General features: G+C 40.3%; 74 protein-coding genes, 1 tRNA gene and 2 pseudogenes (1 of these 77 cut by a window edge). 36 read left to right on the top strand and 41 right to left on the bottom strand.

Going from position 1 to position 82,491, the window contains the following annotated elements; all coding sequences use genetic code 11:
• The first annotated feature begins 180 nt into the window (after positions 1 to 180).
• Genes BCU68_RS07725 through BCU68_RS07630 form a run of 20 tightly spaced genes read left to right on the top strand, consistent with a single transcriptional unit; the run spans position 181 to position 16,945 of the window.
• Positions 181 to 885 (top strand): beta-ketoacyl synthase chain length factor, encoded by a 705-nt coding sequence (locus BCU68_RS07725; RefSeq protein ID WP_157935184.1) that lies wholly within the window; start codon positions 181 to 183, stop codon positions 883 to 885.
• Complete coding sequence (locus BCU68_RS07720) at positions 863 to 1,669, top strand: lysophospholipid acyltransferase family protein (RefSeq protein WP_102564206.1); 807 nt, start codon at positions 863 to 865, stop codon at positions 1,667 to 1,669. Before BCU68_RS07725 ends, BCU68_RS07720 begins: the two co-directional genes overlap by 23 nt.
• A complete protein-coding gene (locus BCU68_RS07715; RefSeq protein ID WP_102564205.1) occupies positions 1,650 to 1,922 on the top strand; it encodes a phosphopantetheine-binding protein in 273 nt (90 codons plus the stop codon). Before BCU68_RS07720 ends, BCU68_RS07715 begins: the two co-directional genes overlap by 20 nt.
• 3 nt (positions 1,923 to 1,925) lie before the next feature.
• A complete protein-coding gene (locus BCU68_RS07710) occupies positions 1,926 to 2,180 on the top strand; it encodes an acyl carrier protein (protein ID WP_102564204.1) in 255 nt (84 codons plus the stop codon).
• Positions 2,181 to 2,183: 3 nt separating this feature from the next.
• Positions 2,184 to 2,732 carry a hypothetical protein gene (locus BCU68_RS07705; protein ID WP_102564203.1) on the top strand — a complete coding sequence of 183 codons (549 nt, stop codon included), beginning with the start codon at positions 2,184 to 2,186 and terminating at the stop codon, positions 2,730 to 2,732.
• Positions 2,733 to 2,734: 2 nt separating this feature from the next.
• A complete protein-coding gene (locus BCU68_RS07700) occupies positions 2,735 to 4,069 on the top strand; it encodes an AMP-binding protein (protein ID WP_102564202.1) in 1,335 nt (444 codons plus the stop codon).
• Between the two features lies 1 nt (position 4,070).
• The gene (locus BCU68_RS07695; RefSeq protein ID WP_157935182.1) at positions 4,071 to 4,415 is read left to right on the top strand and encodes a 3-hydroxyacyl-ACP dehydratase; all 345 of its coding nucleotides are present in this window, start codon (positions 4,071 to 4,073) and stop codon (positions 4,413 to 4,415) included.
• Entirely contained in the window at positions 4,412 to 6,049 is a 1,638-nt protein-coding gene (locus BCU68_RS07690) for a glycosyltransferase family 2 protein (RefSeq protein ID WP_102564200.1), read from the top strand. The genes BCU68_RS07695 and BCU68_RS07690 overlap by 4 nt, the downstream gene beginning before the upstream one ends.
• Complete coding sequence (locus tag BCU68_RS07685) at positions 6,042 to 7,592, top strand: aromatic amino acid ammonia-lyase (protein WP_102564199.1); 1,551 nt, start codon at positions 6,042 to 6,044, stop codon at positions 7,590 to 7,592. Before BCU68_RS07690 ends, BCU68_RS07685 begins: the two co-directional genes overlap by 8 nt.
• Positions 7,585 to 7,995 carry an acyl-CoA thioesterase gene (locus tag BCU68_RS07680; protein WP_102564198.1) on the top strand — a complete coding sequence of 137 codons (411 nt, stop codon included), beginning with the start codon at positions 7,585 to 7,587 and terminating at the stop codon, positions 7,993 to 7,995. Before BCU68_RS07685 ends, BCU68_RS07680 begins: the two co-directional genes overlap by 8 nt.
• Complete coding sequence (locus BCU68_RS07675; RefSeq protein ID WP_102564197.1) at positions 7,983 to 8,627, top strand: outer membrane lipoprotein carrier protein LolA; 645 nt, start codon at positions 7,983 to 7,985, stop codon at positions 8,625 to 8,627. The genes BCU68_RS07680 and BCU68_RS07675 overlap by 13 nt, the downstream gene beginning before the upstream one ends.
• A gap of 29 nt (positions 8,628 to 8,656) precedes the next feature.
• Positions 8,657 to 10,882 carry a hypothetical protein gene (locus BCU68_RS07670; protein WP_133126135.1) on the top strand — a complete coding sequence of 742 codons (2,226 nt, stop codon included), beginning with the start codon at positions 8,657 to 8,659 and terminating at the stop codon, positions 10,880 to 10,882.
• Positions 10,875 to 11,465, top strand: coding sequence for a DUF3261 domain-containing protein (locus BCU68_RS07665; protein ID WP_102564195.1), 591 nt, complete (start codon positions 10,875 to 10,877; stop codon positions 11,463 to 11,465). Before BCU68_RS07670 ends, BCU68_RS07665 begins: the two co-directional genes overlap by 8 nt.
• On the top strand, positions 11,458 to 12,639 hold the full coding sequence (locus tag BCU68_RS07660; protein ID WP_102564194.1) for a beta-ketoacyl-ACP synthase: 1,182 nt from the start codon (positions 11,458 to 11,460) through the stop codon (positions 12,637 to 12,639). Before BCU68_RS07665 ends, BCU68_RS07660 begins: the two co-directional genes overlap by 8 nt.
• A gap of 4 nt (positions 12,640 to 12,643) precedes the next feature.
• Positions 12,644 to 13,111, top strand: coding sequence for a 3-hydroxydecanoyl-ACP dehydratase (locus BCU68_RS07655; protein ID WP_102564193.1), 468 nt, complete (start codon positions 12,644 to 12,646; stop codon positions 13,109 to 13,111).
• An 18-nt stretch (positions 13,112 to 13,129) separates the two neighbouring features.
• On the top strand, positions 13,130 to 13,855 hold the full coding sequence (gene fabG, locus BCU68_RS07650; RefSeq protein WP_102564192.1) for a 3-oxoacyl-ACP reductase FabG: 726 nt from the start codon (positions 13,130 to 13,132) through the stop codon (positions 13,853 to 13,855).
• Positions 13,855 to 15,081, top strand: coding sequence for a beta-ketoacyl-ACP synthase (locus tag BCU68_RS07645; RefSeq protein WP_102564191.1), 1,227 nt, complete (start codon positions 13,855 to 13,857; stop codon positions 15,079 to 15,081). Before fabG ends, BCU68_RS07645 begins: the two co-directional genes overlap by 1 nt.
• Before the next feature lie 51 nt (positions 15,082 to 15,132).
• Entirely contained in the window at positions 15,133 to 16,101 is a 969-nt protein-coding gene (locus tag BCU68_RS07640) for a hydrolase (RefSeq protein WP_102564190.1), read from the top strand.
• Between the two features lie 10 nt (positions 16,102 to 16,111).
• Positions 16,112 to 16,495: a hypothetical protein gene (locus tag BCU68_RS07635; RefSeq protein WP_102564189.1), complete on the top strand. Its 384-nt coding sequence runs from the start codon at positions 16,112 to 16,114 to the stop codon at positions 16,493 to 16,495.
• 15 nt (positions 16,496 to 16,510) lie between these two features.
• Positions 16,511 to 16,945: an excinuclease gene (locus tag BCU68_RS07630; protein WP_102564188.1), complete on the top strand. Its 435-nt coding sequence runs from the start codon at positions 16,511 to 16,513 to the stop codon at positions 16,943 to 16,945.
• 91 nt (positions 16,946 to 17,036) lie between these two features.
• Here the strand turns inward: BCU68_RS07630 and BCU68_RS07625 are convergent, their stop codons facing one another.
• The 7 genes from BCU68_RS07625 to BCU68_RS07595 form a co-directional block, all read right to left on the bottom strand.
• Positions 17,037 to 17,846 (bottom strand): Cof-type HAD-IIB family hydrolase, encoded by an 810-nt coding sequence (locus BCU68_RS07625; RefSeq protein WP_102564187.1) that lies wholly within the window; start codon positions 17,844 to 17,846, stop codon positions 17,037 to 17,039.
• A gap of 244 nt (positions 17,847 to 18,090) precedes the next feature.
• Positions 18,091 to 20,865: a glycoside hydrolase family 3 protein gene (locus tag BCU68_RS07620; RefSeq protein ID WP_102564186.1), complete on the bottom strand. Its 2,775-nt coding sequence runs from the start codon at positions 20,863 to 20,865 to the stop codon at positions 18,091 to 18,093.
• Positions 20,866 to 21,087: 222 nt separating this feature from the next.
• Positions 21,088 to 22,578 carry a fucose isomerase gene (locus BCU68_RS07615; protein WP_102564185.1) on the bottom strand — a complete coding sequence of 497 codons (1,491 nt, stop codon included), beginning with the start codon at positions 22,576 to 22,578 and terminating at the stop codon, positions 21,088 to 21,090.
• Positions 22,579 to 22,686: 108 nt separating this feature from the next.
• Positions 22,687 to 23,727 (bottom strand): aldose epimerase family protein, encoded by a 1,041-nt coding sequence (locus tag BCU68_RS07610; protein ID WP_241901303.1) that lies wholly within the window; start codon positions 23,725 to 23,727, stop codon positions 22,687 to 22,689.
• Between the two features lie 425 nt (positions 23,728 to 24,152).
• Positions 24,153 to 26,024 carry a 5'-nucleotidase C-terminal domain-containing protein gene (locus BCU68_RS07605; RefSeq protein WP_102564184.1) on the bottom strand — a complete coding sequence of 624 codons (1,872 nt, stop codon included), beginning with the start codon at positions 26,022 to 26,024 and terminating at the stop codon, positions 24,153 to 24,155.
• Between the two features lie 175 nt (positions 26,025 to 26,199).
• Complete coding sequence (locus BCU68_RS07600) at positions 26,200 to 26,580, bottom strand: LysM domain-containing protein (RefSeq protein WP_102564183.1); 381 nt, start codon at positions 26,578 to 26,580, stop codon at positions 26,200 to 26,202.
• Positions 26,581 to 26,744: 164 nt separating this feature from the next.
• Entirely contained in the window at positions 26,745 to 28,088 is a 1,344-nt protein-coding gene (locus BCU68_RS07595; protein ID WP_102564182.1) for an MATE family efflux transporter, read from the bottom strand.
• Between the two features lie 133 nt (positions 28,089 to 28,221).
• On the opposite strand from BCU68_RS07595, the gene BCU68_RS07590 reads away from it, so the two are divergent.
• Complete coding sequence (locus BCU68_RS07590) at positions 28,222 to 29,163, top strand: LysR family transcriptional regulator (RefSeq protein ID WP_102564181.1); 942 nt, start codon at positions 28,222 to 28,224, stop codon at positions 29,161 to 29,163.
• 92 nt (positions 29,164 to 29,255) lie between these two features.
• Here BCU68_RS07590 and BCU68_RS07585 read toward each other — a convergent pair.
• From BCU68_RS07585 to BCU68_RS07555, 7 genes and pseudogenes are all read right to left on the bottom strand, one after another.
• Positions 29,256 to 29,330 (bottom strand) — tRNA-Gly (locus tag BCU68_RS07585).
• Positions 29,331 to 29,522: 192 nt separating this feature from the next.
• Complete coding sequence (locus tag BCU68_RS07580; RefSeq protein WP_102564180.1) at positions 29,523 to 31,400, bottom strand: propionyl-CoA synthetase; 1,878 nt, start codon at positions 31,398 to 31,400, stop codon at positions 29,523 to 29,525.
• A gap of 51 nt (positions 31,401 to 31,451) precedes the next feature.
• Positions 31,452 to 32,651, bottom strand: a complete 1,200-nt coding sequence (prpF, locus tag BCU68_RS07575) for a 2-methylaconitate cis-trans isomerase PrpF (protein WP_102564179.1) — start codon at positions 32,649 to 32,651, stop codon at positions 31,452 to 31,454.
• Between the two features lie 36 nt (positions 32,652 to 32,687).
• Complete coding sequence (acnD, locus tag BCU68_RS07570; protein WP_102564178.1) at positions 32,688 to 35,291, bottom strand: Fe/S-dependent 2-methylisocitrate dehydratase AcnD; 2,604 nt, start codon at positions 35,289 to 35,291, stop codon at positions 32,688 to 32,690.
• Positions 35,292 to 35,311: 20 nt separating this feature from the next.
• Positions 35,312 to 36,439, bottom strand: a complete 1,128-nt coding sequence (gene prpC, locus BCU68_RS07565; protein WP_102564177.1) for a 2-methylcitrate synthase — start codon at positions 36,437 to 36,439, stop codon at positions 35,312 to 35,314.
• Positions 36,440 to 36,519: 80 nt separating this feature from the next.
• Positions 36,520 to 37,431, bottom strand: coding sequence for a methylisocitrate lyase (gene prpB / locus BCU68_RS07560; protein WP_102564176.1), 912 nt, complete (start codon positions 37,429 to 37,431; stop codon positions 36,520 to 36,522).
• A 75-nt stretch (positions 37,432 to 37,506) separates the two neighbouring features.
• Positions 37,507 to 37,578, bottom strand: a pseudogene (locus BCU68_RS07555) (GntR family transcriptional regulator); the annotation flags it as partial.
• 246 nt (positions 37,579 to 37,824) lie between these two features.
• Here BCU68_RS07555 and BCU68_RS07550 point away from each other — a divergent pair.
• Positions 37,825 to 38,847: an acyltransferase family protein gene (locus BCU68_RS07550; RefSeq protein ID WP_102564175.1), complete on the top strand. Its 1,023-nt coding sequence runs from the start codon at positions 37,825 to 37,827 to the stop codon at positions 38,845 to 38,847.
• Positions 38,848 to 38,869: 22 nt separating this feature from the next.
• Here the strand turns inward: BCU68_RS07550 and BCU68_RS07545 are convergent, their stop codons facing one another.
• Both BCU68_RS07545 and BCU68_RS07540 read right to left on the bottom strand, forming a co-directional pair.
• Positions 38,870 to 39,121, bottom strand: coding sequence for a YdcH family protein (locus BCU68_RS07545; RefSeq protein ID WP_102564212.1), 252 nt, complete (start codon positions 39,119 to 39,121; stop codon positions 38,870 to 38,872).
• A gap of 177 nt (positions 39,122 to 39,298) precedes the next feature.
• On the bottom strand, positions 39,299 to 39,481 hold the full coding sequence (locus BCU68_RS07540; RefSeq protein WP_102564174.1) for a hypothetical protein: 183 nt from the start codon (positions 39,479 to 39,481) through the stop codon (positions 39,299 to 39,301).
• Between the two features lie 212 nt (positions 39,482 to 39,693).
• Between BCU68_RS07540 and BCU68_RS07535 the strand changes: the two genes are divergently transcribed.
• On the top strand, positions 39,694 to 39,969 hold the full coding sequence (locus BCU68_RS07535; RefSeq protein WP_102564173.1) for a nitrogenase-stabilizing/protective protein NifW: 276 nt from the start codon (positions 39,694 to 39,696) through the stop codon (positions 39,967 to 39,969).
• A 62-nt stretch (positions 39,970 to 40,031) separates the two neighbouring features.
• Here BCU68_RS07535 and BCU68_RS07530 read toward each other — a convergent pair whose 3' ends face one another.
• Entirely contained in the window at positions 40,032 to 41,300 is a 1,269-nt protein-coding gene (locus tag BCU68_RS07530; protein ID WP_102564172.1) for an O-acetylhomoserine aminocarboxypropyltransferase/cysteine synthase, read from the bottom strand.
• A gap of 275 nt (positions 41,301 to 41,575) precedes the next feature.
• Between BCU68_RS07530 and BCU68_RS07525 the strand changes: the two genes are divergently transcribed.
• Positions 41,576 to 43,405 carry an ABC transporter ATP-binding protein gene (locus BCU68_RS07525; protein WP_102564171.1) on the top strand — a complete coding sequence of 610 codons (1,830 nt, stop codon included), beginning with the start codon at positions 41,576 to 41,578 and terminating at the stop codon, positions 43,403 to 43,405.
• 10 nt (positions 43,406 to 43,415) lie between these two features.
• On the opposite strand, the gene BCU68_RS07520 is transcribed toward BCU68_RS07525, so the two are convergent.
• Together BCU68_RS07520 and BCU68_RS07515 are read right to left on the bottom strand one after the other, a co-directional pair.
• Positions 43,416 to 44,102 carry a pseudouridine synthase gene (locus BCU68_RS07520; protein ID WP_102564170.1) on the bottom strand — a complete coding sequence of 229 codons (687 nt, stop codon included), beginning with the start codon at positions 44,100 to 44,102 and terminating at the stop codon, positions 43,416 to 43,418.
• A 196-nt stretch (positions 44,103 to 44,298) separates the two neighbouring features.
• Positions 44,299 to 45,180, bottom strand: coding sequence for an NAD(P)-dependent oxidoreductase (locus BCU68_RS07515; protein ID WP_102564169.1), 882 nt, complete (start codon positions 45,178 to 45,180; stop codon positions 44,299 to 44,301).
• A 522-nt stretch (positions 45,181 to 45,702) separates the two neighbouring features.
• Between BCU68_RS07515 and BCU68_RS07510 the strand changes: the two genes are divergently transcribed.
• Positions 45,703 to 47,016, top strand: a complete 1,314-nt coding sequence (locus BCU68_RS07510) for a ferric reductase-like transmembrane domain-containing protein (protein ID WP_102564168.1) — start codon at positions 45,703 to 45,705, stop codon at positions 47,014 to 47,016.
• A gap of 52 nt (positions 47,017 to 47,068) precedes the next feature.
• Here BCU68_RS07510 and BCU68_RS07505 read toward each other — a convergent pair whose 3' ends face one another.
• On the bottom strand, positions 47,069 to 47,605 hold the full coding sequence (locus BCU68_RS07505; RefSeq protein WP_102564167.1) for a cobalamin adenosyltransferase: 537 nt from the start codon (positions 47,603 to 47,605) through the stop codon (positions 47,069 to 47,071).
• Positions 47,606 to 47,880: 275 nt separating this feature from the next.
• Between BCU68_RS07505 and BCU68_RS07500 the strand changes: the two genes are divergently transcribed.
• The 3 genes from BCU68_RS07500 to BCU68_RS07490 are packed head-to-tail and all read left to right on the top strand — an operon-like array spanning position 47,881 to position 50,632.
• Positions 47,881 to 48,795 carry an ABC transporter substrate-binding protein gene (locus tag BCU68_RS07500; protein ID WP_102564166.1) on the top strand — a complete coding sequence of 305 codons (915 nt, stop codon included), beginning with the start codon at positions 47,881 to 47,883 and terminating at the stop codon, positions 48,793 to 48,795.
• Positions 48,796 to 48,797: 2 nt separating this feature from the next.
• On the top strand, positions 48,798 to 49,838 hold the full coding sequence (locus BCU68_RS07495) for an iron ABC transporter permease (RefSeq protein ID WP_102564165.1): 1,041 nt from the start codon (positions 48,798 to 48,800) through the stop codon (positions 49,836 to 49,838).
• The gene (locus BCU68_RS07490; RefSeq protein ID WP_102564164.1) at positions 49,835 to 50,632 is read left to right on the top strand and encodes an ATP-binding cassette domain-containing protein; all 798 of its coding nucleotides are present in this window, start codon (positions 49,835 to 49,837) and stop codon (positions 50,630 to 50,632) included. The genes BCU68_RS07495 and BCU68_RS07490 overlap by 4 nt, the downstream gene beginning before the upstream one ends.
• Before the next feature lie 99 nt (positions 50,633 to 50,731).
• On the opposite strand, the gene BCU68_RS07485 is transcribed toward BCU68_RS07490, so the two are convergent.
• Positions 50,732 to 51,919: a potassium/proton antiporter gene (locus BCU68_RS07485; RefSeq protein WP_102564163.1), complete on the bottom strand. Its 1,188-nt coding sequence runs from the start codon at positions 51,917 to 51,919 to the stop codon at positions 50,732 to 50,734.
• 274 nt (positions 51,920 to 52,193) lie between these two features.
• On the bottom strand, positions 52,194 to 53,228 hold the full coding sequence (locus BCU68_RS07480) for a GGDEF domain-containing protein (protein ID WP_102564162.1): 1,035 nt from the start codon (positions 53,226 to 53,228) through the stop codon (positions 52,194 to 52,196).
• 73 nt (positions 53,229 to 53,301) lie between these two features.
• On the opposite strand from BCU68_RS07480, the gene gltS reads away from it, so the two are divergent.
• A complete protein-coding gene (gene gltS / locus BCU68_RS07475) occupies positions 53,302 to 54,516 on the top strand; it encodes a sodium/glutamate symporter (protein ID WP_102564161.1) in 1,215 nt (404 codons plus the stop codon).
• A gap of 107 nt (positions 54,517 to 54,623) precedes the next feature.
• Here gltS and BCU68_RS07470 read toward each other — a convergent pair.
• Positions 54,624 to 55,694 (bottom strand): annotated as a pseudogene (locus BCU68_RS07470) (ISNCY family transposase); the annotation flags it as partial.
• Between the two features lie 416 nt (positions 55,695 to 56,110).
• Here BCU68_RS07470 and BCU68_RS07460 point away from each other — a divergent pair.
• Positions 56,111 to 57,010 (top strand): hypothetical protein, encoded by a 900-nt coding sequence (locus BCU68_RS07460; protein WP_102564159.1) that lies wholly within the window; start codon positions 56,111 to 56,113, stop codon positions 57,008 to 57,010.
• Positions 57,011 to 57,147: 137 nt separating this feature from the next.
• On the opposite strand, the gene BCU68_RS07455 is transcribed toward BCU68_RS07460, so the two are convergent.
• The 6 genes from BCU68_RS07455 to BCU68_RS07425 all read right to left on the bottom strand — a co-directional run bounded on the left by BCU68_RS07455 (position 57,148) and on the right by BCU68_RS07425 (position 62,525).
• The gene (locus BCU68_RS07455; protein ID WP_241901301.1) at positions 57,148 to 57,765 is read right to left on the bottom strand and encodes a hypothetical protein; all 618 of its coding nucleotides are present in this window, start codon (positions 57,763 to 57,765) and stop codon (positions 57,148 to 57,150) included.
• Positions 57,766 to 58,657: 892 nt separating this feature from the next.
• On the bottom strand, positions 58,658 to 59,704 hold the full coding sequence (locus tag BCU68_RS07445; RefSeq protein WP_102564158.1) for a GMP reductase: 1,047 nt from the start codon (positions 59,702 to 59,704) through the stop codon (positions 58,658 to 58,660).
• Between the two features lie 433 nt (positions 59,705 to 60,137).
• On the bottom strand, positions 60,138 to 60,593 hold the full coding sequence (locus tag BCU68_RS07440; protein ID WP_102564157.1) for a PAS domain-containing protein: 456 nt from the start codon (positions 60,591 to 60,593) through the stop codon (positions 60,138 to 60,140).
• Positions 60,593 to 61,594, bottom strand: coding sequence for a response regulator (locus tag BCU68_RS07435; protein WP_102564156.1), 1,002 nt, complete (start codon positions 61,592 to 61,594; stop codon positions 60,593 to 60,595). Before BCU68_RS07435 ends, BCU68_RS07440 begins: the two co-directional genes overlap by 1 nt.
• Positions 61,595 to 61,714: 120 nt before the next feature.
• Positions 61,715 to 61,966 carry a hypothetical protein gene (locus BCU68_RS07430; RefSeq protein ID WP_102564155.1) on the bottom strand — a complete coding sequence of 84 codons (252 nt, stop codon included), beginning with the start codon at positions 61,964 to 61,966 and terminating at the stop codon, positions 61,715 to 61,717.
• A 202-nt stretch (positions 61,967 to 62,168) separates the two neighbouring features.
• Positions 62,169 to 62,525 carry an NADH:ubiquinone oxidoreductase gene (locus tag BCU68_RS07425; protein ID WP_102564154.1) on the bottom strand — a complete coding sequence of 119 codons (357 nt, stop codon included), beginning with the start codon at positions 62,523 to 62,525 and terminating at the stop codon, positions 62,169 to 62,171.
• Positions 62,526 to 63,033: 508 nt separating this feature from the next.
• On the opposite strand from BCU68_RS07425, the gene BCU68_RS07420 reads away from it, so the two are divergent.
• On the top strand, positions 63,034 to 64,272 hold the full coding sequence (locus BCU68_RS07420) for an OFA family MFS transporter (RefSeq protein WP_102564153.1): 1,239 nt from the start codon (positions 63,034 to 63,036) through the stop codon (positions 64,270 to 64,272).
• A gap of 71 nt (positions 64,273 to 64,343) precedes the next feature.
• Here BCU68_RS07420 and BCU68_RS07415 read toward each other — a convergent pair whose 3' ends face one another.
• From BCU68_RS07415 to BCU68_RS07405, 3 genes are read right to left on the bottom strand one after another with little or no spacing between them, the layout of a single operon-like run.
• Positions 64,344 to 65,576, bottom strand: a complete 1,233-nt coding sequence (locus tag BCU68_RS07415) for a glycine betaine/L-proline ABC transporter ATP-binding protein (protein WP_102564152.1) — start codon at positions 65,574 to 65,576, stop codon at positions 64,344 to 64,346.
• A 1-nt stretch (position 65,577) separates the two neighbouring features.
• Complete coding sequence (locus BCU68_RS07410; RefSeq protein ID WP_102564151.1) at positions 65,578 to 66,468, bottom strand: proline/glycine betaine ABC transporter permease; 891 nt, start codon at positions 66,466 to 66,468, stop codon at positions 65,578 to 65,580.
• A gap of 57 nt (positions 66,469 to 66,525) precedes the next feature.
• A complete protein-coding gene (locus BCU68_RS07405; protein ID WP_102564150.1) occupies positions 66,526 to 67,530 on the bottom strand; it encodes an ABC transporter substrate-binding protein in 1,005 nt (334 codons plus the stop codon).
• Positions 67,531 to 67,813: 283 nt separating this feature from the next.
• Here BCU68_RS07405 and BCU68_RS07400 point away from each other — a divergent pair, with 283 nt between their 5' ends.
• Positions 67,814 to 70,180, top strand: coding sequence for a fatty acid cis/trans isomerase (locus BCU68_RS07400; RefSeq protein WP_102564149.1), 2,367 nt, complete (start codon positions 67,814 to 67,816; stop codon positions 70,178 to 70,180).
• Between the two features lie 6 nt (positions 70,181 to 70,186).
• Here the strand turns inward: BCU68_RS07400 and torS are convergent, their stop codons facing one another.
• Positions 70,187 to 73,189, bottom strand: coding sequence for a TMAO reductase system sensor histidine kinase/response regulator TorS (torS, locus tag BCU68_RS07395; RefSeq protein ID WP_102564148.1), 3,003 nt, complete (start codon positions 73,187 to 73,189; stop codon positions 70,187 to 70,189).
• 101 nt (positions 73,190 to 73,290) lie between these two features.
• On the opposite strand from torS, the gene torT reads away from it, so the two are divergent.
• Together torT and BCU68_RS07385 are read left to right on the top strand one after the other, a co-directional pair.
• Positions 73,291 to 74,394 carry a TMAO reductase system periplasmic protein TorT gene (gene torT / locus BCU68_RS07390; protein ID WP_102564210.1) on the top strand — a complete coding sequence of 368 codons (1,104 nt, stop codon included), beginning with the start codon at positions 73,291 to 73,293 and terminating at the stop codon, positions 74,392 to 74,394.
• Between the two features lie 58 nt (positions 74,395 to 74,452).
• Positions 74,453 to 74,911: a methylglyoxal synthase gene (locus tag BCU68_RS07385; protein WP_102564147.1), complete on the top strand. Its 459-nt coding sequence runs from the start codon at positions 74,453 to 74,455 to the stop codon at positions 74,909 to 74,911.
• Positions 74,912 to 74,998: 87 nt separating this feature from the next.
• On the opposite strand, the gene BCU68_RS07380 is transcribed toward BCU68_RS07385, so the two are convergent.
• Positions 74,999 to 75,580 (bottom strand): hypothetical protein, encoded by a 582-nt coding sequence (locus BCU68_RS07380; RefSeq protein WP_102564146.1) that lies wholly within the window; start codon positions 75,578 to 75,580, stop codon positions 74,999 to 75,001.
• A 292-nt stretch (positions 75,581 to 75,872) separates the two neighbouring features.
• Between BCU68_RS07380 and BCU68_RS07375 the strand changes: the two genes are divergently transcribed.
• On the top strand, positions 75,873 to 77,147 hold the full coding sequence (locus BCU68_RS07375; protein WP_102564145.1) for an Nramp family divalent metal transporter: 1,275 nt from the start codon (positions 75,873 to 75,875) through the stop codon (positions 77,145 to 77,147).
• An 87-nt stretch (positions 77,148 to 77,234) separates the two neighbouring features.
• On the opposite strand, the gene cyoE is transcribed toward BCU68_RS07375, so the two are convergent.
• The 4 genes from cyoE to BCU68_RS07355 are packed head-to-tail and all read right to left on the bottom strand — an operon-like array spanning position 77,235 to position 80,529.
• Positions 77,235 to 78,140 carry a heme o synthase gene (gene cyoE / locus BCU68_RS07370; protein WP_102564144.1) on the bottom strand — a complete coding sequence of 302 codons (906 nt, stop codon included), beginning with the start codon at positions 78,138 to 78,140 and terminating at the stop codon, positions 77,235 to 77,237.
• Positions 78,137 to 79,168 carry a COX15/CtaA family protein gene (locus BCU68_RS07365; protein ID WP_102564143.1) on the bottom strand — a complete coding sequence of 344 codons (1,032 nt, stop codon included), beginning with the start codon at positions 79,166 to 79,168 and terminating at the stop codon, positions 78,137 to 78,139. Before BCU68_RS07365 ends, cyoE begins: the two co-directional genes overlap by 4 nt.
• Before the next feature lie 4 nt (positions 79,169 to 79,172).
• The gene (locus tag BCU68_RS07360) at positions 79,173 to 79,721 is read right to left on the bottom strand and encodes a hypothetical protein (protein ID WP_102564142.1); all 549 of its coding nucleotides are present in this window, start codon (positions 79,719 to 79,721) and stop codon (positions 79,173 to 79,175) included.
• A gap of 1 nt (position 79,722) precedes the next feature.
• Positions 79,723 to 80,529 (bottom strand): SURF1 family protein, encoded by an 807-nt coding sequence (locus BCU68_RS07355; protein ID WP_157935180.1) that lies wholly within the window; start codon positions 80,527 to 80,529, stop codon positions 79,723 to 79,725.
• A gap of 1 nt (position 80,530) precedes the next feature.
• Between BCU68_RS07355 and BCU68_RS07350 the strand changes: the two genes are divergently transcribed.
• Positions 80,531 to 80,752 carry a DUF2909 domain-containing protein gene (locus tag BCU68_RS07350; protein WP_102564209.1) on the top strand — a complete coding sequence of 74 codons (222 nt, stop codon included), beginning with the start codon at positions 80,531 to 80,533 and terminating at the stop codon, positions 80,750 to 80,752.
• A 42-nt stretch (positions 80,753 to 80,794) separates the two neighbouring features.
• Here the strand turns inward: BCU68_RS07350 and BCU68_RS07345 are convergent, their stop codons facing one another.
• The 3 genes in view from BCU68_RS07345 to ctaD are tightly spaced (at most 8 nt apart) and all read right to left on the bottom strand, a layout consistent with a single transcriptional unit that may run on beyond the window.
• Positions 80,795 to 81,679, bottom strand: coding sequence for a cytochrome c oxidase subunit 3 (locus BCU68_RS07345; RefSeq protein ID WP_102564140.1), 885 nt, complete (start codon positions 81,677 to 81,679; stop codon positions 80,795 to 80,797).
• Positions 81,672 to 82,316, bottom strand: coding sequence for a cytochrome c oxidase assembly protein (locus BCU68_RS07340; RefSeq protein WP_102564139.1), 645 nt, complete (start codon positions 82,314 to 82,316; stop codon positions 81,672 to 81,674). Before BCU68_RS07340 ends, BCU68_RS07345 begins: the two co-directional genes overlap by 8 nt.
• 8 nt (positions 82,317 to 82,324) lie before the next feature.
• On the bottom strand, positions 82,325 to 82,491 hold the end of the coding sequence (gene ctaD / locus BCU68_RS07335) for a cytochrome c oxidase subunit I (protein WP_102564138.1). The gene runs 1,438 nt beyond the window's last position; 167 of the gene's 1,605 nt are visible here — the last part of the coding sequence; its start codon lies beyond the right edge, outside the window — the gene reads right to left on this strand; its stop codon occupies positions 82,325 to 82,327.

Raw genomic sequence — 82,491 nt, 5'->3', positions numbered from 1 at the left:
CATAATATGATCTATATCTTCTTTATATATTAAATTGATAAATATCTTTATGATTGATGTTATTTTGTTCGTAATGGAAATGAAACATTTAATACTAGTTGATATCGAGTATTTTTTTTTGCTATCTAAAAGCGTATGTTATAGTATTCACCATTGTTAATGGATTATAACGTGTATGATATGGATTTTAGTATTGATATGTGCCTCAGTAGCACATTTATTAGTCAACTTGCGCCAAGCAAAAATATAACGGTTGGTTACTTACCTTCAAGTATTCCTAAATCTTCTTTGCGTAGAAGTAGTGCCTTGACGAAACAAGTCTTAACTTTTTCTGACTTTGTATTTAAAACAAATCCTAATTATATCGTGTTTGCAACTTGCCATGGTGAGTTGGGAAGAACGCTAAGCCTTTTATACTCTATTGCTGAAAAAACAGAACTTTCTCCTATAAAATTTGCACAATCTGTTCATAGTACAGCCCCAGGCATACTCACCATAGTGAATAATCAGCAGGTACCTTTCACTACTGTCTGTGCTGGCGAGGATACTTTTATTATGGCAATAATAGAAGCGATTGCACACTTAACAAACAACCCAAAAGATGAAGTGTGTATAATCTTTGCCGATGAAAATACACCAAATGAATTAGCAAATTTTCTTGGAGACAATGGTAGCTACTCACTTGCTATTAAGTTGCGTGTGGGTGGTAACTATCAAATAAAGGTTGAAAACAGCAAATCGCAATTAACAAAAAAAGAACAAAATAATAACGGTGATGTTATGAGTTTTGTTAATAATATTTCTAACTTAGAAGAGTTTGAATTAAATACTTCATCATTGAACTTAATATGGAAGCTAAGTAATGATGATATCAAAACGACTTAGGCAAATAGGATTTGGTATATCATTTCTTATTTTTGGTCTTGGTGGATTAGTATTATCTTATGCCATATTTCCGCTTATCTTCCTATGCTATAGAAACAAGGAAAGGCGCCAGGATATATGCCAGTATTGGATCTCATGTAGCTTTGAGATTTTTGTACGTATGCTGTCGGTTACGCATATAACATCAGTAAATATACTTGATAAAAACAGGCTTGACTCTGATAACGGTGCTCTAGTCGTAGCCAATCATCCAACATTGATTGATGTGGTGATCATTATTTCTCAATTGCGACAATGTGACTGCATTGTTAAATCAGACCTTTGGAAAAACCCATTTGTTCGTCATGTTATTCAAATGGCAGGCTATATCCCAAATGCATCTGAAGATATTCTCAATATTTGCCAAAAAAAATTATCTAGTGGGCGCAAGTTATTGGTTTTTCCTGAGGGAACTCGTACAGAACCTGGTATGAAAATTAAGTGTCAACGTGGAGCCGCTCAATTAGCTGTTCGATGCCAAGCAGATATACAGAGAGTAATAATCACTAGTAACCCCGCTATTTTGTATAAGGGCATACCTTGGTACTGCGTGCCATCAATTAAGCCCCTTATCGAAGTTCAAGTGATGAATCGTGAATCGGTAGGATTTTTAATCGAGAATTCACCTTCTACATCGATAGCAGCGAGACGTCTTACTCGCTACTTTGAATCAGCACTTGAGCCAAGTTATATTTTTGAATCATTAAATATTGAGGAATTCACAGTTGAAAACATTAGAAAATAAAATTAAACAGCTGATTATCGATGCATTGAATCTTGAAGATTTAACCGTTGCCGATATTGAAGCGGATGAACCATTGTTTGGTGATGAAGGCGGTTTAAACCTAGATTCAATTGATGCATTAGAGCTAGGTCTAGCGATTAAACAAGAGTTTGGTGTCGTGATTAATGGTGATGATCCACAAGCACGTGAATACTTTAAAAGTGTACGAACGTTAAGTCAACTTGTTGAGCAACAAGCAGAAGCGGTGGAGTAAATTATGAATGATTCACAAGTATTCCAATTAATTAAGGATGCGATGGTTGAGCTTTTTGAATTAGATCCTAATGATGTTGTCTTAGATGCTCACATTGTTGATGATCTTGAGTTGGATAGCATTGATGCTGTTGATTTAATTGTTCATTTACAGCGTCAAACAGACATCAAAATTAAACCTGAAGAGTTTAAGTCAGTACGCCGAGTAGAAGACATTGTGGCTGTTGTTTTAAGTTTAGTTGAGACAGCGGAAGCGTAACCTTTGTTTAATATTTTAAAGTTGCTAGTAGTTGTAGTTACCATTTGCTATCCCTTCATTGTTTATTGGGGGCTTAGCTCAGATAATTTAGTTTTTGTTGCTCTGCTAATGACCACTTTGCTTACTATTAAGTTAGCGACTCAAGTTTATAAAAAGCAGACAGGATTGAGCGATATACTACCGCCAATGCTTGGCTTATTTGTCATTATATTTGCTATGGTTTATCAAGATATACGAGGTTTTTTATATTACCCCGTTATCGTTAATCTTACGCTACTAGTTACTTTTAGTTTATCACTGTTTTATGGGCAACCGGTAATAACACGCCTCGCTCAGATCACGACGCCTCTTGATGATGAAGGTAAAAAATACACACGCCAGTTAACTAAGGTGTGGGTGACATTTTTTTCTTTTAACGCATTGATTGCATTGATAACAACTCAGTTAAGTTTGGATGTGTGGACCCTTTATAATGGCGGGATAAGCTATATTTTAATTGGTCTTTTAGCTGGTGGTGAGTGGATTTATAGAAAAAGGATATTGGCTCAGTGACGATGTTTTCCAGTCTTCATCAACTGTTATTTTCAAAGCAGGAGAATACCATTCTTGCTTATGATGCAAATGGTGATAAAACGATTGCTGATCTTAAAAAAGAAGTCGCAACTGTTCAGTATTTATGTTCCTCATTAGAGGCAGAACGGTATGTTATAGCATGTTGTGATCCGTGGTTTCATTTGGTTGCCTTACTTGCGGTTCAGCAAATGGGGAAAACAGCGGTTTTTCCTCACAACCAAGCTTCTTCAACATTGAAAGAGTATCAAAATGATGCCGTGCTGCTTTCTGATCAGTTGAACTTCCAACCTGATGTTGTATTAACAGGTGAGCAATCCTACCCAGAAATCGACACTTATTTACCTCTTAAAGTATGTGCACTCACTTGTAAAATAGAGCTTTTTACATCTGGTTCAACAGCTAAACCAAAACGTATTGTTAAATCGTTAGCGGTTTTCGAACTTGAAGCCGAAGTATTACAGAAACAGTTTCTTTCAATGTCTGCGGTCACTCGAATTGTAGGCACTGTTGCACACTTTCATATTTATGGCTTCTTATTTCGCATTGTTTGGCCACTTCTTTCTCAGCGTTGTTTTGATCGAAGACTTGCTAGTAACACTGAGTTATTAAGTGCAATAGTTTCAAAAGAAACAGCATTAATCGCTAGCCCTGTCATGCTTGAGCATTTGAGTTTAGAAGACTCAACGCTAATTACAGGACAAGTATTTAGCTCTGGTGGTCCTCTTAAGTACGAAACAGCTTTAGCGGTACTGAAGCGCGTAGGGCATTTGCCTATTGAAGTATTTGGTAGCTCAGAAACTGGCGGTATTGCGTGGCGAACTCAAGAGCAAGTGGTAACGCCTTGGCAACTCTTCGAAGGGATATCTTATACAGAGAACGATGGACAGTTAGTGATTAATTCTCCTTTTATCGATCAGGGCGCAGATTTTTATACCGATGATGCCATCAAGTCAGTTGATGAGCGTCACTTTCAGTTACTTGGACGCCGCGATCGCGTTATTAAATTAGCAGAAAAACGCATCTCTTTAAGTGCGATAGAGCGTTCGGTAATGATGTTAGATGAAGTGAGTGCAGCCATTGTTCTTGTTAGTGAAAGCGATAAACGTAAAGTAATTAATTTAGCGATTACGTTATCGGACACTAGCTATCAAACAACCTCTCAATCGGGGGGGTATTGGTGGAAAAAAATTCGTCAGCACCTAGTAAAAGATACTGAGTCAGTCGCTTTGCCAAGGAAGGTTCGTATTATTGATGCGATTCCGCGTAACTCACAAGGCAAGATCGATAACCATAAACTGCAGGAGTTATTTATCTAATATGGTTAGGCAATTACCACAAATAAAAAGTATAGAACTGGTAAATAATAAGGCTGTTATCACTTTGTATATTCAGCCAGAGCTCAAGTACTTTTCTGGTCATTTTGAACATTTTCCAATACTGCCAGGTGTTGCCCAGTTAGATTGGGCTATTTATTATGCTTCTGAGTATTTTAAGCAATCCTTTCAATTAAGTGGTATGGATCTAATCAAATACCAGCAACCGGTTAAGCCTGGGGCATTACTGACCTTAGAGCTGCTGTGGCTGTCAGATAAGAATAAATTACAGTTTCATTATTTTGATCATGAGTGTACTTACTCAAAAGGAAAGGTGAAGCTGCGATGAACTGCGCAATTCTAGTCCCTTGTTATAATCACGGCCTCGCCTTGAAAGGAGTTATTGACTCTTTGCAGCCAGTTAATCTTCCAATACTTATTGTTAATGATGGAAGTGACTTAGTAACCACTCAAATTATTGATCAATTAGCTGAGCAGTATGAATCGGTCAATCAACTGCATCTAAAGGTTAATTCTGGTAAAGGTGGTGCAGTTATTGCTGGTATTAAGCATTTACATCACCGCGGCTATACCCATGCACTACAAGTTGATGCCGATGGTCAGCATGATTTAGAAGCGATTCCCAAACTATTGCAGGCAGCGAATTTATCACCGTATAAGTTGATATCTGGTTTCCCTATTTATGGCGATTCTGTACCAAAAGCACGTCTATATGGACGCTATGCCACGCATATATCAGTATGGATTGAAACGTTATCATTACAAATAAAAGACTCAATGATTGGGTTTCGTATCTACCCATTATCTAAATGCTGTGAACTGTTTGCGCATAAGCAACTGGGTACCCGTATGGATTTTGATATTGAAGTGCTTGTACGTTTGTACTGGAAAGGGGTCGATATTGAATATATTCCAGTTAAAGTCCACTACCCAGAAGATGGTATTAGTCATTTTTCTGGCGTTAAAGATAACTTACGTATTAGTTGGCTGCATACTCGCTTGATTTGCGGCATGTTGCCCCGTATTCCAACGTTATTAAAAAGAAATTTAACTCGTAATATCCATTGGTCTAGTCGCAAAGAGAATGGCTCTGTACTTGGTATGAAGCTACTTTTTGCAAGCTATAAATGTTTTGGGAAAAATCTATTTAAGTGGTTTTTACATCCGGTTATTGCTTATTACTATTTGATGGATCATAAATCTCGCCGCGCATCGAAACAGTTTCAATTAGCTGTGGCGAAAACGAATAAACAGCCAGTAAAAAGCAGCTATCAACATCTGTATAACTTCGGTGAAGCCATGTTAGATAAACTGGCAGCCTGGACCGGGCAATATTCACCAGATGACATTACGATTAATGATAGCCAATTGCTTCAACAGGCAGTGGAACACGAGCGTGGCTGCTTAATTATTGGCAGTCACCTTGGAAATTTAGAAGCGTGCCGAGCATTAAGTCGACGATATACCGGTTTAAAAATGAATGCGATTGTATTCACACAACATGCCGAAAAATTTAATGCAGTAATGGAATCGGTCAACAAAGATAGCGCATTAAACCTTATCCAGGTGACAGAGCTTGGACCTGATACCGCTATCTTGCTAGAGCAAAAACTAGCAGCAGGTGAATGGGTTGTTATTGTTGGTGATCGTACACCTGTGTCTCAAAACCGACGCGTGGAATATAGCTCTTTTATGGGAGAAAGGGCGCCTTTCCCTTTAGGACCTTTTATTCTTGCTTCTGTTTTAAAATCTCCAACTTATGTGATGTTTGGTTTTTGTGAGCAAAACAGAATTAATGTACATCTAGAAGCGCTACCTCTTAAGCCGCTAACCCGTAAACATCGAGAGCAAGATATTCAATATAATATTGATTTATATGCTTCTCGTTTAGAACATTATGCACTTCGTTACCCTTTACAGTGGTTTAACTTTTTTGATTTTTGGAAATTAGATAATGAGTAATTTACAGGACGTTATATTTGGTCAACAGGCAATCACCATTGAAGATATTAATAATATTGCCACACATCAATCGAAAGCTGTTCTTAACGATGAGCCTAGTTATGTGGATCTAATTGAAAAGTCTGTCAACTTTCTTGAACGCTTATTAAAAGAAGATGGTGATATTTATGGTGTGACAACGGGCTATGGTGACAGTTGTACAGTACAAATCCCAAAGCACTTAGTTGAAGCGCTTCCTTTGCAACTGACTCGTTTTCATGGCTGTGGTTTAGGTGAATTTTTTAACCCTCAGGAATCACGTGCAATTGTTGCAGCGCGACTTGCTTCTCTTTCTATTGGCAAATCGGGTGTCACTGGGGATCTTCTTGCCGGTCTTATTCATCTACTTAAGCACGACATTATGCCGCAGATCCCAGAAGAGGGATCCGTTGGAGCATCGGGTGATTTGACACCATTATCTTATGTTGCAGCCGTTTTAATTGGTGAGCGTGATGTTCATTATAACGGTCAAATTATGCCAGCTTTACAGGCTCTTCAATTGACAGGTATGACGCCAATAACGTTACGCCCAAAAGAAGGGTTGGCGCTGATGAATGGTACTGCAGTTATGACCGCCATTGCTTGTTTAAATTGGCAACGTGCAAATTACCTTGCTGAAATGGCAACTCGAATTACAGCAATGACTACTTTAGCGATGCAAGGAAATGCTTTTCACTATGATGAGCGTTTACATGCTGTTAAGCCGCACCCTGGTCAAGTGAAGTGTGCACGTCGTCTACGTGAAGACCTTGCTGCACAACGCCCACCACGCAACTCTGATCGCCTTCAAGATCGTTACTCTCTACGTTGTGCTCCACATGTTATTGGTGTTCTAGAAGATACGCTGACGTGGACACGACAACTTATTGAGACAGAATTAAACTCTGCGAATGATAACCCAATTATCGATGGAGAAAATGAGACAGTATTGCATGGTGGTCATTTCTATGGTGGTCATATTGCCATGGCTATGGATAGTTTAAAAACGGCAGTAGCAAACGTTGCTGACTTACTTGATCGCCAATTAGCACAATTATGTGATTACAAATTTAATAACGGCTTACCGTATAACTTAACCGGTGCTGGTGACGATATTCTACCCATTAGCCACGGCTTTAAAGCGGTGCAAATTGGCGTATCATCTTGGACGGCTGAAGCGTTGAAAAACACGATGCCTGCTTCAGTATTTTCACGTTCTACAGAGAGTCACAATCAAGATAAAGTGAGCATGGGAACTATTGCATCTCGTGACTGTCGTCGTGTTGTTGAACTTACTGAGCAAGTAACGGCAGCGTGTCTATTTGCTTCTGTGCAAGGTGTTGAGTTGCGCTTAAATGCAGGAGAGCTTGAGCAGGCCGCATTAAGTGAAGCTGTGATGACAACCATAAGTGAAGTTCGAGAGGTTTCCCCATTCTTAGTTGGTGATCGTCCGCTCGATGCAGAATTACGTCAATGTATTACCCAAATCGGTCAACGTCAGTTCACAGGTTATCGCCATGATTAGCGCCACAGCATTTGTTACCGTGGCATTTCAAGATTGCGATCCGATGCAGGTCGTTTGGCATGGTAATTATTATCGCTATCTTGAGGAAGCTCGTCGTGCATTGCTTGAAGAGCTGAAATTTCCTTATGATGAAATGGAGCGACAGAACTTAGCTTATCCAATTGTTGATACAAGAATGAAGTTTGTATCTCCCGCTCAACATGCCCATAAGTTGGAGGTAACAGCCACGTTATCAGAGTGGGAAAACCGTTTGAGAATGGATTTTGTCGTGTTCAACCATACAACAGGCAAGATCAGTGTTAAAGCACATACGATTCAATGTGCAGTTAACCTTACGACTCAAGAGATGTTGTATGTCTCACCGCAGTGTTTATTGGATAAGGTAGCGGCATGTATCGATTAGTGTTGTCTTTGGTTTTAATGCTCAGTGGTATGAATTCACCTGTGCTGGCTGTTGAAGAGTTTCATAATCAAAGCTCGTTGACAGATGTGATTGAGCTAATGGCAGGTCAACCCACACAAGCTGGAACGTTTTCACAGGATAAAAGTATTACTGGCTTAAATCAGAGCCTTCGCTCATCTGGACAATATTATATTGAGGCTAATGTTGGGATCGTGTGGAAGCAATTGATCCCATTTGAAGATTTGTTAGTTGTTAAGGAACAACAGCTTTTTAGCTTGATGGGTAAAGAGTTGGTACCTCAAGATGTGCCTGCTAATGTGGTTAATTTGATGACCGATATCTTTTCTGGGCTTATGACGGGTGATATAACTAACTTGGAGCGTCAGTTTGATATCCAACTTAAGCATTATGAGATGTCACCTAAAGCCAAAAGCGAATGGATCATTTCACTTAACCCTAATAGCGCACCACTTAATGTGATTTTTAATCAAATTACGCTCAGTGGCAATGGGCACAATTTAACCAAGGTTCATTTATCTGAAATATCGGGGGATAGTACATCGATAGTACTTGACCCTTATGGTAAAGAAGTCGAGTCAATGATTAAGCATTGGTTGCGAGGTCAGGACTAATGCTTGATAGTGTGCTTAGGCGTAGTTGGTTGGCTGTACTTTTTCTGTCTTTGATCATTAGTAGCGTCAAACTAATGAGTGGTAATAGTATTCAGACTAGCTTATTTGCCATGTTTCCCTCTGAAACTCAAACAGAAGCATTAGATATTGCGCTTGAACATGCCGCTGGTGTGTTTGAGCACGATCTTATTGTTTTAGTTGAGAGTCAGGATGAACATCTAGCGTTACAAACCGCTCAAAAGTTAAGTTTGGATCTTAATGATTTATCACAAATTAAAGAGATTAATAACCAGCAGCGAGTGAGTTTTGTATCACAACTCTTTCAGCACCGGCAGCAACTACTCACCGATCAGGATTACCAGGTTATTGAACAAGGTGATTCAGCGCAACTGACGCAAGCATCCGTTCGCCGTTTATATTCGCCAGCGGGTATTAATGGACAAAGTTTTATTAATGATCCATGGCAAACTTTTGAACGCTATCTATTAACGTTAATAGATCAACAAGAGTTTAATTATCAAGATGGCTTTCTTGTTGCTAATCGAAATGGAACGACACAAGTACTATTGCAATTACTAATTAGTACCAGTGCATATAGTAGTGACTCAATTGATGATATCGAACAATTAAATACCGTTATCGATCAACTTAATATGATTGAAAATGTTCAACTCTACCGTACAGGTGTTGGCTTTTACTCAGCCAGTGCGATGGAGTTAGCAAAAAATGAAATATCAATTATAGGTGGTGGCGCTTTATTATTGGTTATCATTATTGTGCTATGGCTATTTGCACACTCTAAACCACTTATTATGACGATAGCATCGCTGTTCAGTGGTGTTTTACTAGGGCTTACAGCAACGTTAATTTGTTTTGGTGAAGTGCATGTACTTGCCCTTGTTATGGGTAGTAGCTTGATCGGCTTATCATTTGATTATGCTTTTCATTACATTAGCTTCCAAATAGGGATGTTGGGTAAGCTTGATAGTCGTGCTATTTCTCGTCAATTAAAACCAGCATTAATGATGGGGATGCTAAGCTCAGTTATTGCTTATACGTGCCTGTTTTTAGCTAATTTACCTGTCTTAAATCAAATGGCACTCTTCTCAGTGTTTGGTTTGATGGGAGCATTAACAACAGTATTATTATGCTATCCACAAGTTAAAAACCTACATCAATCTCCACGAACGATTATCGTTGCTAATTTATTAAATAATAAAGTTAATAAATGGTTTAAACCGAAAGGTATATGGGCGGTAGTCGCGGTTTATAGTGGTATTGCTATCTGGGCATTATGCGTTGGATATACTGATGATGATGTACGTATCTTACAGTCTCCTGATGCTCAATTACTACAAGATGAAACCTATATAAAGCAGCAGTTAGGCTCGCATGGTGGATCAGATTGGATCATTACGCTTGCAAGTAGTGAAGAGAAGGTCGCACAGCAAGAAGAAGCATTGGTAGAGCAGTTAAATGACTTAATTGACGCAAAACAACTGTCTAGTTACATGGCTTCTACTCAATGGGTACCTTCTTTACACCGCCAAGAGCGTAATTGGCAAACTTATAAAAAACTGGTTGATGAGGAAGGTCAATCACTTGCTCAAGTAGCGGGCATGAGTGTTTTACCAGGTAGTTTAGCATTTCAACCGTTACCATCTTTTAATGCCAATGATGGCGTACCACAACTAACAGGTCAGTTAGATGATGGGCGTTATTTTTCATTGCTTCTATTAGGTGGTCTAAAGCAACCATTTGAACGGGAAGTACTTTCTAGTGAGCAGTATTATTTGAATTATGTCGATGATATTGGTCATATGCTAGGCGATTACAGACAGCGAGTGACTAAGCTATTAGTGATGGCGATTCTTACTGTGATGGTTTTAATTGGAATTAAATTTGGTATTTCCAATCTATTACGTTTAATGGTCTCTCCGATCTTAGCTGTGATTATAGCGGCAGCGCTCCCTGCGGCATTAGGATTTCCGGTCACACTTTTTCATGTACTTGGCTTATTTCTTATTTTCGGTATAGGTATCGATTACAGTATTTTTCTACTGTGCCATGGACGATCGTCACATACTATTCTTGCGGTATTTGTTGCTGGAATGAGTTCATTATTATCGTTTGGTTTAATGGCATTATCGACAAATTATGCCATATCGAGCTTCGGTATAACGGTAGGGCTTGGCGTTCTTTCTAGTTGGCTAGTTGCGCCAATGGTATTACTTGGTAGGGAATATAATGAGTAAAAAAAATATTGTTAGTTGGATTGTTTTTGCTTTGTGCTTCGGGTTGACTGCCTGTGTTAACTCTAATCATTCAACTGAACCTGATTTGAAAAAACCTATTAACTTGCTTAGCCCTAACTCTTATCAAGGTAGTTTAGTGGCCCAGCAATTAATGACAGTCGAATTCGAGCAGAAAGAATATCGCTTACAGATGTTATTAGAGATTACCCCAGAGCAAATCACTTTAGTTGGGTTAAGCAGTTTTTCTCTTCCGATGTTTAATATTTCTTGGGATGGCTTTAATTTGAAGAGCCAATCTAATTTGCCAGAGAGTGCAGAGGTCTTGAGTGCTGAACGTATGATGGAAGATATTATGTTCGCACTATGGCCACAATCATCACTTCAACCTTTATTATCGACGAAAGAATGGCAGGTAGAGGTTAGTAATCAAGCAAGATCGTTTAGCGATAGTGATCAAAATCTTATCATGACGATAGACTATAAAAATCATCACCAGGTAAATGGTACGATAAACGTTTCTTATCATGATATTGGCGTGGAATATCAATTAAAAACACTGCAGTGGGACGCAACGTATGAGTGATCAAATATATATAGAGGATGTCGCTATAAGTTGCGCGTTAGGCTATAAAACTGAGGAAATATTAGCGAATTTACGCCTTGGTAACTCGCCTGGTATGCAAGGGTGGCATCAGACGCTTTTTTCTGGCCGTCATGCCTATGTAGGACGTTTGACGCATGAACTGGAAAAGATGGATATTTCAGACATTCCTGATAATCGTAATAACCAATTAGCACAATTTCTAGTTTCAGAGTTGTCTGAAAGCTTTAAGAAGTTACATCAACGCTTCCCTGCAAATCGCATCGGTGTTGTGATTGGTTCAAGTACATCGGGTATTTCCGTTACTGAAAAGCAGATAGCTGAAAAAGTACGCAATGGTGAGTTTCCTAGTGATTATAGCTACCAGCATCAAGACATGGGTGATGTGGCAAAAACGGTTGCTAAGTTGGCGAATGCAAAAGGACCCGCATATACAGTATCGACAGCATGTACTTCATCTTCGCGAGCATTGATTAGTGCCGCAAAACTGATTAGGGCTAATATTTGTGATGCGGTAATTTGTGGTGGTATTGATACTTTGTGCGACTTAACGGTCAATGGTTTCGATTCTTTAGAGCAAGTCTCTGATCAAGCCTGTCGCCCATTTGATCCAAACCGTAAAGGGATTAATGTCGCAGAGGGTGGTGCTTTATTGATAGTCACTGCGCAATCAAGTGACATCTTGCTAGCCGGTTATGGTGAATCCTCTGATGCGCACCATCTATCAAGTCCAATGCCTTGTGGTACAGGTGCTTATAATGCTATGAGCCAAGCATTAACAATGTCAGGATTGAAGCCAGAGCACGTTGATTATATTAATGCGCATGGCACCTCAACTCAGCAAAATGATGCAATGGAAAGCCAAGCGATATCAAACTTATTTACCGATACAGTACCTGTAAGTTCAACGAAAGCATTGACAGGACATTGCTTGGGAGCAGCTGGTGCAGTAGAGGCAGTGATGAGTTGTCTACTCTTGAGAGACTCCGAACAACCTCTTCCTAGACAGTGGCCTGCTGAGCGATCTAATGACGATGATATAGCAGCAATCGGGCTTGTAGGTGAAAAGCAATACGCATCAATAGATTCTATATTGTCAAATTCATTCGCCTTTGGTGGCAATAACGCATCTCTGCTTTTTACAAGTAAGAAATAAAATAATGATACAGACAATTTACCCAGAAATAGAAACACTACTTCCACACAGTCACCCAATGATTTTGCTCGATCGTATTATTTTGCAAGATGATACTTTGATTATTAGCGAACTTAAAATTACATCAAAGAGTTTTTTATTTGATGCAGATTTGGATGGTGTTCCTGCGCAGGTTGGTATTGAGTACATGGCGCAAACAATCGCAGCATTAGGCGGTTTAGAAGCAATAAGTATTGGCGATAAGCCACCGATCGGCTTTCTTTTAGGATCGCGTCGCTATAAACATGAAGGTGGGTGCTTTATTAATGGTCATTGTTATCAAGTGCGGGCGGGTGAGCTAATGCGCGATGATAATATGGCTGTGTATCAATGCCAAATTTTTGATGAGAATCAATGTATTATTGCTTCTGGTCAAGTCAATACAGTAGTTGCTTCCGATAGTATGTTAAAAGCAATAACAGATAATAATTAACTCTAAGTCGAACAATTTATGAAGAATGTATTAGTAACAGGTGCTAGTAAAGGAATAGGTCAAGCGATCGCGATACGCTTAGCTGAGGATGGCTACATAGTGACAGTTCACTATGGGCGCGATAAGGCGGGTGCTGAAGATACAGTGAATCAAATTGTTGCCGCTGGTGGTCAATGTCGAATGGTTCAATTTGATATTAGTAACCAAGCTGAATGTAAAACAGTGATCGAAGAGCAGATAGAGCAATACGGTGGTTATTACGGTGTCGTTAATAATGCCGGTTTATCAAGTGATAACGCTTTTCCTTCGATGACGAGTGATGAATGGAAAGGAGTAGTACATACTAATCTTGATGCTTTTTATAATGTCATTCATCCACTTATCATGCCGATGATTGGCTTAAAGCAGGGACGCATTATTACTCTGTCCTCTTTAAGTGGGCAAATTGGTAATCGAGGGCAAGTGAATTACTCAGCCGCAAAGGCGGGGATTATTGGTGCTACGAAAGCACTCGCACTTGAGTTGAGTAATAAGCGTCGTCAGATCACAGTCAACTGTATAGCACCTGGATTGATTGATACTGGTATGGTGGAACCACATGTTGTAGAACGTGTTATGCCACAAATTCCTGTCCAGCGTATGGGTAAGCCAGAGGAAGTTGCAGATTTAGCCGCTTTCCTGATGTCGGAAAGAACGGGTTATATTAACCGTCAAGTAATTGGTATTAATGGGGGGCTGTATTAATGGCTAACAGAGTGGTAGTAACAGGAATGGCTGGCGTTACGTCGTTAGGTGAAAGTCTTGAAACTGTATGGGATAACTTACGTCAATATAAAAATGGTGTTGTAACCATGCCGGAGTGGGATAAGTATGACGGTCTTCAAACCCGACTTGCAGCCCCGATTCAAAACTTTGAGTTACCAAAGCATTATACCCGTAAGCGAATTCGTTCAATGGGAAGAGTTGCCCAACTTTCTACTCGCGCCTCAGAGTTTGCATTAGAACAATCTGGCTTAATTGATGAGCAGGCATTAACGGATGGTTCAACTGGAATTGCATATGGCTCGTCGACAGGGAGTACTGGACCAGTCTCTGCCTTTGCTACAATGCTGCTTGATCATAGTACTCGCAATATTAATGCCAATACATATGTTGCAATGATGCCGCATACAACAGCAGTTAATACTGGGCTGTTTTTTGGTTTGCGTGGGCGAGTGATTCCGACTTCATCGGCTTGTACATCTGGATCTCAAGCCATTGGCTACTCTTATGAAGCCATTAAATATGGCATGCAAACAGCGATGGTAGCTGGTGGGGCTGAAGAGCTTTGCCCAACAGAAGCTGCTGTATTTGATACTCTTTTTGCAACTAGTCAATATAACTCACAACCTCACTTAAGCCCAAGACCCTATGATGCAGATCGAGATGGATTAGTGATTGGTGAAGGTGCTGGTTCATTGATTTTAGAAAATTATGACCATGCTATTGCTCGAGGTGCGAAGCCTATCGCGGAATTAGTTGGTTTTGCGACTAATTGCGATGCTGCTCATGTGACTCAGCCTCGTGCAGCGACTATGCAATTGTGTATGGAAATGGCACTAAAAGATGCCAACTTAACGCCTGAACAAATTGGTTATGTTAATGGGCATGGTACGGCAACAGAGTTAGGGGATATTGCAGAGACGCAAGCCACTCACCAAGTTTTTGGTAGTCGTATGCCTATTTCAAGTCTAAAAAGTTACTTTGGACATACCTTAGGAGCATGTGGTGCTATTGAAGCTTGGTTAAGCATTAATATGATGAATCAAGAGTGGTTTGCACCAACGTTGAACCTTGAATCGATTGATAGCCGTTGTGGGGAACTTGATTATATTCACACAGCAGGAAGAGAGATGGCTTGTGAATATGTAATGAATAATAATTTTGCTTTTGGCGGAATTAATACTTCAATGATATTCAAACGATTGTAATAACATTTTGCCCTGCACTCGTAGGGCATTTAATTTACCAAGGATGGTATTATGTTTATCCCTAGTTTATTGGGTCGCTCTATAGCGCTAGTTACTATGCTAGTTGTTTTTAACGTGCAATATAGCTTTGCCTCAACGGATAAGGTCGCTTTATCGTCACTTTTTCCAAACCAAGAAGTTAAACGTTGTGATTCCCAGCCTGGGGAATTATTGCTAGAGCCGAACCAACCTTTGGTTTTGATCGTACATGGTTGCCGTTCATCGGCAGGTCAATTTAAGGCACTGTCAAAGGTTTATGAGCATTTAGGTGAGCAAAGTGCATGTTTTGAATACAAAGATCGTAGTAGCTTAGATAAGGTATCAGGACAACTTATTGACGCTATTAATACACTAAGCCCAATCGTTGGAGAAGAGAGGATCGTTGTATTAGGTCATAGCCAAGGTGGGCTGGTTACTCGCCGTGCTCATATGGCTGATCGCGTAGATCGTAAGACTTTGACCCATTCAATGATTGATATCGCAACAATCTCAACACCTTTGAATGGCATTAATGCCGCCTCACACTGTGGTTTAGATTGGTTAAGAGTTGCCTCTCTTGGCTTAGTTGATGCTATTTGTTACTTAATTTCTGGTAGTAAATATTTAGAGATCCCTCCGCAATCCGATTTTATTTCACAACCTGGGCAATTAGCGACCCCAGTTGCATCCCACTTAATTATTAAAACTAATGAAATAAATACATGTCGAGTTCAATCACAATCAGGAACTTGTCAACAGGATGATTATGTATTTTCAATAGAAGAGCAAACACAAGCACAGATAGAAAAATCGGTGCTGAGCACAGCATTAGTCGTAGATGCAGGGCATGTTGAAATTGTGGGTAATGAAATAACACCGCCATGGAAGTTAATTCATGTACTTCAAGATAATGGGTTAATGAAGTACCCAGATGGCTCAGAAAGTGAAAGTTTTGTTCAAGTAGTGAATCAAATTTATCAAAAGAATAATTTACTAATGTAAGGGGAATAAAATGAAATTGATAAAAGTAATATTGATGTCTTTGCTTATATTTTCTCCTTTAGCTAATGCGGCTAGAGTGATACCAGTAGTAAACCAACCTTTGCACTCCGAAGTGTCGGTGCAACAAGCTCAAGCTATTTTTAGTGAAGCAGTCGCAAGACGTGGATGGAATATTAAAGCAGGTGAAGATAAAGATAGTCTAATTGCCGATCTATGGGTCCGTAATCACTATATTGCTGTTGATATTAAACTGCATCAGTCTAGTTATGATATTAACTATCGAGACAGTGAGAATATGAAGTATAAACCTAATGGAACTATTCATAAGAAATATAATGGTTGGGTTAGGAATTTTAATAATGATATTCAGAAAAAGCTTCGTACAATAAAGTAATTAAAGGAAATAGTTATGTTTAAAAAAGTATTATTCTCAATCATTTTAACGAGTGTGTGTGCAGCACCCGCTTTAGCTAGAGATGATATTGGTGATTATAATATTAAAGAGGCGATGAGTAGTTCAGCTGCCAAATCAACACTTGGTAATGATGTTAAGTTTTATTTTGGTAGCCAAAAACACTCAAAGGTTAAGAGTGATCTTGGTGAATTTAAAACCAATAAGAAAACGAATGCATTGAATAAATCAGATAAAGAAGCATGTGAATGGGTCTTTTTATCAGCGATGAAAACATTAAAAGAGCGTGCTGAAAAAGAGAATGCAAATGCAGTCGTGAATATTCAGTCCAATTACAAAGGTAACCTTACTTCAAGCCCTGAAACTTTTAAGTGTGGTGCCGGTGCTTTTGTTGCAGGTGTTGCTCTAACTGGTCAAGTCGTTAAGCTATAGAACCAAAACTCCACTTACTTCCTATGATTGGTATGCTAAGTGGAGTCGTAATTATGATGCTACTTCAATTTAAAGAAGTAGCGTTTTATTGTTACTTACTCAACCCTAAAGACTCTTTTATCACTTGCACTACACCCGAATCGTCATTACTTGGAGCAGAGAAACGAGCATAGCCTTTCACTTCTTCGTGCGCATTTTCGACGGCATAGGAGTAGTAACTAGCCTCTAGCATCTCGATATCATTAAAGTAATCACCAAAACTCATGGTCTGTTCATAGGTAAAGTTGAGCTTATCTTGTAAAAATGCAATCGCATCGCCTTTAGACGCTTTTGAGTGCATCACATCAAGCCAGCATTTCGCACTCACTACGACCTTATGGCTATCACCAAAAGCGGGGTTAATTGAAGGGTAGATATGCGCCTTTGTACCATCAAAGTGACACAGTGCGACTTTAATAAATTCATCATCCACACTCAGTAGATCATTAACGGACTGGCGTCGATGGTAATACTTGCTAATTTCTGCAATGGCTGTGGCATCTTGTGTTTCGATATACGCAGACTTCTTACCACATAAAACAATATGACAGCCTTCGATTTCTCGAGCTTGCTTGATGATTTCAGTGATCTCTGATTTCTCAATCGTACGGCTATATAACTCTTTCCCTTGATGCATCACTAACGTGCCATTTTCAGCAATAAACATCATTTCATCTTTTAGGGGAGCAAAGGTTTCGAGCAAGCTGTAATACTGACGCCCTGAAGCAGCAGCAAATAAGATAGATTGTTGCTTTAGCTGTTCATAAAGGGCAAAGAAATCAGGGTCGAGTTGACCTGCACTATTTAAAAGGGTTCCGTCCATATCAGTAGCGATGAATCTTACTTTATTCTCATTTGGCATTAATTCAACAACCTCTCAGGTGACAGTGTAACTCAGGTGGGTAAGAAAGAATAAAAAGTGATGATATTTCATCCTAGTTTATGCATGGGTTATTATGCGGCTATTAATCGATAACAACAAATAGTTTAGGGTATGAAAAAACCTTCGAGCTTTAGGTACTTTTAATCAGCAAGAAAAAAGTAGCATCGAAGGTTTGTCTATTGGTACACGTTGATAGCGATTCAGATCTACCTATCTATGAACGTTATTCTTTAATGATGACCACTCTCTCTAGCTCTAAACCTGGTTTTATAAAGTTGATATCCAGAGAGTAAAAGCCTGGCTCTAGCTGCAGCTTTCGCCCTTCAACAGTAATGAGTTTGCCATCAGTGCCACAATGAGCAAGGGTCATGCAGAAGTCGCCATTTAAAAATAAACTAAATGATGATTGAGCTATCGGGCTAAGATCGTATTTTACTTTGCCGTTAAATTGATAGATCCCTACTTCTTTTACCTCAAGAACAATCGATTTATTTTCTATGGTGTTCAAGACAATATCTTGCTCAATAGAAAGCGTTTCACCTTGCGGGGTATTGCGCAAAGGAGCAAAGTGTTTAATTGGGTTGTATACCGTTAGTGGGCGATCCATCACTGGAGTCGTCATAATAAAACGGCAGATGTTCATTGCACAGCGTTGTAATTCTCCAAGCTCTAGTGTGCCATTGTCGAGCGCTTCAAGCGTGTCATCACCCATGACATTGCTTTCAGCCCCATCATTTTCCACCACCATATACAGATCATTCTGCGCACGGATCATAAATGAGGTGAAGGTTTTGCTCTCTTCGCCAGCCTCGATAGGGTCGTTCATCTTTGCCCACCAATCGGTCATCACAATACCATCATAGCCCCATTCATCACGTAATACCGTGGTGTTGAGATCATAATTTGAAGCAGCCCAGTGACCATTGACTGGGTTATATGACGTCATGATACTAGAAGCATGTCCTTGTTTTACCGCGATTTCAAAAGGCTTGATATGTATTTCACGCAGTGCACGTTGTGACATGATGCTATCTACATCGACTCGAGCGGTTTCTTGGTCATTCGCTGCAAAGTGTTTGATCGTGCCTGATACTCCAGCCTTGCTTAAACCACGAGTTTGCGCTGCAGCCATCATACCGGTCATTAATGGGTCTTCTGAAAAATACTCAAAATTTCGACCATTTAATGGATGACGATGAATATTAATGCCAGGACCTAATAGATTGTCGATGTTGTTAGCTCGCAACTCCTGACCAATGAGGAAAAATAAATCTTCATTTAGCGTTTGGTTCCAAGTGCAGCCAAGTAGGGTACCAATCGGCACTTGAGTTGCTTTATGACCGCTGTCCATGCGTATTCCTGAAGGTCCATCAGCAGCAGCAACAACGGGGATCCCAAGGTTAAATAAGTCTTCAGATACGCCGCCAAATGCCGAAGCGGTTCCCGGTGTAACTTTAGGGCTGCACATGCCTTCACCACAAATAATGGTAGCTAATTGCTCGGGAGTCATTTGAGAAATAAAATCCTCAAGAGTTGCAGTGCCTTGTTTTACATCGATTAACTTAATGTTTTTACAACCCGTTATCGGATAGCTCGGTGGCATGTTCGCGTGGATACGTTCAGCCATACAGATGCTACGAAGCGGGACATTGTCATGATCTAGCTGATAAATGCCTAAATCATTTCTCTTGCCAGGCTTAATGCGATCAAAAGCTTTGATCGGAGCGCAAACTTCGCTCAGAGTTTCGGTAACTAAGAGCGTTTCTAGCGTAAAGCAAGCAGCGATAGGTTGAGCATGACGCACATCACCACCGAGGTAAAATTGATAATCGCCAGACTCTAAAACATAACTATTAATACAACCTGTTACCCCGTTATCATCGTAAGAAGCAAGAGAGGCAAGGGGGATCGATACATGAACGACTTCACTTTCTTGTGGTGGAATCAATTGTGTTTTAGTGAAACCCGCTAGCACTCTATTCGGCTTGCCAAGGAGACCTTGTGGTGCGCTGACATAGAGTTGTACCACTTCTTTACTGGCAAATGCAGTACCGGTATTCGTTACTTTGATATCAAAATGAAGCTTGGTATCAGCCCCTTCACCTTGAGTGGAATAGTGCATAAGTTCATGATGAAAATCGGTGTAAGAAAGACCTGCACCAAATTCAAATTGCACCACTTCAGGATTAAACGTCTCGAAGTAACGGTAGCCAACATAAATATCTTCAGCATACAGGTTGCGATCACTACGACCAAAATGAGCTGATGATGGGTAATCTGACAGATGATAAGCAATTGTATCGGTAAGACGACCGCTTGGAGATTGAGCGCCAGAGACAACATCAGCAAAGGCGTGTCCTCCTTCCATACCGGCTGCCCAACTGTACATCACCGCTTTAATCGCTTGGTTATTTTCAAGCGTATTTAGCCATGCCATGTCCATAATGTTCGTTACGTTCATTACGACAATAACATCTGAGAACGATCGTGTTACCTTAGTAAGCATATCCATTTCTCGATCCGTTAAGCGGTATGATCCAGGCTCATCAGCATTGTCTTGATCTTCGCCGGCAGTGCGACCGATAAAGACCATCGCTTTATTCGATTGTTGAGCAGCATTAGTAACGACCTGATCACTTAATAGCATTTCTTGTTGGAACCAAGGTTCTGAAACCCAGCCACCACCACCGTCATCAAAGGGGTGACTTGCAATCCAATCTTGATACACAGTGACTAGCTGTTCGTTGACATTAATGCTTGAGTTGGCACGTAGCCCCTCTAAAAGGCTCACCGAATAAGGAACATTAACCGCTCCGCCAGATCCAGTACCACTACGGTAAGTATCAATTTGACAACGACCAAAAAGAGACACCGTATCCTGTGGGGTTAATGGTAAAACGGCGTCGTTGTTTTTTAAAAGTACAATGCCTTCAGCCGCCGCTTGACGACTGACAGGAATAAGATTTTGTTGTGCTTGGAGAATCAGAGTCTTGTTCATAGATAGTCACGTAATAGTTGATAACGGTTGATTAAAAAGGAAAAATTATCGCTACAGTCAGCGAGCTAGGAAAAAAGCGAATATTAAATGGTTGATTTGGGATTTGGGGTAATGCTAATGAGTGATGTGTAACAGTTAGTTATTTCACAATAGATTAGGAGGGCAGTTTGATTGCCCTCCAATATTGTTAATCAATACTTCAGGATTTGTACTTAATCTTAATTAGTTTAAGAAAGTACAAGGGATTTCATTTGGGTAACGCTCTGATGCTGGTTGGTTGTAATCAATTTCAGTCACACCTAGCAGGTTCAGCACTTGGTACATTGTTTTACCAACATTACCAAACGCAATACCAGCATGGTGAGGGTAGCGTTTTTGAATGAGTACTTGGCGGTAGAAACGTTGCATTTCTGGAATAGCAAATACAGCGATAGAACCAAATGATTGTGGATCAATATCTAAGATATCACCTTGAGCAACGTAAGCACGAAGCTTCGTATCTGCAGTTGATTGAAGGCGGAATAACGTTACTTCGCCTGGCTTAATTTGGCCTTCTAACGTACCACGTGTGATGTTTGGTTCTTGGCCTGGTTCCATTAAGCTATGCATGATTTTTTGGAAACGTAGCTGTGAATTTTTCATGCAGCTTGATGCTGTGTTACCACAGTGGAAGCCCATAAATAAGTCTTTAGCTGTGTAATCACCCATAACATCGGCATTGTTTTCAACCATGTCAGCAGGGACTGAGTTGTTAATATCAAGTAGCGTCGCTGGCTGATTTGTTGCACATGTGATCATGTATTCAGAAAGTGCACCGTAAATATCGACTTCACATGCGACTGGAATACCACGCTCAGCTAAACGAGCGTTGACGTAACATGGTACAAAGCCGAAGAATTTTTCAAATGAAGGCCAACATTTATTCGCAAATACACCAAATGTTGAAGCGCCTAGGTTTGCTTTATGGAAATCAAGCAGTGCAGCTTCGTATTGTGCGAGTTTTGGCAGTAGATCCGGGTATGGGTTGTTGTCACCTAATTCTGCTTCCATATCAGCAATGATAGCCGGAATATCCTCATGTCCTTCAGCTTCAAGGTAAAGGTCATAAAGGTCAAGTTCACTGTTTTCCATAATTTCAACGCCAAGATCAAACAAGGCTTTGATAGGTGCATTACAAGCAACAAAATCTTGTGGGCGAGGACCAAAGCTAAATATTTTCAATCCTTTAAGACCTAAGATAGTACGAGCGACTGGCGTAAAGTCTTCAATCATTTTCGCCACTTCACTTGGAGTACCAACTGGGTACTCAGGAATGTGAGGGCGAATATTACGTAAACCAGCACTGTATGAAGCGTTTAACATACCGCAGTATGCATCACCACGTGCGTCAGCAAGACATGCTGTTGATTCTTCAGCTGCCGATACAAACATGACAGGACCATCAAAACGCTGCGCCATTTGTGTCAGAGGACCTTCAGGACCAAAGTTACCAAGGTAAATAACCAGTGAGTTAATACCAGCTTCAGTTGCTTCTGCAAGTGCTTTTACCATATCGTTTTCATTTTCGATAATAGTTTCAAGCTCGATAACTTCAACATCGCGCTCAACACAGTTTGCAACCACAGAACGGCGACGCTCTTCAGATAGTGAAATAGGGAAACAGTCGCGGCTCACAGCAACGATGCCAAGTCTTAACGTTGGGATATTAATCATAATAGAGTTCTCATATTGTTAATGAATACCTACTAAGCGCAGGTATTATTGTTATTTGTGTATAAATAATGATTGCGCTCATTATTAATAAAATTTAATACAGAGAGGTTATTTACTTACTTTATAAATAACATTGTGTTCATAGGTTTTATCGGCGCTGAATATGCAGTCTTCAGCATTGCCCATATTGACTTGATCTGGGTAGCATTGAGTTTCTAAACATAAGCCAAATCGTTTGGTATATAGTTGACCATCTCTGCCTTGGACATTATCGATAAAGTTACCACTATAAAACTGGATACCAATTTGGTCGGTATAGACCTCAAGATTAAGTCCACTTGCTTCATCAAATACGTTGGCTGCTTTTTGCATACCATTACCAGGAAGACACCAGCAATGATCAAAGCCGCCTGCGTAATTGAGTTGGTTAAAATCGCTATCAATGTTGTCTTTGATAGTTGTTAATGTACGTAAATCAAGCGGTGTACCGGTAACGGATGCTTGTTCAACAGGAATGGCTAGTTCGTTAACATGTAGATATGAGTCAGCAAGTACCTGTATTTGATGGTTAAGCACATCTCTGTGTCCATCTAAGTTGAAGTAGGTATGTTGCGTCATATTGATTGGCGTTCTTTTTTCAGATTTCGCCGAATATTTAATAATTAATTCGTCACTGTCTGTTAGTTGGTAAGAGACTGTGAAGTTGATAGCTGATGGGAATCCTGCTTCATCTTCTTCACTACTAACTTCAAAGACGACTTCATTTATGGCAGCGCTTTTGACGATCCAACGTTTACAACCAAGACTAGCAGAGGCACCATGTAAATGATTAGAGCCTTCGTTTAGTTCAAGGTTAATTTGTTTGCCATCAAGCTCAAATTGACCGTTAGCAATACGGTTAGCCCAAGGGCCGACGACGCAGCCGAAGTAGTTTTGCCCTTCAAGGTATTCCTGTGGCGTGTCGTATCCTAGAACAATATTACGTTTTGTATTTTGCTTATCATTGACAAAAAAATTAACGATGGTCGCACCAAGATCAGAGATATCGACTTGTGTACCATGCTTATTTGATAATGAGAATAGCTTGTACTCTCCCCACTTAGTTTCTATTGCGTTAGGGTTTAGGTTCATCGTTGGGCTTAAATTCATAATAGTGATACTCCGTTCTTATGTGTTCTATTTTTAATTAGCACAGAGTTTTTTTCTATTATGTTTTTCGTATTATGAATTATCTAAAATTACAAAAGTGATCACGATCTCAGTTATATAGGGTATAAAGCCATAATTGCATTAATTTTCAGTATTTATATAGGTTGATAGCTCTAATGTTGTTAATTAAGGGTGAATTTTATGGCTACTATTAACATCAAATTTGGTAACTGATTAATAAAAAAAGGTTAAAAAGATAATGAGATGAGAGTGTTTGGATGCAAATGGTTTTGGATGTGAGGTTGTTAGGTAAATTTTGATTGGTCAGATAAAAAAGCACTGAATGGGGGACATTCAGTGCTTAAGTGATTAACTACATCGCGAGTCTATTGATGAAACGGCATAGTTGGTTTTATAAATACTTATTAATCTTCTAATGCGATAAAGCTTTGTACCATCATATCTTCAATAGTTGGGTGCTCTAACGATTTACCTTCTTCTTCAAGTGCTTTGATGTAGTTCATTAGTGAGTCAGTGTAAAGTAGACCAGTGTCTTCTCTACGGCTATCATCTTCATAAGCTGGAATCATCGAAGTATATAGATCACCACCCGCAGCAATGAAATCGTTTGTTGCTACCACATAAATCTCTGTTAGCTTGATTTCGTGCCAATTTTCATCTTCATGTCCATCTTCAGTTGCACGCTTTCTTGCTTCTACGTTAGTGATACGCGCACCTTTTTCTTGGTTCATATCAACATCGAAACGTAAGTTATGGGCTGCAGGGAATGCACCTGAAGAACTATTTACAATGGTATTATCGATTGCATCTTCGATAGTATCGACAATCTCTTGGCCAGTCATATCTAAGTTAACGATGAAGTTGTCAAAAGGTAAAACATCAAAGGCATGACCGACAGTTACGTTACCTGCAGGAATACTGTTACGTACACCACCTGAGTTTTGGATAGCAATATCTGAACGTAATGAAAGATGAGCAAAGGCCTCTGAGACGATATTAGCCATTACACTACCGTGGTTGTTTAGGAATTCACGTGCTTCGTTATCTGTGCCACATAGGTCGCCCGAACTATGGCCGCTACCTGGAACACGTTCATTACACAGGTTAGCCTCACTATATCCAATCTCTTCAACTTTCTTTTCATCGATAAGCTCTGAATATTCAGACAGTTTATCAGTTGTTACAAGATCTGCTTCAACAAATGATAACTCTTTTGTTGCTGCAATAAAGTCGGTAATTTTCGTTAGTTCATCGGCAGTATGTTTAGTTTGCTCGTCATCCTGTGGTGTGAATGTATCACCAAGTAGAATGTGCGGTGTACCAGAACATGATGCAACAGTACCATCGCTTGCAAAAGAGATATTTAACTCACCAAGAGCACGTGAATTATCCCATGCCTGTGCAACACATACTTTATCACCGTCTACATTTTCTACAATAGTCGGGTAGTCACCAGAAACTGCTTGGTCAATTGCTTTAAATGTATCTTCGTCACCCAGTAATGTATGGCTATCACCACCGATAATGACATCAACACCGGTTAACTGCTTAGCCATCGCGATATCATTTTCGTAACCGTAATGGGTTAGTAACACAATATTTTCAACATCCTGCTCATCTTTTAAAATATCGATATATTTTTGTGCAGTTTCCACTTCATCAAAGAACTCAGTTTCTTTATCAGGTGATGAAGAAGCCTCTGTTTTACTTGATACATCGATACCAATAACGCCGACTTTTTTACCATCAACGGTGTAAACTTTATAAGGTGCATACAGGTCGTAAATTGGGTTGTCACTAGGCACCTCTATATTAGCAGCAAGCACTTCAGTACCACAGCTATCCTGGCCAGTTTTTAATGTGTTAATAAAGTGTGCTAGTTGCGCATTACCGTCATCAAATTCATGGTTACCAAGTGCAAAGGCATCGAAACAGACTTGGTTCATCATCAATGCGTCAGGTAATTCGTCACGGAATAGGCTGTAGTACATTGTTCCTGTGATTGCATCACCCGCATGAAGTTTTAACGAGTTTTCTTTTGCTAGTTCGTTAACTTTAGTTACTAATCGTGGGAAACCACCCACGTCTACTTTCGTTTCAACACCACCAAGTACGAAGTTTTGTCCATCTGTAGCATCAATTTTAGAGTGATGATCGTTAATGTGAAGAATTTGTAGATCTAAGCTATGGTCGTTAGATGGGTTTGAATCATCATCAGATGAGTTACATCCAGTAAGTGCTGCAATAATGCTTAAAGCAATGAGGTTATTTTTCATGTAATTACCTATTGTGAATACTATTCTGTAAATAATTTAGGTAGAATGCATGAGGTTTATGACGGTTATAATGCCATTTAATGACAATATTGCTGCAGAAGAGTGATAATGCACTAATTTTACATACGATAAGTATAAAAAGTGCATTAATTAACAATAAAAGAACTTAGATAGTTTATTTAATGTTGATGATTTGCCCAATGAGTAGTTCACGAGGGTCATCAATTTGAGGATTTAGTGCAAGTAACTCATCAAGCGGCATATTATTTACTTGTGCGATACTATACAGCGTGTCATTTTCTTTGATTGCGTATGACTTATTAACACTATTGGTTTGTAACACTAACTGAGATTGTTCAGATTGTAACTGACTGATAGCTTTAGCCATTTCCTCATCCGTGCCTTGCGACTCACTTTTTATAGCATCGACTTTGGATTCTAGTTCAGTGATCTTTTGATCATTCTTCTTCTGCTGCTGCGCAAGTTCATATTGTGTTGCACAACCACTTAGTGCTAATGCAGAAACTGCAATAAGAAGACATTTTGTTTTTTTCATGTGTTGCCTAAAATTCGTTTAGCTATTGCTATATTGGAAATAATCAAACTTAACTAAGTTAATTATTTGAATGCGCATGAATTATATAGGCTAAAGGTAGCTTAGCTCAACCTATTGTTATCATTGAAGTATTAAAACTGACTTTTCTGTCAATTATTCACTGTTTACCTTGTTAGTGTGGCAAATCGCTTCGGAGTCATTGCATGCATGGCGATAATTAATAACAAAATTCCGGTGACGGCTAAACCTATGCCAATGCCTCCCCATATACCGGCGAGTCCGTAGTGCTTCATTAGTAACCATGCGGCTGGAATCCCACATACCCAGTACCCAACTGCAGTCATTACAGTTGGAGTAATGACAATTTTCATTCCTCGTAAGAGGTTGATTGCCAGTAACTGCCAAGCATCAGCCACAAAGCATAAAGCGACAACCCATAATACAGCCGAGAAAAGCGCGGTCATAGATACGCCATCTTCGCTATCTTGAAGCTGAAATATCGCAGCAATGAGATCTGGCCACAAAACAAACACCGCCGATAATGCCAAGCTGATTACAGTGACGACCATAAAGCTTAGCCAAGATGTACGACGGATACTTGCGAGATCGCCAGCACCATAAGCTCGACCAACTAAAATAGCCGCTCCCTGACAAAAACCAAAGTTGATATTCCAAGTGAAACTTAAGCACTGTAATAGCACTTGTTGCAACGCTAAGGCAGTCACGCTTAACATTCCTGCCATTAAAGTGCCGCCGTAAATTAAACCGTGCTCTAGAAGAGAGGCAAGAGCAATTGGTAAACCAAGAGCGAGCAATGGTGCTAATAGTCGTAGTGAATATTCGTGACAGTTTTTCCATGGTGCGTATTGTTGGTATTTCTGTTGAGCAAAAATCCAATAGCCGTAAAACAGCATAGCTAACGTGGCAGCAATTGCGGTACCAGCCCCTAAACCACCAAGCCCAAAGTCGAATGTAAAGGCGAGCAGATAACTAATTGGAACATTGATGATAACAGTCATAAGAGACATTACCATGATGGAACGAGCATCACCAAGTACACTGGTTAATCCACGCAAAACCAATAGCAGCATTGTAGGCAGCATTGCCCATTTGAGGGTATTGATGTACTCCATCGCCAGTGCAACGACATCATCGGGTTGCTGAGCTTTTACTAATAGTAGTGGTGTAAAAGAAAGACCAATGATAAGAACGATACTCAAAAGGAAAGTTAGTAAAACACCGCCTTTAACAACGTGTCGTATTTGTTTTTTACTGTGCTCTGGACGAGCGATACCTTGACCATAAGCAATGGCAATGAGATTGGCAGCACAACCGACCGTGCTACCTGCAATAAGGAAAGTAAAGTTATATACAGCAGCGCCTAGACCGCCAGCAGCCAAGTCAACGACACTTAACCGTGACATCATCCATACATCAGTAAACACCAATGCAGCAGCAACCAGTTGAGAAATAATCAGCGGGAAAGAGAGCGCGAGTAATTTCTTCATTCAAACCTCAAAGTAATACCTTCTATCTAAAGAAAGTGTGCAGAAAACAGGTTTGTAAAATACGTATTAACTAACTGGTGTTCAATTGATTTTTATGAGAATCTAGCATTCTTAAAACTCATGCGAATAAATTATGACTCCTTATACACATCTCCCACATTCACATAACGGATTAAAAGCGTTTGAAGCGGTTGCAAGACATATGAGTTTTACGCATGCTGCGATAGAACTAAATGTGACGCAAAGTGCGATTAGTCGGCAGATAAAACAGTTAGAAACCGAATTAGAACTAATGCTTATTGTTCGTCATCATAGGTCTATCACGCTAACTGAACATGGTAAGCAGTTAGGAGATCTATTAAAGGAGCATTTTACCGTGGTTCAACACAATTTGACTTTATGGAAGAGCAGTGCCAATCACCGTATTACTATTAAAGTAGCCATGAGTTTTGCGATACGCTGGTTTATTCCTAAGTTGAAAGAGTTGAATGCACACTTTCCACAATATGAAATGGTAATAATTCCTACATTGGATGAAGAATCCGAGATGAAGTACCCTGATTATGACTTGCTATTTCTCTCGACACAGCGTTCTTTGCAAAATTCTAATTTAGATAATCTATTTTTTATACGTAACGAATTGATGGCACCGGTTTGTGCTAAGCCCATTACGGGAGAAAAAATTGATGTAGAAACGATTCTTTCATTGCCTAGATTACACGCAACTATTGATCACCATGATTGGCGTGATTGGCTCTCTTCTAGTAATTCAAGTACGACTTCTACGGTTAGAAATACCACATTTTCAACACTAGACTTGGCTCTTAGTGCTTGCTTAGCGGGACAGGGAGCCACTATGACAGATCTAATGTTAATACTACCTGAGCTTGAGGAAGGTTTTTTACAATGTCCAACCAATATTGATATACGGCTAAGCCCTTGGCGTTATTATTGCCACCGAGCCGTTAATACACCGATTATAAATGAACTAATTGATTGGATAAAGATAGAGCTAGAAAAAGATAGTAAGCAATTAACTGAACTTGCGAAAGATAACCAGTGGACTTTGCCGTAAAGGATTAATGGCATTAATATTAAATACACAAAAAACGCAGTTAAGCGTTTAATTTTCATAGCGTTGGGAAGTTGTACCTGGAGAGGAGAACTTGGAGCGTACAGCGGGAATCGAACCCGCATCATCAGCTTGGAAGGCTGAGGTAATAGCCATTATACGATGTACGCACATCGTTGGTACGAGATAGATAATGCCATAATATGATAAAATAGAAAGGATTAATTTCACATTTTACGTTCGTTTGCCTAACTTTTGCTCACATTGTATTTCAACAGGTTAAGTAATCGACGATAAGGCTAGCTTACTCGATCAAACTAGCCTTACCCCAATAAAATGAAAGAGTTAATCATTTTATCTCATTAGCGGTGCAGTGCTTTCTCTATTTCACCTAAACTCGCAGGATCATCAATCGTTGATGGCACTGCATATTGTTCACCATCGGCAATTTGACGGATCACTCGGCGCAGAATTTTTCCTGAGCGGGTTTTAGGTAATCTTTCGACCACTAAGGCATCTTTAAAGCAAGCGACTGCACCTATCTCTTGCCTTACTTTCCCCACTAATTCCAACGCTAGGGCATGCTCGTCAAACGAGACGCCATCTTTTAATACGACTAATCCTAGTGGTCGCTGCCCTTTTAAATCATCATGAACACCGACCACTGCACATTCAGCAATAGCAGGATGAGCACCGACGACCTCTTCCATTTCTCCTGTAGATAAGCGGTGACCTGCCACATTAATCACATCATCAATGCGACCCATAATAAATAGATAACCATCTGCATCAATGTACCCACCATCCCCTGAAACATAATAACCAGGGAACTGACTTAAATAGCCACTTTCAAAACGATCATGATTGCGCCAAATGGTCGGTAAGCAACTGGGCGGCAGCGGTCTTTTCAGTGAGACAAATCCTTGCTCATTAGCACGAACAGGCACACCCATTGCGTTTAAGATCTCCACTTGATAACCAGGGATGGGCTTTGTTGCTGATCCAGCTTTTACTGGCATCATCTCAATACCCGTTGGATTTCCGGCTATCGCCCAGCCCGTTTCCGTTTGCCACCAATGATCAACAACAGGTTTTTGCGTATGCTTAACTACCCAATCTAATGTCGGTGGATCAAGTCTTTCACCAGCCATAAAAATTGTCTTTAGCTGCGATAAGTCATAATCTTTAATCAACGTACCATCTGGATCTTCTTTCTTGATAGCACGAAAGGCGGTTGGAGCAGAAAATAAAGCGTCAACGTTATGCTCTTCACACACTCGCCAAAAAGCGCCGGGATCAGGCGTTTTAACAGGCTTACCTTCAAATAAAATAGACGTACAACCATGGATAAGTGGCGCATATACAATATAAGAGTGCCCGACGACCCAACCAACATCAGAGGCTGCCCAAAATACACCATTTTGATCAATATTATAAATGGCTGACATGGAGTATTTCATCGCCACGGCATGACCGCCGTTATCTCGTACGACACCTTTAGGTTTACCGGTTGTGCCTGATGTGTACAAGATATACAAAGGATCGGTAGCCAGAACAGGCACACAATCATGCGGCTGGGCAAGCGCTAATTCACTTTGCCAATCAACATCTCGAGCATAATTTAACTCTGCTGGTGATTGCTCTCGTTGAAACGTCACCACTTTTTCTGGCTTCCAACGACTGTCCATAATCGCTTTATCCACCAGCGGTTTATATTCAATGACTTTATTGACCTCAATGCCACACGACGCCGTTAGGAGTACCTTTGGCTCTGCATCTTCAAGACGGACAGCTAATTCATTAGCAGCAAAACCGCCAAAGACAACCGAGTGGATTGCCCCTAAACGCGCACACGCCAACATCGCCATGGCTGCTTCTGGGATCATCGGCATATATATAACAACGCGATCGCCCTTATTGACCCCTTGATTAGCAAGCATTCCTGCCACTAAAGCGACTTCATCTTTGAGTTGACCATAGGTATAAGACTGTTTTTTATTCACCACTGGCGAGTCATAAATTAAAGCAATATTATCCGAGCGCCCTTGCTCACAGTGATAATCTAACGCCAGCCATGCCGTATTCATTTCACCGTCAGTAAACCAGCGCTCAATACCCTCTGCATCTTTCTCTAAGATAATGGTTGGCTTTTTAAACCAATCGATATTCTCCGCTTGGGCTTGCCAAAATGCTTTAGGGTCATCTTTCGCCCATTGATATTGGTTAAGATAGGCAGACATGGCACTCTCTCCTTGTGAAATAATTACTTACTGTAAGTTGAATCAATCGGTTTACTGCATAGCGTGACTTGGAACCCTAACCCAGCCTTCCATTATTATTCTGGCACTGCGGCTCATCATCACTTTTTCAATATTCCAACCATCGGGAGTATTTTGAGCTTTAGCACCAACACGTAAAGTGCCCGATGGATGACCAAAAGTGACCGATTCCCTTTCTCCTCCACCAGCGGTTAAATTGACTAATGTACCGGGAATACAAGCTGCACTGGCAATAGCAACCGCTGCCGTTCCCATCATGGCGTGATGAAGCTTGCCCATGGAAAGTGCTCTAACAAGCAAGTCGATATCCTCTGTTGCCACCGTGTTATTGCTAGAGGTTAGGTAAGGTTTTGACGGTGATATAAAGGCAACTTTGGGGGTATGCTGACGAGTTTCCGCTTCTTCAAGTGAATCAATTAAGCCCATTTTTAAAGCGCCATGCGCACGAATAGATTCAAACATGGCTAAAGCAATCGGATCGTTATTAATCGCTTCTTGCCCTTCAATGCCTTGATAACCTATCGCTTGGGCATCAACAAAAATGGTTGGGATCCCAGCATTTATCATCGTTGCTTTTAATCGTCCGATATCTGGCACATCCAAGTCATCCACCAGATTACCAGTAGGAAACATGGCATTTTTTCCGCGTACCTCTCCATCACCTGGCTGAAGAAAATCAACTTGAATTTCAGCGCTAGGAAACGCCACACCATCGAGGATAAAAGCGCCCTCTTCTTGCACCTCTCCTTGATAAATAGGAACATGAATTACTATCGTTTTTTGGATATTAACTTGCCAAACCCGCACCATAACATGACCATTAGTTGGGATTTTTTCTTGTGCGATTAAGCCTCGATGAATAGCAAATGGTCCAACAGCTGCCGACAAATTCCCGCAGTTACCGCTCCAATCGACATGCGGTTTATCGATTGATACCTGACCAAATAAGTAATCGACATCATAATCTGGCTTTGCACTTTTAGACACAATCACGGTTTTGCTGGTACTTGAGGTTGCCCCGCCCATACCATCAATATGCTTACTGTATGGATCAGGACTACCAATGGCTCTTAATAACAAAGTATCACGATAACTCCCTGGCTCTTGAGCGGCTTTTGGTAAATCATCTAACACAAAAAAGAGACCTTTGCTGGTGCCGCCACGCATATAAGTCGCAGGAACTCGGGTCGCTGCATTGATACTATCTGTCATGGTTTTGCTCTCCTAGACAACAAGTTTTACAACTGCCTATTGCGTTAAAAAGTCTTGTGCAAATCGCTGTAACACACCACCAGCTTGATAAACACAAAGCTCATCAGCGGTATCAAGTCGGCAAGTCACCACAACCTCCAGAACGGTTTGATCGACACGTTCAATCACAAGCACCAGATCACCACCAGCAACCATATCGCCTCTCACGCTAAACACTTCACTGCCATCAAGGTGCAATGAGTGTCTCGTGTCCTTTGGCTTAAATTGCAGTGGTAAAACGCCCATGCCAACCAAATTAGTCCGATGTATACGCTCAAATCCTTCCGCTACGATCGCTTCCACACCTGCTAACCGGACTCCTTTGGCTGCCCAATCACGTGAAGATCCTTGCCCATAATCATCACCCGCAACAATAATTAACGGTTGCTTGCGGTTCATATAGGTTTCTATGGCTTCCCACATGCGCATAACCTTTCCTTCTGGCTCCACTCGCGCAAAAGATCCTTGAACACACTCCCCTTCTTTTTTAACCATTTCATTAAATAATTTAGGGTTGGCTAACGTGGCTCTTTGGGCGGTTAAGTGATCGCCTCGATGGGTGGCATAAGAGTTAAAATCCTCTTCAGGGACCTGCATTTTTGCTAGATACTCACCGGCTGCGCTTTCAGCAAGAATGGCATTGGAAGGGGATAAATGATCGGTGGTAATATTGTCGCCAAGAATAGCTAACGGTCTTAAATTCGATAATTGACGCTGACCTGCTAGCGCCCCTTGCCAATATGGGGGTCTGCGAATATAGGTGCTCATTGCTCGCCAATCATATAACGGTGATGTCACACTCGCGGCTTCATCTAATTTAAACATCTGAATATAAACTTGATTAAACTGTGAAGGTTTTACATGCGCGGCAACTACCTCATCAATTTCCTGATCCGATGGCCACAGATCATGCAGATAAATCGGCTCGCCTTGAGCATCAAAACCGAGCGCCTCTTTTTCTATATCAAATCGAATCGTACCCGCGATAGCATAAGCGACAACTAAAGGTGGCGAGGCAAGAAAAGCTTGTTTGGCATACGGATGAATTCGACCATCAAAGTTTCGGTTCCCGGATAACACCGCGGTGGTATAAAGATCACGCTGAGTAATCTCTTGTTGAATATTAGGATCAAGTGCACCACTCATTCCGTTACACGTTGTGCAAGCATAACCAACAATGCCAAAGCCTAATTGCTCTAATTCATTCAATAGCCCGGCTTCTTCCAGGTACAGTTTTGCCACTTTGGAACCAGGCGCAAATGAAGTTTTTACCCAAGGCTTTCTTGTTAACCCTAATGCATTCGCTTTTTTAGCAATGAGCGCAGCGGCAACAACATTACGAGGATTACTGGTATTTGTACAAGAGGTGATCGCCGCAATAATCACTGCTCCATCAGGCAGTTCGCCACTTTCACTCGGGGTTGAAGTGATGTTAGAGGATTGAGTAATACCACGCTCAACGAGTTGATTGGTCGGTAATCGGCGATGAGGGCTAGAGGGACCAGCCATATTGCGCTCGACCATAGCAAGGTCAAAGGTTAACACGCGCTCATAGTTAGCAAGATTTAACTCCTCAGCCCATAGCCCCATGGTTTTAGCATACGTCTCGACTAAGTGAATTTGCTCTTCATCTCGCCCTGTAAGCTTTAAGTAATTGATCGTTTGTTCATCAATATAAAATAGCCCTGCCGTTGCCCCATATTCAGGTGTCATATTCGATATGCTTGCCCGATCTCCTATGGTCAAATTACGCGTTCCATCACCATAAAATTCAAGATATGAAGAGACGACTTTTTGTTCACGTAAAAACTCAGTCATTGCCAAAACAATATCGGTCGCGGTAATGCCTTCTTTGCGTTCCCCAGTAATATTAACGCCAACGATATCGGGTAATCGCATCATTGACGGTCGCCCGAGCATCACCGTCTCCGCTTCTAATCCGCCAACGCCTATCGCTAACACACCTAACGCATCCACATGCGGCGTATGGCTGTCGGTTCCAACACACGTATCAGGATAAGCCATCCCTTGTTTTAATTGGATAACAGGAGACATTTTCTCAAGGTTAATTTGATGCATAATCCCATTGCCTGCAGGGATCACTTGAACATTCTTAAAAGCGCTTTTACACCATTCGATAAAATGGAATCGGTCTTCATTGCGGCGATCTTCAATGGCTCTATTCTTAGTAAAAGCATCGGTTTCAAAGCCGCCATGTTCTACAGCTAACGAGTGATCAACGATCAATTGTGTTTCGACCACAGGGTTAACGTTAGCCGGATCGCCACCTTGCTCGGCAATCGCATCACGTAGACCAGCAAGATCGACCAGTGCAGTTTGCCCTAAGATGTCATGACACACGACTCGCGCAGGGTACCATGGGAAATCAATCTCACTTTTTCGATCGATCAGTTGCCATAACGCTTCATCAAGTTCTTTAGGGTCACAACGTCTAACCAACTGCTCGGCAAGGATTTTAGAGGTATAAGGTAAATATTTATAGGCTTGAGGTTTTAAACGATTTACCGCTTCTTGAGCATCAAAATAATCTGCCTGTGTGCCCTCTAATTGCTTTCTATAGCGCGTATTTATTGAGTCCATCCTATTCTTCCTTGCTGATATTAGCGCTGTTCAATCGGTAACCATGCACGAGCTTCTGGTCCATGATAATCGGCACTTGGGCGGATAATTCGATTGTTTGCTCGCTGCTCAAAAATATGCGCAGTCCAACCGGTTAAACGGCTCATAACAAAAATGGGCGTAAATAGTTTGGTCGGTATATTCATAAAATGATAAGCAGAGGCATGGAAGAAATCAGCGTTACAAAAGAGATCCTTTTCACGCTTCATTACTGCTTCGACTCGTTCTGAAACCGCATACAGATGAGTATCCCCCACCGCATCAGATAAAGCGCTAGACCAATGTTTAATTAACGCATTACGAGGGTCGCTTTCTCGATAAATAGCATGACCAAAGCCCATAATTTTGTCTTTATTGGCTAGCATTGTCATGATGTTATCTTCTGCTTCATCTGCGCTTTTCCAGTGTTCTATCATTTCCATTGCCGCTTCATTTGCCCCACCATGTAATGGTCCTCGCAGTGTGCCTATTGCCGCTGTGACACAGGAGTGAATATCCGATAGCGTTGAAGCACATACACGCGCTGCAAAAGTAGATGCATTAAATTCATGCTCGGCATACAAAATCAACGAGCAGTGCATAACTTGTTTGTGTAAAGCGCTTGGCTCTGTATCAGTTAGCATTTTTAGAAAGTAGCCACCAATGGAATCTTGCGATTGATCGTGTGTATCAACTCGAACCCCATCATGACTAAAGCGATACCAGTAACAGATAATGGCAGGAAAGAGTGCAAGCATGCGGTCGGTCGCCGCTTGTTGTTGTGAGAAATCAATCTCTTGCTCAAGGTTACCTAGGACAGAACACCCCGTGCGCATCACATCCATCGGGTGAGCACTGGCTGGGATCAACTCTAAAGCGGATTTTAGTGCTTGCGGTAAACCTCGCAGCTCAATCAATTTCCTTTTATAGTGGTCGAGTTCCACTTGTGTCGGTAAGTGACCAACCAAAAGAAGATGGGCAACTTCTTCAAACTCGGCATGATGAGCTAAGTCACTAATGTCATAGCCTCGGTAAGTTAAGCCTGTTCCTGATTGACCGACAGTACATAACGCGGTGACTCCGGCACATTGACCTCGTAACCCTGCGCCGCTTAGTGCTTGATTTGGCATGATGAATTCCTTCTCTTTTTTGTGCCGACTCTCTCGTGGAGCTTAGTGGCAACCATAGGTTTGACGTTATTGGATTAGCGTTATTCTTCTGAAAATAGTTGATCAAGTTTGTCTTCATAGTCGTGATAATTAAGATGCGCGTATAACTCATTTCTTGTCTGCATGTCACCTAGCAGCGCTTCTTGGTTACCGACCTCAAGTAAGTGACGATAAACCTTTTCAGCGGCAAGGTTCATCGCTCGAAATGCACTCAACGGATAGAGCACCATATCCACATTAACTTGAGCTAATTGTTCACATCCATAGAGAGGGGTTTGACCAAATTCAGTGATATTCGCCAATATTGGGACGGGTTTTCCTATGGCGGACTGCAAAGCAGCGGAAAATCTCTGATACTGATCCAGTTGATTCATCGCTTCGGGGAAAATCATATCGGCACCCGCTTCGACATACGCAATAGCCCGTTCAACGGCACAATCAAACCCTTCAACGGCTAATGCATCGGTACGTGCCATCAAGACAAAATTTGCATCATGACGTGCATCAACAGCGGCTTTGACTCTATCCATCATCTCTTGTTGGCTGACAATGGCTTTATTCGGACGATGACCACAGCGTTTTTGAGCAACTTGATCTTCAATATGCACGGCTGCTGCACCTGCTTTTTCCATGCCCCTTATTGTTCTGGATATATTGAATGCCCCACCAAAACCGGTATCAATATCCACCAGCAAAGGTAAGTCACACGCATTCGTGATCCGCTCTACATCGACCAACACATCATTTAATGTCGTAATGCCGAGATCAGGTAGACCGTACGATGCATTGGCGATCCCTCCTCCTGATAAATAGATTGCTTGGTGACCTAGATTCTTTGCCATCATCGCGCAATAAGGATTAATGGTGCCGACAATTTGTAATGGGGTATTCTTTGCTACGGCTTGACGAAATTTAGTACCAGGGCTAGGCAAGTTAGACGATGATTGCTTCATTGAGCTTCTCCTTTAGCGAGTGACTGTTCCTTTAACACGTATTGTTCAATTAAGTGGCGGGAATTGATAACGCTACATACGTAACAGATGATAAAGCTCACCACAGAGCAAAGTGATTAACTGCTGATTTGAGCTGGCTTTGATTATGAGATTTGTGTTTATTTCGATTCATACAAAAACCGTCAACAATGTTTAGATATGACTATAAAGTAGAGGGTGATTTGCTCGTTAGACAAGTAGGTTGCCTGCAATTTCGACTAAAGTATGAGGGAGAGGTGGATAGATATAGATAGAGAGAATATCACTACTCCCATAACAAAACTTGACACTCTTTGACTCTTTGCAACTGAACCCTGATATGATTTTTCCACTAAGATTTATTCAGAGGACGATATGGAAAGTAATAAGATTCAGAGTCTTGAGTGCGGAAGAGTCATCGCCATTTTTGCTATATTAGCGATGCATTGCCAGATGTTTGTAACCTATTGGCAGTGCGATGGTGTGCCTTGGTTTGGCTATATATTCAATCAAGCCACACGCTTTGCCGTGCCACTCTTTTTCGTTATCTCCGGCTATCTAATCCAACCTAAACTGACTCTTCGCCCGTTCGATACCCTGAAACGATATTGCTCCCCTCTAGTAAGAGTGTTCATTGTTTGGAGTATTATCTGTTTACTGATGCCTTTTAACCTCGGCATAGTGCTAGAACATGGCTACTTAACTGAAAGACAAGGTTACTGGAACTTCTTAGCACAAACGCCTATCAATTCACTGCTTGAAGGCGGATTAGTTCATTTATGGTTTTTGCCAGCACTGATGTTTGCGACTTTCATTACGGCTCTATTAGCGAAGGTTGATAAACTCAATCTTCTTATTCCCATTGCTGTCGTGTTATACATCTATGGCGTACTGGCTGGTAGCTATCAAATACTCACGGACTTTACTGCCCCATTCTTTACTCGTAATGGTCCTTTTTTTAGTACTCTTCTGTTTGCGGTTGGCTTTATGATCCGCCAATACAATATTGAACTATCGAGTAAAAAAGCGCTGATGATTGCTATCGGAGGAATGCTTGTTCATTTTAGCGAAGCGTACGGCTTATCCTTTTATGGGCAAGCCTTTAATGCTAATGATTTCTTATTTGGGACGGCATTTTGGGGGATTGGATGTTTCATGTTCCTACTATCTAAACCTAAGTTTGGCAGTCATCGTCGCCTAACCTCCCTTGCTAAATATGTCTTACCTATTTATGTCGCACATTTACCGATGATCATTATCATGATGAACCTTTCGAGCTTTTTAGCACTGGAAAATATAAGTAAGGATATCACTGTATTTACAGGTTCTATTATCCTTACTTCATTGCTTATTATTGGCTTAGAAAAAACACCACTATACCGATGGCTATTTAGATAATCATTTGATCTATTGAACAAAATCACAAATGATCATGATGTTCAACTAGTTGCTTGTATAAACGATCTTTTAACTCAATACGTTGCAATTTCAGGGCGTTCATATTGTCATCATCGATTGGACTGCCTGAAATTTCCAACTGCCTAATATCAAAATCTAACAGATGATAGCGCTGTAGCTCTGCTTTAAAAATGGGATCATCATGATTAAGTTGTACGATATCTAACTTGAGTTCAGGGAAGTCTAAAATAAATGCATGGTTTTCATTCAACATTGGCATAACCTCTTCTATCACAGTTTCTACAGTATAGATTCGATTAATAAAAAGAGACGTGACAAGTTAGCCAGAATAGATAAAGAGTCGAAGAGTGAGGATTGATATGAGTTGGCGTTTAAATAATGAAAGGCTAAATAAAATTCAAGCCGCATAGTGTTGCGGCTTTGATCTAAGCTACATCATATCAGATAGTAAATCTACTAACTCATTTTCTGTAGAAGGCATTTTTGCAAGTTCAATGTTCGAGGATTCACCACCATTTAGCATGTAAGCGTTGGTTGTGCAGTGATCGTAATGGAACCACTTTCCTTTCACACAAACATCGGTATAGCATCTAGCATCTTGTATTAATTCCATACGATAAACCTTACTATCAATATTAACGAGTTATCAACATATCGCTAAATTAATCACTACAAAATGATCTAGATCAAGCTAAATAGTCGTTAAACTAGATTAACTTATTTAAAGCTTCACTTTGTGATAGAAGGTGTTTCTATGACCAAATTCAATTACACTGAAGATAATACTTTCATCTTTGGATAGAAAACAACCAAATAGCAGCCATTATGAGTAAACAAGATATCCAGACAATCATCGAAAGCTTTGAGTCTATTGAACAAGCATTGGACTATTTTGATATTGGCTTTGACAGTCGTTTTATTGACGAATATCGCTTACCCCTGGTAAAACACTTTAATGGTTATCTGATATTAACGAAGCCAGATGACTGGTTTTCTGCAAGACGAGCACTTAAAAATGCCTACTGTAAAGTGCAAAGAAGCCGTTTAGATCCTCACACCCGATCGGCATGTCGAGGTTGTACTTCATGTCAGCGCCGTTAAAAAACGCCAGCTAAAAAGCTGACGTTTCCTAAAGCATAGAATTGAATACTGCTATCGTCTATCTAAGCATTAAGCGCTTGTTCTAGATCGGCAAGGATATCATCAATATGCTCTATCCCTACTGATAAACGGATCATTTCAGGAGAAACACCTGCTTGTTTTTGCTCTTGCTCGCTCAATTGACGGTGAGTGGTTGATGCTGGGTGACACGCTAATGATTTCGCATCGCCTATATTGACTAAGCGTTTAAAGATCGCTAATGCATCATAAAAACGAACGCCTGCATCGTAGCCATCTTTTAAACCAAAAGAAAGAATCGCAGACGGGGTACCTTTCATGTACTTTTGCGCTAAGTGATGATGTGGCGAATCGATAAGACCTGCGTAATTGACCCAACTTACTTTATCATGCTGGTTAAGATATTCCGCCACTTTAAGTGCATTTTCAGTATGTCTTTCCATACGTAGTGGCAGTGTTTCTAACCCTTGCATGAGCATAAAGGCATTCATTGGTGAAAGTGCTGAACCGGTATTACGTAGTGGTACTGTGCGAGCACGACCAATAAAAGCAGCAGGACCAAAGGCTTCAGTATAAACCACACCATGATAAGAAGGCTCAGGTTGGTTAAACACTGGGAAACGTGCTTTATGCTCTGCCCATGGGAACTTACCTGAATCGATGATCATGCCACCCAGTGTGGTACCGTGACCACCAACGTATTTTGTCAGTGAGTGAACCACAATATCAGCACCAAATTCAATCGGCTTACACAGTGCAGGTGTTGCCACCGTATTATCAACAATCACAGGGACACCTTGCGCATGAGCCAGTTCTGCCACACGCTCTAAATCAATAATGTTACCTGCTGGATTACCAATACTTTCACAAAAAATTGCTTTAGTTTTATCATCAATAAGCTCTGCCAAACTCTCAGGTTTATCATCCTTTGCGAAGCGAACTTCAATCCCTTGATTTGGCAACATATGAGCAAATAGCGTATAAGAACCACCATAAAGCTGTGGCGTCGCAACAATATTATCGCCAATTTGCGCTAGAGTTAAAATAGCGTAATTAATCGCAGCACTGCCTGCACTCACTGCCAACCCAGCAATGCCCCCTTCCAATGCAGCCATACGCTTTTCTAATACATCATTTGTTGGGTTCATGATGCGAGTATAAATATTGCCAGGGACCTCTAAATTAAACAGATCAGCACCATGTTGAGCATTATCAAATTCATAAGCAACGGTTTGATAGATAGGTGTGGCTACCGATTTGGTTGTCGGATCAGTTTCATAACCAAAATGGATCGAGAGGGTTTCGTCTTTCATTATTCTTCCTTAAATAATATATGAGCAATTAAGCCCTAGGTATTTTTTCTAAGATCTAATACCAATCAAAGTAAGTGATCATAAATAGCATAAAAAAACTTCTTTTACATCAATTTAACTATATCCATCAAGTCTATAATACTGGTTTACTGCTTTGCTTAACATTAAATTTGATTATGAGCCATACTGATAATAATGATGTTGAGAATACTTATACCAATCGCAGTAAATACTTTCATTCGCTGCCTCTTCTCTGACTACGATTTGGAATAATAATGTTTAATTGGTTTGAAAACTTAACGAACCCCTTCCCTGCACAAGAGCCACAAAAACCGCCGAAAACATTGGTGGGGTTTTGTCGTCACTATACAAAAGGCTTTGAAGTACCTTTGCTTATCATGTCTTCTCTTAGTGCTTTGATCGCCATAGCCGAAGTGGTGCTACTTAGCTACATGGGACAGTTGGTGGATATATTAAGTACTCAAGATCGCGCCACATTCTGGGTCGATCAGGGTGAGAAAATGACCACAATGCTATTGCTGGTGACGCTTGTTATGCCGCTGCTTGGACTCCTCCATTCAATGATCATGCATCAGACATTATTGGGCAATTATCCTATGTCGATTCGCTGGTCCGTGCATCGTTATTTATTAAAACAGAGTGTGAGTTTCTTCCAGCGTGATTTTGCTGGACGAGTGGCGACAAAGGTCATGCAAAGTTCATTAGCAGTACGTGAAACCATGATGAAGTTACTTGATGTCTTAGTCTATATATCGGTCTATTTTGTCTCTATGATCTGGATGATGGGACAATCCGATCTTCTACTCATGCTGCCTATTATTATCTGGCTAATCTGTTATATCTTGATCCAATTGTACTTTATTCCCAAGATGAAACGTGTCGCAACCGACCAAGCCGATGCACGTTCTATCATGACAGGTAGAGTGGTTGATACTTATACCAACATTACAACCATTAAACTTTTCTCCCATTCTGAGCGTGAAAAAGAGTACGTAGAAAGTAGCTTTAAACTGTTTCTAAAAACGGTATATCGTCAAATGCGTATGGTGACTTGCCTGCTGCTAAGTGTTGATACCATTAACTACTTACTGCTTTTCTCCATCGCTGCCCTCTCTGTGACACTGTGGTTAGATGCTAGCGTCACTATCGGAGTGATTGCGGTTGCTATCAGTATTGCGCTGCGTGTACAAGGTATGTCGAAGTGGATTATGTGGGAAGTCAGCACCCTATTTGAAAATATCGGTACCGTTATCGATAGCATGAACACGATTTCGACTGATGTGGAAATAGAAGATGCAGCAAACGCGCCTTCGCTGCAGGTAAGTAATGGCAAAATCGATTTTGATCAGGTGAATTTTTATTATAACCAAGAGAAACCCGTCTTTAAGGATCTCAACCTTACCTTTAAACCTGGTGAAAAAGTGGGCTTTGTCGGTCGCTCTGGTGCTGGTAAATCAAGCCTAGTTAACCTACTTCTGCGTTTTTATGATATTCAATCTGGGCATATTCGTATTGATGATCAAGACATCGCTACTGTTAGCCAAGATTCACTGCGTAAGCAAATTGGCATGATCACCCAGGATACATCACTGTTGCATCGCTCCATTCGCGAAAACATTTTATATGGCGATCCTGAAGCGAGTGAAGAGGCATTGATCAAAGCGACAAAACAAGCTCATGCTTATGATTTTATTCAAGAGTTAAAAGATGAAAATGGTAATCAAGGTTTTGCTGTTGAGGTTGGAGAGCGTGGTGTGAAATTATCCGGCGGACAACGCCAGCGTATTGCCATTGCTCGTGTGCTATTAAAAAATGCGCCAATACTGATCATGGATGAAGCGACATCGGCACTCGATTCTGAGGTTGAGTCGGCTATTCAGGAAAACCTAGAAGCCTTAATGGAGAATAAAACCGTCATCGCCATTGCACACCGCCTGTCGACAATATCAGCGATGGATCGATTAATTGTTATAGATAACGGTCAAATTGTTGAGCAAGGTACTCATCATGAATTGCTCGCAACAGGAGGCATTTATGCTCAACTATGGGCACATCAGACCGGTGGTTTTCTAGGTGATATGTAGGGTGCAAAACTTAAAGAAAAGTATTCACTTCTTCTTGAGTTAAAAAGCGCCACTGACCAACATCAACATCTAACGTAATATCACCGATTTTCTCTCGATGTAAAGAGATAACGCGATTACCGATGGCGGCAAACATACGCTTAACCTGATGGAACTTCCCTTCAGTTAAAGTTAGATAGACATCTTTGTCGCTAATGATCGCTAATTTTGCCGGGAGCGTTAACTGTGTTTCGCCTTGTAACTTAACGCCAACTTTAAACTGCTCTATCGCACTTTCATCGATAGGTCGCGCTAACCCGACTCGATAAACCTTGCTGCAGTTTTTACTCGGGAGCGTTATATTGTATGACCAATGCCCATCATCGGTAATAAGTACTAAACCTGTCGTATCAGCATCCAATCGACCAGCAATATGTAACTCATCACGCTTCTCGATAGCGATATCATTAAATAACGATGGATAAACTTCATCAATATTAGAACAAATGGTTCCAGCCGGTTTATGCATTAAAAGATAACGAAAAGGACGGAGTTTAAGCGCTTTATCTTGCAACATCACGCTATTGTTTGCGTGAACTTGCATCCTTTCGTTAAGAGAAATATCACCATTGACACTAACATTACCGGCATGGATCACTTCTAATGCCATCGCTTTAGTGAGCTCTGTACTTTTACAAATAAATTTATCAAGGCGCATTATGAATACTTTTATTTAATGGGCGGCTATTATGCTGCCTGATGAAGCAGAATACCAATTCATTTAAATAAGAAGATAAAAATGAGGGAGTTTGAAGCGATGAAACGGAAGAGTAAAAGCGAGGGTTTAAAAAAGAGATAACCCCACTAAAGGGTGGCCATTTGCATAGCCACACCAAAGTAGGGTTATGTTCGAATTACTTCTCTAGTTTAGTGAAGTAGTCGAAGATTACTGGTACGTCGTTTTGACCTAGGCCAGCATCAACTGCTGCTTGTAGGCTCTTAGAAGTACCTTCAGCGATTAGAGACTCAGTACCTAAGTCTTTAACTAGCTCTAGGAAGTAACCAAGGTCTTTGTTTGCGTTTGCAACAGAGAAACCTAATTTTTCTTCGCCATCTACAGCGTAGAACTTACAGAACTGCATGAATGGAGAGTTAGAAGGACCAGCAGACATGATGTCGAATAACTGTTGACCGTCAACACCAGCAAGTTTTGCAACAGCAAACGCTTGAGACATAGTAGCAACAGTAGTCATACCCATGAAGTTGTTTACAAGCTTAGTAACGTGACCTGAACCTAGTTTACCTAGGTGGAATACGTTTTCGCCTTGCTCTTCTAGAAGAGGCTTAACTTTGTTGAAAGTTTCCATGTCGCCAGCAGCCATGATGTTTAGAAGACCATCTTTAGCGTGTGCAGGTGTACGACCTAGAGGAGCATCGATCATGCCAGCGCCTTTCTCAGCTAGAGCAGCACCGATTTTTTGAGTAGAAGCAGGGATAGAAGTACCGAAGTCAATTAGAGTTGAACCTTCTTTGATACCAGCTAGAACACCGTCTTCACCGTAAACAATTTTTTCAACAACAGCTGAAGTTGTAAGACAGAACTCAACAACGTCACTTGCTGCAGCAAGTTCTTTAGCAGAAGTGAACTGTGTAGCGTTACCACGAGCAAGTACAGCATCAACTGCATCTTGGTTAAGGTCCATTACGTTAACTTGGTAACCACGTGTTTGTAGGTTTTCAACCATGTTGCCGCCCATAAGACCAAGGCCGATGAAACCGATTACTGGTTTAGTCATGTCTAACTCCTAAAAATAAGATTAAATATCATATTGTATGTTTATATCGAGATAAGAATATACGTCTCATGATTTGAAAGCAAGTATTGGATGACTGAAAAAGATGAGCTATTTAGATAGATTAAAATTATTTGTACAGACAAAAAAACTAAAATGACCACATCAAACCACTAAAGAGTCTAATAAATACTCTAAAATAGTTCAAAAGCAATACAAATGACATGAGGTAAGATCTTTATTAGTGCTAACCCCTCTCCTTCTGTGAGGTTGGCCCTTAGGAAAATAAAGCTAAAAACATGCTATTCATCACACTATTCACTTTATGAATTACTCATACATATGCTTAATTTTTCACTTCGACCCTCGTCATCGCAACAAATGGTTAACCAGAGCATCTCATACTCGTAATTTTTTATCCGCTTAATCATCTATTAGACCTTTACATAGATTTACTCATCACTGACGCTCATTGACAAACTAACAGCTATTCTCATAGATAAAATCTGGCAGCAAGGCGCGACTATGAAAAATACCTACTTTAAATTCACCGTATTTTTAATTGTTCTATCCCTATTTTGGTTACAAGCAGAACCTCAGTTATTCAGCTTGACTAATTTTTTCCAGTATAGAAGCGCTTTCGTTCAATATAGTGGCATTATTACAGTGACCTTGATGGTTGCAGTCATGTTGCTTGCTTTGCGTTTGCCATTTATTGAAAAATTTACGCACGGTTTAGATAAGTCTTATCATTTACATAAATGGCTTGGGATCACTTCATTAGCTTTTGCCATATTGCATTGGGCAATAGCTATTATTCCGAAGTACTTAGTTCGCTGGGAAATACTCTCGAAACCTGAAAAAGGGGTTGGAAATATCAATCCCGACTCACTTTATTCGATCATTCGCCCATTACGTTCTGGTGCTGAAGGCGTTGGAGAGTGGGCTTTTTATCTCATGCTTATACTTGGTGTCATTTCATTACTTGGTACTATTGGTTATAAAAAATTCAAACTTACGCATAAATTGATGGCGTTTTGCTTTCTGATCATTGCCTACCATAGTGCTGTCTTACTGAAACATAGCTACTGGCCTTACCCTATCACTTACTTTACTTTAGGTATTATCATGATAGGTATATTTGCTGCTTTATGGAGCCTAAGTGGTTACGTTGGTAAAAAAAGAATCCAAGAGGGTCATGTCTCTAGCTTATCTCATGATAATAAAAATAGAGTCACAGATTTGCATCTATCCGTAGCCAATTGGCCAGGCCATGCTGATGGACAATTTGCTTACCTAAATTTTGGTCAAAACAATATTCACCCTTTTACCATTGCAAGTACCGATACCGATAATGGACAGTTACGTTTTTTGATCAAAGAGCTAGGTGATTTCACTTCGACATTAAAAAGTAATCTATTCGCTGGAGACCCTGTCACCATCGAAGGGCCTTATGGATGCTTTGATTTTAATGATCAGAAGCCACAAATATGGATTGCTGGAGGTATTGGTATAGCGGCATTCAAAGCGGCATTACAGAAACGCCCCTCACCCACTCAACCGGTAACACTATATTATTGTACCAATGCCCCAAGCATGACATTAATTCATGAATTGGAGCAAGAAGCTCAACAAAGTAATATCACTTTCAAAGTAGTTGATGGGCGCACTCAACCGTTCCTTGATGTTAAACAACTCTCTGAGCAACACTCTGACCTTTTACAATGCTCAATTTGGTTTTGTGGTCCTACAGCATTTTCAGAACAGTTAACCCATGATTTGTCATCTATAAATTACGACTTGTCATCCTTTCATCAAGAGTTCTTCTCTATGCGTTAGTCGAACTCGTAAATTGAAAGACACAGTTGAGCTAGGTGAAACCTAACATTATTTATTTTGGTGCAGGGTAATTAATACTGACATATTCTGGCTCTTCAGTGCCCATTTCTTGATTCAGAACTCGGGTCAGTGCAAAGTAGTAGTTCGCCAGTATGTTCGCAAAGCGAGGTAAGGTTTCCGGTATTTTCTTGGTAGTCAGTTTATCGACTAATACCAACGTACGTACCACTTTTTTACTCAAACTACGGCATTGATGCAATTGGATCACAGGTCCAACTCCGCGTGGTAAAACAAACCGCTTTGCATCATCGGTCACTTGCGCTTTGAAGTAATGCAGATCTTGTAGCAGCTCCGCTATATCTTCCTCAAAAATGCCACACTTGCCTCGAATCGAACCATTGAGGTTAAAAATCTTTGGCTGTAGTCGCTCTAACGAATCTCTCACTTCACCACTTACTAGTTGAGATAGTGCTAAACCAGTATAGGTACATAGCTCATCGGTTAAGATTTCAAAGTCGCATAGTGGGCTATCTTCAAAAATAAAAGGGTAACAAAGCTCACCAACATTTCCTGACGCTTTCAGTGCCATCGTTTCATCTCTAGGTTATCAAAGGGGATCTATCTACTCTAACATGCTTCATTAATAAGGATTATCTCTTTTCTTAATCTATTAAAACCAATTATTTACCTGTTTAAAGATAGTATCTACCGCTTTAGGACAGTACAATACGCCCGTTCTTTGGAATACGGTTAGAATCCGTAACGGGCGCGCCACTGTAAAAATACCACCAGTATTAAAGTCAGATACAAAGAACCCATACTTTATTAAATATTGAAATTTGTACGCGTTTTACAGGAGTTAGCATGGCTTGGCCGGCATTTAAAGCATTGATCACCACACTCATTTTCTCATTTAGCTATTCTTTATTAGCAAGTACCGAGTACCCTTTAACCGTTACCGATGGATTAGGTAATCGCGTCACTTTTACGCAAGCACCTTTAAAAATATCCTCCAAGACACTCTTTACCGATGAAGTATTGCTCGATCTCATTGAGCCTCACTATTTGACCAGCTTGACTAATTTGGCTGATAACCCAAACTACTCACCTTTTATCGATAAATTGCCACAAGGTATCCCGTTAACTGCATTGAATATCGAAACGATTATCGCCAATCAACCGGATGTGGTCTTTGCTGCAAATTGGAGTGATGCTGGCAAGTTAGCGATTCTTAAAAAGGCGGGTATCACGGTGTATATTTTGCAATCACCAACGACTTTGCCAGAAATTGAGGCAGAAATTCGTCAAATAGGTCAAATTATCAATCGAAATGATGCGGCTGAAACGGTCATTACCACGATGCAACAACGCCTAATAACCGATGTTATTATTCCTGACAAGCAATTAACCGCTTTGGACTACAACCCTTGGGGCACATCGAGTGGTGATAATTCATCATGGAATAGTATGTTAGAGCGCGCGCAGTTAACCAATGTCATTTCCGGTTATGCCAATGACCAATATGGCCAAGTACCTGTCTCTAAAGAGTTGATGGTTGCATTAAATCCTGATGTTCTTTTCATTCCTGGTTGGGTTTATGGGGATAAAAATGCGGCCGAGAAATTTAAGCAAGAAGTACTCTCTGATCCAGCGCTGAAATCAGTTAATGCTATCCAATCAGGTCGAGTTTATGAAATACCACAAGTTTTGCGTGGTGTTTATAGTCAATATATTGCTGACTCGATTATTTTCGTTAATCACTCTGTATACAAAAATTAACTATGCCTTTTTATCGCTATAGCGCTTTTCAGATCCCATTTACACTTTGCTTATTTCTAGCACTCTTTTTTGCGTATTTAAGCATTGGCGCTGTTTCCGTTCCTGTTGCCGATATTATTGCCATGTTTAAAGCTTACTTGCTTGGTGGTAGTGAGTTGGCAACGCAAGAGCAACCCCTTGCTTCTGCCATTGTGCTGCATATACGTTTTCCTCGCGCCTGCGCTGCGATATTTGCTGGCGGTGCATTAGCATTAGCCGGTGCTTGTACTCAAGGTCTGTTTAAAAACCCGTTAGCGAGCCCTGATGTTTTAGGGGTTAGCTCGGGGAGCAGTTTTGGTGCGGTCATGGCTATTGTTACTGGCTTTTCATTCATGCACCCTCTGTGGCTGCCCGTCTTTACTACGGTTGGTGCTTTATCAGCCACACTCTTCATTTATCTACTAGCATCAAAAACGTCATCGTCACAAATTTTGTTTCTGATCCTTGCTGGCCTTGCTTTATCGAGCTTATTAGGTGGAGCAACGATGGGGATTTTATTAATGGCTCAGCAATATGAAGTGAGCCAATTTGTCTTTTGGACCATGGGTGGCCTTGATGGTCGCATGTGGCAGCACCTTTTCTATCCAGCACCAATTATTCTTATTGTTGGTGTCATCTTATTGCGTCACACAAAAGCGTTAAATTTATTAGCACTTGGTGAAGAAAGCGCGCATGGTATGGGGCTTAACGTACAAAAAACTCGCTTTCGTCTGCTACTATGCGCCACATTACTCACTGCGATGTCGATTGCGGTTGCTGGTCCCATCGGTTTCATTGGTTTAATGGTGCCACATCTAGTACGTCTTCTTGTGGGCCCAGATCACGTCAAACTCCTTCCCTACTCGGCAATTTTTGGCATTATCTTCCTGTTACTTTGTGACTTACTCGGTCGCTGGATTATTGCCCCACATGAGCTAAAAGCTGGCATTATTACCTCATTTATTGGTGGTTGTTACTTCATCGGTTTGATTATCCGCTTTCAGAGAAAAGGGCAATTAGTATGAGTGATGTAATACTGAAAAAACCACAATTAACTGTCTCTGGTCTATGCTATCAAGCCGGAGCTAAAACCCTGTTAAATAATATCTCACTGGAGATCAACAGCGGTGAGCTTGTCGGTATTATTGGTCCAAATGGTGCAGGAAAAAGTACATTAATGAAGTGTTTAAGTGGGTTTCAAACATTGACCCATGGTGAAGTAGCACTTCAAGGTAAACCTCTGCATAAAATATCGCATATCGAACGGGCACGTTGTATGAGTTACTTACCTCAATATAACGAAGCAGCCTTTCCATTTAGCGTCGCCGAAACGATTAGCTTAGGGTTTCATGCCCAGCAACAACAAGCTTTTATCTCTCCAAAAACGATTCAAAGCCAAATTACCCAAGCATTACGCCAATTAGGTATTGAGCATTTAAGATCGCGTTCTATTACTGAACTGTCTGGTGGTGAAAAACAGTTAGTACACTTTGCTCGATTATTAGTTCAAGATACTCCACTGCTACTACTCGATGAGCCAACCGCGAGTCTCGATATTGGTCATGAGTCTCAATTAATGAATGTCTTAGCTAAGGCGTGTCAGCAAGGAAAATCGGCGCTAGTTGCGATTCATAACCTTAATACTGCTGCCGAGTTTTGCGATCGGCTAATACTCATTAATCATGGTGAAGTAATGGCTGATGGGCATCCTAGTGACGTACTAAGCCAGCAGAATATTCATCAACTTTATCAAGATAAGGTTATGGTAACTCGCCACCCTGTAACGGGAAATGCAATCATATCGCCCTATAAACAGTGATCATGAGATAAATAAAAAAAGCCTACTCCCTCATCGCTTTCTATTTAAAAAAGAGCGATGCAGGAGAGGCTTTTCTTATCGAGTAGATTCTATTTGGTACTATTTATCCACTAGACCTAACTTCTCAGATAGTGGCTCAATCGCCCAACCTTGCAAAATAACCGAAATCAGCACAATAAAGAAAACCATGTGGATCATCTCTTGTGAACCTGGAACGCCTGCCGATGCTGGAATTAAAGCAAAAACAATCGGTGTCGCCCCTTTGAGTCCAATTGCAGAAACAAATAGCTTTTTCTTAAACGATACTTTACGAAATGGTAAGTAACTTAAGAAGACGGCAACAGGTCTTGCTATAAAGATCAATGCCATCGCAGGAATAACCGCTGACCACATATCACCAAATAGTTCTTTCGGGAAAAACTGCAAGCCCAGAATAATAAACATAAGCGACTGCGCTAACCACGATAAGCTATTAAAGAAATGCTTGCTGACTTCACGCCCTCTTCTCAGTTCATTACCGATCAACACACCAGCAACATAAGAAGATACGAGAATGTTTCCGCCTAAAAAGTCACTGCCATAAGCGGCGATAAAGAAACAGGCTAGAATGAAAACAGGGATCAAACCATATTCTTGCAGCTTGATCTTATTGAGCAATTTAACACAACACCAACCAATGACGTAACCTGCGCCTAAACCAACGATAACTTGTTGAGCGAGTTCAACCGCGATATTCATGCTACTAATTTGCTGGTGAGAGTTAATCAGCATTTCCGTAAGAATAGCAACTAATAATAGTGCCACCGGGTCATTAGTTGCGGATTCAAATTCTAAGATAGTATCCGTCGATTCTTTTAACTTTAACTTTTTAGATTCTAGAATCGAGAATACCGCCGCCGCATCGGTTGAAGAGACAACCGCAGCAAAAAGTAAGCAGGTTAAAATATTAAAATCGGTGATGAAGTAAAGCAGACCACCAAATATTAGTGTGGTAAATAAAACGCCAAAGCTAGAGAGTACCCCACCTTCTTTATAAGCGACTTTTATACTGGCTTTTGAAGTATTCAAACCACCGACAAATACAATTACATTTAGAGCTAACGAGCCGATAAATGACGTTAACGCCAAATCATCGTAAACAAAATTAAACTCACCATTACCAAATAGCAGACCAACGCCAATGAAAATAAGTATCGAAGGTAAACCTAACGTTTTTGATGGTTGGTGAAGCAGGATACCGACAGCGATTAATGCAGCCATTCCTAACATAAGTAATTCTGTGCTCAATAGACTTCTCCTAAAAGTATAATACAAACGATTTCGTCACTTTGAGTGTAACACGTGAAAGTTAATTTCCGGTTAACAATTACGGTTAACCGCATAAAGTCACAATAAAAAATGTTACTGGGTGTGATTACTCCGCAGTAACGTCTTCATTACTTTAAAATCACGATTAAAATCAGTAATTACTACTTTTGAGTGTCTTGCTTAGTCAGAAGAGGTTGGTAGGATTGTCTCTTACTTTGTGGCTTTTGCTATATTATTTATACTAACGGATTATTTAATCACAAACTCGATTACGACCTGCTTTTTTCGCTCGATACATAGAAGAATCGGCTTGATTAATCAACTCCTCTAAAGTCTGGTTGGTGTAACAACTGACGCCTATACTAATCGTCATTGCAACCGATCTCGACTTTAATCTTAAAGGACTTGAAGAGACACCTTGCCGATACTCATTAGCGCGCTTGATCAGCTTCTCTTTAACATTAACGCACTCCAAAGGCATGGGTGTCAGAATAAGAAACTCTTCTCCACCCCAACGAATAACGACTTCATCACTTTGCTTTACCTTAGAGATGACCGCAGCAATATGCTGTAAAGCTTGATCTCCAGCTGCATGCCCATAACGATCATTCACTTGTTTAAAGCGATCGACATCGACCAGCATCACACCAAAGTTTATCTCCTTATTCACCGCTAATTCTATTGCCGTTGCCGCTAACTTCTGCCCTTCACGCCGATTAAATAAACCAGTCAGCTGATCAAGAGTGGCATAACGAGTCAGCTTTTCTTCTAATTTCTTTTGGGCTGTAATATCAAATATAACGCCAATGATGCCAGCAATTTCTCCTTGTGGGTTATAAAAGCATTTTTTATGAAACACCACCCAAAGCGTTTCACCCACTTGATTAGTAAACTCATTTTCATAACACTGAGTCCCACCATCAGCACATAACTCTGTGTCAGCTTTTTTACATGCACTTGCAAACTCTGTCTCAAATAGATCATGTGCAGTACTGCCAATAAGCTCTTCGTGGGATATCTGCACAAAGTGTTCAAAAGCTTGATTGCAACCCAAGTAGACCCCCTGTGTATCTTTATAAAAAATAGGGACAGGTAAGGTATCAATAGTTTGCTGCAAAAACGGAGGACTACCTGCAAAGTAGCTTAATAAATCAGCAGGAGGTTGGTTCTCATTCAAAGACATCTCATTTGATTCACTTGTTAGCATGTATTTTGAGTATAGTTGCTCATGGCGATTCTTACACTCAAGGCTAAAAATATCTCTGGCACTCGGATAAAAATCACGCATAATTAGTGAGCAACTTGCTGTTAAGTCATTACATTGCCAAATGTCGCTCGCTATTTTAAGGAACTAATCATCGATGTCCGAAATAATCGTTTCACCTCTCGTTTCTTTTACGATTGCTATCACCTTACTTTTTATTGGTAAAGGGCTAATTGAACGATCAGAAGTATTACGAAAGTACTCACTGCCAGAGCCAGTTATTGGTGGTTTTGTCTGCGCTGCAACTGTTGCGGCTCTGTATTATATTTTTAAAATTCAGCTGACATTTAGTTTAGATGTAAGAGATTACTTATTACTTTATTTCTTTGCTGGCATTGGTCTGCAAGCTGACTTTAAGACATTGATTAAAGGCGGTCGCCCACTCTTCATTTTGCTCATTCTTGCCGCTGTCTTTATTGTTTTGCAAAATATTGTCGGCATGGGTGTGGCTTCTAGCTTTGGCTTAGATCCTAAAGCTGGGTTACTTTCTGGCTCTGTCAGTCTTATTGGTGGTGTCGGTACAACATTGGCTTGGGCACCGACTTTTGTTGAAGAGTATGGCATTAGTAATGCGATGGAACTGGGTGTCGCTTCTAACACCGTGGGTTTAATTGCTGCCTGTGTTATTGGTGGTCCAATTGCCAATTACCTACTGAATAAACATAACGTACAACCTTCTAGTGAAGAAGAAGTGGTCGTTGGTCAATACCAAGAGAAAGCAACCAGTGTCGAGCTCAGTCATTATGGGGTCTTATGGGCGTGGTTAGTTCTCAACCTTACTTTAATGCTCGGTTATAGTATCAGTGAAGTCATTGAGTCTGCCGGTTTAAAGCTACCGTTATTTGTGAGCTGCCTCATCGGTGGTATCTTTATTGGTAACATAGGTCGTGCATTATTTAAAAAACGTCGTACTCAAGTCAAAATTGAGCAAGGTCGTAAAGGTTTGGCAATGATTTCCGATATTTGCCTGGGGATGTTTTTAACCATGGCTCTAATGGGGCTACGTATTTGGGATTTAGATGGGTTATTTGCTTATATCTCGGTGATTATGTCGATACAAATCATTTTCTCTCTTCTATTTACTGTTTTTGTTGTCTACTTCCTCATGGGCAGAAATTATGACTCTGTCGTTATCTGTTCTGGCTTTGGTGGTATTACACTCGGCTCAACGGCAACCGCAATCGTCAATATGACCGCTGTAACTAACCGCTACGGTGCAAGTCCTCAAGCGTTTATCATTGTTCCTCTTGTCTGTGGCTTCTTTATTGACTTAATCAATGCACTCGTCATTAGCTACTTTGTAGGGTTTTAATATGGTGCTCATACTCTTTATATAACTGATAAAAAAAGCCAGAGTTAGACGTTAATCTAATTCTGGCTTTAAAAGTGCCTTAATGACTATAAATATATCTCTTTATTCAGCCCTAGCGACCCTTGCTTTGCCATGATTTGCTGATAGGTGTAAAGTGTTTGACGAGAGCAGCCTAGGATACGGGCTGCTTTTGATATGCTCCCCAGCTGCTCAACTAACTCGAATACTTCTATTTTTCGTTGTACTTCTTTTCCATATTCACTGCATTTACGAGGCTCAACGAGTTCAGTTATATCAAGTCGTCGATGACCAAAATAGGCAGACAATGCCCCATCGAACGTATAATCACGACGTATCTTACGCTAGTATTTCTGCATACAAATAGTATTCAGATCTAAGTCATCAGGGATGACACTTAAAGGCAGAACGCTGGCTTTTAGCTTATACCATAACGTTTTGTACCCAGTAGTTAGGAATGAGCTCTTCCTGCAAATATCGGTTCGCACTCTCCATATCCGTGATGTTGTGCAATCGTAATTCTGGCACAAGCCGATCTTAGAAGTTATCAAATGAACGTTCAATTCGTCCTTTTCCCTATAGTTAGTTTGCAAATATAATTTCAAGCTCATCACAAGCTCTTTGCATTTGGAAGAAGTTACTGTGTTTAGGGCACCCAAAGATACCTGCTCTATCCACATAGAGAGTCTTGAATATGCCGCGTTACTCGATATAAGCTCGCATCACTTTCATACAGCCTTCGGTAGTTTCAGATCGGAAGAGCTGGGCATGAATATCACTGGTAGCATCTCAATAATTGCGATCAAGCAGGATTTATCATCACCGAACCAACGATGAGGGCTATAATCCATTTGTAGCATTAGACTAGGTATCTCCATACGTTCACGATACTTCCTGACTCGACTTCTACGTCGCTTTGCGCGTTTAACATGATGGATGTCATGCGCCCAAGAACGCAAAGTTCTACGTTTAATAGCCATCCCTTAATTCTTCTGAAGAACCTCAAAGAGGTGTTGCTGATTAAAATCGTCATACTTGGTATGCATGAGGCTTTGTACTTCTTTCTTGAGCGAATCAGGGATCTTATTAACTGGAGATCGCCCTGGATTCCCATGAATGACGAAGCAAACACCTTCTTTCCGATATCGACTGAGATTGTAGTGGTACGCTGAATTTGGTCACTTAGTTAGAGGTCGATGATCCAACAACACCACCACCAAGTGCACGATTGTCGGTAGATTCAATTATGACTACCGGACAAGGTGTTTTCGCAAATCACTCTGATGGCTATATCTCCATATAGAACAAGCCTTAATGAAAAAATCACCCCATACTCCCACAAGCAATTAAAGCAAGCTGCATCAATGAAGTATTACACAATGATGCTTCATGAAGATGGTAGTTATATTACCAGCAAACACTCAGACTTGATAAACACGCGATATGGTGAAACTAGCATAAAATCTGTTGACATTATCTCTGGTGGATTGGAAGATTTTTATGTCCTTAGAGAAGACGGATCTATGATCATCATAGAATCATCATAGAATCATCATATTTTGGATTTACTGAAAAATTGTCTCAAGTTTTCGATGGTACTTCATCCATTAAAGAAGTTGCTACATCGAAATTTAACGGGATAACATTGGTTAGTTTGGAAAATGGCGAAGTATACCTAGTGACACCTCATCATGACGAAAGTTCTAGTGATATTGTGCGGTATATTGGCACATTTGCGGACCCAGAGTTACGCATCCCACCACTAGAACGTGGTTTCGTGATTGATGGAGAGCGTATTTTCTCAGTTTCTAGCAGTGGAACTTCTACTGAAGTTACTCAAGGGTGGCGTGCTGCTGAGTTCTACCTAACTCATAATTCATATGTTGCTGTTGATACAGACGGTGTAATGAGAGGTGATGGTTCGTTTTTGAATGATAGAGAGATTTACGCTGTACATCACGCAGGTTGCACTATCTTATTTGAGTTAACAAATGGCGAATTCGCGAACTCATACGAAAATCGATGCAAGGCAATACCAGATATATCAGCTTTGACTAAATTAAGTGGTCGTAGAATATCTCAACTACATGTTGGCTCGGATTCAAGTGTTTATGAAAAAATGTATGCGGCAATTCTGGATGATGGCTCCGTAGTTACTTGGGGATTGGCTGATAAAAATGATGCTCCGCATATCCCATATGAATTGGAAGACTGGCTAGACGGTAGCGTGGATGTCACTAAGTTGGCCATGAGCAAATGGGGAATCATTGCTCTACGAACAGATGGGCAAGTAGCTTCATGGGGTTCTGATGGACTAAACTTTAAATATGGTATTGCTTTAAAAGAGGACGGCATGCCATTTTTGGCATCAGATATCGCCATTCCTTACAATTTTATGACTTGGGCTAGTGATAACTTTGCAGCTATAGAAAAAGATACGAATTACCTCTACACGTGGCGTTTAATTTTAGAGTAACTTCTAAACTGTTGTTGTGGTTTATGAAGTGACCCCATACCAAAATCACAGAATTTACTAATAATAAGTGGCTTCGGGCTTGTTCAACACCAGAATTAAGTGTTGCGCAGCCAACACTTAATCCTTGTTTATATGTTTTATAGATACCTTTGTTTGCAGTCCCCACATACATAATGCTCGTGTACTATTTGCCTTGTATTTGCTGAACTGCAAATTTCACAGAAACTAAAGCTTGAATTAAAACCTACTTTTACGTTACCTTTTAACTTTTCTATTAGATCCATATTTAGTAATGTTTCAGCTTCGTTAATAGTATTATTTTCTAATAACTTTTCTTGTTCTTCTATTTCATTTTTTACATCAGAAATAATAATACTAAGAGCTTCTTTGGTTAATCCTTCTTTTCCGATTACAAAGAATAACTCTTTTAATTTTTTCTCAGCGGAAGCAATACCTTTATATGTCAATTCATCCAAGATAATTTCTAGTGAGGATTTAACTTCAGGTACATATTTTTTAACTACTTCCCATTCTTTATCTTTTTCAACTTGTGTAGCACGATCACTTGTTACGATATTAAAAATTTCTGACTTATCTCCTGTAATGAGCAAGCATATAGCTGCAAGTAATGGAGATATAAATGCTGCGATTAATCCCCAAACAAAACCATTTCTCCCTAACTTTGAAGCCCATACTCCAATTAAAATAGAGAGAACAAACCAAAAAATAAAACCACCAAACATAACACCAAACATAACTATAACCCTAAAAAATATAATGCATCATACCATAATTTAAATATAACGCCTTGTTAAGTAACAACTAACAACACTTTACCAACTTAAAACTCTAAGGTAAACATCTCGCAACTACTAAACCTAATCACACTTACATTACTCTATTAGTTATGTGGGGCTACCCCCTGTGTCAGGCTCTTTTTTCTTAGCATTACCTTCATTGTTATGCGTCCTCGATTCACAAAAAAACCAAGATTAATACATAAATTTACAAGGCTTTCACTTGATTTGCATATAAGGAAACAACAAGAAATATTCATGGAATTTGATGTAAATTTAAAGGCTATTTGCAGGTTATTAGAAAAGCATCACAGACTAATATATAAAGGACATTCGTCCATGATAAATAACTTTTTCAAAGTGATTTATATGTACGACGGTGCATTAAACCCATTAGTAGTAGTTAGTGCTAGAACACATAACCCAGATATTAAAGTACAAAAAATCGACTTCTAGCCGCAGAGAAAACAAAAATCCAAGCGTTAAGTGCAGCAATGAGAAAGCTAATTCAAATTTGTTTTAGGGGAATAAAAAACAAACAATATATCAGCCTACATTAGGTTTAAATTAGGTTTGTACTTGGTTCTGAGAGATGGTATCTACAATCAAACTCCAAATCGGATTCGAATATATGGATAGAGTTCGTTTTGAGGCTGAAAAAACGTAATATGTTTTTTATTGACGAGTTTCTAAGAATTCGTTTTTTCATAATAAAACAACCATACCTGTAGTAAACTTACTTAAGCATTGTATACTTTATAAGCTAATTCAAGGCATGGTTGTTTTTAATTCAACGTATGGCTTCGTAAAAGCAATGGTTAGTTGTTTTTACATGAAAAAATCGACTTAATTAAGCATCTTTACCGTATACGTTGTTTTCTTGCTCTTGTACGCGGATGAACGTGGTACGCTTAGTTAGCTCTTTAAGCTTCGCTGCACCTACGTAAGTACAAGTTGAACGTACACCACCAAGAATGTCATTGATTGTGTCGTTCACATCGCCACGGAATGGTAGTAATACTGTTTTACCTTCAGCAGCACGGTAATTAGCAACACCACCTGAGTGTTTAGCCATTGCGCTTTGAGAAGACATGCCGTAAAACTTCATGAAAGTCTTACCATCTTTTTCAATTACTTCGCCGCCAGATTGCTCGTGACCTGCTAGCATACCGCCAAGCATTACGAAGTCTGCACCGCCACCGAACGCTTTAGCAACGTCACCAGCACACGCACAACCACCGTCACCAATGATCATACCGCCAAGACCGTGTGCTGCATCCGCACACTCAATGATTGCAGAAAGTTGTGGATAACCAACACCTGTTTTAACACGTGTGGTACATACAGAACCAGGACCGATACCGACTTTAACAATATCCGCACCAGCAAGAATAAGCTCTTCACACATATCGCCAGTTACAACGTTACCTGCAGAGATAGTTTTTGTTGGGAATTCAGCACGTACACGTTGTACATACTCAACTAAATGCTCAGAGTAACCGTTGGCAATATCGATACAGATAAATTCTAGATCTTCGCTTAATGCTAGGATTTCTTTCGTTTTTTCAAATTCACGGTCAGAAGTACCCGTTGATACGAAAACTTTATTTAGTGTCTCTTTGCTTGCGCCTTTTACAAATTCAGCCCATTGCTCAATTGTGTAATGCTTGTGCATTGCAGTCATAACACCGTGCTTTGCAAGCTCAGTCGCCATTTCAAAGCTACCTACAGAATCCATATTAGCAGCAATAACAGGAACACCTGACCATTGACGACCGCTATGCTTGAAGGTAAAATTGCGAGTTAACTCAACTTGAGAGCGGCTTTTTAGTGTTGAACGTTTTGGACGAAACAATACATCTTTAAAACCTAACTTAAGTTCTTGTTCGATACGCATAGTGATATTCCTTTCTTCATTTAATGTTGTGTCACTGCACAATGCACGAGTAAACGTTGGCAGACGCTTCTCAAATTTCGGACACAAAAAAACCGGGGCGCTGGCAGGCGCTCCGGTTTTCAGCATTATAGGTCGCAATTTATAACTAGCAAGACTGATAATTTATTTTTTTTTATGCTATTGTTTTAAAATTGCAAACCCCGCAAAATCACCTCTCTATCAAGATAGTAACAAAACAACATAAGACCATGATTTTAAACAACTTATGCATTGACTATTACTAATATAAAACTAACTACTCTGTTACTTCATTTACGTTAATGCCAATCAATCTGGTTAAAACTTAATCAAACAGTAATAAAAAGTACTATATTCTGTATTTAATTCACTAAATGACCGCCATAAAAAGAAGTGATGTAGATCACATTACTGACTATTTTATACTATTTACTGTTGTTCGCTGAGTCGTTAATGCTTCAGTTGTCACATCTTGAATCGATAAAAACAATGCATTGATCTTGCCTGAAGGGTTGCGCATGGGATTTAAAGTCACATTCTGGTACATGAAGTCTGCCTGCTGGGTCACAGGTCTCACGTTACGACATTTGAAAAGGTAGGGTCGTTGCTGCCAAGTTATAAAACTTCGGCAACCTAAATCATAAACTGGCTTGGTTTTTAATGTAAACCACTCTTGTGGGATCTCGGGAAAAAGTTCAAACAATGAATGCCCTATTGCCTCACTAGATAACCGACCACTATGATGCGTCATAAAGCCATTCCAGACTTTAACGGTATAATCTTCATCAATCACAATCAGACCCATATCAACATTCTGTACCATATCGATCATCCAATGAAACTGTTCAAACTCTGCTGGTAAATTTAGCATTAAAAATCATCCAATAAATAAGCAAGCTTACGATCAAGCAAAGGCAGTGACTCATCAACAAACATAAAGAGTAAATCGCAGCGAATCGAAGTGTCTTCTATGTTATAGCTAACTTCAAATGTCATCGTTTTATTAAACGTACCCGCTGTATTATTGATCACAGAATCAATGGATATATGCTGTCCTAATAAAACCGGTGAACTTTGGAAAAAACGCACTTCTGCTTGTCGACCTAAACCATTAAGGAAGGAACCGACCAGAATATTAGAAACATCCATTAGCAACTCTAACTCTTCTAAGTCGTCACTCTCTGCTGGCACCTTCATCAGTTGCTTTAAATCGGCAACACTAGAGTCTGATAACAAAACTAACGCTTCCCCTGAAATACCTTCACCACTAAAACCTTGGCAAATACCTGATATTTGATCATGCTCAGCGAGATCGCGCAGTGCCATATGTAACTCACTGACTTCAAATATATTGACGTTAGGCAGAGGCAACTGAACAAATACATCAAAATAACGCGCTAAGGCATCAGCTGCACAACCAATAGCAACATTCGCCACTTCCATATAAATATCTCGGCGGCGTAAAGCTGGCAGCTCAGCCTGAGGTATGACTGATGATGGTGTACCTACAGAAGGAATAAATGGTGTTAATATTTCGTTCAATAAACGTTTATCAATTGGCTTTTGAATAAATCCTTTTGCCCCTAGTGCCATAACTTTTTGCTGAGCTTTCGGCTGAATATCACCAGAAACAACAATAACTGGAGTCGATAAATCCAGTCTCTGCATTTCAGATAAGGTTCCAAATCCATCTAGCTCTGGCATTGTTAGATCTAAAAACATCAAATGAAATGTCTGCTTATTAAGCAGATTAAGTGCTTCTAAACCATTTGTTGCAAACGTTATTTCAGCATGACAATGAGAAGGAAGTGATCGAGCTATCTGCTTGCGGGCTAATGCAGAGTCATCACAAATAAGAATAGAAAAGGACATCCAACACCTTGGAATAGAGCGTATATGATACGGTAAATATGATTAACTTTAGACTGTAACATAATATTCACTATCAAACATAACTATGTTAACAATGGTCTGAGTAAAGTTTGACGTATGCTATATATTTAAAGTGTATTGAGGCCATAAGATTAAGACAATAAAGCGCAATATCACCGCAAAGATTAAAAATGCGATACCAAGTCGATACCATTTATACTCTGAAGTCGTCAGTGGTACTCGCTTATAAAACATGGTCGCAATTCCTGCCCAATCTTGGCTGCGTTTTCCGTATTGGATAACACCAATTAACACGAATGCGATACCAAACAATAATATTGCTTTTTCTGCTACATAAAAACCTACTTCCATTTTAGCCCCTACTTACTTAATCCAACGTAATCATGCGTTAAATTTTAATCATAAACACAGATTAAATCTGTAGGACTATAGTCGAAGTCTGTTGCTTGGTGTCTATAACAAAAAACCAGAATCAGATATAAATCTAACTCTGGTCAAATGTATTAACTAGCAACTCATTTCGATATAGAGATCTAGGTATGAATGTTAAGTATTAATGTGCCAGATGCAGCTTTTTGGCAATGATTCTATCTTTATAAGTAAACCATACATACGTAACAACAACGGAAAAGAACAGATACGATAGCGCAAAGATAAGCGGTGATGTCAGTAGTTCAGCAGAAATACTCCATGCAACACCAATAACAGTAATAGCTATTTTAGACAACATGCCACATAGCAGTAGCAACAACGCTAATTGTGGAAAACGGGTACTACGAAATGCAAACCAGTAACAACTTCCAACCGCTAAAGCAGCAATATATAGACCAAGCAGAAAAGAATGTAGATGATCCGCAGAAGCGATACCTCCTGTTACAGAAATTATCGAAATTAGAAGTAGTTTACCCATAGCACGCCTCACTTAATAAAGTAGAAAAAGCATCCGTTCAATTTTGAAATCTCATTTTTCACTTATTTTCGCATGTTAAGAGCAGATTACAAGCACAAAAAAACAACATAAATCACAAAATACAATAGAAAGTAAGCTGCTTTTACAACACTTTAACATAACAAATGTAAAAAAATGTTTCACACCATCAACTTGAGGAAATTCATCTGAAAATAAACATAAAATCAACATTTGATTTTAATTTTATCCCTTTTTCTGCTACTTCATCTTATTGGTTATTTCTAGTTATCATTATCGCCAATCATTAACGCAACATTTTCGAAACAATAAAGCTCCAAAGACCTGATAATTTTAAATTAATGGAAAAAAGTGATTCCAATCACAGTGAGTTTGGTTATAATCCGCGCTCTTTTTTATGTCTGTGTTGATAAACGCAAACTTATTTTGAGCTAATCCCTCCCCCCCTTTTAATTTTGCCTTTCACGAGGCAACTAGAACGAGAGTAAAAATGAGCAAGATTGATAAAGCAATGCGCATCCTGCTAGCTGGATTCTGTATCAACCTTTGTCTTGGCATCCTGTATGCTTGGAGTGTCTTTAATAAAGCACTAGTAACGGATTTTGGTTGGAGTGCCGCTGATGCATCTTCTCCTTACGCTGTTGCTACTATCGCGTTTTCTGCCTGCCTATTAATTGCAGGTATCCTTCAAGACCGTATGGGTCCACGTAATATTCTTATATTAGGTGCATCAATGACGGGCTTAGGTATGATTGCATCAAGCTTTGCTGAATCAGTACTGATGCTTAACATTACTTTCGGTCTAATTACTGGTTCTGGTATTGGCTTTGGTTACGCTTGTCTAGCGCCTGCTGCAATGAAGTGGTTCCATCCTTCTAAGAAAGGCATGGTAAACGGCTTAATTGCTGCTGGTTTTGGTTTAGCGGCTGTTTATCTAGCACCTTTAACATCGACGCTTATCTCAACCGTTGGTATCCACTCTAGCTTCATGATCCTTGGTGTTGGTATCCTAGTTATTGCTGTTCCACTAGCATTCACTATTAGCAACCCACCAGCGGACTACACGCCAGAAGAACCAAAAGTAAAAGATGGTCAAGCACCAGTTAGCGTTAAGAAGCCTGAAGATCTAAGCTGGAAAGCGATGCTTAAAACACCTCAGTTTTACTCTCTATGGGTAATGTATGCACTAGCGGCATCTGCAGGTCTAATGATCATTGGTAACATTACCAATATCGCAAGTGTTCAAGCTAACCTACCTAATGCAGTTTATCTTGCATCAATCCTAGCTATCTTTAACTCTGGTGGCCGTGTTGCGGCTGGTATCCTATCGGATAAGATTGGTGGTATCCGTACTTTGCTACTTGCTTTCGTTATCCAAGGCATCAACATGGTTCTATTCAACACGTTTGATTCAGAATTCACATTGATCATTGGTACTGCTCTAGCGGCTCTAGGTTACGGTACACTTCTAGCGGTATTCCCATCTCTAATTGCGGAATTCTACGGTCTGAAAAACTACGGTACTAACTATGGTGTTCTATACACTTCATGGGGTATTGGTGGTGCAATCGGTGCTGCTGTTGTTGGTTACTCAATGACTCAAGGTGGTGGTAGCTATACTCTTGCTTACACTATCTCTGCTGCAATGATGGGTGTTTGTATTGTACTCGCTCTTATCACTAAGCCTATTTCTGAAGAAAAAGTAGCTCAACTGAAAGCATCAGCTTAAGTTACTTCTCTTAAATAAAAAGCGCTTAACCTAGCGATAGGTTAAGCGCTTTTTTTATTGCTTAAAAATGATTAAGCAGACTTTACGGCACTTTCTTCTTCATGAGACTGATCACTTAATACCTCAGCTAAGGTTGAACGACATAAATGCCCCTCTACATCCCCTTCTGCATTTAATACAGGTAATGGGTGCTCATTATCAATCATCTCTGGGATAACACTTTCTAATAATGCATCACTTTGTACCGCGGGAACATCCTCAAGTAAAGATGAGTCAATCGTATTGCTATAGTCACCCTTTTCAACATTCTCTAATGTCTCCTGTGTGATTAAGCCACGGTAGCCATCTTCTTCATTAACAACATAACCATAGTCTTGCTTTGAGTTACGCATTTGTATCACCGCTTCCCCAATCGTTTCTGTCGATATACGACAAACTTGAGGTTGCATCACCGTCTCTACCGTTAAAGCGCGCGCGCGATTCACATCTTTTACGAAGGCTTCAACATAGTCATCAATAGGATTAAGCAGAATATCAACCGGCTCACCTTGCTGTACTAAAATACCATCACGTAAAATAGCGATCCTATCACCTAAACGCAGCGCTTCATCAAGATCGTGGGTAATAAAGACAATGGTTTTATGCAGCTTATCTTGCAAACCAATTAACTGATCTTGCATTTCACTGCGGATCAAAGGATCTAAGGCGGAAAAAGCTTCATCCATTAATAGAATATCAGCATCGGTACACAGTGCTCTTGCTAAACCAACACGCTGCTGTTGCCCACCAGACAATTGACCAGGATATTGATTCGCATAACCATCTAAGCCTACCGTCTCTAACCACTGCTTCGCCGACTCTTCGCGCTGACTTTTTTTAATCCCTTGAACTTGCAAACCATAAGCGATATTTTGCAAAACAGTTCTATGCGGCATTAAGCCAAAGCGCTGAAATACCATCGACATTTTATGACGGCGGAAGTCTTGTAGCTCTTTATCATTCAGTTTCATGACATCACTACCAGCAATTTCTATCTCGCCAGCTGTCGGCTCTATTAAGCGATTAAAGTGACGGATCAAGGTTGATTTACCAGAGCCCGATAGACCCATGATCACAAAGATCTCACCAGGATAAATATCTAGGTTAATATCTGACAGCCCAACAGTGTGACCTGTTTCAGATAAAATGGTGTCCTTTGACTTGCCAGCTTTAACTTCTTCTAACACTTTTTTTTCATTACGACCAAAAACTTTGTATAAATTCTTAATTCGTATTAACGGGGTCTTACTATCCGTTGCGTCCATCTTATTGTCCCCCAAAGTTTTGCAAAGTACGCTTAGCATAACTTTGTGAAATGCGGTCAAAGATAATCGCTAATGCAACAATCGCTAACCCGTTGAGTAGCCCAAGAGTAAAGTATTGATTAGTAATTGATTTAAGTACAGGTTGTCCTAAACCTTTTACTCCGATCATAGAAGCAATAACGACCATAGCCAGTGCCATCATAATCGTTTGGTTAATCCCCGCCATAATATTTGGCATAGCTAGCGGTAATTGAACACCAAATAGGCGCTGCATAGGGCTTGCACCATAAGCTGTCGCTGCCTCTAATACCTCTTTATCGACCAGTCGAATACCTAAGTTAGTTAAACGTATAACAGGTGGAATAGCGTAGATAATCACCGCAATCACCCCTGGTATTTTACCAATACCGAGCAGCATCACCACAGGGATCAGGTACACAAAGGCTGGCATCGTTTGCATAATATCAAGTACTGGCGTGACAATAGATTGCACCCGGTTGGAACGCGCCATGGCGATCCCAATAGGTATACCGATACAAATCGCCAATAGTGTGGAGACTAAGATAATACTCATGGTACGCATGGTGTTATCCCACATACCAAAGAAGCCAATGAGGAAAAAGGCAACGCCAACACTCAACGTCAGTTTCCATGAACGACTCGCACCGTATGCAAATGCCGCTAATACAGCGATCACTAACCACCATGGGCTACCAAGTAATAGTTTTTCAAACCAGATAAGAAAAGTTAATAACGGATCAAAGAAGGCTTCAATACTGTCACCGTACTCACGTGAAAAACCACGATAAGCCCCATCTAATGTTTTTCTTATATCAAGAAGCTGATGACGATCTAACTGAGGAATTTCAGAAAACCATGATTTATCAGACATTTTATTTACTCCCTAAAAACACAAAAGCCCGGGCATCCCGGGCTTAATAGATAAAAATTAAATTTCTGATAGAGCTTTCTTTATTTTACTCGCTGTTGCTGAATCGACCCATTTAGACCATGTGTCTTCATAGTTCGTTAAGAAGTGTTCAACTGAATATTCACCATCAGCTTGTTCATCTTCCATCCAAGCAAGTAATTCATTCATTTGACCATTAGTAAACGAACGCGCAGCAAGGTAAGTGATTGCCTCTGGAGATCGTTGAGCAAAATCCTCTGTGACAACCGAGTCTACGGCTGAAGGTGGGTACATTGTCGCTTTTGGCTCTAAACAGTCAATTTGAGTGATACATTCTTCATAATGCTCTTTATCGGTACCAGAGCCAAAGTCCACTTTCACCATATCGTATTTACCCAACACCGAGGTTGGTGCCCAGTAGTAACCAAACCATGCCTCTTCTCGTTCATATGCTTTTGCTATAGAGCCGGTAAGACCCGCACCAGAGCCTGGATCAAGCAGTTCAAAACCTGAATCCGCAAGTTTCATAGCATTAAATAACTGGCTAGATGATATTTGGCAATTCCAACCCGCTGGGCAACCCATAAATGCTGACTTAGATGGGTCTTCTGGATGTGTAAATAGCTTAGCGTTTGCTTTAATACCTTCAATTGTGGCTAAAGACGGATCTTTTTCAACCATATAAGCTGGAACCCAAAAACCCTCTTCTCCACCTTCAGATAAGGTCTTTCCAGCATAACGGATACGCCCTTCTGCCACACCCTTATCGAGTGCTTCTTTCATTGAATTACTCCAAAATTCAGGAGCAAGATCTGGCTGACCTTTTTCAACCATTGAAGTCCCTGTCGGCATAGTATCGCCAGGAACCAGTTCGGCATCGCAATCAAAGCCGTGTTCGAGTATAAAGCGGTCAATATTGGCGATCAAAGTGGCTGAGTTCCAATTCATATCAGCAATAGTGACCGTTCCACACTCGCTTGCAGAGGCGTTCATAGCAAAAGATGAACAGGCAAGTATTAGTGATGATGATACAAGGTTACGCATATTAATATCCTTATTAATTCATTAACTTATGTATAATTTCAACAAGTATTTTTCACATGTAGCGCACTAAGCAACCAGCGCCAATGTTAAGGTATGTTACAACAAATAAGCTCCAATTGTAAAAAATAATCATAAGATCTTATATTTATTGAAAGTTTACAACCTAAAATACATGATATAAATACATCGAAATGAGCAACATTGACTAACAAAAAGGTCAACATTAATTGCGAAATGTTACATCTTTGCTTTAATTCCAGAATAACTCTTAAAAGGCTGCATTATGATTTTAAAACAACGTCTTCTACTCGTATTCATCGTTCTCTTTTCTGGTTGTGCCACTTATGCTGGCTTAAATTACGATCAACTTTTCGGCAAAGAGCAAGTTCGAGAAAGGCAAGCAACGCCTTCAACTGCAGCAGCAAGTCATTTCCTCAATGAAGTAAAGCCCATCATTGATAAGCGCTGCGTCGTTTGCCATGCTTGCTACGATGCGCCCTGCCAACTAAAAATGTCCTCGCCTGACGGTATTGATCGTGGGGCAAGTAAAAATAGGATTTACCAAGGAACACGACTAACCGCGACAGCGCCAACACGACTATTTGAAGATGCTCAACTAACTGAAGAGTGGCGGCAATCTGGTTTCTATCCTGTTTTAAATGAACGCGACCAAACACCCCAAGCCAATATTGAGGCAGGGTTAATTGCACGTTTATTAATGCAGAAGAAGAACCATCCTCTTCCAGATCAAGTTCAGCTAGAAGGTTTTGATTTTGCAATTGATCGTGTTCAGCAATGTCCAACCATGGATGAATATGATCAATATGAAAAAGACTACCCAACTTGGGGAATGCCCTATGGGATGCCAAATCTGGCGGACCAAGAGTATGCAACGCTCATGAATTGGCTGCAAACTGGGGCAAAAATGAATACGCCTCAGCCATTAACAACGAATGAAACAAGTAATATTGCCTTGTTTGAAAGCTTTTTAAATCAAGACGCACTAAAAAACCAGTTAGCCTCGCGCTACATCTATGAACACCTCTTTCTTTCTCATCTCTATTTTTCGGAACTCACCAACAACAATAATAAAACACCGCGCTTTTTCGCATTAGTTCGCTCTGTAACCCCCCCTGGTGAGCCCGTTAAAAGAATTGCAACACGCCGACCTTATGATGACCCTAATGTTGAGCGTGTTTACTACCGTTTAATTCCAGAGCTAGGCACAATTGTTGATAAGACCCATATGCCTTTTGCACTAAACCAAACCATACTAAGTAACTGGAATCAATGGTTTATAAAAGAAACGTATGAGGTAACGGCACTACCAAGTTATAACGTGCATGTTTCAGCTAATCCGATGACCGCATTCATTGATCTTCCGGTTAAATCACGTTTTAAATTCATGCTCGATAATGCCCAAAATACAGTGATGGCTTATATCAAGGGTCCTGTTTGTCGCGGTCAATTGGCACTCAATGTTATCAATGATCGCTTTTGGGTATTCTTTCTTGATCCAGATAAAACGGATATACCAGAGGTCAGTGCCTTTTATCAATCACAAGCCGATAACCTTAAGTTACCAGGCGAATTAAAAAGTAATGTGTTACCCATAACAACATGGGCGCGCTATTCTCGCCAACAAGGACGCTACTTAGAAGCTAAATCTGAGTTTACTAATCAAGAGTTTAAAAATGGTGCAAATTTAGATACGAACTTAATATGGACAGGCAATGGTACCAATCCAAATGCTGCTTTAACTATTTTTAGGCACTTTGACAGCGCATCTGTTGTTCAAGGCTTGGTGGGGGAAAAACCAAAAACGGCATGGGTTCTAGACTACGCCCTACTTGAACGCATCCATTACCTACTTGTGGCTGGCTTTGATGTTTATGGCAACTTTGGACACCAGTTGGTCACACGGATGTTTATGGACTTTTTACGCTTAGAGGGAGAGAGTAATTTCTTATCGCTATTACCAAAAGACATACGCCATAAAGAGCACTCAAGCTGGTACCAAAATCAACACCCACAGCTGAGTCAATTTCTGCAGCGTAACGTTGAACCGTTTAATCAGCCAACACAAGTGATATACAAAACCAATGATCCGAAATCTGAATTGCTCGATCAGTTAAAAGCGAAGGTACAACCAGTGCTCAACCATCGCTATCGCATCACCAATACAGGTTTAAGTGAAAATAATGAAGCGCTTTTAAAACAGATAGATAAGATAAAAGGTACGGGATTAATTCATGTACCACAAAATATCATTATGATGATCAAGCCTGAATCGGGTACTGAGCAATTATTTACTATTTTGCATAACAATGCTCATAGCAATATATCGAGTTTGTTTAGTGAAGATAAAAATAGAGACTACCAAAATGATGACCTAACTATTGTCAGAGGCGTTGTCGGTAGTTACCCAGAAGCCTTTTTACAGGTACAAGAAAAAGACATTGCTAAACTTGTCGTCATGCTAGAAAAACTAGCGACGGAGCAAGATTACATTGATATTTTAGATGCCTTTGCTGTGCGCCGAAGTGATAGTGATTTCTGGTCTTTTAGTGACCGAGTCCATCAATGGTATCAAAATGACCAACCTATTGAAGCTGGTCTACTTGATTACAACCGTTTTGAGAACCGTTAACCGACTTTAAGGTAGCTGGGTTAATAAGTCCTTAAGTTGCTCACTTGAGTCAATAATAGCATTAGATAGTGCCTCTTTTGATTGAGTTAAGTGAGCTAAAGGATCAACAGCAACTTCCAGATCAAAACAGAGTTCAGATAGGTAATTTAACCCCAAACTTCCTGCCGATCCTTTTAATTTGTGAGCTAATTCGACAATGGTATCGGCAGCCTTCTCCTCCTCAGCTTGCTTTAATTGCAACTCAATCTCTTGGCTAGTTTGTACAAATAGATCGACGATAAAACTTACTTTTTCAATGCCTAATATTTTTACATCTTGGCGAATAACATCGGGGTTAATCCATTTTTCATCAATGGAGGGCACGGTTCTTCCTGTCGGTTTAGTCAAGGATTTCAGTTGATTAAGTTCATTGCCTGCCTTGCTGGGAAGATTTTGATCGAGCTGTAGTGCTTTACCTAAATGAACTCTCTCTTTTAATGCCGCTTGAATCTGATCATCTAATGCCTCTTTCTCTAACGGTTTAGGTAAAAATCCATCAAAGCCCATCGCTAAATATCGCTGAACATCCTCAGCAAAAACATGTGCCGATACTGCAATCATAGGCGTGACAACGGACACACCTCGCGCTTCCTCTTGTGCTTTCAACTGATGCAATAAATCAATACCACTGCCATCAGGTAGGTGGATGTCCAATAGGGCTATATCAAAGTCCTGTTGAGAGAAGAGATGTAGAGCCTGATCAATATTCTCAGCGATCACAGTCTGATGATTTAAATTCTGCAAAAAACCTTCAGCAACAAGACTATTAATTGGGTTGTCTTCAACTAACAAAACCTTCGCTCGATATTTGCTTTTTTCTGCTTTAGGTAATGCCATTACTATGACATCTGATACTTCCTGTGATTGCTGTAATGGCACAGAAAACCAAAATCGGCTACCTTCATGTTTAACAGAATCAACACCAATTTCACCGCCTAGAGCCTCAATAATATGCTGGCAAATAGCGAGACCTAACCCTGTACCTCCTGTTGAGTTTATCCCTCCAACCGCTTGAATAAACGCATCAAATATGCAGCCTAACTCTTGTTCATCAAGCCCTATACCTGTATCAGATACTTCAAATAACACCTGCTGAGTCGCACCTTGTTCAACATTTTCTTGAAAGCGGGTATCTAAACTGACATAGAGATCAATACTGCCCTGTTCAGTGAACTTTATCGCATTACTAATCAAGTTATTAAGTACCTGCGAAAGCCGAACACCATCACCTAAGCAGTGTGGATTAACATCACTTTCAATAAAGTAATTGAGCTCAATACTTTTCTCGTTTGCGCGCCCCTGCATAAGCTCAAAACTATCAGCGACTCGCGTGGCTAAATCAAAAGGCAAAGTTCGAATTTCAATGTGTCCAGCTTCAATTTTTGAATAATCTAATACATCATTAAGTATCGCTAATAAATTTTTACCACTGCGATTGATGATCTCAGCATACTGATTTTGCTGCTCATCAAGCCCACTCTCTTGAAGAAGCCTTGCTGTTCCTAATACCCCATTCATTGGGGTGCGAATTTCATGGCTCATTGTGGCAAGAAAGGCAGATTTTGCACGGTTTGCTTGTTCAGCTTCTAACTGTGCCTTAGCATGGTTTTCAACTTCAATATTTAAACGCTGATTCGTCAGTTGCAATTGATGTGTCCGCTCTGCAACGAGCTCTTCTAACTGCCCTTTATGCATTTCTAATTCCGACTTGGCTTGCGCTTCCCTTTCAGCGACCACTTTAAGCGATCGAGCGGTATTTCTCGCTGTCATAATCGCTCGCCCCATATTCGCTAACTCATCATGACCTTTAGCATTAATATTGATAGATAGATCGCCACCAGCCACCGCCAACAGTGCGTGTGAATACTCGGTTAAGCGTTTGACCACAGAAAGGTATACCACCTTCCAGATAATAAAAGCAGTAATGAGTAAGCCAATAATCGAGATAACCCCTAGAGACCACTGCGCATAATTAAGCGTTGTACTTAGTTCATTCACCGCTTTATTGGTCGACTGGTTCGATGATTCAATTAATTGCGTTACGGTTCTATTGAGTTGCGCAAATAAACTCAATGTTTTTTGCATCAATGATTGCGATTGAAGGCTGTTATTCACTCTTTGTCGTAAGAGATCAAATAAATTCTGACGCTGGTCTAGTTCTGCTAATAATGCAGTCATTTGTTGCGATCGCGTGGGATCTTCAACAGAGTGAATACGGCGAGACATAATGGTTAAGTTACTCGAAAAATTCGCTTCTAGCTGCTTGATACGATCTAAATCCGTCACCGTTTTCGCTTCTTCGATAATATTCAAGATCTTAAATGCTAATAGGTGCAATTCATGCAGACGATCGGATAAATCAAGATCTACTTCAATCAGAGCATCCAGTGCTTGATAAGAGTCCTCAATGTTATTTTCTTCTAATAAGTCATAAATATGAGTGATATTGGCAACGGCAATCGTACTGGTATTTAAAACTTGAGTACGCGTTAATTGCTCAAGTTCGACACTAAACGTACGCATCGCTTCGACTTGCGAATAAACACGGTTCTCGAGCATCAATTTACTTTCAACACCTAACCCTAATTCCGCTATATTATCAATAACTTGCTGCACCGTACTTTCTAAGCTATTTAGTAGATTTTCATCAAAAGAATCTGAACCTAATGCTTGTATATGGGTTAATAACGCATTGAGTTTATTAAATAGATCTTTGCCTGACGCTTGTCTTTGCTCTTCTGTCTTAACGTTACTTAAAGTCTGTACTGAGGAGATGATTCGAGAACTTAGTTCTGATACCTGGCGAGCTTCTATCATTGCAGGTAACGCAGAGTTGACAACATTACTTTCCGTCTTAGCCACAAATGAAAAACCTGATACACCAATAACGGCTGACAAGAGCACTAAAACAGCCATAACCAAAAAGGAAAGCAGAAGTTTGCGACCAATACTTGCGGTTGCTAATAACATGAAGGTTCACCTTAAATACCTGTTCAATACGTACTAAGCTTCTTAACCCAGCAAGAATACGCTATATTTTGCAGTGTTTACTGATTAATTTAATGGGTTTCATGTCAAATCTCACAGCTTTGCTAGTACGTACAACACTACTCTCTCTTTGTTTATGGCAAAGTGTTGGTTCACTTTTCTCTTCTGCATACGCCACAGAGAGCCCGCATGTAATCGCTAATCCCTATGTCATAAAAAGCCCTTATGTCATAAAAAAAGCACCCGCTAAAATTTGCGCTCTCTATCCACACTTGAAAGATTCTTATTGGTTATCCGTTAATTATGGAATGGTATCGGAAGCTAAGCAACAAGGCGTAGAACTACGAGTACTCGAAGCAGGTGGCTACCCAAATAAAGATAAGCAAATAAAGCAACTTAAGCTATGCCGACAGTGGCAAGCTGATGCCATTATTTTAGGTACCGTTGACCCACAGCTTTATAATGATCAACTGTCAGAACTCATTGGTGATATACCGCTATTTTCTGCCGTTAATGATTTAGAACTCGCTGGTGAAAGTATCCAGCAACTTAAAGGCGTTATTGGTGTTGATTGGTATTTAATGGGTTTTAAATCTGGACAATATTTAGCTGACAGGCACCCAAAAGGCAGTGGCATAACCAATATTGTTTTATTACCTGGACCGCAATCAAGTGGTGGTACTAAACCAACCATTCAAGGTTTTCATGATGCAATCAAAAACAGTGATATCAAGGTGATACAAAGCCAATGGGCTGATAATGATAAAGAGCTACAACGTAATATTTTACAAGAATTTATCCACTTGCCAGACTTAAAGTATGTCGTTGGAGGGGCGGTTGCTATTGAGGTGGCAATTAGTGAATTACGCACCGCAAAAAAATCTGCTGATATCGGCTTAGTTGCGACCTACTTCAGTCACGGTGTTTACCGAGGTCTACTGCGTAATAAGGTGGAATTTGCGCCCAGCGATCAAATGGTCAAGCAAGGTCGCTTAGCCATCATTCAAGCTGCGCATTATTTACGCAATGAAACGTATCAAAACCCAATCACATTAGAGGTTAAATCATTAACGCCGACAACACTGGAAAAAAACATCATCACCAATTCTTTATCACCCTCGGGCTATCGACCTATTTTTAATGTGAGTACGATTGAAAAAATCAGCCATCGTGTTATTAATAACTGAAATTAAATGAAATAATTAGCATTCCCCATAAAGAATGCTCTGCACTAGGAACGTCAGAATGAAAAAAACAACTCGCACCATGCCTGCTAATAAAAATATCGCACTTGTTGCTCACGATCACCATAAGCCAGAACTACTGCGCTGGGTTGAAGAAAATAAAGAAAAGCTACAAAGCCACTTTCTTTATGCAACAGGTACGACTGGAACGATGCTTAGCAAAAAAACAGGTCTTGCGATTAAAAACCTACTGAGCGGTCCAATGGGCGGAGACCAACAATTAGGTGCGCTTATTTGTGAAGGGAAAATTGATATTCTTGTTTTCTTCTGGGATCCACTGAATGCGGTTCCACATGACCCTGATGTAAAAGCATTACTACGTATCGTAAGCGTATGGAATATTCCAGTTGCAACCAACCGAGCAACGGCTAACTTCCTATTTGCGTCTTCTTTAATAAAGCAAGAATGCGTGATTGAAATTCCTGATTATGCTTCTTACCTAGCAGATAGAACAGAATAAAGACCATTTCATTGTGATCATAACCAGCAGGTCTAATCTGCTGGTTTATCTCTTATCTCTTATCTCTTATCTCTTATCTCTTATCTCTTATCTCTTAGCAGAATGAATAAAATGCAGCGTAATACCGTCCTTATTACTCTCAAAGATAACCTTGCCGATTAATACTTCATCTTTGTTTTTGAACTTTTTAGACCAAGTCAGCCTTTTTTCTTGTGTTATCGGTTGAGAGTTTAAAAATATAATCAATTCTTTATCTACATCCATTATTGTATTTTTTGACAATTTATCTTTTACATCAAATAGATGACCATTCATGGTAACCGTTTCTATCTGGTAGCCATCTCTGCGCAAACTCAACTGTAAGTTCGAATAACTTGTCATAGAAAAGTCTCGAGTCAACATAAGCTCATTAACGCTATTATTCTCTACCCATAACTGAGCAAATACCGCTGTTGTATAGTAGTTAACTTCATCACTACAAAATTGTATATCCTCATCTTCAAGTCCACAGTCAAACAAATCCGCTTGCTGCTTAATCTCGTTTAACGATAGGTGCTCATTAGTGATGAAAGATCGCAACCAGTTCGGCTCGGCAGCATAAGATAAAGTGGGAATGAAACTCATTAAACTGAGAGTCAAAAGAAGTATAACGCGTTGCTGCACTGCCATAATATCCATATTTACTATAAAAAGAGGCTAATGGTAGCTTAGTTAAAATTAACTCGCACTTTTTTTTGATAACTTTGCAGTAAATACCTTATGTAATAAAAGTAACAAATAGCATAAAAATTCAATTTAAACCTTATAGGCAGAATAATAATTTATTAGTCATGTGTGACCATTTTTTAGCTATTGCGTCCATGTTAAAAACCTGCGGAAATAGACCAAGAATAGAAAAGTACTCATTTGAATCAAAAATAGCTTTCAAGTCGCTAAAACTATACCTAAGCAAGGATTGAATATGGAAAACTCGTTACAGCAAAGCCCCGAAAAACCGACATTAGGTATTAAGCATATCATTGGTTCATTAGGTCCTGGTATTATGATGGCAGCGGCAGCTGTTGGTGGCTCTCACCTTGTCGCTTCAACAAAAGCAGGCGCCATTTATGGTTGGCAATTACTCGCGCTGATCCTTGTGGTTAATTTATTGAAATACCCTTTTTTTAGAGCCAGCGTTCAATACACAATGGGGACAGGTGAAAGTTTAATTCAAGGTTATGATAAGTTAGGTAAGCCTTATTTGTGGGTATTCACCCTATTAAGCGCTATTTCAGGGGTTGTGAACAGTGCTGCGCTACTGATTTTTAGTGCGAGTTTATTAGGCTACTTCTTACCCTTTGACCTATCACTGACCGCTTTATCATTTATCGTTTTAGCTACATGCATCACTATTCTGTTTGCTGGTCACTATAAAGCGTTAGATTCGTTAGCAAAAACCATCATGGCAGTATTAACGGTAACTACCTTAATTGCGGTTACTATCGCATTTTCTAATGGTAGTGTTGCACCTGCTGATTACCAAGCACCTTCGGTATGGTCTCTAGCGGCGATCGGATTTGTGGTGGTAACTATGGGTTGGATGCCGGCACCCATTGAAATCTCATGTTTGACGTCAATGTGGCTAAAAAGTCAGAAAAAAAAGCAAGTCGTCACGGCTCAATCTGCTTTATTTGATTTTAATGTCGGGTATATTGCTACGGCATTGTTAGCGATTGTCTTCTTAGCTCTGGGTTCATTGGTATTACATGGTTCAGGTACAGAGTTAGCCGCATCAGGTACTGGCTTTACTCACCAATTGATCAGCATCTATGCTTCAACCATTGGTGAATGGTCACGTTACCTTATTGCTGTTATCGCTTTCTTCTGTATTTTTGGTAGTACCATTACGGTTATTGATGGTTATTCTCGTGCTGTTGCCGAAGCTCAATTGTTATTACAGAAAAAACCCTTAGAGCAACCGAAATACTACCAAGCGTGGGTGATTATAACGTCAGTGCTCGCTATTTCGATTATTGCCTTTTTTACTTCATCTTTGATGCCAATGTTGAATTTTGCAATGATTATGGCCTTTGTAACCACACCAGTATTTGCTTTATTGAACTATATTCTAGTCACTAAAACCTCGCTTCCGGCATCGCTACAAATGGGAACGAAATTAAAAGCACTCTCTTTGGTTGGTCTTACTTATTTATTCGGTTTCTTAGCTATTTTCATTTGGTGGAAATGGTTAATGTAATCCCGCTATCATAGCTAGCATAAAAACCACAAAAGCCACCTTTGATGTTCAAAAGTGGCTTTCTTTGTTTAAGCGCTTAAGTCACCATTAAGTTACGATAACATAATGATCCACCAGCAAAGCCATAAACAACAGCATCAAGTGGTAGATTGAAAATTTGAATGTTTCGATTGCGCTATTTTCTTGTGCTGAGTACTTTAATCGCCACGCATGAACAATAAAGCCAAAGCTTAATACGATAGCAGATAAGAGATAAATTAAACCGCTCATACCAACAAGAACAGGCAAGATACACACAATCGCTAGCAGTATGGTGTAAAGCAGAATAGAGGTTTTGGTGTACTCAACGCCATGTGTTACCGGCAGCATAGGAATATCGGCTTTTGCATAATCATCTTTACGGTGAATCGCCAACGCCCAAAAGTGAGGTGGAGTCCAAATAAAAATGATCATCACGAGTAACCATGCATAGGAGTGCAACTCATTAGTCACAGCGGTCCAACCAAGCAGAGGTGGCATCGCTCCAGCAATACCGGCAATAACAATATTTTGTGGCGTAGCACGCTTTAAATATAAGGTATACACCACCGCATAGCCCATTAAACTTGCCAGCGTTAACCAAGCCGTCAGTGCATTAACCCACATATATAAAATAGCGAACCCTAAAATACCGATACTTGAAGCAAACCAAAACACTCGCATCGCTTGTACATCACCCGATGGCAGTGGTCTGCGATAGGTTCTTGCCATAATGCCATCAATGCGACGATCAATGAGATGGTTAAATGCTGCTGCGGATGCTGCCATCAAGCCTATTCCGCTTAACCCTAATATACTTGCCTGCCAAGGGAGTGCACCCGGCGTCGCTAGGCACATGCCCACTAACGCCGTTAACAACATAAGCGCAACCACTTTTGGCTTGGTCAAAGTCAAATAAATACGCCACGTTGACGACAAAGAAGCATTGTCAGTACAAGATACTAGTTTACTCATGTATAAACTCCTTTCGTGCATAGTTCGGGGCGAAATTGCCAAACGATATAGTTGGTATAAACAAGATTAGCTAACAACAGAGCAGCACCAATATTATGTAAAACGGCAATAGCTAGAGGCAGTTGGAAAACCACATTACTGATACCTAGCAGAATTTGAATACCTAAAAGAAATATCAGTCCGATTGCGACCCTTTTCAGGCGTACGTTATCTTGCAGTAATAATTGAGCGGCAAGCAGCATGACAATACACGCCGTAACCAGCGCACCCACTCGATGACTGACGTGGATCGTCATTCTTGCTGGATAGTCTAAAACGCCAAATTCATAACTTTCGATATTTTGATGCGACCATTGAAATGCGTTAGAAAAATCGAGGTATTGCTGCCAATCACCTTCACAAAAAGGCAGTGCGGTACACATTAACGCGGCGTAGTTAGCCGATGTCCACCCTCCTAACATGACCTGTATAATCAAAACACACAGGGCGAGCGCGGCAACAAAACGCACTAAGCTTGCTCGCCGTATTTGACTAAAAGGTTGCGCTTGAAAATTAAGCCGCTGATATAAAAGTACCAATAGCGATAATAAGCTAAAGCCACCAAGTAAATGCCCCATCACCACAATCGGCATTAATTTCATGGTGACCGTCCACATCCCTAACATCGCCTGACCTATCACTAATATCAGTAAAAACAGTGGCAATTTTTTAGGTACTTGGCGGGTAAACAGACACATCAGCGCAATCGCAAAAACACACAGCCCTAGAGCACCAGCAACATACCTATGTATCATCTCCAACCAGGCTTTATTCGGTTCTATAGTGTGATTAGGGAATAGGCGCATCGCTTGATTAATTTGCGCTTCTTGAGTTGGCACGACTAATTGCCCATAACACCCAGGCCAGTCAGGACAACCAAGCCCAGCGTCAGATAAACGAGTATAAGCCCCCAACATAATGACCGTAATGGTTAACAGAATTGTATACTTGGTTAAGGTTTTAATTCGACCAATAGAATCTGATGACATACTTCTACCCCACTCGAGAAAGCTTAATTAATTTACGCAGATCGGATAGTAGCCCCTTACTTTGTTTAACTAATATATCCTCACTCACTTTAGGGTAACGCATCACTAGTTGACCAAGCGGATCAATAATGACCGACTCAAAAGGCTTTACCTGCTGAGAAAATAAAGGAGAGTCGATAAAAACAGGGGGAGCGTAACTCGATAAAGCCGGATAAAGGCTATTTTCTTCACGGGTAAACAGTACAAGATCAACGCGTTGCTGATACTGCCCCAAAGCGGTAATACTCTGAGCTAACAGGTGAATTTGCTGCTGACAAAATTGCTGACACGATGAAGGTAAAACATAAGCCACTTGCCAACTTTGCTCCTCTCTTGGGTTACTCATCCCTAAAGAGTGATAACTCACCGTAGGCTCAATCAGTTGACCTTTATTTGTCACGCCAGATTGATACCACTGATTATCTAAAATAACCTTGGCAATCAGTGCAGGTAAAGCAAATATTAATACTAAGAGACACAGTATTGCTCGCCCTCTCCATACCTTTTTTTCCATTTTAGCTCCTTGAATGACTGCGCCCTTTGATGATTTTTCCTATCAATATCACCACCAAAACCAAAAAGACAACGGCCATAGTGAACCACTGGAAAGCATAGCCATAATGCTTGTTTGCTGTCATCGGTAAAGCTTTTTCTGGTAATGGATACAAGGGATCAACTAGGTTATCTGGCTGTAAATACACCGGTAATATATTGAGATCTAAATAGTCGGATAATTGCACTGTGTTTAGGTTTTGTATTCGTAACGGTGCCGTTTGTTCTAACATCAAATCATGGCTCATTGGGTTCTCTAATCTCGCGTACAACTTGCCAGTAAGCGTTGATAAATCCACCTCTTGTACCAATGGCAGCACACGTCGATCTTTGCCCGCAACTATAAACCCCAATTCAACCAATAAGCCATATTGAATTGATTTTATAGTGACTATTGTTAACTGATAGGCAAGGTAACCCACTTGACCTGCATAAATTTGATTATCTAAAAGATAAAGTGATTGCCCTTGCTGATCATCGTATTTCACCGTTGTCGTGGAGACTTTTCGCCCCATGATATTAAACCAATCTTCCCCACGCTTTACTGCATTACCTGACAGTTCAGAACCTAAATTAATAATAGACCCTAATGGCTGATAAGGTTGTTGATTACGCTGGCTTAATGCTGTTTCAATGGCCTGCTTTTCATCACCACGCTCCATTTGCCATAGACCTAAGTTGACCAATGCTGCAAATAACACCACAGTTAAGAGGATACCAAGGCCATTTTTAAAATATTGCCACCTATCAACCTCACCTTTAGGAGTCATTATGGCGCTTATATTCCTCTTTAAATGCGCATTAGTTTTATTTGTGCTCTTTATCATGTTCAACCTTGTAAGGGCGCTATTTCAAATGATGTCGACCAATTCCGACGGTAAATCCATGACACATTTTTTAGGCAAACGACTACTCTTCTCTACCCTTATTATCAGTCTTGTTTTTATTGCTCTTTTAATGGGTTGGATAACGCCTAACCCGCGCCCCTACTAGCGAAACCTAGAAAATAACGCCAAGAATAAACTGAACATCGCGTTAAATAACATAGACAAACAGGAACAGGCAGAGCCATACCACATCGACAAAGTGCCAATACCAACTACCTGCTTGGAAAGCAAAGTGGTTACTCGGGGAGAAGTGGTCATAGGCAATGCGCGCTAATAACACCATCAAAAAAAGTGTCCCTAGTGCCACATGCAAACCATGAAAGCCCGTCAGCATAAAGAAAGTATTACCGTAAATGCCAGACTGGAGGGTTAAGCCCATTTCTTGATACGCATGGATATACTCTTCTGCTTGGAAATATAGAAAAAACAGCGCAAGAATAATAGTGATCTCTAGCCATACAATGAGAGCAATACGCTTATTCTTTTCTAGGCTAATATGCGCAAAATGTAAGGTGACCGATGAGAGCAGTAAAATCATGGTATTTTTTAACGGTAATCCAATCCATGACATTGCTTGAGTTGAAGTACCATCTGGCGTTAAAGTTAGTGGCCAAATTGCCTCAAAACTAGGCCATAGTACTTCATGTGTCATCACATTATTATCAGCACCACCAAGCCAAGGTACAGCAAACATTCTGACATAAAATAAAGCACCGAAAAAAGCACCAAAAAACATCACTTCTGAAAAAATAAACCAGCTCATACCGTGGCGAAAAGAGCGGGAAATTTGTTCTGAATACAGTCCTGCTAATGACTCTGTAACCACATTACTTAACCAGCCAGAAAGCATATAAAGTAGAACGACAAACCCTAGCCCTAAAGTCACTTTCCCTACACTGCTACCCATGCCACCACTTTCTAAATATTGCACGGTGACACCCGCACCTACAGCGATAAGAAACAGAGCAACGGCACCAATAATAGGCCAATGACTATCACTTGGAACAAAATATCGTTCAGGCTTTTCACTCATGGTTATTTTCCTTATTCGATCGATTCTTATTCAACGTAATTGCAGGTGTTGAAGGTAGATTTGTCACTTCTTCTTTGTGGTTAACTGACTCTGTAATATTGTACAAAGTATAAGAGAGAGTCAGTGTTTGGATGGAATCAGGGAGGTTAGGCTCAATATAAAAAATCAACGGCATTTCAGCTTGCCCATTTGCGGTTAGGGGCTGCTGATTAAAACAAAAGCACTCTATTTTATTAAAATGACTCGCCGCTAATCCGGGAGAAACCGAAGGCACAGCTTGACCCACTAACGCTTGTGTAGAAAGGTTTTTAGCAATATAAGCCGTACGAATAACCTCTCCAGGATGGACATTCATCGTGGTCACTTCGGGTTCAAACCGCCATGGCAAGTTAGGTGTGATATGGGCCATGAATTCGACCTTCACCGTCCTTGAGGTATCAACGGTCAATGCATCAGGTAATACAACGGCTTGTGAATTGGTCTTACCATTAATACCTAATGCATCGCACATAATGTCATACAGAGGCACAAGTGCGAAGCCAAAGCCAAACATCAACACCACAAGCAAGCATAACCAACGTGTTAAGGATCGGTGCGATTTTTTCTCTTTATCAGAGAGTGGGCTAAATTTATCCATACTGATACCTAATCTACTTTCGGAGGAGTATCAAACGTATGGTAAGGCGCTGGACTTGGCACTGTCCATTCAAGACCTTCTGCCCTATCCCACGGTTTAGCTTCGGCTTTTTCTCCCTGCTTAACACACTTAATCACTAGGTATAAAAAGATCAGTTGAGACAAACCAAATGCAA

This window comes from Vibrio sp. 10N.286.49.B3 (assembly GCF_002873395.1).
In the GTDB taxonomy this organism is placed as follows: domain Bacteria; phylum Pseudomonadota; class Gammaproteobacteria; order Enterobacterales; family Vibrionaceae; genus Vibrio.
The sequence above is the reverse complement of the archived record's forward strand: the minus strand, read 5'-3'. Positions and strand labels throughout refer to the sequence as shown.

What these genes read in the sequence shown, in the direction of transcription:
- BCU68_RS07725 (WP_157935184.1), top strand. Translation starts at nt 181, where the DNA reads ATGGATTTTAGTATTGATATGTGCCTCAGTAGCACATTTATTAGTCAA.
- BCU68_RS07720 (WP_102564206.1), top strand. Translation starts at nt 863, where the DNA reads ATGATGATATCAAAACGACTTAGGCAAATAGGATTTGGTATATCATTT.
- BCU68_RS07710 (WP_102564204.1), top strand. Translation starts at nt 1,926, where the DNA reads ATGAATGATTCACAAGTATTCCAATTAATTAAGGATGCGATGGTTGAG.
- BCU68_RS07700 (WP_102564202.1), top strand. Translation starts at nt 2,735, where the DNA reads ATGTTTTCCAGTCTTCATCAACTGTTATTTTCAAAGCAGGAGAATACC.
- BCU68_RS07695 (WP_157935182.1), top strand. Translation starts at nt 4,071, where the DNA reads ATGGTTAGGCAATTACCACAAATAAAAAGTATAGAACTGGTAAATAAT.
- BCU68_RS07690 (WP_102564200.1), top strand. Translation starts at nt 4,412, where the DNA reads ATGAACTGCGCAATTCTAGTCCCTTGTTATAATCACGGCCTCGCCTTG.
- BCU68_RS07685 (WP_102564199.1), top strand. Translation starts at nt 6,042, where the DNA reads ATGAGTAATTTACAGGACGTTATATTTGGTCAACAGGCAATCACCATT.
- BCU68_RS07680 (WP_102564198.1), top strand. Translation starts at nt 7,585, where the DNA reads ATGATTAGCGCCACAGCATTTGTTACCGTGGCATTTCAAGATTGCGAT.
- BCU68_RS07675 (WP_102564197.1), top strand. Translation starts at nt 7,983, where the DNA reads ATGTATCGATTAGTGTTGTCTTTGGTTTTAATGCTCAGTGGTATGAAT.
- BCU68_RS07665 (WP_102564195.1), top strand. Translation starts at nt 10,875, where the DNA reads ATGAGTAAAAAAAATATTGTTAGTTGGATTGTTTTTGCTTTGTGCTTC.
- BCU68_RS07660 (WP_102564194.1), top strand. Translation starts at nt 11,458, where the DNA reads ATGAGTGATCAAATATATATAGAGGATGTCGCTATAAGTTGCGCGTTA.
- BCU68_RS07655 (WP_102564193.1), top strand. Translation starts at nt 12,644, where the DNA reads ATGATACAGACAATTTACCCAGAAATAGAAACACTACTTCCACACAGT.
- fabG (WP_102564192.1), top strand. Translation starts at nt 13,130, where the DNA reads ATGAAGAATGTATTAGTAACAGGTGCTAGTAAAGGAATAGGTCAAGCG.
- BCU68_RS07645 (WP_102564191.1), top strand. Translation starts at nt 13,855, where the DNA reads ATGGCTAACAGAGTGGTAGTAACAGGAATGGCTGGCGTTACGTCGTTA.
- BCU68_RS07640 (WP_102564190.1), top strand. Translation starts at nt 15,133, where the DNA reads ATGTTTATCCCTAGTTTATTGGGTCGCTCTATAGCGCTAGTTACTATG.
- BCU68_RS07635 (WP_102564189.1), top strand. Translation starts at nt 16,112, where the DNA reads ATGAAATTGATAAAAGTAATATTGATGTCTTTGCTTATATTTTCTCCT.
- BCU68_RS07630 (WP_102564188.1), top strand. Translation starts at nt 16,511, where the DNA reads ATGTTTAAAAAAGTATTATTCTCAATCATTTTAACGAGTGTGTGTGCA.
- BCU68_RS07625 (WP_102564187.1), bottom strand. Translation starts at nt 17,846, where the DNA reads ATGCCAAATGAGAATAAAGTAAGATTCATCGCTACTGATATGGACGGA.
- BCU68_RS07620 (WP_102564186.1), bottom strand. Translation starts at nt 20,865, where the DNA reads ATGAACAAGACTCTGATTCTCCAAGCACAACAAAATCTTATTCCTGTC.
- BCU68_RS07615 (WP_102564185.1), bottom strand. Translation starts at nt 22,578, where the DNA reads ATGATTAATATCCCAACGTTAAGACTTGGCATCGTTGCTGTGAGCCGC.
- BCU68_RS07610 (WP_241901303.1), bottom strand. Translation starts at nt 23,727, where the DNA reads ATGAATTTAAGCCCAACGATGAACCTAAACCCTAACGCAATAGAAACT.
- BCU68_RS07605 (WP_102564184.1), bottom strand. Translation starts at nt 26,024, where the DNA reads ATGAAAAATAACCTCATTGCTTTAAGCATTATTGCAGCACTTACTGGA.
- BCU68_RS07600 (WP_102564183.1), bottom strand. Translation starts at nt 26,580, where the DNA reads ATGAAAAAAACAAAATGTCTTCTTATTGCAGTTTCTGCATTAGCACTA.
- BCU68_RS07595 (WP_102564182.1), bottom strand. Translation starts at nt 28,088, where the DNA reads ATGAAGAAATTACTCGCGCTCTCTTTCCCGCTGATTATTTCTCAACTG.
- BCU68_RS07590 (WP_102564181.1), top strand. Translation starts at nt 28,222, where the DNA reads ATGACTCCTTATACACATCTCCCACATTCACATAACGGATTAAAAGCG.
- BCU68_RS07580 (WP_102564180.1), bottom strand. Translation starts at nt 31,400, where the DNA reads ATGTCTGCCTATCTTAACCAATATCAATGGGCGAAAGATGACCCTAAA.
- prpF (WP_102564179.1), bottom strand. Translation starts at nt 32,651, where the DNA reads ATGACAGATAGTATCAATGCAGCGACCCGAGTTCCTGCGACTTATATG.
- acnD (WP_102564178.1), bottom strand. Translation starts at nt 35,291, where the DNA reads ATGGACTCAATAAATACGCGCTATAGAAAGCAATTAGAGGGCACACAG.
- prpC (WP_102564177.1), bottom strand. Translation starts at nt 36,439, where the DNA reads ATGCCAAATCAAGCACTAAGCGGCGCAGGGTTACGAGGTCAATGTGCC.
- prpB (WP_102564176.1), bottom strand. Translation starts at nt 37,431, where the DNA reads ATGAAGCAATCATCGTCTAACTTGCCTAGCCCTGGTACTAAATTTCGT.
- BCU68_RS07550 (WP_102564175.1), top strand. Translation starts at nt 37,825, where the DNA reads ATGGAAAGTAATAAGATTCAGAGTCTTGAGTGCGGAAGAGTCATCGCC.
- BCU68_RS07545 (WP_102564212.1), bottom strand. Translation starts at nt 39,121, where the DNA reads ATGTTGAATGAAAACCATGCATTTATTTTAGACTTCCCTGAACTCAAG.
- BCU68_RS07540 (WP_102564174.1), bottom strand. Translation starts at nt 39,481, where the DNA reads ATGGAATTAATACAAGATGCTAGATGCTATACCGATGTTTGTGTGAAA.
- BCU68_RS07535 (WP_102564173.1), top strand. Translation starts at nt 39,694, where the DNA reads ATGAGTAAACAAGATATCCAGACAATCATCGAAAGCTTTGAGTCTATT.
- BCU68_RS07530 (WP_102564172.1), bottom strand. Translation starts at nt 41,300, where the DNA reads ATGAAAGACGAAACCCTCTCGATCCATTTTGGTTATGAAACTGATCCG.
- BCU68_RS07525 (WP_102564171.1), top strand. Translation starts at nt 41,576, where the DNA reads ATGTTTAATTGGTTTGAAAACTTAACGAACCCCTTCCCTGCACAAGAG.
- BCU68_RS07520 (WP_102564170.1), bottom strand. Translation starts at nt 44,102, where the DNA reads ATGCGCCTTGATAAATTTATTTGTAAAAGTACAGAGCTCACTAAAGCG.
- BCU68_RS07515 (WP_102564169.1), bottom strand. Translation starts at nt 45,180, where the DNA reads ATGACTAAACCAGTAATCGGTTTCATCGGCCTTGGTCTTATGGGCGGC.
- BCU68_RS07510 (WP_102564168.1), top strand. Translation starts at nt 45,703, where the DNA reads ATGAAAAATACCTACTTTAAATTCACCGTATTTTTAATTGTTCTATCC.
- BCU68_RS07505 (WP_102564167.1), bottom strand. Translation starts at nt 47,605, where the DNA reads ATGGCACTGAAAGCGTCAGGAAATGTTGGTGAGCTTTGTTACCCTTTT.
- BCU68_RS07500 (WP_102564166.1), top strand. Translation starts at nt 47,881, where the DNA reads ATGGCTTGGCCGGCATTTAAAGCATTGATCACCACACTCATTTTCTCA.
- BCU68_RS07495 (WP_102564165.1), top strand. Translation starts at nt 48,798, where the DNA reads ATGCCTTTTTATCGCTATAGCGCTTTTCAGATCCCATTTACACTTTGC.
- BCU68_RS07490 (WP_102564164.1), top strand. Translation starts at nt 49,835, where the DNA reads ATGAGTGATGTAATACTGAAAAAACCACAATTAACTGTCTCTGGTCTA.
- BCU68_RS07480 (WP_102564162.1), bottom strand. Translation starts at nt 53,228, where the DNA reads ATGCGTGATTTTTATCCGAGTGCCAGAGATATTTTTAGCCTTGAGTGT.
- gltS (WP_102564161.1), top strand. Translation starts at nt 53,302, where the DNA reads ATGTCCGAAATAATCGTTTCACCTCTCGTTTCTTTTACGATTGCTATC.
- BCU68_RS07455 (WP_241901301.1), bottom strand. Translation starts at nt 57,765, where the DNA reads ATGTTTGGTGTTATGTTTGGTGGTTTTATTTTTTGGTTTGTTCTCTCT.
- BCU68_RS07445 (WP_102564158.1), bottom strand. Translation starts at nt 59,704, where the DNA reads ATGCGTATCGAACAAGAACTTAAGTTAGGTTTTAAAGATGTATTGTTT.
- BCU68_RS07440 (WP_102564157.1), bottom strand. Translation starts at nt 60,593, where the DNA reads ATGCTAAATTTACCAGCAGAGTTTGAACAGTTTCATTGGATGATCGAT.
- BCU68_RS07435 (WP_102564156.1), bottom strand. Translation starts at nt 61,594, where the DNA reads ATGTCCTTTTCTATTCTTATTTGTGATGACTCTGCATTAGCCCGCAAG.
- BCU68_RS07430 (WP_102564155.1), bottom strand. Translation starts at nt 61,966, where the DNA reads ATGGAAGTAGGTTTTTATGTAGCAGAAAAAGCAATATTATTGTTTGGT.
- BCU68_RS07425 (WP_102564154.1), bottom strand. Translation starts at nt 62,525, where the DNA reads ATGGGTAAACTACTTCTAATTTCGATAATTTCTGTAACAGGAGGTATC.
- BCU68_RS07420 (WP_102564153.1), top strand. Translation starts at nt 63,034, where the DNA reads ATGAGCAAGATTGATAAAGCAATGCGCATCCTGCTAGCTGGATTCTGT.
- BCU68_RS07415 (WP_102564152.1), bottom strand. Translation starts at nt 65,576, where the DNA reads ATGGACGCAACGGATAGTAAGACCCCGTTAATACGAATTAAGAATTTA.
- BCU68_RS07410 (WP_102564151.1), bottom strand. Translation starts at nt 66,468, where the DNA reads ATGTCTGATAAATCATGGTTTTCTGAAATTCCTCAGTTAGATCGTCAT.
- BCU68_RS07405 (WP_102564150.1), bottom strand. Translation starts at nt 67,530, where the DNA reads ATGCGTAACCTTGTATCATCATCACTAATACTTGCCTGTTCATCTTTT.
- BCU68_RS07400 (WP_102564149.1), top strand. Translation starts at nt 67,814, where the DNA reads ATGATTTTAAAACAACGTCTTCTACTCGTATTCATCGTTCTCTTTTCT.
- torS (WP_102564148.1), bottom strand. Translation starts at nt 73,189, where the DNA reads ATGTTATTAGCAACCGCAAGTATTGGTCGCAAACTTCTGCTTTCCTTT.
- torT (WP_102564210.1), top strand. Translation starts at nt 73,291, where the DNA reads ATGTCAAATCTCACAGCTTTGCTAGTACGTACAACACTACTCTCTCTT.
- BCU68_RS07385 (WP_102564147.1), top strand. Translation starts at nt 74,453, where the DNA reads ATGAAAAAAACAACTCGCACCATGCCTGCTAATAAAAATATCGCACTT.
- BCU68_RS07380 (WP_102564146.1), bottom strand. Translation starts at nt 75,580, where the DNA reads ATGGCAGTGCAGCAACGCGTTATACTTCTTTTGACTCTCAGTTTAATG.
- BCU68_RS07375 (WP_102564145.1), top strand. Translation starts at nt 75,873, where the DNA reads ATGGAAAACTCGTTACAGCAAAGCCCCGAAAAACCGACATTAGGTATT.
- cyoE (WP_102564144.1), bottom strand. Translation starts at nt 78,140, where the DNA reads ATGAGTAAACTAGTATCTTGTACTGACAATGCTTCTTTGTCGTCAACG.
- BCU68_RS07365 (WP_102564143.1), bottom strand. Translation starts at nt 79,168, where the DNA reads ATGTCATCAGATTCTATTGGTCGAATTAAAACCTTAACCAAGTATACA.
- BCU68_RS07360 (WP_102564142.1), bottom strand. Translation starts at nt 79,721, where the DNA reads ATGGAAAAAAAGGTATGGAGAGGGCGAGCAATACTGTGTCTCTTAGTA.
- BCU68_RS07355 (WP_157935180.1), bottom strand. Translation starts at nt 80,529, where the DNA reads ATGACTCCTAAAGGTGAGGTTGATAGGTGGCAATATTTTAAAAATGGC.
- BCU68_RS07350 (WP_102564209.1), top strand. Translation starts at nt 80,531, where the DNA reads ATGGCGCTTATATTCCTCTTTAAATGCGCATTAGTTTTATTTGTGCTC.
- BCU68_RS07345 (WP_102564140.1), bottom strand. Translation starts at nt 81,679, where the DNA reads ATGAGTGAAAAGCCTGAACGATATTTTGTTCCAAGTGATAGTCATTGG.
- BCU68_RS07340 (WP_102564139.1), bottom strand. Translation starts at nt 82,316, where the DNA reads ATGGATAAATTTAGCCCACTCTCTGATAAAGAGAAAAAATCGCACCGA.